This window comes from Sulfitobacter sp. G5_S2_6_S6, from assembly GCF_054968505.1.
Window position 1 is genome coordinate 170,197 of record NZ_JBQKUI010000005.1, and the last position, 93,705, is coordinate 263,901.

98 protein-coding genes and 1 tRNA gene (1 of these 99 only partly in view) are annotated in these 93,705 nt (G+C 61.1%); 54 read left to right on the plus strand and 45 right to left on the minus strand.

Features of this window, described 5'->3' with window-relative positions:
• Positions 1-729, minus strand: partial view of a glutamine-hydrolyzing GMP synthase gene (gene guaA / locus ACTRWK_RS10770; RefSeq protein ID WP_005853474.1) — the start only. It extends 834 nt beyond the left edge of the window; 729 of the gene's 1,563 nt are visible here — the first part of the coding sequence; its start codon is at positions 727-729; its stop codon lies beyond the left edge, outside the window.
• A gap of 200 nt (positions 730-929) precedes the next feature.
• Here guaA and ACTRWK_RS10775 point away from each other — a divergent pair, with 200 nt between their 5' ends.
• A complete protein-coding gene (locus ACTRWK_RS10775) occupies positions 930-2,468 on the plus strand; it encodes a trimethylamine methyltransferase family protein (protein ID WP_005853475.1) in 1,539 nt (512 codons plus the stop codon).
• Here the strand turns inward: ACTRWK_RS10775 and ACTRWK_RS10780 are convergent.
• Positions 2,461-2,760 (minus strand): DUF6477 family protein, encoded by a 300-nt coding sequence (locus tag ACTRWK_RS10780; protein ID WP_289081116.1) that lies wholly within the window; start codon positions 2,758-2,760, stop codon positions 2,461-2,463. The two genes, ACTRWK_RS10775 and ACTRWK_RS10780, sit on opposite strands and share 8 nt — an antisense overlap.
• A 243-nt stretch (positions 2,761-3,003) precedes the next feature.
• Between ACTRWK_RS10780 and ACTRWK_RS10785 the strand changes: the two genes are divergently transcribed.
• Positions 3,004-4,098 (plus strand): DUF6456 domain-containing protein, encoded by a 1,095-nt coding sequence (locus tag ACTRWK_RS10785; RefSeq protein ID WP_289081115.1) that lies wholly within the window; start codon positions 3,004-3,006, stop codon positions 4,096-4,098.
• A gap of 114 nt (positions 4,099-4,212) precedes the next feature.
• On the plus strand, positions 4,213-5,160 hold the full coding sequence (gene lipA, locus ACTRWK_RS10790) for a lipoyl synthase (protein ID WP_005853478.1): 948 nt from the start codon (positions 4,213-4,215) through the stop codon (positions 5,158-5,160).
• 138 nt (positions 5,161-5,298) lie between these two features.
• On the opposite strand, the gene ACTRWK_RS10795 is transcribed toward lipA, so the two are convergent.
• Complete coding sequence (locus ACTRWK_RS10795) at positions 5,299-5,472, minus strand: hypothetical protein (protein WP_005853479.1); 174 nt, start codon at positions 5,470-5,472, stop codon at positions 5,299-5,301.
• Complete coding sequence (gene hpt / locus ACTRWK_RS10800) at positions 5,469-6,005, minus strand: hypoxanthine phosphoribosyltransferase (RefSeq protein ID WP_005853480.1); 537 nt, start codon at positions 6,003-6,005, stop codon at positions 5,469-5,471. The genes ACTRWK_RS10795 and hpt overlap by 4 nt, the downstream gene beginning before the upstream one ends.
• A gap of 67 nt (positions 6,006-6,072) precedes the next feature.
• Between hpt and ACTRWK_RS10805 the strand changes: the two genes are divergently transcribed.
• A complete protein-coding gene (locus tag ACTRWK_RS10805; protein WP_168592105.1) occupies positions 6,073-6,528 on the plus strand; it encodes a type II toxin-antitoxin system RatA family toxin in 456 nt (151 codons plus the stop codon).
• A 62-nt stretch (positions 6,529-6,590) separates the two neighbouring features.
• Here the strand turns inward: ACTRWK_RS10805 and ACTRWK_RS10810 are convergent, their stop codons facing one another.
• The 4 genes from ACTRWK_RS10810 to ACTRWK_RS10825 all read right to left on the minus strand — a co-directional run bounded on the left by ACTRWK_RS10810 (position 6,591) and on the right by ACTRWK_RS10825 (position 10,029).
• Entirely contained in the window at positions 6,591-7,772 is a 1,182-nt protein-coding gene (locus tag ACTRWK_RS10810) for an ammonium transporter (protein WP_289081114.1), read from the minus strand.
• A gap of 160 nt (positions 7,773-7,932) precedes the next feature.
• Positions 7,933-8,400, minus strand: coding sequence for a CinA family protein (locus ACTRWK_RS10815; RefSeq protein ID WP_289081113.1), 468 nt, complete (start codon positions 8,398-8,400; stop codon positions 7,933-7,935).
• A complete protein-coding gene (locus ACTRWK_RS10820; protein ID WP_168592102.1) occupies positions 8,393-8,890 on the minus strand; it encodes a phosphatidylglycerophosphatase A family protein in 498 nt (165 codons plus the stop codon). The genes ACTRWK_RS10815 and ACTRWK_RS10820 overlap by 8 nt, the downstream gene beginning before the upstream one ends.
• On the minus strand, positions 8,887-10,029 hold the full coding sequence (locus ACTRWK_RS10825) for a bifunctional 2-C-methyl-D-erythritol 4-phosphate cytidylyltransferase/2-C-methyl-D-erythritol 2,4-cyclodiphosphate synthase (RefSeq protein ID WP_184582107.1): 1,143 nt from the start codon (positions 10,027-10,029) through the stop codon (positions 8,887-8,889). Before ACTRWK_RS10825 ends, ACTRWK_RS10820 begins: the two co-directional genes overlap by 4 nt.
• A 182-nt stretch (positions 10,030-10,211) precedes the next feature.
• Between ACTRWK_RS10825 and dusB the strand changes: the two genes are divergently transcribed.
• The 5 genes from dusB (at position 10,212) to ntrX (ending at position 17,425) form a co-directional block, all read left to right on the plus strand.
• Positions 10,212-11,198, plus strand: coding sequence for a tRNA dihydrouridine synthase DusB (dusB, locus tag ACTRWK_RS10830; RefSeq protein ID WP_184582104.1), 987 nt, complete (start codon positions 10,212-10,214; stop codon positions 11,196-11,198).
• Positions 11,198-12,289 carry a two-component system sensor histidine kinase NtrB gene (locus tag ACTRWK_RS10835; RefSeq protein ID WP_005853487.1) on the plus strand — a complete coding sequence of 364 codons (1,092 nt, stop codon included), beginning with the start codon at positions 11,198-11,200 and terminating at the stop codon, positions 12,287-12,289. Before dusB ends, ACTRWK_RS10835 begins: the two co-directional genes overlap by 1 nt.
• Before the next feature lie 2 nt (positions 12,290-12,291).
• Positions 12,292-13,665, plus strand: coding sequence for a response regulator (locus ACTRWK_RS10840; protein WP_289081112.1), 1,374 nt, complete (start codon positions 12,292-12,294; stop codon positions 13,663-13,665).
• Between the two features lie 132 nt (positions 13,666-13,797).
• The gene (locus tag ACTRWK_RS10845) at positions 13,798-16,020 is read left to right on the plus strand and encodes a sensor histidine kinase NtrY-like (protein ID WP_462843928.1); all 2,223 of its coding nucleotides are present in this window, start codon (positions 13,798-13,800) and stop codon (positions 16,018-16,020) included.
• Positions 16,013-17,425 (plus strand): nitrogen assimilation response regulator NtrX, encoded by a 1,413-nt coding sequence (gene ntrX / locus ACTRWK_RS10850; protein ID WP_037966344.1) that lies wholly within the window; start codon positions 16,013-16,015, stop codon positions 17,423-17,425. The genes ACTRWK_RS10845 and ntrX overlap by 8 nt, the downstream gene beginning before the upstream one ends.
• A gap of 9 nt (positions 17,426-17,434) precedes the next feature.
• Here ntrX and ACTRWK_RS10855 read toward each other — a convergent pair whose 3' ends face one another.
• Complete coding sequence (locus ACTRWK_RS10855; protein WP_005853493.1) at positions 17,435-17,905, minus strand: hypothetical protein; 471 nt, start codon at positions 17,903-17,905, stop codon at positions 17,435-17,437.
• Between the two features lie 154 nt (positions 17,906-18,059).
• Between ACTRWK_RS10855 and trkA the strand changes: the two genes are divergently transcribed.
• The 5 genes from trkA (at position 18,060) to ACTRWK_RS10880 (ending at position 23,196) form a co-directional block, all read left to right on the plus strand.
• Positions 18,060-19,436: a Trk system potassium transporter TrkA gene (trkA, locus tag ACTRWK_RS10860; protein WP_005853494.1), complete on the plus strand. Its 1,377-nt coding sequence runs from the start codon at positions 18,060-18,062 to the stop codon at positions 19,434-19,436.
• A gap of 34 nt (positions 19,437-19,470) precedes the next feature.
• Complete coding sequence (locus ACTRWK_RS10865; protein ID WP_005853496.1) at positions 19,471-21,006, plus strand: TrkH family potassium uptake protein; 1,536 nt, start codon at positions 19,471-19,473, stop codon at positions 21,004-21,006.
• Between the two features lie 141 nt (positions 21,007-21,147).
• Entirely contained in the window at positions 21,148-21,387 is a 240-nt protein-coding gene (gene hfq / locus ACTRWK_RS10870; RefSeq protein WP_005853497.1) for an RNA chaperone Hfq, read from the plus strand.
• Entirely contained in the window at positions 21,384-22,682 is a 1,299-nt protein-coding gene (gene hflX, locus ACTRWK_RS10875; RefSeq protein ID WP_165934311.1) for a GTPase HflX, read from the plus strand. The genes hfq and hflX overlap by 4 nt, the downstream gene beginning before the upstream one ends.
• Positions 22,683-22,794: 112 nt before the next feature.
• Positions 22,795-23,196 carry a DUF2177 family protein gene (locus ACTRWK_RS10880; RefSeq protein ID WP_132996613.1) on the plus strand — a complete coding sequence of 134 codons (402 nt, stop codon included), beginning with the start codon at positions 22,795-22,797 and terminating at the stop codon, positions 23,194-23,196.
• A 58-nt stretch (positions 23,197-23,254) separates the two neighbouring features.
• Here the strand turns inward: ACTRWK_RS10880 and ACTRWK_RS10885 are convergent, their stop codons facing one another.
• Both ACTRWK_RS10885 and ACTRWK_RS10890 read right to left on the minus strand, forming a co-directional pair.
• On the minus strand, positions 23,255-23,818 hold the full coding sequence (locus ACTRWK_RS10885) for a pseudouridine synthase (RefSeq protein ID WP_037944262.1): 564 nt from the start codon (positions 23,816-23,818) through the stop codon (positions 23,255-23,257).
• Positions 23,815-26,283: a penicillin acylase family protein gene (locus ACTRWK_RS10890; protein WP_289081111.1), complete on the minus strand. Its 2,469-nt coding sequence runs from the start codon at positions 26,281-26,283 to the stop codon at positions 23,815-23,817. Before ACTRWK_RS10890 ends, ACTRWK_RS10885 begins: the two co-directional genes overlap by 4 nt.
• A gap of 98 nt (positions 26,284-26,381) precedes the next feature.
• Between ACTRWK_RS10890 and ACTRWK_RS10895 the strand changes: the two genes are divergently transcribed.
• Positions 26,382-27,254 (plus strand): NAD(P)-dependent oxidoreductase, encoded by an 873-nt coding sequence (locus ACTRWK_RS10895; protein WP_037944263.1) that lies wholly within the window; start codon positions 26,382-26,384, stop codon positions 27,252-27,254.
• A gap of 45 nt (positions 27,255-27,299) precedes the next feature.
• Here the strand turns inward: ACTRWK_RS10895 and ACTRWK_RS10900 are convergent, their stop codons facing one another.
• Together ACTRWK_RS10900 and hemB are read right to left on the minus strand one after the other, a co-directional pair.
• Entirely contained in the window at positions 27,300-27,866 is a 567-nt protein-coding gene (locus tag ACTRWK_RS10900) for a lipid-binding SYLF domain-containing protein (protein ID WP_005853509.1), read from the minus strand.
• Between the two features lie 143 nt (positions 27,867-28,009).
• Positions 28,010-29,008, minus strand: a complete 999-nt coding sequence (hemB, locus tag ACTRWK_RS10905) for a porphobilinogen synthase (protein ID WP_132996611.1) — start codon at positions 29,006-29,008, stop codon at positions 28,010-28,012.
• Positions 29,009-29,161: 153 nt separating this feature from the next.
• On the opposite strand from hemB, the gene ACTRWK_RS10910 reads away from it, so the two are divergent.
• Together ACTRWK_RS10910 and mfd are read left to right on the plus strand one after the other, a co-directional pair.
• Complete coding sequence (locus ACTRWK_RS10910; RefSeq protein WP_005853514.1) at positions 29,162-29,689, plus strand: hypothetical protein; 528 nt, start codon at positions 29,162-29,164, stop codon at positions 29,687-29,689.
• A 31-nt stretch (positions 29,690-29,720) separates the two neighbouring features.
• Complete coding sequence (gene mfd, locus ACTRWK_RS10915; protein ID WP_462843924.1) at positions 29,721-33,209, plus strand: transcription-repair coupling factor; 3,489 nt, start codon at positions 29,721-29,723, stop codon at positions 33,207-33,209.
• Between the two features lie 51 nt (positions 33,210-33,260).
• Here mfd and ACTRWK_RS10920 read toward each other — a convergent pair whose 3' ends face one another.
• From ACTRWK_RS10920 to mazG, 5 genes are all read right to left on the minus strand, one after another.
• Positions 33,261-34,082: a DUF533 domain-containing protein gene (locus ACTRWK_RS10920; RefSeq protein WP_386167512.1), complete on the minus strand. Its 822-nt coding sequence runs from the start codon at positions 34,080-34,082 to the stop codon at positions 33,261-33,263.
• A 141-nt stretch (positions 34,083-34,223) separates the two neighbouring features.
• Positions 34,224-35,636, minus strand: a complete 1,413-nt coding sequence (locus ACTRWK_RS10925) for a protein adenylyltransferase SelO (protein WP_462843925.1) — start codon at positions 35,634-35,636, stop codon at positions 34,224-34,226.
• Positions 35,637-35,678: 42 nt separating this feature from the next.
• On the minus strand, positions 35,679-36,128 hold the full coding sequence (locus ACTRWK_RS10930; RefSeq protein ID WP_005853523.1) for a GNAT family N-acetyltransferase: 450 nt from the start codon (positions 36,126-36,128) through the stop codon (positions 35,679-35,681).
• The gene (locus ACTRWK_RS10935) at positions 36,125-37,066 is read right to left on the minus strand and encodes a nucleoside hydrolase (RefSeq protein ID WP_009824603.1); all 942 of its coding nucleotides are present in this window, start codon (positions 37,064-37,066) and stop codon (positions 36,125-36,127) included. The genes ACTRWK_RS10930 and ACTRWK_RS10935 overlap by 4 nt, the downstream gene beginning before the upstream one ends.
• A 72-nt stretch (positions 37,067-37,138) precedes the next feature.
• Positions 37,139-37,963: a nucleoside triphosphate pyrophosphohydrolase gene (gene mazG / locus ACTRWK_RS10940; protein ID WP_289081108.1), complete on the minus strand. Its 825-nt coding sequence runs from the start codon at positions 37,961-37,963 to the stop codon at positions 37,139-37,141.
• A 62-nt stretch (positions 37,964-38,025) separates the two neighbouring features.
• Between mazG and ACTRWK_RS10945 the strand changes: the two genes are divergently transcribed.
• The 3 genes from ACTRWK_RS10945 to ACTRWK_RS10955 all read left to right on the plus strand — a co-directional run bounded on the left by ACTRWK_RS10945 (position 38,026) and on the right by ACTRWK_RS10955 (position 40,678).
• Positions 38,026-39,195 (plus strand): M20 aminoacylase family protein, encoded by a 1,170-nt coding sequence (locus ACTRWK_RS10945; RefSeq protein WP_289081107.1) that lies wholly within the window; start codon positions 38,026-38,028, stop codon positions 39,193-39,195.
• Position 39,196: 1 nt separating this feature from the next.
• Entirely contained in the window at positions 39,197-40,174 is a 978-nt protein-coding gene (gene speB / locus ACTRWK_RS10950; RefSeq protein WP_037944271.1) for an agmatinase, read from the plus strand.
• A 72-nt stretch (positions 40,175-40,246) separates the two neighbouring features.
• Positions 40,247-40,678: a DUF1499 domain-containing protein gene (locus ACTRWK_RS10955; protein ID WP_289081106.1), complete on the plus strand. Its 432-nt coding sequence runs from the start codon at positions 40,247-40,249 to the stop codon at positions 40,676-40,678.
• On the opposite strand, the gene ACTRWK_RS10960 is transcribed toward ACTRWK_RS10955, so the two are convergent.
• A complete protein-coding gene (locus tag ACTRWK_RS10960) occupies positions 40,619-40,924 on the minus strand; it encodes a hypothetical protein (RefSeq protein ID WP_037966313.1) in 306 nt (101 codons plus the stop codon). The genes ACTRWK_RS10955 and ACTRWK_RS10960 overlap by 60 nt on opposite strands.
• A gap of 62 nt (positions 40,925-40,986) precedes the next feature.
• On the opposite strand from ACTRWK_RS10960, the gene prfA reads away from it, so the two are divergent.
• The 3 genes from prfA (at position 40,987) to ACTRWK_RS10975 (ending at position 43,781) form a co-directional block, all read left to right on the plus strand.
• A complete protein-coding gene (prfA, locus tag ACTRWK_RS10965; RefSeq protein ID WP_180829335.1) occupies positions 40,987-42,042 on the plus strand; it encodes a peptide chain release factor 1 in 1,056 nt (351 codons plus the stop codon).
• Positions 42,039-42,881 carry a peptide chain release factor N(5)-glutamine methyltransferase gene (gene prmC, locus ACTRWK_RS10970; RefSeq protein ID WP_074634919.1) on the plus strand — a complete coding sequence of 281 codons (843 nt, stop codon included), beginning with the start codon at positions 42,039-42,041 and terminating at the stop codon, positions 42,879-42,881. The genes prfA and prmC overlap by 4 nt, the downstream gene beginning before the upstream one ends.
• Before the next feature lie 216 nt (positions 42,882-43,097).
• On the plus strand, positions 43,098-43,781 hold the full coding sequence (locus ACTRWK_RS10975; protein ID WP_289081105.1) for a DUF4167 domain-containing protein: 684 nt from the start codon (positions 43,098-43,100) through the stop codon (positions 43,779-43,781).
• Between the two features lie 84 nt (positions 43,782-43,865).
• Here the strand turns inward: ACTRWK_RS10975 and rsmA are convergent, their stop codons facing one another.
• From rsmA to lptF, 6 genes are read right to left on the minus strand one after another with little or no spacing between them, the layout of a single operon-like run.
• A complete protein-coding gene (rsmA, locus tag ACTRWK_RS10980) occupies positions 43,866-44,708 on the minus strand; it encodes a 16S rRNA (adenine(1518)-N(6)/adenine(1519)-N(6))-dimethyltransferase RsmA (RefSeq protein WP_009824612.1) in 843 nt (280 codons plus the stop codon).
• Positions 44,709-44,748: 40 nt separating this feature from the next.
• A complete protein-coding gene (pdxA, locus tag ACTRWK_RS10985; protein WP_289081104.1) occupies positions 44,749-45,735 on the minus strand; it encodes a 4-hydroxythreonine-4-phosphate dehydrogenase PdxA in 987 nt (328 codons plus the stop codon).
• Positions 45,732-46,949, minus strand: a complete 1,218-nt coding sequence (locus ACTRWK_RS10990; protein ID WP_037944277.1) for a peptidylprolyl isomerase — start codon at positions 46,947-46,949, stop codon at positions 45,732-45,734. Before ACTRWK_RS10990 ends, pdxA begins: the two co-directional genes overlap by 4 nt.
• A 5-nt stretch (positions 46,950-46,954) precedes the next feature.
• A complete protein-coding gene (locus tag ACTRWK_RS10995) occupies positions 46,955-49,069 on the minus strand; it encodes an LPS-assembly protein LptD (protein ID WP_289081103.1) in 2,115 nt (704 codons plus the stop codon).
• A 1-nt stretch (position 49,070) separates the two neighbouring features.
• Positions 49,071-50,168, minus strand: a complete 1,098-nt coding sequence (lptG, locus tag ACTRWK_RS11000) for an LPS export ABC transporter permease LptG (RefSeq protein WP_005853542.1) — start codon at positions 50,166-50,168, stop codon at positions 49,071-49,073.
• Positions 50,165-51,295, minus strand: coding sequence for an LPS export ABC transporter permease LptF (gene lptF, locus ACTRWK_RS11005; RefSeq protein ID WP_180827703.1), 1,131 nt, complete (start codon positions 51,293-51,295; stop codon positions 50,165-50,167). The genes lptG and lptF overlap by 4 nt, the downstream gene beginning before the upstream one ends.
• Positions 51,296-51,434: 139 nt before the next feature.
• Between lptF and ACTRWK_RS11010 the strand changes: the two genes are divergently transcribed.
• Together ACTRWK_RS11010 and ACTRWK_RS11015 are read left to right on the plus strand one after the other, a co-directional pair.
• Positions 51,435-52,907: a leucyl aminopeptidase gene (locus tag ACTRWK_RS11010; RefSeq protein ID WP_037966295.1), complete on the plus strand. Its 1,473-nt coding sequence runs from the start codon at positions 51,435-51,437 to the stop codon at positions 52,905-52,907.
• 5 nt (positions 52,908-52,912) lie between these two features.
• On the plus strand, positions 52,913-53,371 hold the full coding sequence (locus ACTRWK_RS11015) for a DNA polymerase III subunit chi (protein ID WP_009824619.1): 459 nt from the start codon (positions 52,913-52,915) through the stop codon (positions 53,369-53,371).
• Between the two features lie 17 nt (positions 53,372-53,388).
• On the opposite strand, the gene ACTRWK_RS11020 is transcribed toward ACTRWK_RS11015, so the two are convergent.
• Genes ACTRWK_RS11020 through ACTRWK_RS11030 form a run of 3 tightly spaced genes read right to left on the minus strand, consistent with a single transcriptional unit; the run spans position 53,389 to position 56,576 of the window.
• Positions 53,389-53,973, minus strand: a complete 585-nt coding sequence (locus ACTRWK_RS11020; protein ID WP_037944283.1) for a retropepsin-like aspartic protease family protein — start codon at positions 53,971-53,973, stop codon at positions 53,389-53,391.
• 51 nt (positions 53,974-54,024) lie between these two features.
• Positions 54,025-54,660: a MarC family protein gene (locus ACTRWK_RS11025; protein ID WP_009824621.1), complete on the minus strand. Its 636-nt coding sequence runs from the start codon at positions 54,658-54,660 to the stop codon at positions 54,025-54,027.
• Positions 54,661-54,713: 53 nt separating this feature from the next.
• On the minus strand, positions 54,714-56,576 hold the full coding sequence (locus ACTRWK_RS11030; RefSeq protein ID WP_289081168.1) for an ABC-F family ATP-binding cassette domain-containing protein: 1,863 nt from the start codon (positions 56,574-56,576) through the stop codon (positions 54,714-54,716).
• A 104-nt stretch (positions 56,577-56,680) separates the two neighbouring features.
• Here ACTRWK_RS11030 and ndk point away from each other — a divergent pair, with 104 nt between their 5' ends.
• Complete coding sequence (ndk, locus tag ACTRWK_RS11035; protein WP_005853549.1) at positions 56,681-57,103, plus strand: nucleoside-diphosphate kinase; 423 nt, start codon at positions 56,681-56,683, stop codon at positions 57,101-57,103.
• Between the two features lie 91 nt (positions 57,104-57,194).
• On the opposite strand, the gene ACTRWK_RS11040 is transcribed toward ndk, so the two are convergent.
• Positions 57,195-57,611, minus strand: a complete 417-nt coding sequence (locus tag ACTRWK_RS11040) for a DUF4112 domain-containing protein (RefSeq protein ID WP_184582077.1) — start codon at positions 57,609-57,611, stop codon at positions 57,195-57,197.
• Between the two features lie 93 nt (positions 57,612-57,704).
• On the minus strand, positions 57,705-58,031 hold the full coding sequence (locus tag ACTRWK_RS11045) for a TfoX/Sxy family protein (RefSeq protein ID WP_005853551.1): 327 nt from the start codon (positions 58,029-58,031) through the stop codon (positions 57,705-57,707).
• 377 nt (positions 58,032-58,408) lie between these two features.
• On the opposite strand from ACTRWK_RS11045, the gene ACTRWK_RS11050 reads away from it, so the two are divergent.
• The 5 genes from ACTRWK_RS11050 to ACTRWK_RS11070 all read left to right on the plus strand — a co-directional run bounded on the left by ACTRWK_RS11050 (position 58,409) and on the right by ACTRWK_RS11070 (position 61,412).
• On the plus strand, positions 58,409-58,576 hold the full coding sequence (locus ACTRWK_RS11050) for an RSP_7527 family protein (RefSeq protein ID WP_235183784.1): 168 nt from the start codon (positions 58,409-58,411) through the stop codon (positions 58,574-58,576).
• Positions 58,577-58,659: 83 nt separating this feature from the next.
• The gene (locus tag ACTRWK_RS11055; protein ID WP_009824624.1) at positions 58,660-58,878 is read left to right on the plus strand and encodes a DUF1127 domain-containing protein; all 219 of its coding nucleotides are present in this window, start codon (positions 58,660-58,662) and stop codon (positions 58,876-58,878) included.
• Between the two features lie 321 nt (positions 58,879-59,199).
• Positions 59,200-59,952 carry an amino acid ABC transporter substrate-binding protein gene (locus ACTRWK_RS11060; protein WP_005853554.1) on the plus strand — a complete coding sequence of 251 codons (753 nt, stop codon included), beginning with the start codon at positions 59,200-59,202 and terminating at the stop codon, positions 59,950-59,952.
• A gap of 6 nt (positions 59,953-59,958) precedes the next feature.
• The gene (locus ACTRWK_RS11065; protein WP_005853555.1) at positions 59,959-60,633 is read left to right on the plus strand and encodes an amino acid ABC transporter permease; all 675 of its coding nucleotides are present in this window, start codon (positions 59,959-59,961) and stop codon (positions 60,631-60,633) included.
• Positions 60,630-61,412: an amino acid ABC transporter ATP-binding protein gene (locus ACTRWK_RS11070; protein WP_289081099.1), complete on the plus strand. Its 783-nt coding sequence runs from the start codon at positions 60,630-60,632 to the stop codon at positions 61,410-61,412. Before ACTRWK_RS11065 ends, ACTRWK_RS11070 begins: the two co-directional genes overlap by 4 nt.
• A 3-nt stretch (positions 61,413-61,415) precedes the next feature.
• On the opposite strand, the gene ACTRWK_RS11075 is transcribed toward ACTRWK_RS11070, so the two are convergent.
• Positions 61,416-62,183, minus strand: coding sequence for a DeoR/GlpR family DNA-binding transcription regulator (locus tag ACTRWK_RS11075; RefSeq protein WP_168592079.1), 768 nt, complete (start codon positions 62,181-62,183; stop codon positions 61,416-61,418).
• A gap of 169 nt (positions 62,184-62,352) precedes the next feature.
• On the opposite strand from ACTRWK_RS11075, the gene ACTRWK_RS11080 reads away from it, so the two are divergent.
• Genes ACTRWK_RS11080 through ACTRWK_RS11105 form a run of 6 tightly spaced genes read left to right on the plus strand, consistent with a single transcriptional unit; the run spans position 62,353 to position 68,129 of the window.
• Positions 62,353-63,321 carry an ABC transporter substrate-binding protein gene (locus ACTRWK_RS11080; RefSeq protein WP_289081098.1) on the plus strand — a complete coding sequence of 323 codons (969 nt, stop codon included), beginning with the start codon at positions 62,353-62,355 and terminating at the stop codon, positions 63,319-63,321.
• Positions 63,321-65,024 (plus strand): ABC transporter permease, encoded by a 1,704-nt coding sequence (locus ACTRWK_RS11085; protein WP_184582073.1) that lies wholly within the window; start codon positions 63,321-63,323, stop codon positions 65,022-65,024. The genes ACTRWK_RS11080 and ACTRWK_RS11085 overlap by 1 nt, the downstream gene beginning before the upstream one ends.
• Positions 65,012-66,055 (plus strand): ABC transporter ATP-binding protein, encoded by a 1,044-nt coding sequence (locus tag ACTRWK_RS11090; protein ID WP_289081097.1) that lies wholly within the window; start codon positions 65,012-65,014, stop codon positions 66,053-66,055. Before ACTRWK_RS11085 ends, ACTRWK_RS11090 begins: the two co-directional genes overlap by 13 nt.
• Positions 66,056-66,106: 51 nt before the next feature.
• Positions 66,107-67,123: an MBL fold metallo-hydrolase gene (locus tag ACTRWK_RS11095; RefSeq protein WP_005853561.1), complete on the plus strand. Its 1,017-nt coding sequence runs from the start codon at positions 66,107-66,109 to the stop codon at positions 67,121-67,123.
• A complete protein-coding gene (locus ACTRWK_RS11100; RefSeq protein ID WP_051843960.1) occupies positions 67,120-67,668 on the plus strand; it encodes a histidine phosphatase family protein in 549 nt (182 codons plus the stop codon). The genes ACTRWK_RS11095 and ACTRWK_RS11100 overlap by 4 nt, the downstream gene beginning before the upstream one ends.
• On the plus strand, positions 67,665-68,129 hold the full coding sequence (locus tag ACTRWK_RS11105) for a phosphatase domain-containing protein (RefSeq protein WP_037944292.1): 465 nt from the start codon (positions 67,665-67,667) through the stop codon (positions 68,127-68,129). Before ACTRWK_RS11100 ends, ACTRWK_RS11105 begins: the two co-directional genes overlap by 4 nt.
• Positions 68,130-68,251: 122 nt before the next feature.
• On the opposite strand, the gene ACTRWK_RS11110 is transcribed toward ACTRWK_RS11105, so the two are convergent.
• A tRNA-Ser gene (locus ACTRWK_RS11110) sits at positions 68,252-68,341 on the minus strand.
• A 147-nt stretch (positions 68,342-68,488) separates the two neighbouring features.
• Here ACTRWK_RS11110 and ACTRWK_RS11115 point away from each other — a divergent pair.
• From ACTRWK_RS11115 to ACTRWK_RS11160, 10 genes are all read left to right on the plus strand, one after another.
• On the plus strand, positions 68,489-69,331 hold the full coding sequence (locus tag ACTRWK_RS11115; RefSeq protein WP_037944293.1) for a DUF2059 domain-containing protein: 843 nt from the start codon (positions 68,489-68,491) through the stop codon (positions 69,329-69,331).
• Between the two features lie 2 nt (positions 69,332-69,333).
• Complete coding sequence (locus ACTRWK_RS11120; RefSeq protein WP_462843926.1) at positions 69,334-70,167, plus strand: hypothetical protein; 834 nt, start codon at positions 69,334-69,336, stop codon at positions 70,165-70,167.
• Positions 70,168-70,366: 199 nt separating this feature from the next.
• Positions 70,367-71,080, plus strand: coding sequence for a 50S ribosomal protein L21 (locus ACTRWK_RS11125; RefSeq protein WP_005853569.1), 714 nt, complete (start codon positions 70,367-70,369; stop codon positions 71,078-71,080).
• A gap of 12 nt (positions 71,081-71,092) precedes the next feature.
• Positions 71,093-71,362 (plus strand): 50S ribosomal protein L27, encoded by a 270-nt coding sequence (gene rpmA / locus ACTRWK_RS11130; protein WP_005853571.1) that lies wholly within the window; start codon positions 71,093-71,095, stop codon positions 71,360-71,362.
• A gap of 98 nt (positions 71,363-71,460) precedes the next feature.
• Entirely contained in the window at positions 71,461-72,057 is a 597-nt protein-coding gene (locus tag ACTRWK_RS11135) for a GNAT family N-acetyltransferase (RefSeq protein ID WP_037944295.1), read from the plus strand.
• Positions 72,054-72,656 (plus strand): LysE family translocator, encoded by a 603-nt coding sequence (locus tag ACTRWK_RS11140; RefSeq protein WP_037944296.1) that lies wholly within the window; start codon positions 72,054-72,056, stop codon positions 72,654-72,656. The genes ACTRWK_RS11135 and ACTRWK_RS11140 overlap by 4 nt, the downstream gene beginning before the upstream one ends.
• A 2-nt stretch (positions 72,657-72,658) precedes the next feature.
• Positions 72,659-73,195, plus strand: a complete 537-nt coding sequence (locus ACTRWK_RS11145) for a GNAT family N-acetyltransferase (protein WP_005853576.1) — start codon at positions 72,659-72,661, stop codon at positions 73,193-73,195.
• A gap of 27 nt (positions 73,196-73,222) precedes the next feature.
• Entirely contained in the window at positions 73,223-74,260 is a 1,038-nt protein-coding gene (gene obgE / locus ACTRWK_RS11150; protein ID WP_286780239.1) for a GTPase ObgE, read from the plus strand.
• Positions 74,248-75,357, plus strand: coding sequence for a glutamate 5-kinase (gene proB / locus ACTRWK_RS11155; RefSeq protein WP_037944300.1), 1,110 nt, complete (start codon positions 74,248-74,250; stop codon positions 75,355-75,357). The genes obgE and proB overlap by 13 nt, the downstream gene beginning before the upstream one ends.
• 79 nt (positions 75,358-75,436) lie before the next feature.
• The gene (locus tag ACTRWK_RS11160; protein WP_037944301.1) at positions 75,437-76,714 is read left to right on the plus strand and encodes a glutamate-5-semialdehyde dehydrogenase; all 1,278 of its coding nucleotides are present in this window, start codon (positions 75,437-75,439) and stop codon (positions 76,712-76,714) included.
• Here the strand turns inward: ACTRWK_RS11160 and ACTRWK_RS11165 are convergent.
• Positions 76,711-77,313, minus strand: coding sequence for a histidine phosphotransferase family protein (locus ACTRWK_RS11165; protein WP_306284888.1), 603 nt, complete (start codon positions 77,311-77,313; stop codon positions 76,711-76,713). The genes ACTRWK_RS11160 and ACTRWK_RS11165 overlap by 4 nt on opposite strands.
• Positions 77,314-77,367: 54 nt before the next feature.
• Between ACTRWK_RS11165 and ACTRWK_RS11170 the strand changes: the two genes are divergently transcribed.
• The 5 genes from ACTRWK_RS11170 (at position 77,368) to tsf (ending at position 81,346) form a co-directional block, all read left to right on the plus strand.
• A complete protein-coding gene (locus ACTRWK_RS11170; RefSeq protein ID WP_005853586.1) occupies positions 77,368-77,571 on the plus strand; it encodes a DUF3553 domain-containing protein in 204 nt (67 codons plus the stop codon).
• A gap of 99 nt (positions 77,572-77,670) precedes the next feature.
• Positions 77,671-78,435: an L-ornithine N(alpha)-acyltransferase gene (gene olsB, locus ACTRWK_RS11175; protein WP_037944303.1), complete on the plus strand. Its 765-nt coding sequence runs from the start codon at positions 77,671-77,673 to the stop codon at positions 78,433-78,435.
• A complete protein-coding gene (gene olsA, locus ACTRWK_RS11180) occupies positions 78,432-79,286 on the plus strand; it encodes a lyso-ornithine lipid O-acyltransferase (protein WP_289081090.1) in 855 nt (284 codons plus the stop codon). Before olsB ends, olsA begins: the two co-directional genes overlap by 4 nt.
• A 188-nt stretch (positions 79,287-79,474) precedes the next feature.
• On the plus strand, positions 79,475-80,344 hold the full coding sequence (rpsB, locus tag ACTRWK_RS11185) for a 30S ribosomal protein S2 (RefSeq protein WP_005853591.1): 870 nt from the start codon (positions 79,475-79,477) through the stop codon (positions 80,342-80,344).
• 126 nt (positions 80,345-80,470) lie between these two features.
• Positions 80,471-81,346 (plus strand): translation elongation factor Ts, encoded by an 876-nt coding sequence (tsf, locus tag ACTRWK_RS11190; protein WP_005853593.1) that lies wholly within the window; start codon positions 80,471-80,473, stop codon positions 81,344-81,346.
• A gap of 88 nt (positions 81,347-81,434) precedes the next feature.
• Here tsf and aroQ read toward each other — a convergent pair whose 3' ends face one another.
• Positions 81,435-81,872, minus strand: coding sequence for a type II 3-dehydroquinate dehydratase (gene aroQ, locus ACTRWK_RS11195; RefSeq protein ID WP_289081089.1), 438 nt, complete (start codon positions 81,870-81,872; stop codon positions 81,435-81,437).
• Between the two features lie 60 nt (positions 81,873-81,932).
• The gene (locus tag ACTRWK_RS11200; protein WP_005853596.1) at positions 81,933-82,331 is read right to left on the minus strand and encodes a rhodanese-like domain-containing protein; all 399 of its coding nucleotides are present in this window, start codon (positions 82,329-82,331) and stop codon (positions 81,933-81,935) included.
• A gap of 286 nt (positions 82,332-82,617) precedes the next feature.
• Here ACTRWK_RS11200 and ACTRWK_RS11205 point away from each other — a divergent pair, with 286 nt between their 5' ends.
• The gene (locus ACTRWK_RS11205) at positions 82,618-83,457 is read left to right on the plus strand and encodes a fumarylacetoacetate hydrolase family protein (RefSeq protein WP_289081088.1); all 840 of its coding nucleotides are present in this window, start codon (positions 82,618-82,620) and stop codon (positions 83,455-83,457) included.
• 5 nt (positions 83,458-83,462) lie between these two features.
• Here the strand turns inward: ACTRWK_RS11205 and phoB are convergent, their stop codons facing one another.
• From phoB to ACTRWK_RS11255, 10 genes are all read right to left on the minus strand, one after another.
• Complete coding sequence (phoB, locus tag ACTRWK_RS11210) at positions 83,463-84,152, minus strand: phosphate regulon transcriptional regulator PhoB (RefSeq protein ID WP_005853599.1); 690 nt, start codon at positions 84,150-84,152, stop codon at positions 83,463-83,465.
• Positions 84,153-84,156: 4 nt separating this feature from the next.
• Positions 84,157-84,864: a phosphate signaling complex protein PhoU gene (phoU, locus tag ACTRWK_RS11215; protein WP_009824650.1), complete on the minus strand. Its 708-nt coding sequence runs from the start codon at positions 84,862-84,864 to the stop codon at positions 84,157-84,159.
• A 5-nt stretch (positions 84,865-84,869) separates the two neighbouring features.
• A complete protein-coding gene (gene pstB / locus ACTRWK_RS11220) occupies positions 84,870-85,667 on the minus strand; it encodes a phosphate ABC transporter ATP-binding protein PstB (RefSeq protein WP_005853603.1) in 798 nt (265 codons plus the stop codon).
• A 17-nt stretch (positions 85,668-85,684) separates the two neighbouring features.
• A complete protein-coding gene (pstA, locus tag ACTRWK_RS11225) occupies positions 85,685-87,025 on the minus strand; it encodes a phosphate ABC transporter permease PstA (protein ID WP_037944308.1) in 1,341 nt (446 codons plus the stop codon).
• Positions 87,022-88,521, minus strand: a complete 1,500-nt coding sequence (gene pstC / locus ACTRWK_RS11230; protein ID WP_243250183.1) for a phosphate ABC transporter permease subunit PstC — start codon at positions 88,519-88,521, stop codon at positions 87,022-87,024. The genes pstA and pstC overlap by 4 nt, the downstream gene beginning before the upstream one ends.
• Positions 88,522-88,629: 108 nt before the next feature.
• Positions 88,630-89,670 carry a substrate-binding domain-containing protein gene (locus ACTRWK_RS11235; protein ID WP_037944309.1) on the minus strand — a complete coding sequence of 347 codons (1,041 nt, stop codon included), beginning with the start codon at positions 89,668-89,670 and terminating at the stop codon, positions 88,630-88,632.
• Between the two features lie 152 nt (positions 89,671-89,822).
• A complete protein-coding gene (locus ACTRWK_RS11240; RefSeq protein ID WP_260002534.1) occupies positions 89,823-90,866 on the minus strand; it encodes a sensor histidine kinase in 1,044 nt (347 codons plus the stop codon).
• Between the two features lie 2 nt (positions 90,867-90,868).
• The gene (locus ACTRWK_RS11245) at positions 90,869-91,390 is read right to left on the minus strand and encodes a gamma carbonic anhydrase family protein (RefSeq protein ID WP_009824655.1); all 522 of its coding nucleotides are present in this window, start codon (positions 91,388-91,390) and stop codon (positions 90,869-90,871) included.
• Positions 91,387-92,028, minus strand: coding sequence for a guanylate kinase (gene gmk, locus ACTRWK_RS11250; protein WP_005853615.1), 642 nt, complete (start codon positions 92,026-92,028; stop codon positions 91,387-91,389). The genes ACTRWK_RS11245 and gmk overlap by 4 nt, the downstream gene beginning before the upstream one ends.
• A gap of 3 nt (positions 92,029-92,031) precedes the next feature.
• Positions 92,032-92,922 (minus strand): YicC/YloC family endoribonuclease, encoded by an 891-nt coding sequence (locus ACTRWK_RS11255; protein ID WP_168592060.1) that lies wholly within the window; start codon positions 92,920-92,922, stop codon positions 92,032-92,034.
• Between the two features lie 229 nt (positions 92,923-93,151).
• Between ACTRWK_RS11255 and ACTRWK_RS11260 the strand changes: the two genes are divergently transcribed.
• The coding region (locus ACTRWK_RS11260; RefSeq protein WP_462843927.1) for a PAS domain-containing protein at positions 93,152-93,705 on the plus strand (554 nt) is incomplete at its 3' end.

Genomic DNA, 93,705 nt, shown 5'->3' on the forward strand with positions numbered 1-93,705 from the left:
GTGGATCAGCACGGCCGCGACCGAGGAATCGACCCCGCCGGACAGACCGCAGATGACCTTTTGATCACCGACCTGTTCACGGATCGCAGCGATGGCCTCGTCGCGGTAAGCGCTCATCGTCCAGTCGCCCTTGAAACCCGCGAGACGCACAAAGTTTTCGTACAGGCGCGCGCCATTGGGGGTGTGGTGCACTTCGGGGTGGAACTGCACGGCATAGAAATTGCGCGACACATCGCCGGTGACCGCGAAAGGCGCGTGAGGCGAGGTCCCGTAGACTTCGAAACCGGGCGCGATGGCGCTGACGTGATCGCCGTGGCTCATCCAGACTTGCTCTTTCTCGGTGAGGAACCAGCCTTCCAACAGCTCAAGACGGGCCTCGGAGGGGGTCACATAGGCGCGTCCGAATTCAGCGGTGCCGTGACCGCGTTCAACCTTGCCGCCCAGGCAATGCATCATGACCTGTTGGCCGTAGCAGATGCCAAGGATCGGTACGCCAAGCTCGAACACCGATTGCGGTGGCATGGGCGCACCTTCGGCGAAGACCGAGGACGGCCCCCCCGACAGGATCACCGCCTTGGGCGCAAAATCCTTGAGAAAGGCATCATCCACCGTGTTGAACGGGTGGATTTCGCAGAACACATTAAGTTCACGCAAACGGCGGGCGATCAGCTGGGTGACCTGGCTGCCGAAGTCGATGATGAGAAGGCGGTCATGGGAGATATCTGTCATGCAGACTGATTATGGGCGGATGGCCTGCGTGGCAAGAGTGGAGTGGGGGCCAGCCCCCAGACCCCCGGAGTTTATTTTGGCAAAATGAAGGGGTCGGCGGATCATGATGTCGGTTTTTGACCTCTAAGGCCGTAAACCGCGTAAAGCCTGCTGCGTGAATGGGGTAGCTAGGCGTCAGTTTTGGCGGAAAGGAAGACCTCATGGCGGAATCAGCAAGACGCGGGCGCGGTGGTGGCGGTGCGGCACGTCGGGCGGCACGCTCGGCTGTGTCCTTCGAGACAGCGAAATACATCGAACGCAACATTCCCAACTACGAGGTGCTGACCGAAGAGGCGCTGCAGATCATCGAGTATAACGCCGATACGGTGTTGGAAGAGATCGGCGTGAACTTTCCCGACAATCCCGAGGCGCTGGCGCTGTGGCGCGCGGCCGGGGCGGATGTGACCGGCGACCGCGTGCGTATCCCCCGCGGGCTGGCACGCGAGCTGTGCAAGACCGCGCCGTCGCAGTTCACCCAGCACGCGCGTAACCCCGCGCGCAACGTCGAGATCGGCGGGCGCAATCTGGTGTTGGCCCCGGTCTATGGCCCGCCCTTCGTGCGCGACACCGCCGGGGGCCGTCGCTATGCCACGATGGACGATTTCAACAAATTCGTGAAGCTTGGCTATATGTCCAAGTGGTTGCACCATTCCGGCGGCACCGTCTGTGAGCCCACCGACGTGCCCGTCAACAAGCGCCATCTGGACATGCTCCATGCGCATATGACGCTAAGCGATAAACCCTTCATGGGATCCGTCACGGAACCGAGCCGCGCGCAGGATTCCGTGGACATGTGCAAGATTCTGTTCGGGGCGGATTTCGTCGACCAGAACACGGTGATGACGTCGCTGGTGAACATCAACTCACCCATGACGTTTGATGATGTGATGATGGGGGCGCTGAAGGTCTTTGCCGAGAACAATCAGGCGTCGATCATTTCGCCCTTTATCGTTGGCGGCGCGATGGCACCGGTATCCGTGGCAGGGACATTGACGCAGGTTCTGGCCGAGGTCATGGCCGGCATCGCCTATAGCCAGCTGATCCGTAAGGGCGCGCCGGTGATTTTCGGGGCCTTTGTGACCTCGATCGACATGAACTCGGGTGCGCCGACCTTTGGCACGCCGGAAGCCGCGCATATCACCTATGGGGCGGGGCAATTGGCGCGGCGGATGAACCTGCCATTCCGGTCCTCGGGGTCGTTCTGCGGGTCAAAACTGCCCGACGCGCAAGCAGCCTATGAGACGGCGAACAGTCTGAACATGGGGCTTTTGTCGGGGGTGAACTTTATGCTCCACGCCTGTGGCTGGCTGGAAGGGGGGCTGGTCGCCTCGTTCGAGAAATTTGTGATGGATGCCGATCAACTGGGCGCGTTGCACCATTTGGCGCGCGGTGTAGAGATTGACGAAAACGCGCAAGCGCTGGATGCGATCCGCGAGGTTGGTCCCGGCGGGCATTATCTGGGATGCGCACACACACAGGCCAACTTTAAGGAAGCCTTCTGGAAATCCGATCTGCTGGACTACAAGCCATTTGAAACATGGTCAGATGAGGGCGCGCGCGATACCCAGTCGCTGGCGGCGGCGCGGGTCGAAAAGCTGTTGGGCGACTACGTGCAACCGCCCATGGACCCCGAGACGCGTGCGGCGCTTGATGCCTTTGTCGCGGAACGCAAGGCGGCGGAGCCTGACAGCTTTATGTAGCTGCATCTCGCAAGGTTTCGCGCAAGATCGCGGCCTCGGCAATGATGGCGATCATCACCTCTATATGACGGACCAGGTTATAGCCTGCGTCCGTCTTTTTACGTCTGGCGTTCAGGTCTGCCTCTATATCGATCAGCTGCACCAGCACTATTGTGCTGCGCGGCGGGGTCGCTTTCCCCAGTATCCGGCGCAGGGCCGGGCCGCGGCGATAACTGCGGGCCCCGATGGTGCCTGCCTGCACCAATATGGCGGGACGGTGGATACCGCGAAGACGCGTCAGAATATCTTGCATAAAATCAAATCCTTGCTGGCTGCGGCTGCATGCCATTGCATGGCCGCTCACGGGCAGGATTTCACGCAGGACACTGGTGTTGCTCGCGTGGCTGGGTCAGCGTGCGTCGCGGTTACGACTGTTTACCGTTTGGAAACAATTATGGGTTGTATCGGTAAATATTAACAAATCCATAACCAATTAACCTTTTGGTATTGTGGATAAGGCTGTGGATAACCGCGCCGCCTGAAGAAAGGAGACCGCATGACCCAAGTTTTGAATACGCCGCCGGACCGACGTGGATTGCCCGGATGGGTGCCGGATGCCGCGCGGCATTATGTGTCGCATGTGGAGATGGGCCAGCCGATCCGGGCGCTGGCGCGATCTGCTGAGTGTCACGCCTCTACCATCCTGCGCCAGATCCGGCGGCTGGAAACGCGGCGTGATGATCCGCTGGTGGACGACGCCCTTGATCTGCTGGGGCAGGTCAGCCGTTTTGAAACCCACCCCATGCAGGAGCCCGCCGCGATGAATGACACCTCACCCCCCATGATGCCCGATGATGAAACTCTCAGCAGCGAGGCGCAGCGCATCTTGCGGCGCTTGTGCGAAACCGGTGCGCTGCTGGCGGTCGCAGCCGAGATGGACAAAGCCGTTGTCGTGCGCAGTGGTCCGGATGGCGCACAGACGCGGACTGCCGTGGTCGACCGCTGTGTCGCGCAGGCGATGGCGCTTAACGGCTGGATCGCGAGTGATGGCGAGGGGCGCATCCTGCGCTATCACATCACCGCGGCCGGACGGCATGCGCTGGAAGAGATGCTGGGTCAGGGCGCACAGGACGGTTTTGCCGAAGCCCAAACCAGTTTTGCCCCTGCGCCGCCGCTGCCAAAGGGGGCGCGGCAGAAGACAGCGCGTCGCTTGCGCTACACTCTGGCAGAAAGCCCGTTGGCCGCGCTCGCGCGCAGACGCGACGCAAAGGGCGCGCCATTTCTGTCCGACAGTCTCGTCCAAGCCGGAGAGCGCCTGCGCGAAGATTTTGAACTGGCGCAAATGGGCGAGGCGGTGACGCAGAACTGGGACCGGTTTCTGGCACCGGGCGGGCAGGGCGACAGCGTCAGCTTTGAAGGCAGCGCGCCTTCTGCGGCCCGGGCACGGGTGGGATCGGCGCTGGCGGATCTGGGACCGGGTCTGTCGGATATTGTGCTACGGTGCTGCTGCTATCTGGAAGGGTTGGAAACCACGGAAAAGCGCCTAGGCTGGTCCGCGCGGTCGGGAAAGATCGTGCTGCGTATCGCCCTGATGCGCTTGCGCAAACACTATGCGGAAACGCTTGGCCCCGGGAGCGCGATGATCGGCTAGGCGGCGAATCCGGATCGGCGCGCACCGCATGGCTGCCCCGCAGATGACAACTGCCTCTTTCATGCGCCGCGCGAACCGACTACATAAGGGGCGTATTCCAAACGGAGCCTGATCATGCGAGACCTGAAAATCCCCGAGCAGCGCCACCCTGAAAAGGCCCGACGCCCCGACAATCCACAGCCGAAAAAGCCTTCGTGGATCCGGGTGAAGGCGCCGGGTGGCAAAGGCTATGCGGATACCGCAAAGATCATGCGCGAGAACAAGCTGGTGACTGTCTGCGAAGAAGCGGGCTGCCCGAATGTGGGCGAATGCTGGTCGCAGGGCCATGCCACCATGATGATCATGGGCGAGGTCTGCACCCGCGCCTGTACCTTCTGCAACATCGCAACAGGGCGCCCACCAGAAGCGCTGGACATCTTTGAACCCGGGCGTGTGGCCGATGCTGTGTCCAAACTGGGGCTGAACCACGTGGTGATCACCAGCGTGGACCGCGACGACATCGAAGACGGCGGGGCAGAACATTTTGCCCAGACCATCCGCGCCGTGCGCAAACGGTCCCCGGGCACCACGATCGAGATCCTGACCCCCGATTTCATCCGCTGTGATCCCAAAGTGCTGGAAACCGTGGTCGAGGCGCGCCCGGATGTGTTTAACCACAATCTGGAAACAGTGCCCGGCCTCTACCCCGAGGTCCGCCCCGGGGCGCGGTATTTCCATTCGCTGCGTCTGTTGCAGCGGGTCAAAGAGCTTGACCCGACGATGTTTACCAAATCCGGCATCATGGTCGGTCTGGGCGAGGATCGTCAGTCGGTTATGCAGGTCATGGAAGACATGCGCGCGGCGGATATCGATTTTCTGACCATCGGGCAATATCTGCAGCCGACACCAAAGCACCACGCGGTGGACCGCTTTGTGCACCCCGATGAATTCGCCGCCTATGAAAAATCGGCCTATGGCAAGGGGTTCTTGATGGTCTCTGCGACGCCCCTGACGCGGTCGAGCTACCACGCAGGGGATGACTTTGCGCGACTGCAGGCGGCGCGGTTGGCCAAGCTGGGGTAACTGCATTGCATTGAGTTTGAGGGGTGCCGCCCCTCAAGCTCGCGCAGTACATTGAGGGGCGCTGCCCCTCAAACTCACGCGATATAATGAGGGGCGCTGCCCCTCAAACTCCCCGGGATTTACATCCATTTGGAAAGGTTAGAACGGGTTTTTGATCCGTTGGGTCGTGGCCCATTCGGGCCAGTAGCCAAAGTATTCTGCGGCAAAGATCAGCGCGCCGGCCAGGACCACAGCAAAGACGAATTTGACGCGGCCCGCCGAGGGCGGGTGCTGCACCCACCGTTTCATCCGCATCAGCCAAGCGACGTTCATGTAAAACGGACCTTGCCGATAAAGGGCTGGTTGCGGTCGCGCTGTGCGAAATCGATGCCGTAGCCCACAACAAATTCATCGGGAATTTCAAAGCCGATCCAATCGGCCTTCATGTCCACCTCGCGGCGGCTGGGTTTGTCGAGCAGGGCGATGGTTTTCAGCCGTGCGGGTTCGCGCGACATCAGTAGGTTGCGCACGTGATGCAGGGTGTGGCCCGTATCGACGATATCTTCGACAACCAACACATCGCGCCCTTCGATTGCGCCGCGCAAGTCTTTGAGGATACGTACTTCTCTGCTGCTTTCCATGCCATCGCCATAGCTGGAGGCCTCGAGGAAATCGACCTCGATCGGGAGATCAAGTTCGCGCACCAGATCGGCGATAAACACGAAAGATCCGCGCAGCAGCCCCACCACTGTCAGCTTTTCGGTACCGGCGAATTCGCTTTGGATTTCGCGGCAAAGGGTTTCGATCCGCGCGGCGATTGCCTTGGCCGAGATCATTTCATCGATGACATAAGGTCGCGTCGTCATGGGTTTTACCTTGAAAAAGGGGGAGATAGGATTTCATAAGGGCTAACTTCATGACAGATGGAAATCAATGCCTACCCATTCAGAGACCCGCGAACTGCCCTACACCGCCCAGCAGATGTATGATCTAGTGGCCGATGTGGCGTCATACCCAGATTTTCTGCCCTGGACCGCCGCCGCGCGGATCAAAAGCCGTGAGGATAAGGGGGATCACGAGGTGATGGACGCCGATCTTGTCATCAGTTTCAAGGTGTTTCGCGAACGGTTCACCAGCCGCGTGGTGTTGTGGCCAGAGGCCAAGAAGATCGACACCGAATATCTGGATGGCCCGTTCAAATACATGAAATCGAACTGGGCCTTCGAGGACAATGGCGACGGCAGCTGCAAGGTGCATTTCTTCGTCGATTTCGAATTCAAGAACGCGATTTTGCAAAAGATCATCGGCGTCGTCTTTAACGAGGCGATGCAGCGGGTGGTACGGGCCTTTGAAAAACGCGCGGCCGCCCTCTATGGGGCGAGCGTGTAAGAATAACCCGAGACAACAAAGGCCCCGATGCGGGGCCTTTGTGTGGGTCTGCGTTTTCCCGATCAGCTGCTTAGATCATAGGCCCGTTCACCGTGGACGGATAGATCAAGCCCGTTGACCTCGACCTCTTTGCTGACACGCAGCGGCGTGATCGCCTTGCAGACCACCACCAGCACAACGGTCACCACAGTGGTATAGACACCGACAATCGCCAGCGACCCCAGTTGTGCGGCCCAGGACCCCGCCCCGAGGGCAGCGATCATGATGGTGCCGAAGATACCACCCACGCCGTGAACCGCGAATACATCAAGCGTGTCGTCGATCTTGGCCTTGTTGCGGATCAAGACGACCGCTTCCTGGCACAGGATCCCGGCAACCGCGCCGATCAGCAGCGCCGCCCAAGGGCCGACGAAGCCCGACGCAGGCGTGATGGAGGCCAGCCCCGCGATGGTGCCTGTGACGATGCCGACCAACGATGCCTTGCCGAATTTGATCCGCTCCCACAGCGCCCAGGTGAGCGAGGCAGTGGCGGCAGAGATATGGGTCACCGTGATCGCCATCGCCGCACCTCCGTCTGCGGCCAGTTGCGAGCCGCCGTTAAAGCCGAACCAGCCGACCCAGAGCATCGCCGCCCCGATCATCACGAAGCCCGGGTTATGTGGCGGGGTGTTGTGGTTGAGACGTGGACCAAGGAAGACCGCGAGGATCAGCGCCGCGAGGCCGGCTGTTTCATGCACCACGATGCCGCCCGCGAAATCGCGCACGCCGACCTCGCCAAAGATGCCACCATCGGCCAGGAAACCGCCGCCCCAGACCCAATGCACCACGGGCGCGTAGCACAGCAGCATCCAGAGACCCGAGAAGAGCATTACAAAGCCAAAGCCGATACGCTCCACATAGGCACCGACGATCAGCGCAGGCGTGATCACTGCGAATGTCATCTGGAAGGCGAAGAACAGGATCTCGGGCAGGGTGCCTGACAGGCTGTCAGCAGTGACGCCCGACAGGCCGATCTTGCCCAAGCCGCCCCAGAGGCCCGATGTGTCGGGACCAAAGGCGATGGAGTATCCGGCGAAGAACCACAGCACGCTCATCAGACAGGCGACGCCGTAGGTATGCATGAAAACGCTCAGCACGTTGCGGCTGCGCACCAGCCCGCCATAGAAGAGCGCGAGCCCCGGTAATGTCATGAACAGGACCAAGGCCGTGGCGGTCATGATCCAGGCCGTATCAGCTGCGTTCATCTTGGTTTCCTCCCGAAAGGTTTTTGATTGCAGACGGGTGAAACGGATGTGCGCGCGCGACAAAAGTTAAAATGTGGGCAAAGCCGGTGATTAAACGGGCATTTCTACATTCGCCACATATTTAGGCAGCAATTTAGCCATGCCGCCTGCTTTGCGGGCGTTATGCAATCGCCTCAAAAATCAGCCCCAAGGCGAAATCGCGGGCAGCGCGGCGGACCTTATCGCGGCCCAAGGCGCCGAACTCTTGCGTTTGGGTGGTGATACCGGACGCCGTGGCGAGGCCGAAACAGACGCGGCCTTCGGGCTTATGCTCTGACCCGCCGGGGCCTGCGATACCGGTGATCGACACGGCGATCTGCGCGCCGGATCGTGCCAAGGCACCGCGCGCCATTTCAAGGGCGACCTGCTCGGACACCGCGCCGTGGGCGGCAAGCGTCTCGGGGCTGACGCCCAGAAGATCGATCTTGGCGGCATTGGTATAGGTGACAAACCCACGGTCAAAGATCGCGGAGGATCCGGGCAATTCGGTCAGCGCGGCAGCGACCATGCCGCCGGTGCAGCTTTCGGCGCAGGCGATCATGACCTCGCGCGCGCGGGCGCGGTCCAGAAGGGCGTGCAAATCAGGCAAAGAGATACACGTGATACAGCACGGCCAGTGCGATCACCCCCAGCAGTGCGAAAATGCCCGCAAAGATATCATCCAGCATCACGCCAAGCGCATCGCCGCGCCGGTCGGCCCAGCCGATGATCAGCGGCTTCCAGATGTCGAACAGACGGAACAGGGCAAAAGCCGCGATCCAGCCGGGCCACATCACAAGGATGTTCATATCCATCGTCCAGCTGGCATAGCTGAGCGGCAGCAGCGCGACCCATTGGCCTGCAACCTCGTCGATCACGATTTCCGACGGATCATGATCCGCACTTCCCGCGGTCATGCGTGCGGTGGCCCACCAACCTGCGCCAAAGGTAAGCACGATGCCTGCGATCAACAGCGGCAGCCCACCGATGACATGGAGCAGCCAGGCCCAGGGCAGCGCGACCAGCGACCCCCAGGTGCCCGAGGCGGGGCGGATGTAACCCACCCCCAGAACGGTCGCGATCAGCTTTGCCAAAGTCATAGTTTCACCAATGTTGCTGTGGCCATGCAGGCGATGCCTTCGCCGCGGCCGGTAAACCCCAAACGTTCCGAGGTCGTCGCCTTGACCGACACACGGCTTTCCTCAATGGACAGGATATCCGCCATCACGCGGCGCATCTCTGCGGCATGAGGCCCCACTTTGGGGTATTCGCAGATCAGCGTGCAATCGACATGGGTCAGGGTGAACCCTTCGCTGCGCGCCAGATCGGCGGCATGGCGCAGAAAGATATGGCTTTGCGCCCCTTTCCACTGCGGGTCGGACGGGGGGAAATGCTGGCCGATGTCGCCCATAGCCAACGCGCCATAGATCGCATCGGTGACCGTATGCATACCGACATCGGCGTCGGAATGGCCGACCAGCCCCTGATCATGCGGGATATCAACGCCGCAAAGTGTAACGTGATCCCCCGGACCGAAAGCATGTACATCAAACCCGTTGCCGGTACGAATATCCATCGAAGACTCCAATATGCGGGCGGCGCGGGTCAAATCGCCCGGCACCGTGATTTTCAGGTTATCGACGCTGCCGGGGGTGATGGCAACCGCAACACCGGCGGCGCGGGCGACCTCTACATCATCGGCGGCGATGCCTTCAAAGGCGGCATGGGCCGCGCGGATCGTGGCCGCATCGAAGCCTTGCGGGGTTTGTGCGGCATAAAGCGCGGTACGGTCCTGCGTGCCTGCGACGGCTCCGTCTTCGGCGACCCAAAGTGCGTCGGTGACAGGCAGGCCGGGGGCGGCTGCGGCATCTGTGGCCAGCGCGTCGATCACACCGTCGATGATCTGCGGCGTGACACAGGGGCGGGCGGCATCATGGATCAGCACCAGATCCGCATCCCCCAGCAGCGCCAGACCGTTACGCACCGATGCTGCACGATCCGCGCCCCCTTCTGCGACAAGACAGCCTTGCGCGGTGAACCCGTCGGCCTGCGCCATGTCACTGGCGCTTAATACGATGATGATCCGGTCCACCTGCGGATGCCGCTGGAAAGCCGCAAGCGTGTGGTCGATCACGCGTTTCCCGCACAGCGGCTGCCATTGTTTGGGCACGGTGCCCCCCGCACGGGTGCCCCGTCCGGCGGCCACGATGAGCGCTGCGATTTTCGGTGTCGACGCCATCGCGCGCCCCCTTTGATAAACTCGCCCCGTTCTAAGCCTGCGAAGCGGCCTGTGCAATCGTCCGCGCCCTATGCCTAAATTTTAGGCAACAGGTCAGTTTCTCACCAGCAAAAGCTTTTGGTTTGATTGAGTTTCGGCCCACCCCTCGGTAAACCAAAGGCAATTGCACAAGGATTAAGCGTTTGGATCTCTCGGATCTGCCCTTCAAACTCGACCCGCCCGTTTTGCTGGCTCCGATGGCGGGGATCACTGATCTGCCGTTCCGCACATTGGTGGCGTCTTTTGGCGCAGGGTTGGTGGTGTCAGAGATGGTTGCCAGCGTCGACATGATCAACGCCCGCCCCGGGACGCTGGAAAAGGCCGAACTGGGGCTTGGCGTCGAAGGCACTGCGGTACAGCTGGCAGGACGCGAGGCCGCCCCCATGGCCGAGGCCGCGCGGATGGTCGAAGGGCAGGGCGCGCGGGTGATCGACATCAATATGGGCTGCCCTGCCAAGAAGGTGACCCAAGGCTATTCCGGCTCTGCGTTGATGAAAACGCCCGACCACGCGCTGCGCCTGATCGAGGCGGTGGTGAACGCGGTGAACGTCCCCGTCACGCTCAAGACGCGGCTGGGGTGGGACGACAATATGCTGAACGCGCCACAGATCGCCGCGCGGGCCGAAGCGGCGGGGATCACGATGATCACCATCCACGGACGCACGCGCTGCCAGTTCTATAAGGGCTCCGCCGATTGGGCCGCGATTGCGGGTGTCAAACAGGCGGTCTCTATTCCCGTCATTGCCAATGGCGATATCATCAGCACCGATGCCGCGCGACAAGCGCTGGCGCAGTCGGGGGCCGACGGTGTGATGATCGGGCGCGGTGCCCAAGGCAAACCGTGGCTGCTGGCTCAGGTCGCCCATGATCTGTTCGGCGCGCCCGCACCGGTCATCCCGCAGGGTGCCGATTTCGCGCGCATGGTATCCGACCACTACGAGGCGATCATCCGGTTCTATGGCGAGGTGATTGGCCTGCGCGTCGCGCGCAAACATCTGGGGTGGTACATGGACACCAGCAACACCCCCGCTGATCTGCGTCGCGCGGTACTGACCGCTGCCAGCCCCGCCGAGGTGCACCGCCTTATCCCGTCCGCCTGTCTGCCGGACCACCAGTTGGAGGCCGCTTGATGTCGCTGGATACTGTTTTCGCATCTCTGCCCGTGCCCGCCATTCTGATCGATACCGACGACACGATCGCCGAGCTGAACTCGGAAGCCGAAGGGTTTCTGAACGCCTCTGCAAAATCCGTGCGCGGTGTGCCGGTGTGGGACATGATCGCCGTCGACGCCCCTCTGGAAGAGGCGTTCACCCGCGCCCGCGACAATGGCACGCCCTTGTTCGTCAACGATGTGGATGTCGGCAGCGGCCAACGCCCGCCGGTGCAATGCGCACTGCACTTCGCGCCGCTGATCGATGCGGCGGGGCAGATGATCCTGATGATCACCCCCCGCGAGATGGCCGGTCGGATGACGCAGAATAATTCGGTCAAATCCGCCGCCAAATCCGCCATCGGCATGGCCGAGATGCTGGCCCATGAGATCAAGAACCCGCTGGCAGGGATTACCGGCGCCGCGCAACTGCTCAGCATGAATCTCAGCACCGAGGATCTGGAGCTGACCGATCTGATCGTCGCGGAATCGCGCCGGATCGTGAAGCTGCTGGAACAGGTCGAACAATTCGGCAACCTGATGCCGCCGGAACGCAAGGCGGTGAACCTGCATGACGCGCTGGACCGCGCGCGCCGGTCTGCGCTGCTGGGGTTTGGCGCGCGCATGAAGATTATCGAGGATTACGACCCCTCGCTGCCGCCGGCCTTGGGCGACAAGGATCAGTTGCTGCAGGTGGTGCTGAACCTGATCAAGAACGCGTCAGAGGCGGCGGGCCCCTCGGGCGGGACGATCCGGTTGCACAGCTATTATGAACATTCGTTCCGCATGCGCCGATCCGACGGCACGGCGCAATCGTTGCCCTTGCAGATCGAAGTCATCGACGACGGCCCCGGTCTACCGGAGGCGATCCGCGCTGACGTGTTCGAACCCTTCGTATCCGGGCGCGAGAACGGCACCGGGCTGGGGCTGGCGCTGGTGAGCAAGATCATTTCCGACCACGGCGGCTGGATCACGGTGGAGTCTGTGCCCGGCAAGACCGTATTCCGCATCTCACTGCCGCGGGCCGATAAGACCCAAATTGAAAATACCGCTTCCGATCAGGAGAATTGACGATGGATGGCACCGTTCTGGTCGCTGATGACGACCGCACAATCCGCACCGTTCTGACACAGGCACTGACCCGCGCGGGCTGCAAGGTGCACGCGACATCCAGCCTGACCACCCTGATGCGTTGGGTCGGCGAGGGCAAAGGCGACGTTGTGATCTCGGATGTGGTGATGCCCGACGGCAATGGGCTCGAGATGCTGCCCAAGATCGCGCAGGACCGCCCCGGTTTGCCCGTGATCGTGATCTCGGCGCAGAACACCATCATGACCGCGATCAAGGCGGCAGAAGCGGAAGCCTATGACTACCTGCCCAAGCCTTTCGACCTGCCTGACCTGATGAAACGCACCGCCCGCGCGCTAGAGCGCAGCGGGCCGGCGCGCCGTCCGGCGCAGACCGGCTCTGACAGCGATGGGGACCGCGATGATCTGCCGCTGGTGGGGCGCACGCCGGTGATGCAGGCGCTCTACCGCGTGGTGGCGCGGGTGATGAACACGGATCTACCGGTGTTGATCTGGGGCGAATCCGGCACAGGAAAGTCGCTGATTGGCAAGGCGATCCACGATTTTTCGGACCGGCGGAACCTGCCCTTTGTCACCGTCACCTCGGCCGAGTTGCAAGACCTTGAGGGCCCGACACGTGTCTTGGCGAGGGTCCGCGGCGGGACGCTGCTGATTGACGAGATCGGTGATTTCTCGGAAGAGATTCAGGCCCGTATCGCGCGCATGATGGACACGCCCGGTGAACATGCGCCGCGGTTCCTTGCCACCAGCCAATCGGATCTGGCCGCCGCGATGAAGGCGGGCACCCTACGGCGCGATCTGTATTATCGTCTCTCGGGGGCGACGCTGCATGTGCCCGCGCTGCGCGACCGCGTGGATGATATTGCCTTGCTTGCCGCGCATTTCCTTGAACGGTCCGAAACCGGCAATACCGCGCCGCGCGCCCTGTCCGAAGGGGCGGCGAAGGTCTTTGCCAACTATCAATGGCCCGGCAACGTGCGACAGCTGGAACACGCGATGCGGCAGTTGGCGCTGACCAGCCGCGCGCCCGAAATCACCCAATCCGAGGCAGAGCATGTACTGGGCGCGCAACCCGACCCCGAACCGCTGCGCGCGCAGGCCAATACCGAAAAGCTTGGTGCGTCGGTCGAACGTCACCTGCAGCGATACTTTGACCAGCACGGATCCATGCTGCCGCCCCCCGGGCTCTACGCCCGTATCCTGCGCGAGATCGAAGCCCCGTTGATCGAGATCGCCCTTGCCGCAACCGCTGGTAATCAGGCGAAATGTGCAGACCTTCTGGGAATCAACCGCAATACGCTGAGAAAAAAGATCACGGACCTCGATATTGAGGTGACACGCGGTCGAAAAATGATGTAAAAGCGCCACATAACCGTGGCCATCTAGCCTCAAAGCCGGATCAGGACCACAAAAATGGGCGGTTGATGCATAGGTGCATCACATCATCGGTGAGGATAGCGGGTGCTTACCCGGTCACGCAGCTATTATCTTATGCGGCTTGAGCGCCTGCGCCGGATCAGGCGTGTGCGCAATCTGGCGACCCTGGGGCTTGTGGTTCTGGGGCCGGTGCTGGCGCTTGTCACCTATCTGGTGCTCGGCCCGCTTGAACAGGGCGGAAACACCCCCAGCCTGCGCATCATTCTACTGATCGATCTGGTCTATATCCTGCTCGTTGCCGCCCTTGTGCTGAGCGAGGTCGCTCGGCTGGTGGCGGCGCGGCGGGCGAAGTCGGCGGGTTCCCGGTTGCACCTGCGTCTGACGGGGGTGTTCGCGCTGATGGCGCTGATCCCGACGGTGAGTGTTGCGATCTTCGCGGGGCTGACGATCAACGTCGGGCTTGAAGGCTGGTTTTCCGATCGGGTGCGGTCCGTGGTGGGCAATTCGCTGGCCGCTGCCGAAGCCTATGAGAACGAGCAAAGCGACGATCTGCGCGAAGATGCCATCGCCTTGGCCCGTGCGATTGATCAAGCGCGCACGCAGGGCGTTGATGTGCCTGACACCCAGCTTTTGGCGGACGGGCAACGCCTGATCCAGCGCGGCTTGCGCGAGGCCTATATGATCGATGGCACCGGCCAGATCCGCGCGCGCGGCGACCGGTCCTATCTGTTCGATTTCGAAGAACCGACACCCGAACAGATCCGCGAGGCACAAGAGCTCGACGGCGCGCCGCTGGTGATCGAGGATTGGGACAACAACGAATTCCGCGCGCTGGTGCTGATGGAAGCCTTTGTCGATCGCTATCTTTACGTCAGCCGCGATGTGGACGGAAAAATCCTGTCGCTGCTGGACGATACCAAGGAAACGGTGCGGCTGTACCAACAGCTTGAAAACGAGCGCGGCAAGCTGCTGTTCGAATTCGGGCTGCTTTATGTGGGCTTTGCGGTGATCCTGATTCTCGCAGCGGTCTGGCTGGGGCTGTGGTTTGCCGAACGTCTGTCAGGGCCGGTGGGTCGGTTGACCGGCGCGGCGCAGCAGGTCGGTGCCGGTGATCTTGAGGTTCAGGTCCGCGAGGAAGAGGGCGATGACGAGATCGCCATGCTTGGCCGCTACTTCAACCAGATGACCAAACAGTTGAAAGGCCAGCGCGAAACGTTGCTGGATAACACCCGTCAGATCGAACGCCGTCGCCGCCTGTTCGATTCGGTGCTTAGCTCCGTCACCTCGGGCGTCGTGGGGCTGGACCCCGAAGGGCGGGTGACCTTCGTCAACCGGTCTGCCGCGCGGCTGCTGGACTGGAGCGAGGACCAGCAATCGCTGGCGCTCTCTGTCGCGGTGCCGGAGTTCGGCCCGCTGTTCAATTCGGTCGTCAGAGGCCAGAACGAGGTCGCGCAGGGCGAGATCAAGGTCTCGCGTCAGGGGCAGATGGAAAATCTGCTGGTGCGCGTCGCCACACGGCGCAGCGAAGACGGGCGGCTAGAGGGCTATGTTGTCGCCTTTGACGATGTGACCGATCTGGTAAGCGCGCAGCGCATGGCCGCATGGGGCGACGTGGCGCGGCGCATTGCCCACGAGATCAAGAACCCGCTCACTCCGATCCAGCTGAGCGCCGAGCGGATCAAACGCAAGTTCGGCCCCAAGCTGCCCGACGACGCCGCCAGCCTTGACCAGATGACCGGCGTGATCATCCGCCAGACTGGCGACCTGCGGCGTATCGTCGACGAATTCTCCAAATTCGCGCGCATGCCAGAGCCTGAAACCTCTGTGCAGAATGTCGTTCAGGTGCTGCAGGACGCAGTCTTGTTGCAGCAGTCGGGCCAGCCCGACGTGACCATCAGCGCCAATCTGCCGACACAAGAGATACTGGCGCGGGTGGACCAGACAATGCTGTCGCAAGCCTTAACAAATTTGATTAAGAACGCGGGCGAAGCCATTGAAAGCCGTAAGCAAAATGACCCAGACGCCGACATAGACCCGCGCATCGAGGTGCAGTTGACCACAACCCAAACGGCGCTACAAATCACCATAGCGGATAATGGCATCGGATTGCCGGAAGACCGCGCGCGACTGTTCGAGCCATATGTCACCACCCGATCCGAAGGGACTGGCCTTGGCCTGCCCATCGTGAAAAAGATCATCGAAGAACACGGCGGGACGTTGTCGTTGGAAAACGCGCCGGTCTTCGCGGGCGAAACACATTTCGGCGCAATGGCGGTTATCACGCTACCCCTTGCTGCCCCCACCGGAACCCCAGAACTGGAGACCCATAATGAGTGACATCCTGATCGTTGACGACGAACGCGACATCCGCGAGTTGATTTCGGACATTCTGGAAGACGAGGGCTTTGTCACGCGGTTGGCCGGCAATTCGGACGAGGCGATCTCGGCCATCAACGCGGAACCGCCGGCGCTGATGATCCTTGATATCTGGTTGAAAGACAGCCGGATGGACGGGATCGACATTCTGAAAACGGTAAAGCGGGACAATCCGGATGTGCCTGTTGTCATCATCTCGGGGCATGGGAACATCGAAATCGCGGTCGCGGCGATCAAGCAGGGTGCCTATGACTTCATCGAAAAACCCTTTAATATCGACCAGTTGATGGTGGTGATCCGCCGCGCGATGGAAACCTCGCGCCTGCGTCGCGAGAACCACAGCCTCAAACGCCGCGAGGTCGCCAGCACCGATATGATCGGCAGCTCGACCGCCTTCAAAACGCTGATGGGGCAGCTTGACAAGGTCACGAAATCGAACGGTCGGGTGATGCTGCGCGGCCCTGCGGGGGCGGGCAAAGAGATCGCCGCGCGCTATATCCATGCCAATTCCAACCGTGCCTCCGCCCCCTTCGTAACGGTCAACTGCGCCAGTGTGGCGCCGGACCGCATGGAAGAAGTGTTGTTTGGCCGCGAAACCCCCGACCGTGGGGTAGAGCCGGGCCTGCTGGAACAGGCGCATGGCGGGGTGATCTTCTTTGACGAGGTGGCCGATCTGCCGCTGGGGACACAATCGAAAATCCTCCGTGTACTGGTGGACCAGCAATTCACCCGCGTCGGCGGCAACGACAAGGTGCGTGTCGATCTACGCGTCATATCCAGCACAAACAAGGACTTGGATGCCGCGATTAAAGCGGACACCTTCCGGCAGGAACTATTTCACCGGCTCAACGTCGTGCCGATCTCTGTCCCGTCGCTAGAGGACCGCCGCGAGGATATTCCCGTCTTGGCGCGCCACTTTATCGCGGACTTCAACGCCTCGCAGGGGTTGCCGCTGCGCGAATTCTCGGGCGATGCAGAGGCGTTGCTGCAGACGATGGTCTGGCCGGGCAACGTGCGTCAGCTCAAGAACCTTGTGGAACGTGTGCTGATCCTTGGCGACGGCACCGGCCCGATCGAAGCGCGCGAGCTGCCGGGCGAGGAAGAAACCACCGACGAGGAGGGCCGCGTGGTGCTGTCTGGTGCCTTGGCGACCTTGCCCCTGCGCGAGGCGCGCGAGGCGTTCGAACGCGAATACCTGCTGACCCAGATCAACCGGTTCGGCGGCAACATCAGCCGCACCGCGAATTTCGTCGGCATGGAACGGTCGGCGCTGCACCGGAAGCTCAAAAGTCTCGGGGTGGTGACCTCGGCCAAGTCGGGCACGCGGGTGGCGCATGTCGATGATGACGGGGCAGCCGATAGCTGACCCCGCTCGCTACCCCCGCGTCACGATCTGGAAACTGCCATCGTCATTGCGGATCACGCAGGCGTTTTCGGTCAGCGCGGGCAGGGCGGTCGTGCGCCCCTGCGGCGCGGCCTTGGCGATGCCAGCGGGGCATTGCGGGATCGACACCGGCGCAAAGCCGGCATCGGCCATACATTGCGTTTCAACCCTTTTGCGCAGATCGGCACTGGGATCGACCGTATAGGTCTGCCCGGGCTCGAAATATCCCGCGCGGGAAGTGCAACGGCCATCGGACCGGCAGACGCGGCGCGGCGGGATGAAACGGGGCGGGGTGCGCACGGTTTGAAGCGCCACAGGCACCTGCGCCAAGGCATCGACCTGACATTGCGTGGTCTGCCGTTCGACCATCGCGACAGTGGCACCGGGCTTGTAGTAGGTGTTCAACGGTGCGCAGGCTGCCAGTGCCACGCCACCCCAGATGATCAATGCCGTTTTCCGCATATGCGCCCCCCGTCTTGCTATGGAAGCAAGTCTGACATTTGAATTGACCCTTGCATAGCCATCTGTCATTCAAATCACTGGCATATCACGGGTCACGCGGGTACGCCCCAGCTGGTGACGCAAGGCAAGGCTTCACGCCAAAGGAACCCCATTTATGAAAGTGATCATTTGCGGCGCAGGGCAGGTCGGGTGGCAGATTGCCCGCCATCTTTCGGGCGAACGCAACGACGTCACAATCGTTGACAGCAACGCCGATCTGGTGCGCCGCGCCACCGATACGCTGGATGTGCAAGGGATCGCCGGCTTTGCAAGCTACCCCGACGTGCTGGACCGCGCCGGGGCCCGCGATGCCGAGATGATCATTGCCGCCACCCATTCGGACGAGGTGAACATGGTCACCTGTCAGGTGGCCCACTCGGTCTTTGGCATCAACCGCAAGATCGCGCGACTGCGTAGCCAATCCTATCTGACGGCAATCTATTCCGATCTTTATCGTCGCGATCACATGCCGATCGACGTTGTGATCTCGCCCGAAAAAGAGGTGGCGAATGCGGCGTTGCAGCGGCTTTCGGCCCCGGCGGCCTTCGATACAGAGACCTTCATGGACGGGATGGCGCATCTGATCGGTATCCAGATCGACGAAGACTGCCCGGTTGTGAACACGCCGCTGCGACAGTTGACCGATCTGTTCTCGACGCTGCGCGCCGTTGTCGTCGGGGTGCGCCGTGATGGGACGCTGTTTGCGCCGGAATCCAAGGACCAGCTGTTTGTCGGTGACGCCTGCTATGTCTTCTGCCACCGCGATGACATCCCCCGCACGCTCGAGATTTTTGGCAAGACCACCAGCAAGCTTGAACGTGTCGTGCTTGTGGGCGGGGGGAATGTCGGGCTGGCCGTGGCCCAGAACCTCGAAGCGCGCGGCAAGCGGGTGCGCACCAAGATGATCGAGAAGAACCGCCGCATCGCGGAACGCGCCGCCGAGGCGTTGGAGCGGACGATCGTGCTTAACGGTGACGGTCTGGACGCGTCCCTGCTGGCCGAAGCGGGCATTGGCCGCGCCGATGCGATGATGGCGATCACCGATGACGACAAGACCAACATGCTGGCCTGCGTGCGCGCCAAATCCGAAGGCTGCCCCTATGTCATCGCGCTGATCAATGACCCCACGCTGGTCCCGCTGATGGAGCCTTTGGGCATCGACGCCTATATCAACCCGCGTTCCACCACCGTCAGCTCTATCCTGCGGCACATCCGTCACGGGCGGGTGCGGTCGGTCTATTCCATCGGCGACGCCGAGGCAGAGGTGATCGAGGCCGAGGTGCTATCGACCTCTCCGATTGCGGGCAAACGTGTGTCCGACATTGATTTCCCCGAAGGGGCATTGATGGGCATGGTCCGCAAGGGCGACGAGGTCATGCGCCCCCTTGGCACCACACGCATCGAAGAAGGCGACGTCATCGCTGTGTTCTGTCTGGCCAAAGACGTGCCGCAGGTCGAACAGCTGATGCAGGTCTCCATCGACTTTTTCTGATGGTGCCTGCGTCCAAATTATCGGAGCGCCGCACGTGAGACGCAAATCCTATATCCGCCGCGAGATCCTTGAACTGCCGCTGTTCTTGCTGATTTTCGGTGTGTTCAGCGCCTCGACGATCTTCCCGGCGATCTTTGCGCTGACCACCCAAGACCATCTGGCATCGCGGGCGTTTTTCTATTCGGGGCTGCTGGGGGTGATTATCTTTACCCTGATTGCGGTCGCCCATGCCGGACGGCGCGCGCGGCACGGGGCTTTGGGGCCGTTGATGTCGCTGTTTTCCAGCTTTGTCTTTTTGCCCGCGCTGCTGGCGATCCCGTTTCTTGAGGCCCTGCCGACCACGCGGTTCCTGCACGCCTATTTCGATATGGTCAGCGCGATTACCACGACCGGCGCGACGCTGTTCGATGATCCCGGGCGGATCAGTGACACGCTGCATCTGTGGCGCGCGCAGGTCGCCTGGATGGGTGGCCTGCTGATGTGGATCGCGGCCTCGGCCATTCTGGCCCCCTTACACCTTGGCGGATTCGAGGTGACCTCGCAGGCCGAACCCGGCAACCCGGACGAACGCCGCAGCAATATGGGCCAGATCGACCCGCGCCAACGGTTGCTCAGGTCCGCGGCGGCTCTGACGCCCACCTATCTGGCGCTGACGCTGATGCTGTGGCTGCTGCTGCTGGCCAATGGGGACCGATCGCTGGTCGCGCTGTGCCATGCCATGTCGGTGCTGGCGACCTCGGGCATCTCGCCACTTGGGGGGACGCATGACACCGGTGTCGGTTTCGGGGCCGAGGCGATGATGATGCTGTTCATGCTGTTCGCGCTGTCGCGGCTGACCTTTTCCAAAGACACGGTGACGGCGACGCAAGGGGGGCTCTTTACCGATCCGGAATTCCGGATGGGACTGGCGCTGATCCTTGGCGTGCCTGTGGTGCTGTTCGTGCGCCATTTTCTTGGCGCTTTCGATGTGGATGCAAGCGCCGAAGCACTTGAGACCGGAAGCGCGTTTTGGGGGGCCATGTTCACAGTCACCTCCTTTCTGACCACCACCGGATTTGTCAGCGCCTCATGGGCCGAAGCGCAAAGCTGGTCGGGGCTCGAGACGCCGGGGCTGATCCTCATGGGGCTGGCGCTGATCGGCGGCGGGGTGGCGACCACGGCCGGAGGGGTCAAGCTGTTGCGGGTCTTTGCACTGTATCGCAACGGCGTCCGCGAGATGGAACGGCTGGTCCATCCGCACTCTGTATCAGGTGCCGGTCAAGCGGGGCGGCGGCTGCAAAGCAACGGAGCATTCATCGCCTGGATCTTCTTTATGCTTTTCGCGCTGTCGCTGGCGGGGGTGACCCTGCTGCTGACCTTCGTCGGCGCGCCCTTTGCCGATGCGCTGGTGATGTCGGTGGCCACACTGGCGACAACCGGCCCGTTGATGGAGTTTGCCGCCGATGCCCCCATCGCGTTGATCCAGCTGGGCGACGGGGCCAAGATGATCCTATGTGCGGCGATGGTGTTGGGGCGGCTGGAAACTTTGGCGATTATTGCGCTGCTCACCCCTGATCTGTGGCGCGCGTGACACGGGATGCGGCTTTGCGCGCAACAGTTCTGACATTTTGGGGTGGAAACTCTGTGCGCGGGTCTTCATAGTCTTCCGAAGGGGTAAACCGATCCGCGGTTGCCAGCAAGAACAACAGCAAGAATAAGAGCGAGACCAACAATGGCGGCTGACCGACAAAACCTGCAAGACGCATTCCTGAACCATGTGCGCAAGACAAAGGTGCCGGTAACGATTTTCCTGATCAACGGTGTGAAGCTGCAAGGCGTCATCACATGGTTTGACAATTTCTGTGTTCTTCTGCGCCGTGATGGCCAATCGCAGCTTGTGTACAAACATGCGATTTCCACGATCATGCCAAGCACACCAATCTCGCTATACGAGGGTGAAGACGCTAATTGAGCCGTCCTCCGTTTCAAATTGATGACACCGCAGGCCCGAAGCGTACCCGGGCTTGGGTGATTCACCCTGACATCAAGTCAGACAATGACCGCCGCATCGCGGAGCCCGCCTTGGCGGAAGCCGTTGCCTTGGCCCGTGCCCTGCCGCATCTGGACGTGGAAGGGGCCAATATCGTGCCCCTGCGCACCGTCAGCGCGGGCATGCTGTTCGGCTCTGGCAAGATCGAGGAGCTTCGGCTTGTCTTTGAAGAGGCCGAGGTTGAACTGGTGCTGGTCGATGGACCGGTAACACCGGTCCAGCAGCGCAACCTTGAAAAAGCATGGGGCGTCAAACTGCTTGACCGTACCGGTCTGATCCTCGAGATTTTCAGCGACCGCGCCGCCACCCGCGAAGGGGTGCTACAGGTCGAAATGGCTGCGCTGAACTACCAGCGCACGCGTCTGGTCCGCGCCTGGACCCACCTTGAACGTCAAAGGGGTGGATTGGGCTTTGTCGGGGGCCCCGGTGAAACCCAGATTGAATCGGACCGCCGCGCCATTGACGAACAACTGGTGCGCTTGCGCCGGCAGTTGGACAAGGTCGTCAAGACTCGCGCCCTGCACCGCGCCGCGCGTGCCAAGGTACCGTTCCCCATCGTGGCGCTGGTGGGCTATACCAACGCAGGCAAATCGACGTTGTTCAACAGGATGACCGGTGCCGATGTGATGGCGAAAGACATGTTGTTTGCCACGCTGGACCCGACCATGCGCAGCCTTGTGCTGCCCGACGGGCCAGAGATCATTCTAAGCGACACCGTGGGCTTCATCTCTGACCTGCCGACGGAGCTGGTCGCCGCTTTTCGCGCGACACTGGAAGAAGTTCTGGCCGCCGATATCATCTGCCACGTGCGCGATATCTCTCATGCAGAGACGGAAAGCCAGGCACGCAATGTACGCGATATCCTGACATCCTTGGGCGTGCCCAAGGATACGCGCAGCTTCGAGGTCTGGAACAAGCTCGACCAGTTGGATGACGACCGTGCCGCCGCCGTACGCGCCCGTGCGCAGCGCGACGACAGTGTTCTTGCCATCTCTGCCATCACGGGTGAGGGGTTGGAGGAGTTGCAAGCGGTCATCGCCGAAGCGCTGCAAGGTGCTGTGCGTGAAGCCGAGCTGACGCTAGCCTTTGCCGACGGCAAGAAGCGCGCCTGGCTGTTCGAACAGGACGTCGTGATCGAGGAAACCCAAACCGAAGACGGGTTTAACTTGATCGTGCGTTGGTCGGCACAGCAAGAAGCGCAATACCAGCGGTTGTAAGGCCGGCAGGTCCCGGGACCATTTAAAATAAGATAAAAAACGCCCGGAAAAGTCGCATTTTCCGGGCGCTGCTGCATATGATTGGGGAGCGTTGATTTTTCAGGAGCCCCCGATGACTTTGATTATTCTATATGTGCTGACATTCGCGATCTTTCTGGGGCTCGATTTTCTGGGCCTGAGCTATCTGATCAAACCGGTTTTCAGCCGTGATATCGGCCCCTTGCTGCTAGACCAGTTCCGGCTTTTGCCTGCCTTTGTCTTCTATGCCTTCTATATCGCTGTGCTGCTGTATTTCGTCAGCTGGCCCGCGATTGCACAGGATAAATCCTTGCTGTGGGTCTTTGGCAATGCGGCGCTGATCGGGGCTTTGGGCTATGGCACCTATGAGTTCACCAACCTCGCGACGTTGAAAGACTGGACACCGCAAATGGTGGCGACGGATTTCTCGTGGGGGGTGGTGCTGACCGGGACCTCTGCCACGTTGGGGGTCTGGGGCACGCGGCTGTTTTCCTGACGGTTCAGGGGGCGGGGAAAAGGGGGGCCAGCCCCCCGGGATTTTGGGCCATTTGGAATTAGCGGCCAAGCTCGGATGAGAAGCGCCATGCGCCGGGTTGCAGCTTGTGTAGTTCCCAGTCGCCGACGCGCGCGCGGATCAGGCGGAGTGTCGGCAGGCCGACATGGGCCGTCATGCGCCGCACCTGACGGTTGCGACCTTCGGTGATCGTGATCTCGAGCCAGGCATCAGGGACGGATTTGCGAAACCGCACCGGCGGGTCGCGGTCCCACAGAGGATCGGGCGGGTCCATCAGCCGCGCCTTGGCGGGGGCGGTCTTGCCGTCTTTGAGCGTGACACCGCTGCGCAATGCGGCGAGGGCTTGTTCATCCGGCGTGCCCTCGACCTGCACCCAATAGGTTTTGGCCAGTTTATATTTCGGATGCGAGATACGGGCTTGCAGCGGGCCGCTATCGGTCAGCACCATCAGCCCTTCGCTGTCGCGGTCCAGCCGTCCGGCGGGGTAGAAGCCCTTTTCATCGATATAGGCCGACAGGGTCGGACGCGGCGAGCCTTCGGTGCCCTTGTCGGTGAATTGGGACAAGACGCCAAAGGGTTTGTTGAAAAGGATCACGCGGTTCATTCTGCCTCCGGTACCAGCTTGGTGATGCCGACGGGGGCGGCGCGGGCGAGCTCTTCGTCCAGCGACATGGGAATGTATTCGCCGCGCCGCCAGAGCTGTGCCAGATCGTCGTAGTGATGCGACAGGAAGTGGCCCGATTGGCCCGTTGATGTGATGAACACCGATGAATCCGGATCGGCGAAGTCATAAACCCCGCGAAAGCCTGCGCCGTGGACATTGGCGAAAGGGTCCGGCCCCGTGCCACGGGTGCGGCCGCGCAGCAGGGTGTTGTCACCGCCCGAGGTCGATTGGCGGATGTTCATGAAGTAGCGCAGCACGGGAACTTCGCCCAAGGTCTGGTGGTCGTGGGTGGCTTGGTGTGCGTCGCCCCACCGCAGGGATTCCAGCTGGGTGCCCCATGTTTCGTTGATCCAGATCAGCGCGTCGTCCAGCGCCATGCGGGCCATGTCGGGGCAGGTCTCTTTCGGGGCGGATTGCAGCACGTCGCACCATGCGGCCGCACCGTCCACATCGCGGAAAACACGTTCGATGAACAGCGGATCGACATGATCGAATTCCTCCGCCAGGGCCCCAAGCTCATCTTGGATCAGCCGTTGCTGCAAGGCGCGCAGCCAGGCGGCATAGATCAACGGTTCGGGCAGATGTTCGTTCATCTCGCCCGACCAGCCGGCAAGCAGGGTCAGCGCGCGTTGGCGTTGGCGCTCAGACGTGCCTTCGGGCGCGGTTTCGCCGGTGAACCACAGCTCGGCCCCGATCAGCGGTAGCAGAGAGCGTGCGGTGAAGCTGACCGTATCCAGCTGCGCCTCGATAAAGCTGTCGCGCGTGTGCACCTGACGGCGCTGCATCAGGTTGCGCCACCGTTGGATGCGTTGCGTATCGCCCCAAAGGAAGGACACGTGGTTGGGGAAGGGGCGGTCCACCGTTTTGTTGTTGGTATTGCCGATGATCCCGCCGCGGGGCGACAGGAATTCGGGGTTTGCGCTATAGGGCAGGCGGCCCTGCCAGCGGTTCGCGGCGATCCAGCCCGGTGTGGGCATGCGCCCCTGGCTTTGATGCGCGGCGTCGCGGGCGGGCAGCGCGCCGATGGTTTTCATCGCGATGGTATTCACATCCACCAGCGTCAGGTTTTGCGACGGCGCGATATAGGCCTCGCCCGCGGTGATCCCTTCCTCGACGGTCTTGGCCTCCATCAGCTGCATGGCCGCGGCGATCGAGGTATCGGCGGGGTCAAGCGCGGTCCAGTTCAGCGCGGCGACATGACCGGGCGGGGTGATCGCGGCAAGGTTATAGTGGCTGCCGGGAAGCACCGGCCCATTGTCGGTCCAGCGCAGGGTCAGCGTGATCGGATCGGCATCCTTGACCGTGATGATCGACGCGCGTTTGGCGAATTTCTTGAACCCGTCGGGGGTGCGGTATTCCTCGCTGTTGTCGGGGTTCAGCCCTTCGATATAGACATCCTGATCGTCGGCATAGGATGAGGTGATCCCCCAGCCAAGCGCGCTGCTGCGCCCTGTCAGCACCACGGGGATACCGGGGATCGTGCCGCCGATGACACCGCCTGATTGCAACTCGAGCCGCGCGAGGTACCAGATGGTCGGCGCGGTGAAGCCCAGATGCGGGTCATTGGCGATCAGCGTCCCGCCCGAGGCAGAACGATCCCGTGCGGCAGCCCAAGCGTTAGAGGCACCCGCCAGATCAAAGGATTTGAACGGTGACAGCGGAGAGGGATCAAGCGGGATATTGGCAGCGAACTGCGGCAGGCCGGGGGCAAGCTGCGCATATTCGGGCAGGGCGGCGATGCCGCTACCGGGGGCGTCGGGCAGGATATCGGACAGGCGCTTTTGATCGGGCAGCGCCAGCGAGGTGCGGGCGCGCTTGACCTCGGCATCCAGATGCCCCGACAGCTGCAACGCCATCAGCTTGACCAGCGCGACGGAATCCGCGGCGCGCCAGGGGGCGACAGGGGCATCAAACAGCAGCATTTCGGGGGCACCGCGACCCAGGGCTTCGGTGTTGATCTGATCCAGCCGGGCATTCACCCCGGCGGCATAGGCATCCAGCGCTGCGCGGGTCTTGGGGTCGAGCGCCTGAAGCGACTGCACCGACAAGGTATAAAGATCAAAGCGGCGCAGCAGACGGTCGATACGGACGGTGGTGGTGCCGAAAACCTCGGACAAGCGGCCTTGGACCGTGCGGCGCATGGTGATCATCTGCCACAGACGGTCCTGCGCATGGGCAAAGCCCAGCCCGTAGAACACATCTTGGTCACTTTCCCCGAAGATATGCGGCACATTGGCGTTGTCGCGCACGATCTCCACCTCGGCCCCGAGGTTGGGCACGCGGACCGTATCGTCGTAGTCAGGCAGCGACCGCGAGGCCAGCCAATAGGCACCGCCGACACCAATCACCGCCAGCACCACCAAGAGCGTTGCAATTCGCATCAGCCACCGAAAAACCACTGCCATGTCACGCTCCTGGGTATATCTACGCGCGATTGACCAATGCGCGCAGGGTGATAGGTTCCTCTCAGGCAATAGCGCAACTGAATGACAAGGAAAAGACGATGGCAAAGCTCGCATTTTTGGGATTGGGCGTGATGGGTGCGCCAATGGCCGCGCATCTGCAAAAAGCGGGGCATGACGTGACCGTGTACAACCGCACCACAGAGAAGGCGCGCGCTTGGGCAGAAACCCACGGTGGCAAGATGGCAGAGACGCCCAAAGCCGCCGCTGAAGGGGCAGAGATCGTTTTTTCCTGCGTCGGCAATGATGACGATCTGCGATCCGTCTGCGTTGGCGACGACGGCGCTTTTGCCGGCATGGGTGAGGGCACGATTTTTGTCGATCACACCACGGTCTCGGCAGCGGTTACGCGCGAGTTGCACGCGGCGGCGGATGCGCGCCAGATCAGCTTTGTCGATGCGCCGATTTCTGGCGGGCAGGCGGGGGCAGAGAATGGCCAGCTGTCCATCATGTGCGGTGGCGATTCCGGGGCCTTTGATCGAGCGCTGCCTGTGATGGAGGTTTACGCCAAGATCTGCCGTCGCCTTGGCGACAGTGGTGCCGGCCAGATGACCAAGATGTGCAACCAGATTGCCATTGCCGGTCTGGTGCAGGGCCTGAGCGAGGCGCTGCATTTCGCCCAGAAGGCCGGATTGGACGGGCGCGATGTGGTCGAGGTGATCAGCCAGGGTGCCGCAGGCAGCTGGCAGATGGCCAACCGCTACGAGACAATGCTGGACGATAAATTCGACCACGGGTTTGCCGTGGACTGGATGCGCAAGGATCTGGGGATTTGTCTGGACACCGGCAACGAGATCGACGCGAGCCTGCCTGTCACGGCGCTGGTCGATCAATTCTATAAGGATGTGCAGAAAATGGGGGGCGGACGTTGGGACACGTCGGCGCTTTTCAAACGTCTGAACGCCTTGGGTTAAGCCCAAAGCTGCCCGATCCGCGATGGTGCGGATCGGGCGTTTTGCTCAAGGAATGATGCGCGAATATTTCGTGCCTTCCAGTGTTGCACCGATACGCAGACCGGCGCGGCCAAAGACGGCGGCCAGCACGGGGGCAAGCACGGTTGTGGTATCCGCTTCGACGCTTTCGCCGCGATCCGAGATGACATATTCCAGATCGGCACCCGCAGCCCAACCGGGGGAGCGGCGGAAATCGCTGAGCGCGGCTTCGGTCATGAAGAACAGCACATGCGCATATTGCTGCGCCCCGATCTGTAATCCGCCCGTCGCCTTGGTGACCGAGTAATAGTCGACAGTCACGTTATTCACCCGCAGCGCACCACGACCATAGGCACCGCCAAAGCCAAGGCCGGCCTCGGTCACCAGCGGCATGATCAGCATACCGTTGGATTTTTCCGCCAGTTGCCGCGTGTTGGGGAAGCTGCGGTACATCGCATTGAGCGTCGCATCGACGCGGGCGTCGATCATCCCGCTGCCACGGCTGCCGACACCGTTGCCACATGCCGCAACGGCACCCGCGCTTGCAATCGCACCCAAAGCGAAAGCCCGGCGCGAGAAAGTGTTGTTTGTCATAGTCTTCTGCCTGTAATTGCCTGTGCCGGTTCATCCGGTTTCTGCGCGATCTTATGCTCAAAACCCGCGGGTGTCACGAATTTAGGGCTTGAATCGGCGGTGATCTGCCACAATTGGCGTGTTAATTGCGCATCGAAGCCGCGTTATCCGTTCATCAACCGCGCCACGGCGGGGGCAAAATAGGTCAAGACGCCGTCACAGCCCGCACGTTTGAACCCCATCAGGCTTTCCATCATCACGCGGTCTTCGTCGATCCAGCCATTCTGGGCGGCGGCTTTCACCATGCTGTATTCACCCGACACCTGATAGGCAAAGGTCGGCGCCCCGAAGCTGGATTTCACGCGGTGGCAGATATCAAGATACGGCATGCCGGGTTTGACCATGACCATATCGGCCCCTTCGCGCAGATCACGCTCGATCAGGCGGATCGCCTCGTTGCTGTTGGCGTAATCCATCTGATAGGTCTTCTTGTCGCCGGTCAGCGCCCCCGATGCCCCCACAGCATCGCGGAACGGACCATAGAAGGCCGAGGCGTATTTCGCCGCGTAGCTCATGATCATCACATCCGAATGGCGCGCCCCTTCAAGGCCCGCGCGGATCGCGGCGATGCGCCCGTCCATCATATCGGACGGCCCGATGATATCGGCCCCCGCGTCGGCCTGCGCCAGCGCCATCTTGACCAATGCCTCGACCGTGCGGTCGTTGACGATGATCCCGTCTTCGACAAAGCCGTCATGGCCGTTGATATTATAGGTGTCCAGCGCGACATCGGTCATGAGGACCATATCGGGCACCGCCTCGCGGATCGCGCGAAGGGCGCGGTTGGCGTTGTTTTCAGGATCCCAGGCGCCGGCGCAATCCTCTGTCCGGTCCTCGATACCGGTATAGGGGAAGATACACATCGCCCCGATCCCCAGATCAGAAGCCTCGCGCGCGGCATCGACCAGCTTGTCAACGCTGCGCCGATAGACGCCGGGCATGGAGGGGACGGGCTCTTCCACGCCCTCACCGCTGCGCACGAATACCGGCCAGATCAGATCCCCCAAGGACAGCGCATTTTCACGGACCAATGCGCGGACGCCCTCGGATTGACGGGTGCGGCGCAGGCGGGTGGCGGGAAAGGGGGCTTGTTGGGGTCTCATGCAAAAATACCTCAGATGCTATCGGGCAAGGCTTGCCACGTATTTTTGCACGGCTCAAGGCTAGGAATTTCGCGAACGCGCCGCTATGACAGGCAGACGATTGTAGGGCAGCACGTCTGAACACAATGATTTCACTTCAAAGATGAGCGCACCTTGACCCTCTATCAGACAATTTTCGAAGTCATCGACATGCGGTCGTTTTCCAACCTGTGGTACTGGATCGCCGTTGCTGTGATCTGGTCTTCTGCCAGCCATTGGGTCTTGGGCGTGCCCTTTGATATGGTGCTGCGCGCGCGGCGCAACGGTGAACAGGCGCTGGTCGACCTGGAGGATATGGCACGCATCAACGTGAACCGTATTCTATATATCACCCAAGTGTCCGGCATCTGGATTTTGGGGTTCACCTGCTTTTTCATGACGATGCTCTTTACGCTGGCGGTTTTCTACCGGTTCGAATTCGCCCAGGCCGTACTGTTGCTGGCCTTTCCGCTGTGTCTGGTAGGGGTGCTGAGCGTGTCGACCGCGCAGCAGATCCGCGAGGATTCCGGCACCGGCGACCGCCTGATCAAACGGCTGAACCGTCACCGTCTTTATACCCAGATCATCGGGATGATTTCGATTTTCATCACATCGATGTGGGGCATGTACCAAAACCTTTATACAGGTCCGTTTGGCGGTTGAAAAAACCGCGATCGGATACAGGTAGCTGCTGATGTCAGAGAAATCCCAAATCACGCTGTCCGGCGTTCCCGAAGGTTTTGACGCACAGGCGGTGCTGAAAGAACTGGGCAAAAGTGGCACACCGGTGTTGCATATTGCCCGCGATGACAAACGCATGGCGGCAATGCAGGCGGCGCTGCGCTTTTTCGCGCCGGATGTGCCTGTTATTGTCTTCCCCGGATGGGATTGCCTGCCCTATGACCGCGTGTCGCCCAATGCCGATATCTCGGCGCAGCGGATGGCGACGCTGGCGGGACTGGTGCATGGAATGCCGGACCGTTTTATCCTGCTCACCACGCTGAACGCCGCGACCCAGCGGGTGCCTGCGCGCGATGTGCTGCGCGATGCCGCGTTTTCGGCCCGTGTGGGCGACCGAATAGACGAGGCGGCCTTGCGCGGATTCCTTGTCCGCATGGGCTTTGTCCAGAGCCCGACAGTGACCGAGCCGGGCGACTATGCGATCCGCGGCGGCATCATCGACATTTTCCCACCCGGTGATCTTGGCCCTGTGCGGCTGGACCTCTTTGGCGATACGCTGGACGGGGCGCGCCGCTTTGATCCGGTGACGCAGCGCACCACAGAAAAGCTGGAGCTCGTGGAGCTTGCCCCCGTCAGCGAAGTCATCCTTGACGAAAGTGCTATCACCCGTTTCCGCCAGAACTACCGGATCGAATTCGGGGCCGCTGGCACCGATGATCCGCTGTATGAAGCGATCAGCGCAGGGCGCAAGCATCAGGGCGCAGAACACTGGATGTCGTTCTTTCACGAGACGCTCGAGACCTTGTTCGACTATGTGCCGCGGGCGACGATCACGCTGGACGACCAACTGACCGCGCAACGTCTGTCGCGGTGGGAGAGTATCGCAGATCAATACGAAACCCGCAGGCTGGCGATGGCGAACCGGTCGAAAATGGACAGCGTCTATAAGCCCGCACCGCCCGAAGGGCTGTACCTGACCGACACCGCGTGGGAAACCGCGCTGATCGGCAAACGCGTGATCAGTTTCAAGCCGCTCCCACAGCCAACGGGTCCGAATGTGCTGGATGCGGGTGGACGCTTGGGGCGTAACTTCGCCCCCGAGCGGCAACAGGAAACCGTCAGCCTTTTCGGTGCTTTGGCCGCACATATTAAAGCAAAACTTCAAGAAGGGCCGGTGGTCATCGCCAGCTATTCCGATGGCGCGCGGGAACGGCTGACTGGACTGATCGAAGACGAAGGCATGGGCGAGACCATCGCCATCAAGAACGGCACCCGCATCGGCAAACGCGGTCTGCATCTGGCGGTTTGGGCGTTGGAACACGGGTTCGAAGCCCCGTGGGAAAGCGGCAGCAGCGCGTCGAAACTGACTGTCATCTCTGAACAAGACATCCTTGGCGACCGCTTGATCCGCGCGCCGAAACGTAAACGGCGGGCCGAGAACTTCCTGACCGAGACACAATCGCTGAGCCCCGGCGATCTGGTCGTGCATGTGGATCACGGTGTCGGCCGCTATCTGGGGATGGAGGTGGTGACCGCCGCCGGTGCCGCCCATGAATGTCTGCTGCTGGAATACGCCGAAAGCTCGAAGCTCTATCTGCCGGTCGAGAATATCGAACTGCTGTCGCGCTATGGTCATGACGAGGGGCTGCTTGACAAGCTGGGCGGTGGCGCGTGGCAGTCCAAGAAAGCCAAGCTCAAGGAACGCATCCGCGAGATGGCGGACAAGCTGATCCGCATCGCCGCCGAACGTGCGCTGCGCAAAGCGCCTGTCATGGATCCGCCCCCCGGCATGTGGGACGCGTTTTCCGCGCGCTTCCCCTATACCGAGACCGACGACCAGTTGAATGCCATCTCGGATGTGCTGGATGATCTGACCAGCGGCAACCCGATGGACCGGCTGATCTGCGGCGACGTAGGCTTTGGCAAGACAGAGGTCGCCATGCGCGCCGCCTTTGTCGCGGCGATGTCAGGGCTGCAAGTGGCGATTGTCGCGCCGACGACCCTGCTGGCACGTCAACACTATAAATCCTTCGCCGAACGCTTCCGTGGCTTCCCGCTTGAAGTGCGTCAGCTGTCGCGTTTTGTCACCGCGAAAGAGGCCACAGCCACCCGCGACGGCATCAATCGCGGCACCGTCGATGTGGTGGTCGGCACCCACGCGCTGCTGGCAAAGACGGTCAAGTTCAAGAACCTCGGCCTGCTGATTATTGATGAAGAACAACACTTTGGCGTGGGTCACAAAGAACGTCTGAAGGCGATGCGCACGGATATTCACGTGCTGACCCTGACCGCCACGCCGATCCCGCGTACCCTGCAGCTTAGCCTGACCGGCGTGCGCGACCTGTCGATCATCGGCACGCCCCCTGTCGACCGTCTGGCGATCCGCACCTATGTCAGCGAATTCGATGCCGTCACCCTGCGCGAGGCGCTGTTGCGCGAACATTATCGCGGCGGGCAGTCCTTCTATGTTGTGCCCCGCATCACCGATCTGCCCGAAATCGAAGCGTTCCTGAAAGAGCAACTGCCCGAGCTGACGTATCTTGTTGCCCATGGGCAGATGGCCGCCGGAGAGCTCGACGACCGGATGAACGCCTTTTACGACGGGAAGTATGACATCCTGCTGGCCACGACGATTGTGGAATCCGGTCTGGATATCCCGACCGCCAACACGATGATCGTGCACCGTGCCGATATGTTTGGTCTGGCGCAACTGTACCAGATCAGGGGCAGGGTGGGCCGATCAAAAACCCGCGCCTATGCCTATCTGACAACCAAACCCCGTGCCAAGCTGACTGCTACCGCAGAGAAACGCTTGCGGGTGTTGGGCAGCCTCGACACGCTTGGGGCAGGCTTTACGCTGGCGTCGCAGGATCTTGATATCCGGGGTGCGGGCAACCTGCTGGGCGAGGAACAATCCGGCCAGATGCGCGACGTGGGGTTCGAGCTTTATCAATCCATGCTGGAAGACGCGATTGCCAAGATCAAATCGGGCGAGCTGGAAGGCGTGATCGACGACGATGGGCAGTGGGCACCGCAGATCAATCTGGGCGTACCGGTGCTGATCCCCGAGGATTACGTGCCTGATCTGGATGTGCGGCTCGGGCTTTACCGTCGCCTGTCCGAACTGACCACCAAGGTCGAGCTGGAAGGCTTTGCCGCCGAGCTGATCGACCGTTTCGGCAAGCTGCCGAAAGAGGTGAACACACTGATGCTGGTCGTGCGGATCAAGGCGATGTGCAAACGCGCCGGTATTGCCAAGCTGGATGGCGGGCCCAAGGGCGTCACGATCCAGTTCCACAACGACAAATTCGCCTCGCCCGAGGGGTTGGTCACCTTCATTCAGGACCAACGCGGGCTGGCAAAGGTCAAAGAGAACAAGATCGTCGTCAAGCGCGACTGGAAAACCGATGCCGACAAGATCAAAGGGGCCTTTGCCATCGCCCGTGATCTGGCAGAGCATGTGATCGCCAAGGAAAAGAAGGCCAAGAAAGCAAAAGCCTGACCCGTTGCCGGATCAGGCTTTCACAACCGTCTGTCGTCAGGCCGCGCCGTTTTAGGTGTAAAGCGACGGCACCCCCATCTGCGCGTGGATCTCGTTCACCGCGGCGGGCTGCATCCCATAGGCGCTGGCCAGCTTGTGCAGATATTGCGCCTCTTCCTGCGTATCCAGATCGATCGCCAGCAGCGACATTGCGTAGATTTGCGGGCCCATGCCTTCGGGTGTCTGGGCGACCAGCGCGTCGACATCCACAGGGGCTTCCATCTGGCCTTGCACGAATGCGGCCTCGTCGGCGTCAACGTCGCCCAGATGGTTCAGCAGCTTTTCACGCTCGGACTCATCAAAAGTACCGTCGGATTTCGCGGCCTGGATCATCGCGGCGATCATCAGCGCGGCGGTGGCCTCCTGATCGCGCGAGGGGGTGATTTCGGGGGCAGGGTTGCTATCGAATTGCGAGTTCAGCACCGCGCCAAAGTCCGCCTCTGGTCGTTCGGGGGCTTTTTGGCTGGCACCCCCCAGGCTGGACAGCAGACCACCCGCACCTGCGGCACCGGCAAGCCCACCCAGCAGCCCGCCAAGGCCGCCCGAGCTGCCAGACGTGCTGGTGCCTGTGCCGCCGCCAAGCTGGTTCAGCAAACCGCCCAAGCCGCCGCTGCTGGCACCGGAGGATCCGCCCATCAAACCACCCAGCATATCCTGCAGGTTACCGCCCGAGCCGCCCGTGCTGCCGCCGGTCAGACCTCCCAACAATCCACCCAGTCCGCCGCCGCTGCTGGCGCTGCCGGTTGTGGATTTATTCTTGTTCATCATGGCGCTGGCCCCTTTGGCCACAGCCACGCCGATCGCCACTTTGGCCAATGTTTTCATCAAGCTCATTATCGATAATCCTTTTGGGTCAAATCGCCTGCAAGTCTGTTGCAGTTTACTGTGCAAAACAACCAAAAGATCACGGGGGTTCCCGCTTGTCGACGTGCTTGACGGTGGGACAACGGGTGGCACCTGCCACCCGCTGGCCGTTCAGGTGCCGCAGAAAGTGGCCGGCACGATCTCCTGCGTCGTCGGCGCGCGGTGCAGATCGGCGTCGGTTTCGCGGTACGGGTGGGCAAGCGCTGTCATCAGCCGGTGGAACGGGTCCATATCACCGGCAACGGCGGCGTTGATCATCGCCTCTATCCGGTGGTTGCGCGGGATCACGGCGGGGTTGGCGGCATCCATGACCGATTTAGGGTCAGGCTCAGCCGCGATGCGCTGCTGCCACGCGTCGTGCCAGTTGGCAAAGGCCGCGCGGTCGGTGAATTGGCCGGCGGCGTCATCGCCTGACAGCGCGCGGAAAGCATTGGTAAAATCCGCGCCATCCGTTTGCATCAGCGACAACAGGGCGTCGATCAGTGCAGTATCTTCAGCCTTGGGCGTCGTGATCCCGATCTTGGCAGCAAAGCGTCTCAGCCAGGCTTGCTCGATCAACGCGGGCATGGCGTGCACGATCTCTGTCGCCTCGGCCACGCCGCTTTCGGGATCATCAAGCTGCTGCAACAACGAGGTTGCAAGCTGCGCCATATTCCACACGACGATCTGCGGCTGATTGGCATAGGCATAGCGCCCCTGACGGTCGATGGAGCTGAACACACGGTTGGGGTGAAACGCATCCATGAAGGCGCAGGGGCCGTAATCAATCGTCTCGCCCGAGATGGCGCAGTTATCGGTGTTCATCACCCCGTGAATAAAGCCCACAGACATCCACGCCGCGACCAGATCCGCCTGTGCTGCGCAGACCGCGCGCAGCAGGCCCAAGGGCCCGTCCGCCTGCGGGTAGTGCCGCTGGATCGCATAGTCGGTGAGGCGGCGCAGGTTTTCGACCTCGCCCCGATGGGCAAAGACCTGAAACGTCCCCACACGCAGATGGCTTGCGGCGACACGGGTCAGCACGGCACCGGGCAGGGCGGTTTCGCGAAAGACATCCTCGCCACTTTGCACAGCCGCTAAGGCGCGGGTGGTGGGGATGCCAAGGGCGTGCATCGCCTCGGACACCACATATTCGCGCAAGACCGGCCCAAGCCAGGCGCGCCCGTCGCCACCACGGGAATAGGGCGTGCGCCCCGATCCTTTCAACTGGATATCGCGGCGCTGGCCCTTTGCATCCAGCACCTCGCCCAAGAGGATCGCGCGGCCATCGCCAAGCTGCGGGTTGTAATTGCCGAACTGATGCCCCGCATAAAGCTGCGCCAGCGGATCGGCACCGGCGGGCAGTTCGTTGCCGCTGAAGATAAAGGCCAGATCCTCGGTCGATCCGTGGGTGATCCCCAGCGTCTTGGCCAGCGGCGCGTTGAAAGCCAGCAGTTTGGGGTCGGCCACCGGCGTCGGCGTGGTGCGGGTGAAAAAGCCATCGGGCAAGGCCGCGTAGCTGTTATCGAAGGGGGCTGATAATGTCATAGGGCAGATATAGGGGCTGCGGCCCCAGCTTGCCAGTCCGCGTCAGAATTTGCGCGACATGAACATATAGTTTTCGCGGGGGCGAAAGCCTGCACGGTGGTAAAGCTTCTGCGCGATCTCGTTGCTACGCTCTACCTCAAGATGGATCGCGCGCAGACCGCCGCCCGCCAGCGCATTCGGGACGGCCAGCAATGCCTCTGTCGCGATGCCACGGCCACGCACGCCGGGGCGCACGTAGATTTCATCGATAATCGCGTCCAGACCGCCGAATTCAACCGACCAGCCGAAGGTGATGATGATATAGCCGATGGGCGCACGGGCAGGGCCGATCAGATAGGCCACCCCATAGGGCGTGCCTTCGAGCAGAGGTGCCAGCCCGTTGCGGCGGTCGTCATCGGTCTGCTCGATCCCCGTCTCGGCGTGAAAGCTGCCCACGAGGGCAACGAGACGGTCCAGATGCTCTGGCTTGGCAAGGGTGAAGGCCGCGCTCATAGACGGGCCAGCCGTTCGGTCAGCAGGGCAAAGAAGCCATCAGAATCCAGATCGCCCATAAAGGTCGCATTGGGGGCGCGGTCGGTCACGCCCCACCAATCGGCGACGGTCATGCCCATGGTAAGCTCTGACTCTGTCTCGATCTCGACGTTGATGTGGCGGCCTTTGAACAGATCGGGGTTGATCAGATAGGCGGTAACGCAAGGGTCATGCAGCGGCGCGCCGTCAGAGCCGTATTTCTCTTTGTCGAACCGTTCGAAGAAATCGGTCATTTCCGCCACGGCGATGCCCACGGGCGTGCCAAGGGCGCGGAAAGCGTCGTTGCGCGCTTTGGTCACCAGCGCCTTATGGGTAACGTCCAGCGGCATGACAACGATAGGAGCGCCGGATTTAAACACAATATCAGCCGCTTGCGGGTCGACGTAGATGTTGAACTCTGCCGTTGGGGTGATGTTACCCCCTTCGAAATAGCCACCGCCCATCAGCACGATCTTGGCGATGCGATCGGCGATATCGGGTGCTTTTTGCAACGCGGTGGCGATATTGGTCAGCGGTCCCAGCGGGCATAGCGTGACGGTTCCCGGAGCGTTATCGCGCAGCGTGTCGATGATGAAATCCACCGCATGGCCTTCGGCCATCGGCATGGTAGGTTCGGGCAAATCGGGGCCGTCCAGCCCGGTCTTGCCGTGCACATGCTCTGCCGTGACCAGCGCCCGGCCCAAGGGGCGGTCGCATCCGGCAAAGACTTTGACATCCCGTTTGCCTGCCAATTCGCACACGATCCGCGCGTTGCGCGAGGTGAGGTCCAACGGCACATTGCCCGCGACGCAGGTGATCCCCAGAACATCAAGCTCTTCGGGGCTGGCCAAAGCGACAAGGATCGCTACGGCGTCATCCTGACCGGGGTCCGTGTCGATAATGATCTTGCGCGGTGTCATGGGCTCTCCTGTCTTGGCTGTGCCAGAGCCTTGCCGCAAGTGCCGCGACTTGTCCAGCAGGCACGGGCGGTCCTAGCTGCGTTCCGCCCGTTTTACATCCTCCCACAAGGCATCCATCTCGGCGAGATCACTGTCCGAGGGGGATTTACCTTGTGCGGCCAACCGCGCCTCTACCCCGTTGAAGCGGCGTATGAATTTGGCGTTGGCGGCGCGCAGGGCGGCTTCGGGTTCGACACCAAGATGCCGACCCAGATTGGCCATGACGAACATCAGGTCCCCGTATTCCTCGGTTACCTCGACCTGGGTCAGGGTATCACGCGCCTCGACCAGTTCGGTCGCTTCCTCGGTGATCTTGGCGATCACATCATCGACCTGCGGCCAGTCAAACCCGACACGGGCCGCGCGTTTTTGCAGCTTGTAGGCGCGCAGCAGCGCGGGCAGGCCAACGGCCACGCCGTCAAGCGTTCCCCCCTGGGCCTTGCCCGCGCGTTCTGCCGCCTTGATCTTTTCCCAATCCGCGGTCTGCTGTTCGGCCGATTTATCGCGGCTTTCATCGCCGAAAACATGCGGGTGCCGCGCGACCATCTTGTCCGAGATATTGCGCACCACCGTCTGAAAGCTGAACCGCCCGTCCTCTTCGCCCATGGCCGTGTGATACACGGTCTGGAGCAGCAGATCGCCCAACTCTCCCTCAAGCTCGGGCCAGTCGCGACGCTCGATCGCATCGGCGACTTCATACGCTTCTTCAATGGTATAGGGGGCAATGCTGTCGAAATCCTGTTCGATATCCCAAGGGCATCCGGTTTGCGGGTCACGCAGGCGGCGCATGATTTCCAGCAAGCGTTCGATCCCGGCGTCGCGATCGTGAATCAACGCATCATTTCTTGTCTCGGCCATTGCAGCCCCCATGTGTCTGATGTCAGATGCAACCTGACCAACATCCCCACAGGAGTCCAGTAATGCCCGTCGTGAACCGTATCGCGGATTATGCCCCCCAGATGACCGAATGGCGCAGATATCTGCACACGATCCCGGAACTGGGGAACGACTGCTTCAAGACCGCGGCTTTCGTGGCGGAACGCCTGCGGGACTTCGGCGTGGATGAGCTGCACGAAGGCTTTGCCACCACGGGTATCGTCGCCATTATCAACGGTCAGGCCGAGGGGCCGACCATCGGGCTGCGCGCCGATATGGATGCGCTGCCGATCCCCGAGGAAACCGGGCTGGACTATGCCAGCACCCACGCAGGCAAGATGCACGCCTGCGGGCACGACGGGCATACAACGATGCTGCTGGGGGCGGCGAAATATCTGGCGGAGACGCGCAATTTCGCGGGCCGCGTGGCGCTGATCTTCCAACCTGCTGAAGAAACCGGCGGCGGGGCCGAGGTGATGGTCGAGGAAGGGATCCTTGATCGCTTCGACATCGGCAAGGTCTATGCGCTGCACAATGCGCCCGGCTTCGAGAAAGGGGGCTTTTACACATCCCCCGGCGCGATGATGGCGGCGGTCGATGAGTTTCACATCCACATCAAGGGCTTGGGTGGTCATGGTGCCACACCGCATCTGACCCGCGATCCGGTCGTTGCCGCCTGTGGTATTGCGACGGCATTGCAGACCATCGTCAGCCGCAACCACTATGCGCAGGATGATCTTGTCGTTTCGGTCACGCAGATCCACACGGGCACCACCGACAACGTGATCCCCGAAACGGCCTATATCAACGGCACGGTACGCAGCTTTGACAAAGAGGTGCAGGCCATGGTGATCCGCCGGATGGAGCAGATCGTCGCCGGGCAGGCCGCCAGCTATGATGTCAGCGCGACACTGGAATATGAAAAGGGCTATCCCGCCACGGTGAACACCCCAAAAGAGGCCGGATTTGCCGCCGCCGTTGCCACCGAGATTGCGGGCGAGGACCGCGTTATTGCCGATAATGGCCGCGAGATGGGGGCGGAGGATTTCAGTTATATGCTGGAAAAACGCCCCGGTGCCTATTTGTTCATCGGACAGGGTGATACCGCAGGGCTGCACCACGCCGCCTATAACTTCGACGATGAGATCGCGCCCGTGGGTGCATCCTTTTTTGCCCGCATCGTCGAGCGGGCCCAACCATTAGGAGCCAAGTAACATGGGTTTGGAAGACGCGAAAAATCAGGTTGATCAAGCCTTTACCCGCGATGATCTAAAAGGGCCGAGCTTCGAGAACGCCTTTGGCGGGGCCACGTCCTTTCTGCGCCGGCGCTATACCAAAGACCTGCGCGGCGTGGACATCGCCGTGACCGGCGTGCCCTTTGATCAGGCCGTGACCAACCGTACCGGCACCCGTCTGGGCCCGCGTGCGATCCGCGAGGCGTCTTCCTTGCAGCCCTACGACCCGCCCTATGGCTGGGATTTCGACGTGCTCAGCGAGTTCGCCATCGCCGACTATGGCGATCTGGCGTTCGACTATGGTCACACAAGCCAGTTTCCCGCCGCTTTAACAAGCCATATCAAAGGGATACTGGACGCAGGTGCAGCAAGCGTGACCCTGGGCGGAGATCACTACATCAGTTTCCCGATCCTCAAGGCCTATGCCGAAAAATACGGCCCTATCAGTCTGTTACAGTTCGATGCGCATTCGGATACATGGCCTGACGATGATATGGACCGGATCGACCACGGCACCATGTTCTACAAGGCGGTGAAATCGGGCATCGTTGATCCGAAAACCTCGGTTCAGGTGGGCATCCGCACGACCAACCCGGATACGCTTGGCGTGACAACCATCGACGCGCGCGAGGTCCACGAGAAGGGGCCGCAGGCAGCCGTTGCCAAAATAAAACAGGTACTTGGCGACCGTCCTTGCTATCTTACATTCGATATCGATGCGCTTGATCCGGCCTTTGCGCCGGGCACAGGCACGCCGGTATGGGGCGGGCTCACGTCAGCGCAGGCGGCGATCATGATGCGGGATCTGGCGGGGATCAACATCGTGGGCGGCGACATCGTTGAAGTCTCTCCGCCTTTTGACACGACAGGTGCGACAGCGATCGCTGGGGCCCATGTGGCGACCGAGATCTTGTGCTTGCTGGGGTGGAACATGCGGCAGACCAAAGCCCGCGCATAACCACTGGCGGCGCAGTTTGCGACGGCAGGACGCTCCGCGGGGAGTTTATTTGGCAAAATGAAGGTAAAGATAATGATGGCATTTTTCTGGATCGCACTGGCGATTTTCGTCGCCTTGCAGGCGTACATCCGCCTTGCACCCGCCCCCGCGGCCCGCTGGGAATTGGGCGCGGTCGACAAGGCCCCCGGTGATTACCCCTCGGAGGGGGGCCTTATGGCCGTGCGCGAGGTTGAAGGCGACGGTACGGCGTTCTTGAACCGGTTTGACGACGCGATGTTGTCGTTGCCCCGAACCCGGCGGATCGAAAGCACCGCAGGTCAGGCGCTTTATGTCACACGCTCGGGCTTCTGGGGCTTTCCCGATTACACCAGCGTCGCGGTCACCCCTGTTGACGGGGCGGATCAGAGCCGCGCGGTGGTCTATGGGCGGCTGCGCTTTGGCCGGTCAGATATGGGTGTGAACGCCAAGCGTTTGAAGCGGGTTCTGGCCCAAGCCGGGGTCTAGGCGCTGTGCGAGGCCGGGGCAGGCCTCGCCGATATCGCGCCACATGGGCACGTTCAGCGACATCTGGCATTGCGCGGCAAAGCGGCGACCGTTGACGTCGAGGCAGATCGTTTGCCCCAGCTCGACCCGCTGGCCGTTGCGGTCGGTGCAATAGCACTCCACCGTTTTGCGCCCCGAGGGCGCAGGGTCCGCCGCAAGCGACGGGGCAAGGCAGATCAGACTGAAAACCAGCGAAATGCGTTTCATAGGGGCATCATAGCACAGGCTGGGTCTTGACCATAGCCGCTTCATCAGCGACATCCAGCGGTATGATCCCCATGGACCGCCTTGCCCAAATCACCCAACGTTTCCAGTTTCTGGAGGCGTCGATGTCTGCTGGCTCTGACGGGGCGGATTTTGCCAAGCTGGCCAAGGAATACGCAGATCTGCGCCCCGTGGTCGAACAGATCGACGCTTATCGCCAGTTGCTGCAAGACATGGACGAGGCCCGCGCCATGCTGAAAGACCCCGAGATGGCGGAACTGGCCGAGGAAGAGCTGCCGCGCCTGAAGGCCGCCTTGCCACAAGCGGAGGCTGATTTGCAGTTGGCGCTGCTGCCACGGGACGAGGCCGATAAGAAACCTGCAATGCTGGAGATCCGCCCCGGCACCGGCGGGGATGAGGCAGCACTTTTCGCCGCCGATCTGCTGCGCATGTATCAACGCTATGCCGAGGCGCGGGGCTGGAAGGTCGAGCTGATCGAACAACAGTTCACCGAGCTTGGCGGCGTCAAAGAGGTCGTGGCCCATATCAAGGGCGAGAATGTCTTTGCCCGTCTGAAATACGAATCCGGTGTGCACCGCGTGCAGCGTGTGCCCTCTACCGAAAGCGGCGGGCGTATCCATACTTCTGCCGCGACTGTCGCGGTTCTGCCGGAGGCAGAGGATGTGGATATTCACATCGACGCCAATGATCTGCGGATCGATACGATGCGCAGTTCAGGGGCGGGCGGGCAACACGTGAACACCACCGATTCTGCCGTGCGCATCACCCACCTGCCGACGGGGCTGGTGGTGACGTCTTCCGAGAAATCGCAGCACCGCAACCGCGAGATTGCGATGCAGGTGCTGAAAGCACGGCTTTATGATATGGAGCGTCAGCGGGTGGACAGTGAACGATCGGCCAGCCGTGCGGCGCAGGTGGGGTCTGGGGACCGGTCTGAACGGATCCGGACCTATAACTTCCCGCAAGGGCGCCTGACCGACCACCGGATCAACCTCACGCTCTACCGGCTTGAAGCCGTGATGCAGGGCGATCTGGACGAGATTGTCGATGCGTTGACCGCGGATGCGCAGGCGCAGCTGCTGGCCGAGATGGGGCAGTGAGCGCGCCAACCGCCGCGCAAGCCATGGTCGCCGCCACAGCGCGATTGCGCGCGGCGGGCGTGCCTGACCCCGCACGGGATGCGCGGATCTTGCTGGCGCATGCGGCCTCGGTTGATGCGGCGCGGGTGACGTTGATCGCGCCCGAGGAAATTGCGCCGGATATTGCCGAACGGTATGAAAAGCTGATCGCCTTGCGGGCCGTGCGCGTGCCGGTCTCGCATCTGGTAGGGCAGCGGGCGTTCTACGGGCGCGATTTCAAGGTCAGCCGCGATGTGCTCGACCCGCGGCCCGAGACCGAATCCCTTATTGAACTGGCGCTGTCCGAGCCCTTTGAACGGGTGCTTGATCTGGGCACCGGATCGGGCTGTATTCTGGTGACGCTTCTGGCCGAACAGCAAGACGCGCGCGGCGTGGGCCTTGATCTATCCGAAGCTGCCTGTCTGCAGGCCAGCGCCAATGCGGTGTTGCACGGGGTACAGGCACGCGCGGAGATCAAGCAATCGGATTGGTTCAGCGCGGCCGAGGGGCGGTTCGATCTGATCGTCTCCAACCCGCCATATCTGGCACAAAGCGAGATGGCGGATGTTTCGCCCGAACTGCGCTTGCATGAACCCGAGATGGCATTGACCGACGGGCAGGACGGGTTGAGTGTGTACCGTATCATCGCCGCGCAGGCACAGGGGTATCTGACGCCCACAGGTCGCGTTCTGGCAGAAATCGGCTGGCAACAGGGTGCCGATGTGAAAGCGATCTTTGAGGCAGCCGGTTGGGGCCGGGTGCGCATCTTGCCCGATCTGGGCGGGCGCGACCGTGTCCTTTGGGCCGATACGCCAGCATAAACACGCCAAAACTTGTCATTTCGGGGTGTTTTTCGCCAATTTCCACTTGCTCCAAATCATTTGCCGTGCTTATTCAAGGATGTTGCAGCGGTGGATGCCTTTTGGGCGGTCCCGCGCGGCGTTAAGCCCAACAGAGCGTAAAGCTAGCTTTTCAGGGACGCGACTGCGTCCGGCAGCTTATTCCGAAGCCCAGCATAACAAGGCTGAACTGATTACATGAAATCTTCCAGATCACGGTCCCGGTCCAAGAATAATCGCAACCGTCAGCCGCAAGGTGGCAACGTCGTTAACCGCGTTTTCGACAGTTCTGGCCCCGAAGGCAAGGTCCGCGGCACGCCGCAGCAGATTATCGAGAAATACAACCAGTTGGCGCGTGATGCCCAGCTGAGCAACGACCGCGTGGCGGCAGAGAACTTCCAGCAGCACGCCGAACATTACCTGCGGATGCTGTCCGAAGCACAACGCGAGATTGACCAGCGTCGCGATCAGCAAGAACGCGAGAACCGCGAACGTCAGGCAGAGCGGGACCGCGAGCGGGTAGAGCGTCAGGAGCGCGAAGCCGCTCAAGCCGGTCAGAACACTGCGGATCAACCAGCCACGGAAGCAGATACGGGCGACAAACCCGACGCACCCCAGCAGGACAACGCCAAGGGCGATGCCCCCAAGCGCCGCCGCAGCCGCAGCAACAACCAGAATGACAACGCCCCCAAGTCGGACAGCGCACCCAAGTCGGATGGCGATGACGCGCAAGATGGCAATGCGGCAGAGGACAATCTGGTCGACACGCCCGAGAACAAGCCCAAGCCCCGACGCGCGCCGCGCCGCAAACCTGCCCCCAAAGCAGAGACGAGCGAACCGGCCAAGGACAACAGTGGCGATCAGCCCGAAGCGGCTGAGTAAACGCTTTGACATCGTAACAAAGGCCCCGCGATTGCGGGGCCTTTTGCGTTTCGGACGGTGTGTGTGTTGTGGTGACCTTAGCCGTTAGCCCTTGGCAATTTCGCGGGCCAGCGCGCAGAAGCCTTCCAGCGGCACCTGTTCGGCGCGCTCTGTCGGTTTCAATCCGGCCGCACGCAAACGATCCTCGATATCCGGTGCGGTTCCTTTGAGGGCAGAACGCAGCATTTTGCGCCGCTGATTAAAGGCGGCCGCCACAACGCGGTTCAACACATCAGGATCCGCCGGAAAGCGGGGTTCGGGCAGGGCCGTCAGATGCACCACAGCGGAGGAGACTTTGGGCGGCGGGGTAAACGCCTCGGGTGGGAGGTTCAGCACGATACGCGCATCGGCCCGCCACTGTGCAAGCAGCGCCAGACGGCCATAGGCCTTGGAGCCGGGCTTGGCCACGATCCGCTCGGCCACCTCGCGCTGGAACATCAACGTCAGGCTTTGCCAGAACGGTGGCCATTCCTGCGGGGTCAGCCAACGCACCAACAGCTCTGTCCCGACGTTATAGGGCAGGTTCGCCGCGATACGGATCGGTGGGGTCAGATGGGCCAGCGGGTCGATTTCAAGGGCGTCGCCTTCGATCACCGTCAGACGGTCGGGATAGGCCTCGGCGATCTCGGCCAAAGCGGGCAGGCAGCGTTTGTCTTTCTCGATCGCCAGCACGCGGCGCGCGCCTTCGGACAGCAACCCGCGCGTCAACCCCCCGGGGCCCGGCCCGATTTCAAGCACATCACATTCGGTCATATCACCCGCTTGTCGCGCGATCTTGGCAGTGAGGTTCAGGTCGAGCAGAAAGTTCTGGCCCAGCGATTTGCGCGCCTTCAGGTCATGGGTGTTGATCACCTCGCGCAGGGGCGGCAGGTTGTCGATTGTGCTCATTCTTGGACCTGTGAAACAGAAGGGTTCTGGGGGCGCGGGGTCATGATTGCGCCATGCGATAGGCCATGCGCAGCGCCTCGACCATGCTGGTGGGGTTGGCGATGCCCTGACCCGCGATGTCAAAGGCGGTGCCGTGATCGGGCGAGGTGCGGATGAACGGCAGACCGAGGGTCACATTGACGCCGCGGTCGAAATCCAGCGTCTTGATCGGGATCAGCGCCTGATCATGATACATGGCAATCGCCGCGTCATAGCGCGCCCGTGCGGCGGCGTGGAACATCGTATCGGCAGGGTGCGGGCCGCTCAGGTCATAGCCTTCGTCCTGCATCCGGGTGACCAGCGCCGTCATCCAATCTGCTTCCTGACGGCCCATTGTCCCACCTTCGCCCGCATGGGGGTTCAGACCTGCGATGGCTATTCTAGGTACCTTGATCCCGAATTGAGAGCGAAGCCCCGCCGCCGTAATCTCTATCACGCGGCGCAGATGGGCGGGGGTCAGCACATTGGGGACCTGGTCCAGCGCGATATGGATTGTGGCCGGCACCACCCGCAGTTGGTCAGAGGCGAGCATCATCACCACATCGCTTCCCCCCGCCAGCGCGGCAAGGTACTCGGTGTGGCCCGGATAGGCGAAACCGGCCCCGTCTTTCAGCGCCTTTTTGTGAATGGGCGCGGTGGTCAGCGCAGATGCGGCCCCGCTGCGCACCAGGTCAACACCGCGCGCGATCACGTCGATTACCCCCTGCGCATTGGCGGGGTCCGGCTTGCCCGCGACCGCACCGGCGGCAAAGTCGTGGCGCAGCACGGGCAAAGCGTCATTGCCCGCGGCAAGCGCGTCCGACGGGCTGTCGATAATGCAATGGGGAATGTCTTGGGGCAGGTGGCGCGGATCACCGATCCAGGCGAGCGGCACTTCGCCTGCCAGCATCGCCCAGGCCCGTGCGGCGACCTCTGGCCCGATGCCAGAGGGTTCGCCGCAAGAGATCACAACCGGCTTGTCGGCCAAGCCCGTCTTGGCTTGGGTCATTTGCGAACGATGCGCGCGTCGGCCCGCAATTGCTCCAGCAGCTGTTCGGCATAGCCGGTCAGCCGTTCCTGACGCAGCGCATTGGTCACATCCTCGCGCGAGGCGGAGGCATTGGCGGCGGCGGTACGCCCACACATCATCAGCAGCATCAGCGTCTGACCATTGGCACGGGTCAGCGTGGTCGAAACCTCGCCCGTGTCGAGCTTGGACAGTTCAATCGCCACGTCCTGCGGGATGTCCGAAGGGGCTTTTTTCACACGCTCCAACACTTCGGCGGGCTGGCCTTTGGCGATGCCGTAAAGGTCATCGCAGGTATCGATGCGGCCACGGATCTGCGCCGCCTGAGCCAGCGCGGGTTCTGTGCGGCCACCGGGGATGTAATAGGCTGCGTATTCAATCTCGGCATAGGTCGGCGCGGCGACGCTGGTTTCCTCGATGTCGCGCAGTTGGAACAGCGCCACGGCGTTGGGGATCGGCAACGGGTCGGTAACTTCGCCCGGGGCGAGGTTCAGGATCAGTGGCTGCAGGCTTGGCGGCAGGTCCGTCAGGTTCTGCCACGGCAGCCGCCCGCCACGCCCGCGCGAGGCGGTCGCGGAATAGCGGCTGGCGTAGTTCGAAAACTCTGCCGTTGATTTGGATTGCGAGATTTGTTCGGCCAGCGCGTTCACCCGTGCGGCTTGCTGAGGCGGAGCGGGAATGATGATCTCGGACACGAGCACGCGCACACCGCTACCTTGTGTTTCGCCCAAAGCGCGGTTGATTTCAGCGTCGGTGATCTGCACGCGGCTGGCATAGCGGGCACGCACCAGTTCACGCCACCCGACCGAGTTTACGACAAAATCGCGAAACGTTTCGCGCGAGACGCCGGATTGACCAAGCGCCTGGGTAAATTCTTCGGTGCTCAGATCCGCGCGCGAGGCAAATTCGGCAAGGCTGTCTTCGATACCCTGCGGCGTCAGTTCGATGCCCGCTTCGGCCACGGCCTCGTTACGCAGGCGTTCGTCGATCAGCGAGGTCAGCGCCCCTTCGCGGGTCGCACCCGGTGCGTTCAACACTTCAAGAAAGCGCTGGCGCTGCTGGACTTCGAATTCGGTTACAACGGATTCATTCACCTTGGCGACGGGCGCAAAGAGGTTCTGCGCCGAAACGGGGGCGGCGGTCATCAGACCCAGCCCAAGGACGGCGATGCTTCGTGTCAGACGGTTCAGGTTCATCTTACTTATTTCCCACATGATCGCTCATATCTTTCTGTTCCGTTGGAGGCCGAGAAGCCTCGCAGGCCGATGTTAAACCCGATATCGGTAGAGGGCTCAACACTTGTTGAGGAGGTATAGCGGCGGCGCACCGAAAGGTCGACGCTCACACATTCATTATTGTAGGTCAGGCCAAGCCCCGCCGTCGCCGCTGTGCTGTTTTGGACGTCATAGCGCACGTCGGCGCTGGCGGACCATTGCTTGTTGATGTCGTAGCTGCCGTCAAGCGACACCTCGGAAATCGCTTCGGTTCGATCTTCGGCAGTATCCGCCTCGAGCCAGACATAGGTGCCTTCGACGGTGGTTTTACCAAAGCTCCACCCGCCGCGCAGTTCCGCCTTGGAGATGTCAAAATCGGAGTCGACCAAGGTCCGCGCCGTCAGCGAAAGACCGGCGTTATTCTTGATCTGCCCCGCCAGCAGCACGTCAGAGCGCACGCCCGACAGGCCGGACGTATCGGTAAAGGCAGGGTCGCTGATGCTGCGGAACACCTGACCGACCGCGACATAGGTGTCCCAGCCATTGGGGTCAAAGCGCGACCAGTTCACCGCCACCGCCGCGGTTGTGCCGCGTTCGCGCCGGTCGGGGCGCGGAAAGCGCGAGAGCGACAGGATGTTGCCCTGGTCGAATTCCACGCGGGTGCTTTCCTCGTTCGGAATGTCGAGCCGGCTGCCATCGGTCCACCCCAGTTGCACCACAGGCGTCAGCACCTGCGACGCACCACCAGCCTCGCGGCGTGCCAACGGGTAGCTTAGACCGACCGCTGCGAAAGGCGCGATGTCGCTGTGGTTCTGCGCAAAGGTATCGTCTTGGGTGATGTCAAAGAAATTGAACGTCGTGCCGACCTGCGCATCGGTGACCAAGCCGGAGCGATGGGTGAAGCGACGCAGATATTTAAGCGACCCGTTGATCCGCGATACATCGCGGCCAATCACATCCACATCAGAAGATCGCCAATGGCTATGCGCCTCCAGCCCGAACCGCAGTTCGCCCCCCCATGCTTTGGGGAAAAAGCGCCGTTCGAATTCGCCGTCGATCACGACTGTGGGCAGGGTGCTGTTCAACTCTCCGGGACGCAGGGTTTCAAAGTTGTAAAGGCTGGTACGCACAAAGCTGTCTCGCCGCGCGCGTGAAAGTGTGAGGTCACTACGCAAACGGTCTTCGTCCGAATAGCCGTATTCGGTAAAGTAAGAGCTGTCGCTGACGGCCTCGATCGTGAAGCTCAGCTTGTAGCCGCGCTCAAGCTCAAAGCTGCCTTCACCGAACAGATAGCCGCGGGTCTCATCTGGCAGCTGGTCATCGCGGGTATAGGCCCCGTCAAACTCGATATCACCGTTGGTAAACGCCTGCCGATAGCGGAATTCAAGCGTGCGGGTCGAGGACGACAGATAGGGCGTCAGGGTCAGGTCGCGGCTTTCGCCCAAGGTGATGAAATAAGGCAGCTTCAGCCCCGTGCCCAACAGCGACGTTGTGCGAATGGATGGGGCCAAAAACCCGTCCGCGCGGTCCAGCGTCGGGTCGGGCAGCCGCAAACGGGGCAGGTAAAACACCGGCACCGACCGGATGTGAAAAGTCGCATCATCGAAATACAGTTGCTGCGCCTCGGTATCATGCACCACGCGGCGCGCGCGGATCTGCCAGAGGGGCAGCTCGCCGTCATTGCAGGTTTTGCATGAGGTCACGGCGGTCTTGTACAGCTGGCTATAGCGCCCCTCGACACGGTCGATCTGGACGGCGGCCATCTGCACCTGCTGGTTCAGCACCATACGTGCGCCGCGCAGCAGACCGTTCTGCAACCCCTGGTCCAGCTCTGCCGCATCCGCGAGAATGACGGTGCCATCACCGTCGTTCAGCACAATCGGCCCTTCGATCACCAAGGCACCGGTTTCGTCATTATAGCGGATCGCAGAGGCACGGATGCGGGTCGTGCCTTGAAACGCCTCTACGTTACCTTGGGCGACCAGTTCCCGGTCACGGGTGATGAACAGGTCATCGGCCACCAGAACGGCAGGACGCTCGCTGTCTTGCGCGGCAGCGGGCAGACCAAGGGCGACAAGAAATGTCAGGAGCAAACGGCGCATGTCAGCCATCCTCTGAATGAAGTAGAAGACCAAGCGCCAGAAGAATGGACGCGACAGGCGGAGCCCAGGCCGCAAGAAGAACCGGAATCTGCCCGTTCTCCCCCAGAATTTGCGCAAAACTGCGAATAAAATACAAGCCGAACCCCATCAGAACAGAGGCCAGCACCGCGACGCCCGTGCCTCCGAACCTCGTATGGCGCATGGTAAACGCGCTCGCAACCAGAACCATCGCAACCAGAAAGAAGGGCCGCGCCAGTTCGGTCTGCAGCCAGACCTTGTGGCGACGCGGGCTGAAGCCTGCCAGTTCAAGCTGCTTGATGTAATCGGGCAGATCATAGATCGAGACGGCACCGGGATCGGTGATGCTGTCGCGGATACGGTCGAGCGTCAGGGTCGAAGGCAGGGTGAGCGTGTCAAATGTCTCGGCCGCGCCTTCGGCGTTCACGCCCACTTCAAGCGGCCATGACTTCGCATCGGTCAGCGTCCAGATGCCATTCTCCAGCGCGGCGCTGTCCGCTTCGATCCGCCGTGCGGGACCGCCCTCGGGCGCGTAGCTGAGGAATGTGACATCATAAAGCACCGAGGCGTCCTTGTTTGACCGCCATGCGCGGATCACGGTCTGCCCCTCGTCACTGCCTTGGCGCAGCCACAGCCCTTCGTCGCTGACCGACAGGACAGAGGTCCCGCCCGCGCGAATGCTATCGCTGAGTTGAATGTATCGTTTCGCGGTCGCCGCAACGATGGGGTTCAACATGCCCACAGCCATCACGCCAATGATGAACGCCACCCAGATCGGGGCCTGCAACGCGCTGAGCGCTGAGCGGCCGGCGGCACGGGTCACCACCAGTTCTGACGAGCGTGCCAGCGACAAAAACAACACCACGGTCGCAAGGATCATGATCAGCGGCAGGATCAGGTTCATGGTTTCAGGCGTGTTTAACAACGTCATCCCGAAGAGGCGCAGCCAGCCGATATCGTAGCTGCTGAACCGGCGCGCCTGATCGACCATATCCACCAACACGAGCAGAGAGAACAGCACAGCGGAAATGAGGATAAACCCCATAATAAAGCGGCGCGCGAAATAGAGATGCAGGATCATGCGACGCCCCTTTGCTTGCCCATCCGTTTGGTCCAGCCCGGATGGGCCGTTTGCCAGATCATCCCGATCACAATCACAGCGCCAATCAGGCTGGGCAGGAACAACAGCGGCCAGCGGCTGGCGTCGTCGCGCACCGTTTCGACCAAAGTGCCGCGCAGCCCGTCAATCGCGATGAGCAGACCAAAGGCGATCACGATCTCGCGCCAGACTCCGAAGCGCGAAAACCCTCCGAGCACCAGTGTCGCATAGCCGATCATCGCGGCGATCATACAAAAGGCTGCCGAGGCAAAGCGCGCCGTCAGCTCTTCTGCGATCTCGCCCGCGCTGGATTTGGTGATCGTCTCAAGCTGATCCCACTGGGAAAACATCTCGGCAGTGGTCATGGCGTCGATGGATTGGGTGCGGGGTTTGTCGCTGCTGACCAATGCCGAGATATCGAACGAGAAATCGCGGAACTTGGCGGTCGACAGGCGTTTGCCGGCCATCTCAAGCCGTTGCGCCATGCCATCGACCATGATCAGCGTCGTACCATCGCCATTGCGGATCAGATAGGCTTCGGACGCGGTATAGATCACGCCCTCGTCGGGGTTGCGCCGGTCCGACAGGAACACATCGCGCAACACCCCGTCGGCGTCGATCACGCGGGTATAGAACGTGACCTTAGAGGTCGGATGCAGGAATGTGCCTTCGGTCAGCAGCCGTGCGGTGACATTCTGCGAAATCTCGGCCTCGCGTTCAGACAGCTGTCCGTTGGACAGGGGCAACAGCAGATGGGTCAGCACCGACATCATGATCGCGACGCAAAGGCCATAGACGAACACGGGCCGCGCCAGACGCCAAGGGCTGGTGCCCGTCGCCTGCAGCACCGTCAGCTCGGATTCGCTGGTCATCCGGTTGATCACATAGACCGACCCCGCAAAGGTCGCGATCGGCAGCACGGTGGTGATCAGCTTGGGCAGCCCCAGCACGGTAAATTCAAGAAACACCAGCGCCGTCTGGCCGTCGCCAATCAGCCGGTCAAACAGCACCACGGCGCGGTTGATCCAGAAAATCGCCACCAGGATCAACGCAAAGAAACTGAACAAAATCAGGAACTGGGACAACATATAGCGGTCGAACTTGGCCAATCTGCATCCCTTGGGTATCAACACGGGTGAACTTTCGCCCGACGATAAAGTAAATTTCCGCCCACGAAAACTGCTATCTGGCCTTAACGGCGCACGCAGGATACGTCTAAGCGAAATTCAGACAAAAGGGGTTCACCTGATGACCGCATTGACGCCAATGACATTTACCGAAACCGATATTGACCAGATCGCGGGTCACACGGGCCGTGTGGCTGTGACTGTGGGCGCGGATGGCAAGCTCAACCCCTCCGCGCGGCGCATCAACAAGCTGACCAAGGGCGCGCTGGAACGTCTGGTGGCCAGCGACAGCTTCACGAAATTGTCAGCGGGCGATGCGGTCAGCCTCGGTTTTCCCACCGGCATGGCGGCCGAAGCCGTGGATGTGGTGCAATTGGCGAATAACGCCGATCAGGAAGCCCTGCGCGCAGCCGGTGCGGCGCTTGCGAAACGGCGCGGCGATGCGGATCTGCTGGTGTTGACGGGCGGTTTGCGCAAAGCGGCCGAGCTTTGTTTTGGACTGGCCATGCGCGACTACACGTTCGAGGATCGCAAAAGCAACGGCAAGCCACGCAAGGGGCAGGTCGTGATCATGAATTCCAAACCCGAAGAGGTCGAAGCCGCTGCCGCGCCCCTGCTGGCGATCGCCGACGGTGCCTTTATGACCCGCGACCTGACGAATGAGCCTGCGAATATCCTGACCACCACCGAATTCGCCGACCGTCTGGCCGAGATGGAGTCAATCGGCCTTGAGGTCGAAGTGCTGGACGAAGCCAAGCTGGAAGAACTGGGGATGCGCACCTTGCTCAGCGTCGGGCAGGGGTCGGCCAGCCCGTCCTACGTCGTGGTGATGAAATGGAACGGCGGCGAGAAAGACGCGGCCCCGCTGGCGTTGGTCGGCAAGGGCGTGGTGTTCGACACCGGCGGCATCAGCCTGAAACCGGGCGCGGGCATGGAAGACATGACAATGGACATGGGCGGCGCGGGCGTTGTCTCGGGCGTGATGCGCAGCCTTGCCCTGCGTAAGGCCAAGGCCAATGTCGTCGGGCTGGTCGGTATCGTAGAGAACATGCCATCCAGCACGGCAACCCGCCCCGGTGACGTGATCAAGACGATGAAGGGCGACACGGTCGAGGTGATCAATACCGACGCCGAAGGCCGTTTGGTGCTTTGTGATGTGCTTTGGTACGCGCAAGAACGGTTCAACCCCGCGGGCGTGATCGATTTGGCGACGCTGACCGGCGCGATTATCATCGGCCTGGGTCATGACAATGCGGGCGTTTTCTCGAACGACGATACGCTGTGCAACGCCTTCCTCAAGGCCGCGCAAACCGAGGGTGAAGGCGCGTGGCGGATGCCCCTGGGCGCGGGGTATGACAAGCTGCTGAAAAGCCGCATCGCCGACATGAAAAACATCGGTGGGCGGCCTGCCGGGTCGATCACGGCGGCGCAATTCCTGCAACGGTTCATCAAGGACGGCACGCCGTGGATTCACCTTGATATCGCCGGTGTGGCCTCCGTCAAATCCGAGACAGCGCTGGCGCCCGTCGGGGCCACGGGCTGGGGCGTTGCCGCGTTGAACCGATTGATTTCAAACCTCTACGAGACAGAGTAAACCTGATGGGTGCCGCGTATTTCTACCATCTGACCCAGCGACCGCTGGTCGAAACGCTGACCATGCTTTTGGGCAAGGCCCAAGGCGCGGGCTGGCGTGTGGCGGTACGCGGCACCGATCAATCCTTGCTGGAACAGCTTGACGTTGCCCTGTGGCGCGGGCCCGAGGATGGCTTTCTGCCTCATGGACTGGCCGGCGGGCCGCATGATGCCGAACAGCCGGTGTTGCTGACCACGGACACCCACGCGCCGAATAACGCAAGCTGCGTGTTCTCGATCCACGGTGCGGCTGTGTCGGCACAGGAAGTCGCAGCGCTGGATCGGGTGTGCATCCTGTTCGATGGGCTGGACGACCACGCCTTGAACGTCGCGCGGGACCAGTGGAAATCGCTGAAAGCCGCAGGAGCCTCTGCGCAATACTGGTCCGAGGAATCGGGCCGATGGGAGAAAAAGGCAGAAACCTGAAGGCGTTACGCCGTGTTTCAACGGGTGAGGATCAACTCTCCGTTGGTGATCTCGATCCGACCCCAGCGTTGTAGATAGCCCATCCCCAGCAAGGATTGCCGCATCTCGCCTTCGTTCACGACAGCGGGCACATCGGTATCGCGCACCCCGCCCAGTTCAACCTCGTCCAGCCGCACATAGGCGGTGCGCACTTCACCGTTGGCGGTGCTGGCACGGCCAAGATAGTTCAGGCTATCGGGCGAAAGCCCTGCGGCTTCGGCATCGGCGCGGGTCAGCACCATATCCGTCGCGCCGGTGTCCACCACAAAGCGGAGCGGCGTGCCGTTGATCGTCGCCGTCAGATAATAATGCCCGTCGCGGGCGCGCGGCAGGGTGACGCTGCCGGTGCTGGCCTCATAGGCTTGGCGCGGGATGTCGCCTTGCCGGTTGATATCCTCCCACAAGCCGTAGCCCGCGGCGACACCGGTAAAGATCATGGCCCAGACCGCGACCTGTTGCAGCGTCTTGTTCCAGCCCTGACGGCTTTGCATGAAGAACCAGCCCGCGACCATCGCCATGAGCACGATCAGATAGATCAAACGTCCTGTTTCAATGTCCGGCATCGTATATCCTTTGGCAATCTTCCAAAGATATGGGGGCAGGGTGCGGAAAAGTCAGCCCGGACCCGGCCCGAAACCAAAGGCGCTAAGCCCGTCGAGCACGAATTGCACCGACAGCGCGGCAAGCAGCATACCCAAAAGCCGCGTAATCACGTTGATCCCGACCTTTCCCAAAGCGTTTTCAAGGTAACCGCTGGCCTGCATCGTGATGCCCATGATGATCAGGACGGCGAAAGTGATCGCGACGACGGTCACCAGCCCTTCAAGGCCCGGTTTCTCGCCTGTCAGCAGGATCACCGACGCGATAGAGCCGGGGCCCGCGATCAAGGGAATGGCCAGCGGAAAAACCGATGGGTCGTCGTGATCGTCATCCGCCTCGGCATGGCCCTCGCGGCGTTTCGTGCGGCGGTCGAACAACATATCAAGCGCGGTCAGAAACAGCAGCACGCCCCCCGCGACACGGAAGGCGGGCATCGAGATACCGATAAAGCCAAGCACAGCCTCACCAAAGGCAGCAAAGACCAGCAGCAGCAGCCCCGCGATGACCACCGACCGCCACGCAATCAACCGGCGCTGGCGCGGAGTCATACCGGGGGTCAGGGCCAGAAACATCGGGCCAATCGCAAAGGGGTCAATGATCACGATCATCGTCGCGAACGCGGTGATCATGAATGCCAGATCAAGTGCCATCATAAACCGTCACCGGGGCCAGCCCCGTCCTTATCCCTTGCGCCGCGCTGGCATTACGCCGACGCGGTTTCCAGTTTTTCCAACGCGCCCATCCAGATCGCTTCCGCCCGTTCAAGCGCGGCCATGACTTCGGCGTATTTCTTGTTCCAGACCTCAAGTTCGCCGACTTTGTCCTTTTCGTAAAGGGCAGGGTCCGCGAGCTTTTTCGCAAGCTTGTCGCGCATGTCGTTGATCTTGGTCACCCGCGCCTCGGCCGTGCGCACTTCGGCGCGCAGGGCAAGGATGTCTTCGCGGTTGGCGCGTTTGGGTTTTGGCGCTTCCTTGACCGGTTTGGGGTTCTTGCTGACGGGCTTTTCCACGGTCAACAGCATCTTGCGATAGGCTTCGAGGTCATCCTCATAGGGTTTGACCGTGCCGTTCGACACCAGCCACAGACGGTCCGCAACCATCGACAAAAGGTGCATATCGTGGCTGACGAGGATCACAGCACCCGAATAGCGCGTCAACGCCTCGACCAGCGCTTCGCGCGATTCGATATCAAGGTGGTTGGTCGGCTCATCGAGGATCAGCAGATGCGGTGCGTCTAATGTGGCGAGCAGCAGCGACAGACGCGCCTTTTGTCCCCCCGACAAACGCCCCACTTCGGTATCGGCCTGATCCGGCCCCAGACCGAACCCCGCCAGCTGTGCGCGCAGCTTGGATTGCATCACACCGGGGCGCGCGCTGATGATATGCTGCAGCGGCGTTTCATGGACGATCAATTCATCCACCTGATGCTGTGCAAAGAACCCGATGCGCAGCTTGCTGGAGTTGATTGCCTTGCCCTCGAACAACACCAAACGGTTGGAGAGCAGCTTTGACAGCGTAGATTTACCTTGTCCGTTTTTGCCCAACAGCGCGATGCGGTCGTCTTGGTCGATCCGCAGGTTCAGGCGCGACAGGACGGGCTGGCCCTCGGTATAGCCGGTCGATCCGCCTTCGATGCTGATGATGGGCGGCGAAAGCTCATCGGGTTGCGGGAAGGTAAAGACCTTGCGCGCGGCTTCCTCCGGCGGCGTGATTGTCACCATCTTCTCGATGGCCTTCATTCGCGATTGCGCCTGTTTCGCCTTGGAGGCCTTGGCCTTGAAGCGATCAACGAACGCCTGCATGTGCGCCTTATGCGCTTGCTGCTTTTTCGCCTGCGCTGTCAGCTGCGCGCGCTTTTCGGCCCGCATTTTCGCGAATTGATCGTAATTACCCTGATAATACGTGAGCTTACGGTCTTCGAGGTGCAAGATACCACCGACGGCACGGTTCAACAGACCACGGTCGTGGCTGATGATGATCACCGTATGCGGGTATTTCGACAGGTAGTTTTCCAGCCACAACGCGCCTTCAAGGTCGAGGTAGTTGGTCGGTTCGTCCAACAGCAGCAAATCCGGCTGCGCGAACAGAACGCCCGCCAGCGCCACGCGCATCCGCCACCCGCCCGAATAGGCCGAACAGGGCTGCTGCTGATCATGGTCGTCAAAGCCGAGCCCCTTGAGGATCGCGGCGGCACGGCCTTCGGCGGACCAGGCGTCGATATCGGCAAGGCGGGTCTGCACCTCGGCGATGCGCGCGGGATCATCCGTTGTCTCTGCCTCGTGCATCAAGGCGGCGCGTTCGACATCGGCGGCCAGCACCGTATCGATCAGCGACACGTCAGAGGACGGGACCTCTTGGGCGATGCCCCCGATCTTGGCGCGCGAGGGCAGGCTGATGTCGCCCGCGTCCAGCGACAGCTCTCCGCGAATGATTTTGAACAGCGTGGTTTTACCCGCACCGTTTTGCCCGACCAGACCCACTTTGTGGCCTTCGGGGATGACCGCGCTGGCTTCCTCGAACAAGGGACGGCCTTCGACGGAATAGTTGATTTCTGAAATGCTTAACATGGACGCGGTGTGAACCATGTCTGGCCCCGCGTCAATCGCGGCTTTTCACGGGGCATGACCCATGCTAGGGAGCGGCCAAATCAACCCCACCTAGGAGAGCTATCATGGCCCTTGAGCGCACATTCTCGATCATCAAACCAGACGCAACACGCCGCAACCTGACCGGCAAAATCAACGCCAAATTCGAAGAAGCCGGCCTGCGCATCGTCGCACAAAAGCGTATTCACATGACAAAAGCACAAGCCGGCGTTTTCTATGCCGTGCACGCCGAGCGTCCTTTCTATGACGAACTGTGCGAATTCATGGCGTCCGAGCCTGTTGTTGTTCAGGTTCTTGAAGGCGAAGGTGCCATCGCGAAAAACCGCGAAGTGATGGGCGCAACCAACCCAGCAGACGCAGCCGAAGGCACGATCCGCGCAGAATTCGCCGAATCCGTTGGCGAAAACTCCGTTCACGGGTCCGACGCGCCTGAAACAGCCGCAGTCGAAATCGCGTATTTCTTCTCCGGCCTGGAACTGGTTGGCTAAGCCTTCTCAGGTTTGGACAGATGAAAAGGGTCGCAGGCAACTGCGGCCCTTTTTTCATGCAACGGGGATCATATAACGGCGGCCGATCTGTTCAGCCCTTCAGGGTCGGATGGTGCGACGACAGCTCACCGTCCACAGGGCTCACGGTTTTCATCGGTGCCGTTTGTTCAAGATGACGGTGCAATAGATCGACGTTGCGGATGTTTGCCTTCCAGCCCACGTCAAAGATGTCACCGATCAGGGGGATCGCACCGATCGCAAGGTCGATGCCCACATTCGCCCCCATACGCGCCAGAACCGAGCGGCTTGCGCCCATGCGATGCGCTTCCTTCAAGATATAGCCCGCCGGTGCCAAAGCCAGAACGTCGCCAACGCCGGGTATCAGGCCAAGGATGCTGTCCCAGCCCAGCCGAATGCCCAGCACAGGCACCCGTAGGGCGCTGTCCATCGTACGGGCAAGGCCACGCAGCCGGTCAAGGTCGTGTTGAACATCGGGGGAATGTGGCATGGGGCAGGGTATCCTGTTGGGGCTACGTTAGCGACCCAACGCTTATGGGCGCAGTGCCGTTCCGCTGCTGCCTTCAGGTTTCGCAGGGACGCGTTACGCCTCGCGCACACCGATCAGGTTCATCATGCGTTCGAATTCAGATCGTCCGGTATCATGGGCACGGGCCTTGATCGCGTCGAACTTGACCCGCAGGGCTTTCTTTTCTTCCCCCTTGCAGTCGTTCCACGGGCGCCCCTGAAGCCCCATCACCAGAACATAGTACCCGATGAAGTGGGGGCGCTGACCATTTTGCAGCAATCTCTCATAGGCTGCATCGGCACCAAGATCGCGCAGCTCTTGCGCAGAGTGGATGCCGGCACGGGCGCAGCTTTCCTCGAACGCGGGGCCAAGATTGCGGATGGAAGAAACAGGGTCAGTCATACCGGGCTGTTTATACCGCAGCGTGCCGCCTGTCACTTTCAGATGCTGGCGTAATCCGTAAATATCACCGGCTGGGGTTTTTCCGGCGCGGGTTTGGGTGGGGCGGATTGGTGCGGCTGCGGCGATTGCTTGGTCATGGGGCTTCTCCGGCTTGTGTTGGTCTCTCCGTTTCAGGGGCTACCAACGTTCGGGCGGCCCTTTCGTTCACGGTGAAGTCAAAAACTGCCGGTTTAAGGGCCGGATATGGGCGGTTTTGGGGCGAAACTGTGCCATTTAAGCCATGCGTTTTCCGCATATCCACTATGGTTTGCACCTTTGCTGCACCGCGCACATATGACGGTCACGGGCATTGAAGCCCTGAAATGGAAAGCTGGAAAATGAAAACCGAAGCTACATACAAAACCGCCACTCCGGTCGAAGTCGACCGTCTTCTTGCCGAAGCCAACGCGCTGCGCAGTGCCTATATCTCTGCCGCTGTTGCCAAAGCATCGCGCAAGTTTACCGGCCTGTTCCGCACCGCACCCCGCGGCACGGCAGCAGCCTAAACCGCCAGCGCTTCGCTGACCGAACATACCAAACCGAATGCGGTGGATAGGCCGCCGCATAGACGTGAAAGAGAGAATAAGAAATGAGCTATACATCCACATATACCGCCGCACCTGTTGCGGGTCTGATGCCCAAGCTGCGCCAGTCGCTTGATGCATTCCGTGCCTACAGCGCTGACCAACGCGCCAAACGCCAGACCTTCCGCGAGCTGTCGGCGATGAATGACCGGGATCTGGCAGATATCGGTGTTGCACGTGGCGAGATCCGCCATATTGCTTCGCAAGCGGTTGCCCTGCGCTAACCACGACGCCAAAAGCCACAAGAATTTCCCCGCCGCAAAGTCCTCCCACTTTGCGGCGGTTTTATTTTGTCTGATCAAATGCTTATGCGGTGAAATCCGGCGCTGGTGATTCCCCCAAATGCGCGCTAATTCGCTTGATATCTTCCCCCAAAGCCCCTTCCGCCGCTGCGGCCCCCGAAACAGCGTTTCGCGATCAAAGCCCTTGCCAGAATTTTATTCCTGACCAAGGATGAATGACACCACCGCGGACTTGCTTGACGCTGCGCCATTGAAGCGCGGCTGCGTCATGTTACCTCCCCCTTAGACGTAACGGAGAATATCATGATCAAACACGCCACACTTACCGCAATCGCCCTTGCTACCGGCGTCAGTGCTGCTCAGGCAGAGACGCTGAATGTCGGCATGTCGGGCGGGTACTTTCCCTTTACCTTCGTGAAGCTTGACGAGCTGCAAGGGTTCGAGGTCGATTTCATCAACGCCGTCGCCAAGGAAACCGGCGACGAAGTTAACTTTGTCACCATGTCCTTTTCCGGCCTGATCGGCGCGCTGGAATCTGGCCGCATCGACACGATCGCCAACCAGATCACCATCACCCCCGAACGCGAGGCGAAATTCGCCTTTTCGCAGCCCTATGTCTTTGACGGGGCGCAGGTCGTGGTGAAAGAGGGCAACGAAGACACCATTGGCAGTGTCGAGGATCTGAGCGGGAAGACCGTTGCGGTCAACCTCGGCTCCAACTTCGAGGAACTGCTGAACGAGCTGCCGAACGCGGGCGAGATCGACATTCGCACCTATGAAAGCAACATTGCGCAAGACACGGCCCTTGGTCGCGTGGATGCCTTTGTGATGGACCGCGTTTCCTCGGCCCAGCTGATCGCGGAAAGCCCGCTGCCGCTGGCGCTTGCGGGCAAACCCTTTAGCGAGATCCGCAACGCGCTGCCCTTCCGCAACGATGATGAAGGTCAGGCCCTGCGTGACCGGTTCGACGCCGCGATCACCAAGCTGAAAGAAGACGGCACCCTGACCGAGATTTCGGAAAAATGGTTCGGCTCTGACATCACAACAGCCGAGTAACACAAGATGCGGGGACTGGATTTCGAATATATGTGGGGCTTGCTGCCCGTGTTGCTGGGCTATGTCCCGCTGACGCTGTTCATGGCGTTTGTGGGCATGGTCTGCGCATTGGTGCTGGCCTCGGTACTCGCGGTTGAACGGGTGTTTCGGGTTCCGGTCCTCGACGTTTTTGTGCGGCTGTTCATCAGCTTCTTTCGCGGCACGCCGTTGTTGGTGCAGTTGTTCCTGTTCTACTACGGCCTGCCGCAAGTCCTGAGCTTTCTGGGCAAGATCGACGGCGTCACCGCGACCATCATGGGGCTGACGCTGCATTTCTCGGCCTATATGGCGGAAAGCATCCGCGCCGCCATACTGGGTGTGGACCGCAGCCAGTGGGAGGCCGCGCAGGCCGTGGGCATGACCCAAGGCCAGATGATGCGCCAGATTATTCTGCCTCAGGCCTCGCGGGTCGCGGCACCGACTTTGGTGAACTACTTTATCGATATGATCAAAGGCACCTCGCTGGCCTTTACCCTTGGCGTGACCGAACTGATGGGGGCGACCCAGAAAGAGGCAGCGGGCAGCTTCCTCTACTTCGAAGCCTTTCTCGTCGTCGCCGCGATCTATTGGGTCATGGTAGAGACATTGGCCTTCGCACAGCGTCACCTAGAGGTCTATCTGAACAAGGCACATGCGCGATGACCAATACACAAAGCATTCCAGAGACGGGCAGGGCGATGGGGGACGGGATCACCATATCCGGCCTGACCAAATCCTTTGGCAGCACCGCCGTGCTGAAAGACATCTCGCTTGATATCGCCCAAGGCGAACGGGTGGTGATCATCGGACCGTCGGGCACGGGGAAGTCCACCTTGCTGCGCTGCCTGAACTTTCTTGATGCGCCTGACGCGGGCATCATCCGCATCGGCGATATGTCTGTCGATGCAGCTACGGCGAAGCGCGCCGATATTCTGGCGCTGCGGCGGCGCACGTCCTTCGTGTTCCAGAACTACGCGCTGTTCGCCAACAAGACCGCGCGCGAGAATATCACTCAGGCGCTGATCACCGTTCAGGGCTATAGCAAGGCCGAGGCTAACGCCCGTGCCGATGCGACGCTGCGCGAAACCGGTCTGTTCGAGAAAGCCGACAGCTACCCCGCTGCACTGTCGGGCGGCCAGCAGCAAAGGGTGGGCATCGGCCGCGCGATGGCGCTGGATGCGGATCTGATGCTGTTTGACGAACCGACCTCGGCGCTGGACCCCGAATGGGTGGGAGAGGTGCTCGACCTCATGCGGCGCGTGGCCGAGAAACAACAGACCATGCTGATCGTCACGCACGAGATCCAGTTCGCGCGCGAGATTGCGGATCGGATCGTCTTTATGGACGAGGGGCGGATTGTCGAACAGGGCCCACCGGCGGAACTGCTTGATGCGCCCAAAGACCCGCGCACCCAATCCTTCTTGCGGCGTGTCACGGGATAGGGACTAGACCTTGATCACCGTGCACCCATGGGCGGCGGCGCGGGACAGCAGATCGGGCGACAGCGCGGCCCCTGTGACAAGGTAGTCATAGGCCCAGATCTCCCCGTGCTGGCAGGCAAGGTCCAAATCCGCCTTGCCCTGATCGGCCACCAGGATCGTTGTCTTGGCGCAGCCCGCAATCGCCTTGCGCGCCAGCACCTCGTCCGAGTTATAGTCCATCACCGCGCCCGACCCCGACAGCCCGCCACAGCTGAACACGGCGTAATCCATGCGGTAACCCGCAAAAAACGCCAGCGCTGCAGCGCCGATCAGATCCAGATCGCGCATCCGTACATTGCCGCCCGCCAGCTCCACCATCACGCCCGCGGCATTCTGCAGGGCGCACACCGCGTGGATGCTATTGGTCGCGACGAATAGGTCCTTGTGCGACGACAGAAACCGCGCGCAATGCTCAACCGTGGTCCCCGTCCCAAGCGCCACCCGTGCGCCATCGGGGATCAGGTTCTTGACCGCCAAGGCGATGCGCTGCTTTTCCTGTCGCGCGATGGTTTCGCGGGGCAGGTAGCCGATATTCTCGCTTTGCTGGCGCAGCTGCACCTTTCCCTTGCGGCGCTGCACCAGTGCCGCGTCGTCAAGGTCGCGCAGGTCGGCGCGGATGGTCTGCACCGAAACGTCCAAACGCTGCGATAGTTCGGCAGGGGACAAAGCGTCGTTCTGCGACAGCAGCGCAATGATCCTGTCGCGCCGGTCGGTCAGAGTAGGTCGCGCCATCTATTTTCCTTCGAAAACAACTCAAGGTTAGCCGGACCCTAGAGCGACCCCGTCCACGGCGCAATATAATTAAATCTGTTACGGAAATGTCATAAATCTGTAGCGTAAGATGGGAATAAGGCGAGCGTGAAATGCTTTCGTACGAAAGCTACCTTTTCAGGAGAGCCCCATGAAAACCATCCTCACCACCACCGCTTTTGCCCTGATGGCCAGCACGGCCCTTGCAGATACAATCACACTTTACACCTCGCAGCCCAATGCAGATGCGCAGCAGACTGTGGACGCCTTCAAAGCCGCCAACCCCGATACCGATGTCGAATGGGTCCGCGATGGCACGACCAAACTGATGGCCCGTCTGCGCGCCGAGATCGAGGCAGGCAACCCGCAGCCCGACGTGCTGCTGATCGCCGACACCGTGACGCTGGAGGGCATGGCCCAAGAAGGTCTGCTGACCGCTTACCAATCCCCCGAGGCTGCCAATTATGACAGCGCGCTGTATTCTGCCGACGGCTTCTATCACTCGACCAAGCTGATCACGACAGGTATCGTCTATAACACCGGCGTCGAGACGGCTCCGACCTCGTGGAACGACCTGAGCGATGCGGCCCTGAAAGGGCAGGTGGCCATGCCGTCCCCGCTGTATTCCGGTGCGGCGCTGATCCATCTGGCAACCCTGACCGGCGATGACAGCCTTGGCTGGGGCTATTACGAACAACTGGCGGAAAACGACGCCCGCGCCCAAGGCGGCAACGGTGGCACGTTCAAGGCCGTGGCCTCGGGCGAGAAACCTTATGGCATGGTCGTCGACTTCCTCGCGATCCGCAACAAGGCCGAAGGGTCGCCTGTCGAATTCGTCTTCCCGACCGAAGGCGTATCCTATGTGACCGAGCCTGTTGCGATCATGTCGACCGCCAAGAACGTCGAAGGCGCACAGAAGTTCGTCGATTTCCTGCTGAGCGCGGAAGGTCAGGATGTGGTGCTTGAGATGGGCTATATCCCCGCACGCGACGGCATGAGCGTGCCCGCCGGTTTCCCTGCGCGCGAAGACATCAAACTGATGGACTTCGATCCCGCGACCGCGTTGAAAGACGCCGAAGCCAACAAGGCCAAATTCACAGAGCTGTTTGGCGCCGAGTAATGGGCGTTCTGACAAAAAACGGGGGCAGCCGGTCCGAGGGGTGGCTGCTCTCTACCATTTTGATTGTGGCGATCAGCCTGACTCTTGCGCCGGTGCTGCGCCTGTTTGTCGAAGGGGTGACGGATCAGGGCGCAGTTGGCCTGTCGCTCGCGGGCGAGGTGCTGCGCCAGCCATCGACGCTGAGCGCGCTGAAACATTCGCTGGTGACCGCAGGGTTCGGCACCCTGGTCTCGGTGGTTCTGGGGTCTGCCTTTGCGTTTCTGGTGGCGCTGACCGATCTGCGCGCCAAGGCGGCGCTGGTGTTCTGCCTGATGATCCCGATGATGATCCCGCCCCAGATCACTGCGCTGTCATGGACCCAGATCATGGGGCCGTCGTCTGTGTTGCTCAAGACCTTGGGGCTGGCGCCGCCATTGGGGTCGCCGCAGCCGCTTTATTCGGCGCAAGGCATCATTCTGTTGCTGGGCATCCAGCATATGTCGATTATTTTCCTGACCCTGCGTGCAGGTCTGCGCGCCATCCCGCAAGAGGTGGTCGAAGCGGCGCGCATCAGTGGCGCGCGGGGGCTGCGCACGTGGTGGCAGGTGGTCATGCCCCTGACCCTGCCCAGTTTGGCCGCGGGAACGGCGATCACCTTTGTCACCGCCCTTGGCAACTTTGGCATCCCCGCGATGCTGGGTATTCCGGCGGGCTATGCGACCCTGCCGACGCTGGTTTACCAAAAGTTGGCGGGCATGGGCACCAGCGTGCTGGCCGAGGTATCGATCCTCGCCATGCTGATCGGTGCGGTGGCTGTAACGGGCATCCTGACGCAACGGTTCTTTCAATCGCGCCAACGGGTCTATCTGGTGGGGGCCACCTCGCGCCCCTTGGCGATCCCGCTCGGGGCGGCGCGTCTGCCGGTCGAGGTGTTGCTATGGGCCGTGGTCTGCACGATCCTTGTGCTGCCCATGTTCGGCCTGCTGGCGACGTCGCTGGTGCCTGCCTATGGCGTGCCACTGCGGCTTGACACCGTAACCCTTCAGGCGTGGACCGAGGTCCTGCTGCGCCAGCCGGTCACGACGCGGGCCTTTGCGAACTCCTTTGGTCTGGCGATCGGCGCGGCGGTTGTGCTCATGCTGCTCTGCCTGCCGCTGGCGTGGTTGATGGAGCGGAACCCGACGCGGCTGTCGCGGCTGTTTGATAGCCTGCTGGATCTGCCCTATGCCTTGCCCGGAGTGGTGTTGTCGATTGCGATGATCCTGCTGCTGATCAAGCTGCCGTTCACCGATGCGACGCTGTATGGCACGATCTGGATCATCTTCTTGGCCTATCTGGCGCGGTTCTTTGCGGTGATGTTCCGCCCCGTGCAAGCGAGCCTCAAGCAGTTGGATCCTGCCATGGGCGAAGCCGCGCAATCGGTGGGGGCATCGCTGTTCCAGCGGCTGCGCGATGTGATCGTGCCGCTCTCGGCTCCGGCGGCGGCGGCTGGGGCGATCCTTGTGTTTCTCACCGCGTTTAACGAGCTCACGGTTTCCGCGCTGCTCTGGTCCTCGGGGACCGAGACGTTGGGCGTGGTCATTTTCAATCTGGACGACAGTGGCGAGACCGCAATGGCCAGCGCGCTGGCGATGACCATCGTGCTGGTGGTTATGGCGCTGATGGTGCTGGTGCAACTGATGTCCCGACGTTTCCCCAAAGGAGTAGTCCCATGGCAGACATAAGCCTGTCCGCGCTTGGCAAATCATTCGCCGGCACCACCGCGCTGCATGACATCACCACCACCTTCAAGGATGGCGAATTCGTCGCCCTGCTGGGGCCGTCGGGCTGCGGCAAGACCACGCTGCTGCGCCTGCTTGCGGGGTTCGAGATGCCGACGACGGGGCAGATTTCCATCGGCCCGCACGAGGTCGCGCATGTGGCTGGCAACCGCATGGTCCCGCCCGAGGATCGCAACATCGGTTTCGTATTCCAGTCCTACGCGCTTTGGCCCCATATGAACGTGCGGCGCAATGTGTCCTATCCTCTGGAGATCCGGCGTTTTTCCAAGGCCGAGATCACCGCGCAGACCGATCAGGCGTTACAGGCGACGGGGCTGACGGACTATGCCGACCGGATGCCCTCCGAACTGTCGGGCGGGCAGCGTCAGCGGGTCGCTTTGGCGCGCTGTCTGGTGTCGCACCCCGATGCGGTGCTGCTGGACGAACCGCTGGCCAACCTTGATGTGGCGCTGCGGGCGTCGATGCAGACGGTGTTCACCGATTTCCACAAGCGCACCGGCGCGACGATGGTCTATGTCACCCACGACCAGTCAGAGGCGATGGCCATGGCCGACCGCATCGCCGTGATGGACAAGGGCCGCATCCAGCAGTTCGACACGCCCCAAACGCTGTATGAACGCCCCAGAAACCGCTTTGTCGCCGAATTCGTCGGGCGCGGCACGGTGGTGCCTATGCGCGGGGTCGAAAAGAGCGATAGCGCCCTGCACGGCCATGTTCTGGGCACTCGGATCGCCGTGCAAAGCGGGGATGACCTGCCAAGCCATGTCTGCCTGCGCCCCGAAAACCTGACCATCAGCGAAACCGGCGACCTGCGCGCCAAAGTGGCGCGGGTGACCTATCTGGGCGGCAAATACCTTCTGGAAACCGTCGCGGACTGCGGCACGCGTCTGCTGGCTGAAACACGGGCACGGTTTGATGTCGGCATGCAGCTTGGCCTGACGATCACCACCCCATGGGCATTCTCCGAGGAATAAATGCAAAGCGTAAGAGTACTTTCCGGCATAGGGGACAAAGGCCCCGCATGCATGCAATTGAACACGGGCAATCGGCGCTGGCTGCTGGACTGCGGCTTTGGCCCCGAGGCCCACGCCCATTTTGACCCGCGCTGGCTGAAGGGCGCGGATGCGGTCTTTATCACCCACGACCATATCGACCACATCGGCGGGGCGATCTATGCGGTAGAGGCGGGGCTGCCGATCTATGCCACCGCGCAAACCGCCAAGGCGCTGCCCCCTGCCGCCAAGGTCAACCTGCTGCCCGAACGGGGGGTATCTGTGATCGACGGCGTGCAGCTGACCACGGGGCGCAACGGGCACGCCATGGGCGGTGTCTGGATGCATTTCGCCTTGGGCGAGGGGCTGTTCTACTCGGGCGACTGGTCCGAGGAATCCGACTGGTTCCCGCTGGACCTTCCACCACCCGCGGCGACGGCGATCCTGGACTGTTCCTACCAGCTTGACGATGTGCCCCAGACCGAAAGATTTGCAGCACTTGACGCCTTGCTGGACAGGCTTGAGGGGCAGGTGCTTTTGCCAGTGCCGCCATCGGGCAGGGCGGGCGAAATGGCCCTGCACCTGATCCGGCGCTATGGTCACGCCAGCGTCATGCTGGACCCGGAATGTCAGGCGGTGCTGGCGACGGGTCTGCGCAGCGGCACGCTTGGCGTGGATGCGGCCAAGATCGCCCCGCTGCTGGCGCGCGGCCCGCTGGACGAGGCGCGGTTTCTGGTCTGCGACACCCCCAATGCCGATGGCGGTGCCGCCTGGGGCTATGTGCGCGCCTGGCATGAAAGCGGCCGTTTGGGGCGCGACGCGCATGTGGTCTTTACCGGCCATATGACCGCCCATGCCCGCGGGATCTGCAGCGTGCCGGGGGGATATTTCCAACGCTGGAACGTACACCCGCCGCTGCGTGATCAGGTGCGTATGCTGGAACGGCTTGGCGCGAAACGCTTTGCGCCAGCCTTCTGCACCCAGCCAGAAGACTATTTGATCGAGGATCTGGGCGTCGAGGTTTTCATGCATGATCCGGTGCGCCTGTGAGGGTGGCCGCGCTTCCGCCCTCGGACTTTTGCCTGATCCGCCACGGGGAGACGACCGCCAATGCGCAAAGCATCATCGCAGGGGTGACCGATGTAGCGCTGACCGCCCGCGGCCGCGATCAGGCGCGCGCGCTGGCCCGTCGTCGCTGGCCGCAGCCGGTCACGCTTTTCGCCAGCCCCGCCGCACGGGCGCGAGACACCTGCAAGCTTGCCTTTGCGCAGCGCGGTTTTACCGTGATTTCCGCGTTGCGCGAACGCGATTGGGGGGCGTTCGAGGGGCAGCCGCTGTCGCAGCAACCCATACGCGAAGACACCCCCGAAGGCGGCGAAAGCTGGCCCGCCATGCTTGATCGTGTCGCAGGCGCGATCCACGCGGCCTGTGCCGCCACACCCGCCGGCCACCTTCCGGTGCTGGTCTGCCATTCCGGTATCATCCGCGCCGCGCGCGTGCTGTGGACACCCCATGACGCGGGCACACGCCCGCCAAACGCCATCCCGATCCTGTTTCAGCGGTCGGGCACACTTCTTGAGGAGAAAGAGCTATGACATCCGCCCCCCTGACACCTTGCGTGGTATTCGACGTCGACGGCACTCTGGCCGAGTTCGACGCGGCAAAGCTGGGTCATCTGGTGCATGGCGTCGAGAAGCAATGGGATGCGTTCCACATGGCGATGGCCGACGCCCCGCTGATTGCCCCCATCGCCAAACTGATGCGCCGCCTGAAGCAAAGCGGCGAGACGATCGTCATCTGCTCGGGCCGCCCTGACGGTTGGGCGGAACACACGATCGCCTGGCTGCACAAACACGATCTGCCCTTCGACGGCGTCTACCTGCGCGCCAAGGATCAGGACGCCGCAAGCGATCCGGAGGTCAAACGCCAAGCGCTGGCGCAAATGCAAGCAGACGGGCTGGCCCCCTGGCTGGTCATCGATGATCGCAGTTCGGTCGTTGACGCATGGCGGGCCGAGGGGCTTGCCTGCCTGCAATGCGCGCCGGGGGATTTTTGACGCGGGCGGGTGCAGCATCACGCCCCTGATCGCGGATTTTGACAGCGCACCGCGCCACAGGGGCCTGCGACCAAGGCGACGGCTTGTCCCGCAAGGGGTATACATAAACTGTCAGGGTGAAATGGCGGAGAGACAGGGATTCGAACCCTGGGAACCCGTGAAGGCTCAACGGTTTTCGAGACCGCCCCGTTCGACCACTCCGGCACCTCTCCGCATCGGTGTGGTGCGTCCGTTTAGGATGGATTTTGCGGGGTGGCAAGGGGGGCTAGGCCAGTTTTCGCGGACACGGGGAATTTCATTGCTGACAGATGGATTTCGCCTAAGCTCTTGGGGTGGATCAACTTGAAAGGAATGCCCTGATGCGCCGACTGTCCCGTTTGCCGTTAACTTTATGTTTTGGATTGGCGGTCATGGTATCGCTGATTGCACCGATGGCGCGGGCCGCCGACAGGGAAAGGGTCGATGCATTTCTGGAAGTCACAGGGTTTGATGTCGCCCTTGAAAGCATCCGGCTGTCAGCTGATTCCGCGCCGCAAATGCTGGGGATTGATGCGGATGCCTTCGGTTCTGAATGGTCGCGTCTGGTGCGCGAGGTATTCGAGACGGATTTGATGCTGGACATGGGGGCCGGTATTCTGGCGCAGGCGCTCAGCGATGATGCGCTGGAACATGCCTCGGATTTCTATGCCAGTGATCTGGGCCGACGCTTGGTGGCCGCCGAAAACGCGTCGCATATGGAGGAAGACGATGCCGCGAAGGCAGAAGCGGGCGATGCGATCCTGGACGGGCTGCGCGGGATCGATTCTCCGCGTGTGGATCTGTTGGCGCGTCTGAACGGGGCGAGCGATGTCGAGGATAGCTCGATCAAGGCGCTGCAAGAGGTGCAGATCCGGTTCCTGATGGCAGCGGCGGGGGCGGGCGTGATCGAATTACAGATGGAAGAGCCCGACCTGCGCGAAGCGATGCGCGCGCAAGAGCCCGAGATGCGCGCCTCTATCAAAGAGAACGCGCTGGCGGGGGCAGCCTACACCTATCAGGCGTTCTCGGATGAAGAAGTGCGGGTCTATGCCAAGGCGCTGGAAGATCCGCAGATGCAGGAGGTCTACGCGCTGATGAATGCCGTGCAGTTCGAGATCATGGCGAACCGGTTTGAAGAGGTCGCACAGCGGCTTGGCACCATGCAACCCAGTCAGGACCTGTAACCATGCGCGCCCTTGTTCTTGCTGCTGGCCTGTGGATGCTGGCGCTGCCGCTTTGGGCCGACGCGCGGTCAACCGTGCTGGTGGATGTCCTGCGTCTTGGCGAGCTGGCCGAGATTTTGCAGCGCGAGGGGTTGGAGAACGCGGAAACGCTTGATCGCGATATGCTGGGCGGGCAGGGCGGCGCGGGGTGGGCGCTGCAGGTGCGTGCCATCTACAACCCCGAACGCATCGTCGAAACCCTGCGCGGGGCATTGGATGCGGGCTTGCAAGGGCAGGCCCGCGAGGATGTCATTGCCTTTTTCGCGCAAGACACGGGCGCAAGGATCATCACGCTCGAGAACGAGGCCCGCGCCGCTATCACCGACCCCGAGGTGGAAGACGCCGCCCGCGCAGGGTTCCATGACCTTGAGGGCAGCGACGACCCACGTCTGGCGCAGATCGCCACATTGATCGACAGTGGCGATATGATCGATCGCAATGTCACCGCCGCGATAAATTCCAACTTTCAATTCATGCGCGGGATGGCAGATGGCAACGCGCTGCAGATGACAGAGGCCGAGATGCTGGCCGACGTGGCGCAGCAGCAAGAAGAGATCGCGCAAGACACGCGCGGCTGGCTTTATGGCTATCTGCTGCTGGCGTATTCTCCGCTGGAGGATGCAGAGCTTGACCGCTATATCGCCTTTGCGCAAAGCGATGCGGGGCGCAGCCTGAACACAGCGCTGTTCGAAGGCTTTGGCACCGCGTACGAAGACGTGTCCTATGCCCTTGGTCGCGCAGTTGCGTTGAACATGGTGGCCGAGGAATTATTGCCAGCCGCACCGCCTTTGCGATAAGTCCCGCGAGGCCCGTGCTGGCCCTTGACATCAGGGGGGCGGTGCATCATACGGCAAGCCTCAACCTAAGGGTGCCCGTTTCGGGTGCCTTTGTTATTTCATGAACATCCCGAAACGGGATGCGCTGTCCGAGGTGGGCCAAGGCCCGACAAACTCCCGAACGGGGACCACAGGATGCGGAAACAGTAAAGGAAGACGCATGTTTGCGGTCATCAAGACAGGCGGCAAGCAGTACAAAGTTCAATCCGGCGATATGCTGCGGGTAGAACGTTTGGCTGCTGACGCGGGCGAAACAGTCCAATTCAACGAAGTTCTCATGCTGGGCGGCGATTCCCCCAAGCTGGGTGCTCCTTTGGTCGCAGGGGCCGGCGTTCAAGCCGAGGTCGTCGATCAGATCAAGGGCGAGAAAGTCATTCACTTCGTCAAGCGCCGCCGGAAGCACTCTTCCAAGCGTACCAAAGGCCACCGTCAAAAGCTGACACTGGTCAAAATCGGCGAGATCCTGTCGTCCGGCGCGGATAAATCCGACGTCAAAGCGGCCATCGGTACCGGTTCCGTCAGCGCTGCTGCCGTGACAGCCATGGAAGAGCGTTATGCGCTGAACAAAACCGATCAGGCCGAAATGGCCAAGCGCGTGAAGAACAACCAGGCCGAAGAGAAATCGGCCAAGCCTGCCAAGGCGAAGAAGGCCAAAGCTGCACCCGCAGCCGAAGGTGCCGACGATCTGAGCAAGATCTCCGGTGTTGGCCCGGTCATCGTTGGCAAGCTGAACGGCGAAGGCATCACAACCTTCGCACAGATCGCTGCTTGGACAGACGCTGACGTCGAAGCTATCGAAGAGAAACTGTCGTTCAAAGGTCGCGTCGGTCGTGAAGACTGGATCGCACAGGCCAAAGAACTCGCAAAAGGCTAAGGAGAGACACCAATGGCACATAAAAAAGCAGGCGGCTCATCCCGTAACGGCCGCGACTCAGCAGGTCGTCGTCTTGGCGTGAAAAAATATGGCGGTGAAGCTGTCATTCCCGGCAACATTCTGGTGCGTCAGCGCGGTACAAAGTACTGGCCGGCTGAAGGCGTTGGCATGGGCAAGGATCACACGATCTTCGCAACCGTTGACGGCAAGGTCCAGTTCCACAAGGGGCTGAAGAACCGTACGTTTATCTCGGTCCTGCCAGCGGCAGAAGCCGCAGAATAAGCCGCACCCGAGAGGTTTGAAAATTTAGGGATCGGCGGAAACGCCGGTCCCTTTTCCATTTTATCGCCCAGTGTTCACCCAGGAAGGGAGGGGCCGTTATGTCACGATCAAACCGCCCCGAGCTGAGCGATGGCACCATCCGTCTACGCGCGCCCGAACACCGTGACATCGACGCCCGGTTCAAGCTTGGAAACACGCCCGAGATCCACCACATGTTCGGGGCAGAGCTGAACGCCGTGCCGGTGATGACCAAGGCGCTGGCCGAACGTTGGTATGAAACGCAGCTGGTTGAACCGCTGGCCTGGGTCATCGAACATCGCGGCAAGATGATCGGTGCGCTGCGCCTGCACAGTCTTCGTCCGTGGGATGCCAGCGCCGATGTCGCGATCGGCATTCTCGCCCCCAAGAAACTGGGGAAGGGGTTGGGCACGCGCGCGCTGCATCTGCTTGCGGCCCACGCCTTTGGCTCGCTGTCGCTGCACCGCCTCTCGGCCCGTGTGCTCGACATCAACGAACGCGCTGCGGCCTGTTTCACCAAAGTCGGCTTTGCCGCCGAAGGGCGTGCGCGGCAATCGTCTTTTCTGGGGGGCGAATGGCACGACAACCTGTTGTTCGGGCTGATCAAACCCGATTACGTTCCGCCCGTCTATGACGCCAAGCCGCGGCAAAAGCGCAAGAAGAAGAGCCAGTCATGAGCGTCGCCCTGACATCCTTTATCGTCTTCGCTGCAAGCCAGATCGGCACACCCGGACCGGCGAATATGGCGCTGATGGCCACGGGCGCGCGCTTCGGCTTTCGCGCGGCATTGCCTTTTGTCGCGGGCGTGGCCCTTGGCAAACAGCTGGTGATCTGGCCAGTGGGTTTCGGGTTGATGCAACTGGCCGACCGCGCGCCGGGGGTTTTCGTCGCGCTGAAATTCGCCTCTGCCGCCTATATCATCTGGCTGGCGTGGAAGGTTGCGAACCTGCGGCTGGGGCAGGGCGCGCGAACCGAGGCCGCACCGGGCTTTCTGGCCGGGCTGATCGTCCACCCGCTGAACCCCAAGGCCTGGGCGATGATCGTGGGCAGTTTCACAGCCTTCATCGCGCCCGGCACACCTGCGCTGGCGGCGACGGTCACGGTGGCCGCCGTGCTGCTGGGATGCCAGATCGTGCTGCACCCCTTGTGGACGCTGGCCGGTGCGGGGATCGCAAAGACGGTCGCAGGCACCGTTTGGGAGAAATATTTGATGTGGACCTTGGCCGCTTTGACGGTGGCCTCTGTCTTGTTCGTGCTGTTCGGAGGAGGGACATAACGATGGAAGATTTAACAGTGTCGCAACAGCAAGTGATTGAAACAGAACGGTTTGACCTGCGCCCTGTGCGCATGTCGGATCGTGGGATGATCGAACATTATGCCAGCGATCCACGGGTTGCGATGCGCACCGCATCCATTCCGCACCCGCTACCGCCCGGCGTGATCGAAAGCTTCATCACCCGCGCCACCAGCACCCCGCGGACAGAAGATGTCTGGGTCATGGATGGGCTGAAAACCGGCGGCTCCGAGGTGATGGGCGTGATTTCCCTGATCCGGATGGACCGCGATCAATCCGAAGTCGGCTATTGGGTCGCCCCTGCGTTCTGGAACACGCATCTCGCGTCCGAGGCGGTGCAAGCGCTGGTGCAGGCCAATCCGCTGCGCAACAAAAATATGTTCGCCTCGGTGTTTCGCGACAACCCTGCCTCTGCCAAAGTGTTGACAAATGCGGGCTTCCGCTATCTTGGCAATGCGGAAACCTATTGTCTGGCGCGCGAGACCTGCGTACCAACCTGGACGTATAGCCATAAACTATGACCACACGTGCCCCGAAAGGCCCTTTTGATGAAGTTTCTTGACCTGTGCAAAGTCTATATCCGCTCTGGCGCAGGCGGGGGCGGTTGCGTGTCTTTCCGGCGCGAAAAATACATTGAATACGGTGGTCCCGATGGCGGAGACGGCGGCTCGGGCGGATCGGTCTGGGCCGAAGCCGTCGACGGGCTGAACACGCTGATCGACTTCCGCTACCAGCAGCACTTCTTTGCCAAGAACGGCCAGCCCGGCATGGGCAAGCAGCGCACCGGCAAGGATGGCGATGACATCATCCTGCGCGTCCCCGTGGGCACCGAGATCCTTGATGAAGATCAGGAAACCGTGCTGGCGGATATGACAGAGCTTGGCCAGCGGGTCGAACTGGCGCGTGGGGGCAACGGCGGCTGGGGGAACCTGCATTTTAAATCTGCGACGAACCAGGCACCGCGCCGTGCCAATCCCGGACAGGAAGGCGTGGACCGCACGCTGTGGCTGCGTCTCAAGCTGATCGCGGATGTGGGTCTGCTTGGCCTGCCGAACGCGGGAAAATCGACTTTCCTCGCCGCGACATCGAACGCGCGGCCAAAGATTGCCGATTATCCGTTTACCACACTGCACCCCAATCTGGGCGTTGTGGGGGTGGATAATACCGAATTCGTCGTCGCCGATATCCCTGGCCTGATCGAAGGCGCGTCCGAAGGGCGCGGTCTGGGCGATCTGTTTCTGGGCCATGTCGAACGCTGCGCGGTGCTGCTCCACCTGATTGATGGCACGTCGAACACCATTGCCGAAGATTACCAGACCATCATCAACGAACTCGAAGCCTATGGCGGCGAGCTGGCGGATAAACCGCGGATCACCGTGCTGAACAAAATTGATGCACTGGATGAAGATGATCGCATAACCGCCCGCGAGGAATTGGAAAAAGCCTGCGGCGCAGAGGTCATGATGATGTCTGGCGTCGCCCGCGAAGGGGTCACCGAGGTGCTGCGGGCTTTGCGTGGCCAGATTGACGACGACCGGCTGCGTTTCCGGTCCGAAGATGAAGAAGAGGCACCTTGGCAACCCTAAGCGACGGCACCCGTATCGTTGTAAAAATCGGCTCGGCGCTGCTCGTCGATCGGGCCACCGGCCAGCTGCGCCGCGATTGGCTGCAAAGTCTCGCGCAGGATGTGGCGTGGCTCAAGGGGCAGGGCAAGGATGTGGTGCTGGTGTCTTCGGGCTCCATCGCCTTGGGGCGGGGTGTGCTTGGGCTGCCGCCAACCACGCTTGCGCTGGAACAATCCCAAGCCGCGGCCGCGGTGGGGCAAATCCGTCTCGCCCGCGCCTATGAAGAGGCGCTGGAACCCTATGGGATCACCGCCGCGCAGGTGCTCGTCACCCTAGAAGACAGCGCGGATCGTCGGCGGTATCTCAACAGCCGCGCCACGATGGAACAGCTGTTGTCCATGGGGGCGGTACCCATCGTCAACGAGAATGACACCGTTGCCACGGACGAGATTCGCTTTGGCGACAATGACCGGCTCGCGGCGCAGATCGCCGTGACCGTGGCGGCAGACCGGTTGATCCTGCTGTCGGATGTGGATGGTTTCTATTCCGCCAATCCCAATGACGACCCCGATGCCATCCGCTATGAGGTGATCGACACGATCACCCCAGAGATCGAGGCGCAGGCGGGCGATGCGGGCTCTGGCCTGTCCAAGGGCGGCATGAAGACAAAGCTGATGGCCGCGAAAACCGCGACCGCCGCGGGCTGCGCCATGGCCATCACCGAAGGATCACCATTGCGGCCTTTGCTGACCCTCGAAAACGGGGCCAACGCCACTTGGTTCACCGCGCAATCCGACCCCCAAACCGCGCGCAAACAATGGATTACGGCAATCAAACCACGCGGCAGCGTCACATTGGATGCCGGTGCGGTGGCTGCCATGTCCAAGGGCAAGTCGCTTTTGCCCGCCGGTGTCACCGCTGTTTCCGGTCCCTTCGGGCGCGGCGACTCCGTTGCGCTGTTGACCCCTGATGGGCGCCCCATCGGTCACGGGCTGACACGCTATACCTCAGCAGAGGCAGAGCTGATCAAAGGTCGACAATCCTCGGAGATCGAGGCCATTCTGGGCGCGCCGGGGCGTGCTGCTTTGATCCATCGGGACGATCTTGCGCTTTCCTGACCTCCAAATGGTTTAAAATCCTCGCCGAAGGCTTTAGGTAGAGGGCAACCCGAAATGACAAAAAAGCAGTAATTAGGTTATGACCTTGGATATGACACAGACAGACGACATTCCCGCGTTGATGGCGGATATTGGCGCGCGCGCCAAAGCCGCCGCCGCGACATTGGGCTTTGCCAGTGCCGACCAAAAGCAGACCGCGCTTGAAAAAGCCGCCGACGCGCTGATGGCCAGCAGCGCCGATATTCTGGACGCGAACGCCAAAGATCTGGCGTTTGGCCGCGACAAGGGTCTCTCTGACGCGATGATGGACCGGCTCTTGCTGGATGATGCGCGTATCAGCGCCATTGCTGATAGCCTGCGCAGCATCGCCGCACAGGATGATCCCGTGGGGCAGGTGCTGACCGAATGGGATCAGCCGACGGGCCTGAACATCCAGCGCGTGCGCACGCCTTTGGGTGTCATCGGCGTGATCTATGAATCGCGCCCGAATGTGACCGCGGATGCCGGTGCGCTTTGCCTCAAGGCGGGTAATGCCGTGATCCTGCGGGGCGGCTCCGAAAGCTTCCATTCCTCGCGCGCGATCCATGCCGCCTTGCAACAGGGGCTCGAAGCCGCTGATCTGCCTGCGGATTCAATCCAGCTCGTGCCCACGCGCGACCGCGCCGCGGTGAGCGAGATGCTGACCATGACCGACACGATTGATGTGATCGTCCCGCGCGGCGGCAAGGGGCTGGTCGGTCTGGTGCAGCGCGAAGCGCGGGTGCCGGTCTTTGCCCACCTCGAAGGCATCGTGCACATCTATATCGATGAAAACGCCGACCCCGAGAAGGTTTTGAAAGTCGTGCTGAACGCCAAGACCCGCCGCACCGGCATTTGCGGCTCGGCTGAGTGTCTGCTGATCCACGAGAAAGTGGCGCGGACGATTGGCAAGGGCGTGATCAAGGCACTGCTGGACGCTGGCGTCGAAGTGCGCGCCGACGGCGAGCTGACCGAGATCGAAGGCACCGTGCCGGCCACGGCGGATGATTGGGGTCACGAATACCTTGATATGATCATCGCGGCAAAAACCGTGGGCAGTATCGACGATGCGATCACCCATATCCGCACCTACGGTTCGAACCACACCGATTGCATCATCACCGAAGACGATGCGGCGGCGACCAAATTCATGACGCGGCTGGATTCTGCGATCCTGATGCACAATGCTTCCACCCAATTCGCCGATGGTGGAGAGTTTGGCATGGGTGCCGAAATCGGGATCGCCACCGGCAAAATGCACGCGCGCGGGCCCGTCGGTGCCGAGCAGCTGACCAGCTTCAAGTATCTGGTGCGCGGCGATGGGGCCGTACGCAGCTAAGCCGTGATCCCAAGGGTGATGGTCGTTTCTGTCACGATAGATGTTAACTGTTGCCCGCTGTCCTTCACGATGGCGGGCAACAGCCCGAACTGGACCTGCGAAGCAGTTAGACGCTCTGCCCGAGACTGCCCCGCCAACACGCCCCAAAGCGCAGCGTTGATGCTTAGCCGGTCGGCCGTGCCGGTGATGTCCCATCCCCCGTCGTGGTGATCTATGGTGATCTGCCCACCATAGGGCATCCCCGTTTCCAGACATAGCAGGCTCAGGAATACCATCCGCAGCGCGTTGCGCGGCGCGGCGACGCCGTCGGGCCAGGATACCTGCCATTTGGACTGAGCATATAGATCACGCAGGATACCGCTGGTTTCTTGGGCAGGGACAGGCTGCGCGTCGCCCGCGCCGAAAGCCACGCGAAAGAACCGTAGCCGCGCACTGGCGTTGCGCACGCTTTCATCGATCAGCGCGACTTCGGGGCTCATATTCATGCCCGACATCAAAAGCAGCTCAAGCCCATTGTTGATTGCGCCCACCGGCGATATCAAGTCATGGCAGATGCGGCTGCCGATCAAGGCGGCAAGATCAGTGTCGGTTTCTACCATGGGACACCCCCTAATTAGCTGGCCCCCACACCGCGCCGCAGAAAGGACGCACGCTTGGAAGACCTGAATGCGATACTGACACCCGGAATGCTTGTACGCCACCCCGCACATCCCGATTGGGGCGTGGGGCAGGTGCAAAGCAATATCAGCGGCAAGGTCACGGTAAACTTCCGCAGCGAGGGCAAGATCGTGGTCGATAGTCATCGGGTGATGCTCACCCCCGTCTTTGATGAAGGCTCTTCGTTAGCAAATCGTTAATTTTCTGCCGAAAACCACCGCGACGTGGGGCAAGCATTGCGCAACGGGCGGCAACTGCCTATTTATCCGCGTGATTGCGACCGGAGACGAAACCAGCCCATGATCATTGCAAAAGCGGCAGAGTTCGAAGTCCGTCTGGCGCGCACCCAAGCGGATCTTCATGCGGCGCAGCGGCTGCGGTATGACGTTTTTGTCACCGAGCTGGGGGCGGGTGGGCCTTTGGTAGATCACGACAACCGGCGAGAGGTCGACCAATACGACGATTTCGTGGACCATCTGCTGCTTATTGATCGCAAAACCCAGCAAACCGTTGGCGTGTACCGGCTGATCCGCCGCGATATGGCGGATCGGGCAGGCGGGTTCTATTCGGAAAACGAATATGATCTGACCGCGCTCAAATCCTCTGGCCGCGAGATACTCGAGCTGGGGCGGTCCTGTCTGCATCCGTCCTATCGCGGGGGCATCGCGATGCACCAGCTTTGGGCGGGGCTTGCCTCTTATGTGGCGGAACACGGGATAGAGATCCTTTTTGGCGTCGCGAGCTTTCATGGTACCCAGGCCGAAGCATTGGCGCAGCCCTTGTCGCTGCTGCATCACACCTACCTCGCGCCGCCCGATCTGCGGGTCACCGCCTTGCCAAAGGCGCGCCAAGAGATGAACCTGATCCCCGCCGACATCCTGAACCGGCGTCAGGCGATGGTGCAGATGCCCAGCCTGATCAAAGCCTATCTGCGGCTTGGCGGATGTGTGGGCGAGGGGGCCTTTATCGACCATGACTTCAACACGACGGATGTGCTTTTGATGCTCGACACCGCCCGGCTTAGCGAGCGGCAGGCCAAGATCTATAGCGGACAGCAAGGATGAGCGCGGCCTGGGACAGCGCCGACCACCCGACACCGGTATCCGTCGGGCCCCTTGGCTGGGTGCTGATGCTGCTGCGTGGGATGACGCTGGCGACGGTGGTTCTGGTGGGGCTGGTGATCCTGCTCGCGATCCGCTTGATAGAGCGCCCGCTGTATGGGCAGGGTCGCCCCGTGACCCCGCATATCACCCAGATCGTTTGCAAAATCGCATTCTGGATCATGGGCTTACGCCGCGCGGTTGTCGGCACCCCGATGCGCCACAGGGGCGCTGTCGTCGCCAATCACACCAGTTGGCTTGATATCTTCAGTTTGAACGCGGCGCAGCGGATATACTTTGTGTCCAAGTCCGAAGTCGCCAGCTGGCCCGGCATTGGCTGGCTCGCCAAGGCGACGGGCACGTTGTTTATTGAACGCAACCCGAAACACGCGCGCAAACAGACCGAGGTGTTCCAACAGCGCTTGCTCGACAACCACCGGCTGTTGTTCTTCCCCGAAGGCACCAGCACCGATGGCCTGCAGGTCTTGCCGTTCAAAACCACGCTCTTCCAGTCCTTCTTCGCGCCCGAACTGCGCGACGTGATCTGGGTGCAGCCTGTGACCGTGCTCTATACCGCTCCCAATGGGACCGATCCGCGGTTTTATGGCTGGTGGGGCGATATGAGCTTTGGCGGCCATCTGCTGCGCACCTTGGCGTCCCTGCGGCAGGGGCAGGTAACGACGATCTATCACACGCCGCTGGCCGTCGCCGATTTCGAGAACCGCAAAGCCTTGGCCCAAGCCTGTGAAGCGCAGGTGCGCGCGGCCCATCCCTCGGCCGGGCTTGCAACGCCAAACCCCGCTGAATTGCGCTGATATAAGGCCCCAATGGCTAAAACATGCGCCTTGGACCTTGCGAAGCGTGAAAATCCGGACTATACGCGCGTTACTTAAACCCGCAGTCGGGGTTGGGCCTTTGAGGGAGAAATCCTTGAACGTCCGCCGGTTGGTCCCATTCCGGGATCGAGACCCCCGACGAGGCAAAACCGGAAAGGTATAAAGACATGGCTCTTCCTGAGTTCTCCATGCGCCAACTGCTTGAAGCAGGCGTACACTTTGGTCACCAAACACAGCGCTGGAACCCCCGCATGGGTCCGTTCATCTACGGCGCGCGTAACGGCATCCACATCATGGACCTGACACAGACTGTTCCAATGCTGGACCAGGCGCTGCAAGTCATCCGTGACACCGTTGCCAAAGGCGGCAGCATTCTTTTCGTTGGCACCAAGCGTCAGGCTGCACAGCCGATCGCAGAAGCCGCAGAGAAATGCGCACAGTACTACATGAACCACCGTTGGTTGGGCGGCACGCTGACAAACTGGCAGACCGTTTCCAAATCCATCCAACGCCTGAAGTCCATCGACGAACAGTCCGAGCGTGGCTTCTCCGGTCTGACCAAGAAAGAGCGTCTTGGCATGGAACGTGACCAAGCGAAGCTGGAAGCATCGTTGGGTGGTATCCGTGAAATGGGCGGTCGCCCTGACCTGATCTTCGTCATCGACGTGAAAAAAGAAGCACTGGCCGTGGCCGAAGCGAACAAGCTGGGCATTCCGGTTATCGCTGTTGTCGACACCAACTGCTCCCCCGACGGGATCGACTACATCATCCCGGGCAACGACGACGCCGCCCGCGCGATCCACATGTATTGCGATCTGGCCGCACGTGCCGCACTTGACGGTATGTCCGCGCAGCTGGGTGCCGCAGGTGTTGATATCGGTGCGATGGAAGAAGCGCCCGAAGAAGAAGCCCTGATCGACGGTGGTGTCGAAGTTGGCAACGCTTCGGAAGAAACCGTTTCGAACGACGCAATGGCAAAAGACGCACCTCTGGATATCGAATCCAAGAAGGAAACGCTGGCCGACGCCAAGTCGTAAGCGACGCGAAAGAGACGGGCAGGGGGCATGTTTCCCTCTGCCTGTCACAAAACCATTACATGATTGAGACAGTGGTGCAGGACGCTCTGCCCCTCAATTTATCCCAATTCAAGGAGAACCAAAGCGATGGCAATCACAGCATCCATGGTCAAAGAACTGCGCGACACAACCGGTGCCGGCATGATGGACGCGAAAAAAGCGTTGACTGAAACAGATGGCGACATGGAAGCAGCCGTTGACTGGCTGCGCACCAAGGGTCTGGCGAAAGCAGCCAAGAAATCCGGCCGCACCGCAGCCGAAGGCCTTGTTGCCGTTAAAGTCGAAGGCGGCCACGGTGTTGCTGTCGAAGTGAACTCCGAAACCGACTTCGTTGGCAAAAACGCTGACTTCCAGAAAATGGTTTCCGGCATCGCAGATGTTGCAACCGGTGTGTCCGACGTTGACGCGCTGAACGCGGCAGACATGGGCGGCAAGCCCGTTTCCACCGTGATCACCGATGCCATTGCGAAAATCGGCGAGAACATGTCGGTGCGCCGCATGCAGTCCATCGATGGTGACCAGGTCGTGTCCTATGTGCACAACGCTGTAGCACCCGGCATGGGCAAAATCGGTGTTCTGGTCGCAATGACCGGCGGCAACGAAGAGCTGGGCAAACAGATCGCGATGCACATCGCCGCTGTGAACCCTGCGTCCTTGTCCGAAGCGGATCTGGATCCGGCTGTTGTTGAGAAAGAAAAACAGGTTCAAATGGACATCGCACGCGAGTCCGGCAAGCCGGAAGCCGTGATCGAGAAAATGATCACCGGCCGCATGCAGAAATACATGTCCGAAGTGACACTGCTGAACCAGGCATTCGTTGTGAACCCTGACCTGACCGTCGGCAAAGCCGCAGAAGAAGCTGGCGCGACCATCACCGGTTTTGTCCGTCTTGAAGTTGGCGAAGGCATCGAAGTCGTCAAAGAAGACTTCGCAGCAGAAGTTGCAAAAGCCGCCAAAGGCTAAGCTGTCACACAGCAGACGAGAAAAAGGGCGAGGGCGCATCAGCACCTTCGCCCTTTTTTATTATAAATCAGCTACTAAGCGATGAAACCTAATCCTTTAGGTGAGCTTTCAGCGCATCTAGGGCCATCAGATAACCCTGCGCACCAAACCCACAGATCTGACCCAGAGCCACAGGCGCGATGTAAGACCGGTGCCGGAATTCCTCGCGCGCGTGGATGTTGCTCAGGTGTACCTCGACAACCGGCAGCTCGACCGAAGCGATCGCATCCATCAGCGCAATCGACGTATGGGTATAGGCACCGGCATTCAGCACGATCCCGGCATGTTTGCCTTTGGCCGCGTGGATTAGATCGATCAGCGCGCCTTCGTGGTTGGACTGCTCAAACTCCACATCAAACCCAAGCGTCTTCGCTTTCTCGCGGCACAGCGCCTCGACATCAGCCAAAGTCGTCTTGCCATAGACCTCGGGCTGGCGCGTGCCCAGCAGGTTCAGGTTCGGACCGTTCAGGATCAGAATGGATGTCATAGCGAGGACCTTGTTGTTGCTGTGTGGTAGCGCAGACGTAGCATAGGCGCCACGGCGTCGTTAGTCTTTCTTTTCAGGGTATTCGACCGGACCACCGTGCTTTTCCCATGTCGAAAAGCCTTCGCGCAGATGCGCCGCGTCAAAGCCCATGTCTTGCAGCGTCGCCGTGGTGATCGCCGAGCGCCAGCCAGAGGCACAGTGAAAGACAAAGGTCTTGTCCTGACCGAAGATCTCTTTGAAGTACGGGCTGTCAGGGTCGACCCAGAATTCGATCATGCCGCGCGGTGCGTGAAAGCTGCCGGGGATATAGCCGCTGCGCTGGCGTTCACGGATATCGCGCAGGTCAACGACAACAACATCCGGATCCTTCAGCATGGCCATCAGATCAGGCGTTTCGATCTCGCGGATACGCGCACGGGCAGCGGCAACCATATCCGCCGAAGACATCTTGAGCGTCATATTCTTCCTTTCGTTCAGCAGCCGCCAAAGCGCCGATCGCTTACAGTTGCATCGGCTTGGCGCATGTGGATTATGGCATGCAGAACAACGGGGTAAAGCAAGAAGCCACGCGGGTGGGACAATGAAGAAACTGGATGAAGAAGCGTCTTTTTATACTGGTTTTCAGTGACTTATGACGCACTTTAACAGCATAACATCATCCTGTACACATGAATTATTTACATAATACTGATTATGAGATTCAGGTTAGGCCCATACGCACCCCTCACAAACACAGGATTAGCTAATGAAACTCTGCCGTATCGAAACCCCTGACGGGATAAAACCTGCGATGATTGACGCAGATGGTGCCGCGCGCGATCTGACGCAGCATCTGACGGATATCGAGCTTGCCACGATGGCACCCGCAGCGCTGGACCAGTTGCGCGATGTGGACGTTACGGCCTTGCCTGTCATCACGGGCCGTTTTGCGCCTGTGATCAATGACATACGTCGTATTCTGTGTATCGGGCTGAATTACTCTGACCACGCGGCAGAAGCTGGCATGGACGTGCCCGATCACCCGATCCTGTTTAGCAAACTCTGCGCGGCCACCGGTGCCAACGACCCGATCATCATCCCCAAGGATTCCGAGAAAACCGATTGGGAAGTTGAACTTGCGGTCGTTATCGGCACCAAGGCACAGCATGTGTCCGAGGCCGACGCGCTGTCCCATGTGGCGGGTTATGCGAGCTTCAACGACGTGTCAGAGCGCGCTTTTCAGATCGAATTCGGCGGTCAGTGGGTCAAGGGCAAGTCCTGCGACAGCTTTGCCCCCATCGGCCCGTATCTTGTGACCGCAGACGAGGTGCCGGACCCGCAGAACCTTGATCTATGGCTTGATGTGAACGGCACCCGTCGCCAGACGGGCAATACCCGCACGATGGTCTTCTCGGTGGCCGAGATTATCTCTTTTCTCAGCCGTTTCATGACCTTGCTGCCCGGAGACGTGATCGCCACCGGCACACCGCCCGGCGTTGGCATGGGCTTTAAGCCGCCGGTGTACCTGCAACCGGGCGATGTCGTTGAACTGGGCATCGAAGGCTTGGGGAATCAACGCCAAGAAGTCATACAATTCAACGGGTAAGCGCCCTACCCTAATGCATAACCTGCACCGCGCACCGTGCGGATCGGGTCATCGCCACCGTGAGATGTCAGCGCCTTGCGCAGCCGCGCGATGTGCACATCCACGGTGCGCGTGTCGACATATATATCGCGGCCCCAGACGTGATCCAGCAGCTGATCGCGGCTGAACACACGGCCCGGACGCTCTAACAGGGTGACCAGCAGCCGGTATTCTGTCGGGCCCAGTTTCAGCTCGTTCGCGGCGCGGTTCACGCGGTGGCGTTCGGTGTCCAGCGTGATATCGGCATAGCTGAGCGCCGCGCCCGACGATGCCGGGCGCACACGGCGCAATTGGGTGCGCACACGGGCCATGAGCTCGCGCATGGAATAGGGTTTGACCACGTAATCATCCGCCCCCGTCTCGAGCCCGCGCACGGTATCCACCTCTTCTGACCGTGCCGAGAGCATGATCACGGGGATATTACGCGTATCTTCGCGGGTCTTGAGCTGCCGGCACACCTCGATACCGCTCAGCAGCGGCATCATCCAATCCAGAATAATTAGGTCCGGCAGCGCCTCTGCCACCAGCAGGATCGCTTCTTCGCCATTCTCGGCCCGCCTTACGTCAAACCCTTCGGATTCGAGGTTATACGCCAGAATTTCGCGCTGTGCGGGTTCGTCTTCCACCAACAGGATCTGGGGCTGCGCCGCCGACATGGTTCTACCCCTTCAGCTTGGTGGAGGTGTTATCCGCCTTTGGGCGGTCCTCGTCCGGATGGGTGCCGGTCACCAGATAGACGACCTGTTCCGCGATCGATGTGACCAGATCGCCCATGCGTTCCACGTTTTTCGCGATGAAATGCAGGTGCATACACGATGTAATGTTACGCGGGTCTTCCATCATGAAGGTGAGGAATTCACGGAACAGCGCGTTATACATCTGATCGACGTCTTCATCGCGTGCGATCACGTCCATCGCCAGTTCTGCGTCGCGCTGCACATAGGAATCCAGCGCGTCCTTGAGCATGGATTCAACTGTTTTACACATGCGGCGGATGGCACCGGCGCTATCAGCAACTGCCGGAAGCTGCGCGAGCACTGAATTACGCTTGGCCATGTTTTTCGCATAGTCGCCAATACGTTCCAGGCTGGCGCTGATCTTGATCACGCTCAGGATCAGGCGCAGATCCACGGCTGTGGGCGCGCGCAAGGCGATGATGCGGGCGGCGCGTTCGTTGATCAGCTCTTCGAGCGCGTCAATCGCCTTGTCCCCGCCGCGGACCTGATCGGCCAGCTCTTCGTCGCGGGTTTCAAGCGATTGTGCGGCAAGGCGAATGGCATCTTCGACCATGCCACCCATTTTCATGATCTGTGCCTGAACGCTTTCGAGGTCACGGTCAAAGGCAGAGACAATGTGTTGATCTTGCATGATACTTATCCAATCCGGCCAGTGATGTAGCTTTCCGTCCGAGGGTCTTCGGGCGACGTGAAAATCTTGTCGGTCTCGCCGAACTCCACCAGATTGCCAAGGTGGAAGAACGCCGTCTTCTGGCTCACCCGTGCGGCCTGCTGCATAGAGTGTGTGACGATCACGACCGAATAGTCCTGACGCAGCTCGTCGATCAGCTCTTCGACCTGCGCGGTGGCGATCGGGTCAAGCGCGGAACAGGGTTCGTCCATTAGCAGCACTTCGGGTTCGGTCGCAACGGCACGGGCGATGCACAGACGCTGCTGTTGCCCGCCTGAAAGGCCGGTGCCGGGCGCATGCAGACGGTCCTTGACCTCGTTCCAGATGGCACCGCGTTTCAGGGCGCGTTCAACGATATCGTCAAGCTCGGACTTGTTGCGGGCCAGACCGTGGATACGGGGGCCGTAGGCAACATTGTCATAGATCGATTTGGGGAACGGGTTCGGCTTCTGGAACACCATGCCGACCTTGGCGCGCAGCTGCACCGGATCGACCGCGCTGTCATAGATGTCTTCGCCGTCGATCAGGATATCGCCCTTGACGGTGCAGATATCAATCGTGTCGTTCATCCGGTTGATACACCGCAGGAAAGTCGATTTCCCGCAGCCCGATGGTCCGATAAAGGCGGTGACGGTTTTGTCTTGGATATCGACAGAGACATCCTTGATCGCGTGGGTGTCCCCGTAGAAAACCTGCACGTTGCGGGCGGCGATTTTTGTTTGGTTCGTTGTCACGTCCGTCTCCGAAATTACATTGTCTTTCATAGCCTTGCCTTTCATTCTTACCAGCGCCGCTCGAACCGGCGCCGCAGCATTACGGCGATGGCATTCATGGTGATCAAAAAGACCAGCAAGATGATGATACCGCCCCAGGCGCGTTCATAGAACGCGGGATCGGCGCGTTTGGCCCATTCGTAGATCTGCGCCGGCATGGCGGAGTTCGGATCCATCAGCCCCGATGCGATGCCGTCGGGCGGGTTCGAGGCGATGAAGCCCACCATCCCGATCAGCAGCAGCGGGGCCGTTTCACCAAGCGCCTGCGCCAGACCGATGATTGTGCCAGTGAGGATACCCGGAGCAGCCAAAGGCAGCACGTGGTGGAACACCGATTGCATCTTCGACGCCCCTACCCCCAGTGCCGCGTCACGGATGCTGGGCGGGACAGATTTTAGCGAGGCGCGGGTCGAGATAATGATCGTCGGCAGCGTCATCAGCGTCAGCACCAGCCCGCCCACCAGCGGGGCCGAGTTTGGCAGATGCATATAATTGATGAAAACCGCCAGACCCAGAATACCGAAGACAATCGACGGCACCGCCGCGAGGTTAGAAATATTCACCTCGATGATATCGGTCAGCAGGTTCTTGGGGGCGAATTCTTCAAGGTAGATCGACGCGGCGACCCCGATGGGCAGCGCCAGCGCCAGCACCACCAGCATCATAAAGAGCGAGCCAAGCATCGATACCCCCATGCCCGCCGCCTCGGGTCGGGCGTCAGACGCATCGGCACCTGTGATGAAATCGATGTTAAAGCGTTTTTCCAGCGCCCCATCTGCGACAAGGGCGTCCACCAGATCAAGCTGCTCTGCGCTGATGCTTTTGTCGTTGGCAATGCTGTCGCGCGTAACGCGGCCCTTCATATAGCCATCGACGCGGCTGTTGGTCAGGAATTCGAATTCAACCGCGGTGCCGATGAGCTCGGGGTTATCCAGCACAAAGTCACGCAGCTGTGCCGCCGCATCCTTGGACAGGATGCCCGCCATATCCTTGGGCTTTAGGTCCGTGGTAATATCGGTCTCGGCCACCTTGGCCTCAAGCGCGGCGGCCATCAGCGGCGCGTAGCCGAAGGTCGATACCTTCTTGATCTCGTCCAGATTCCGGTTGCCGTTCTTGTCCAGCTTTTCCTCAAGCAGTTGCACGTTCAGCGTCAGGAACGTCTGCTGAAAGGCCCCTACGCCGCGTCCGATAATCGTGGTCAGCAAGATCGCCAACATCAGCAGGCCCACGGCGATGGCCGCGATACCGTAGGATTTGAAACGGGCCTCTGCGCGGTTGCGTTTGACGGTGCGCGCGTCGGGCTTCAGCAGCGAATGGCGCGGCGTTGCGGTGTTGGGCATGTCGGTCATTCGTACTGCTCCCGGTATTTGCGCACGATATAAAGCGCCAGAACGTTCAGCCCCAAAGTCAGCACGAACAGCGTCAGACCAAGGGCAAAGGCGACCAGCGTTTCAGGGCTGGCAAAGTCGGTATCCCCGGTCAGCTGGCTGACGATACGGGTGGTGATGGTGGTCATCGCTTCCAGCGGGTTGCCCGAGATGCGGGCGATGGCCCCTGCCCCCAGAACAACGATCATCGTCTCGCCGATGGCCCGGCTCGCGGCGAGAAGCACAGCCCCCACAATCCCCGGCAAAGCGGCAGGCAGCACGACCTGGCGGATGGTTTCGGAATGGGTCGCGCCCAAGCCAAATGACCCGTCGCGCATCGATTGCGGCACAGCGTTGATGATATCGTCGCTCAGCGACGAAACGAAGGGGATCAGCATGATGCCCATGACCAGCCCCGCCGTCAGGACCGAAGTCGCCCCGCTCATCCAGTCGACGCCCAGCAGACCATTCTCGCCGCGGCCAAAGATGTTCACAAGAAACGGACCCACTGTCAGCAAGGCAAACAGACCGTAAACAATGGTCGGGATACCGGCGAGGATCTCCAGCAAAGGCTTGGCGAAAGAGCGTACTTTGTTGTTGGCGTATTCCGACAGGTAGATCGCGGCAAAGAGGCCGATGGGCACGGCCACCAGCAGCGCGATGATCGAGATATAGAGCGTCCCCCAGAGCAGCGGCAGGATCGACAGGTCACTGTCCCCGCGGAAGTTCGGGGCCCATGTGGTGCCCAGAAAGAAATCCTGCCACGGATGCAGACGGAAGAAGTTCAGCGTCTCGAACAGCATCGACAGGACGATACCCACGGTGGTCAGGATCGCCAGCGACGCGGCGAGCACCAGCAACCCCAGCAGAAAGCGTTCCACCGTATTGCGCGCGCGAAAATCGGCCCGCGCGGTGCGCATCGCGATGAACAGACCGGCCAGTGCCAACACAGAGATCACCGCGATCATCAGCCAGCGGCCGGTGTATTCCATTGACCGGTAGCGCTGCGCGGCGGCCAGCACCTCTGGCGTCACGTCAGACCCAAGCGCCACGCCCGTGCCCGCCAGCAGCGCGCGCACGTCGGTGCCGGTCACGTCCAGATCACGGGCGCTTTGCGCATCCAGCGCGCCTGATTCCACGGCCGCGTCCAGCCCGTTGGCCACGCGGCGCACGTCGCTCATCACCAGATTGACCGAAGAGCCTTCGTTCACGGCGCTTTGCGGGATCATGTCGATGACCGCGTTCTGGATCAGCATCGGCTGGACCAGCATCCAGATCGCCAGCACAAACAGCGCCGGAATGGCGGTGAGCATGGCGGCATTATAGCCGTAGTAGTTCGGAAGGGAGTGCAGCTTGCGTGCATCGCCCGAGACGGACGACATGGCCCGGCTGCGCACCAGACCATAGGCAAGGACTGTTAATATCAAAACAACGACAACTAAGAGCGTGGTAGATCCCACATTGAAAATATCGCGCATGGTGGCCCCCGGTCGCAGCCTATTTCAGGCTATCATTGTTTGGAAAGTATCAGTCGGCAGCAAAAATCCGGAGGCACCTCGCAGCGCCTCCGGATCGTCAGACAGGGTTTAGGAACCGCTGCCCATTACAGTTTCTTCAGCAACAACCGACTGTGTTTTCGCCAGTTCTGGGTCGGAGACCAGACCGTATTCAGCCAAAGGACCGTCGGGGCCGGCAATCTCGTCTGCCACGAAGAACTCGGCATATTCTTTCAGGCCGGGGATCACGCCGATGTGCGCTTTCTTGACGTAGAAGAACAGCGGGCGGGATACGGGGTAGTCGCCGCTCGAGATGGTTTCAACGGTGGGCTCAATGCCGCTCATGTTGGCGACGGTCAGCTTGTCGGTGTTGTTCTCGTAGAAGGCCAGACCGAAGACGCCGATGCCGTCTTTGTTGCTTTCGATGCGCGCCAGCGTTTCGGTGTAGTCACCGTCGATGTCCACGGACACACCATCGGTGCGCAGCGCGATACATGCTTTTTCAGCGGCTTTCTTGTCGTCGCCATTGGCGGCCTTGAAAGCTTCGAAATCGCCGGTGGCTTCACAGCCTGCCAGGATCACTTTTTCTTCGAAAACTTCGCGTGTGCCGTGCTTGGTGCCGGGGATGTAGGCCTGGATCGGCTGCTCGGGGAAGCTGGCGTTCACGTCGGACCACATTTTGTTGGGGTTCGCCACGATCTCGCCGTCGACAACGACTTCGGCGGACAGGGCTTTGTACCAGTCTTCGGGGGTGAATTCGAATGTGTTGCCATTGATGTCAGACGCAAACACGATGCCGTCATAGCCGATCTGGACTTCGATGATGTCGGTCACACCGTTCGCGGCGCAGGCTTCGACTTCGGAGCTTTTGATCTTGCGCGAGGCGTTTGCCACGTCGATTGTGTTCTCGCCAACACCTTCACAAAAACGCTTCAGACCCGCCGAGGACCCACCGGATTCTACAACAGGTGTCGGGAAATCGAAGTTTTCGCCAAAGGCTTCGGCAACGATGGACGCATAGGGCAAAACAGTGGAGGAACCGGCAACCTGTACCTGATCACGCGCGGCAGCGGCGGTTGCGGATACGGCGGCAATGGCCAGCGCGGAAGTGGTGAGTTTAACGAGCGACATGATGTCTCCTGTCAGCTTAGATTTGTCTGACCACCCCCATGGTGATCTTGCCGCACCAATAGGCGGGCGACACTGAGCTTTTGTGACAGTCATGTTACAGTTTTATGACACGGACGGAAATTGTAATTTCTTTTTGACCAAAATGCGCCCGATCACGCCACATCCATGGGCAAGATCACCGTGAAGCGCGCCCCATCTCCCAGATCAGAGGTGATTTTCAGCCGTCCGCGGTGCCGGTTCAGGATATGCTTTACAATCGCCAGCCCCAACCCCGTCCCGCCAAGGGCACGGCTGCGGTGGCTGTCGGCGCGGTAGAAGCGTTCGGTCAGGCGTGGCAGGTGCACAGGGTCGATCCCCGGACCGTGGTCGCGGATTGTGACCCGCACCGCAGGCCCGCGCAAGGAAGGGTCACGCAAGGTCGTCTCGACCGAGATTTCGACGCCTTTACCCACGCCACCATATTTGATGCCGTTTTCAATAAGATTCGTGAACACCTGCAACAGCTGGTCCGTATCCCCCATCAAGGGCAGCGGATCGTCCCCCATGGTCGCGACCAGCGTCACATTCGCCTCTACGGCCAAGGGGTTGAGGTTGCGCATGGTCGATTGGAGCACATAGCGCAGATCGACCTTATCCGTCGGGCGGACCCGTTCGTCCGATTCGACGCGGGACAGCGACAACAGATCGCCCACCAGCCGGTTCATGCGCTCGGCCTCTCCGGTCATGATCCCCAGAAACCTGTCCCGTGCGGGGGCGTCGTCACGCGCAGGGCCGCGTAAGGTTTCAATGAACCCCATCATCGCCGTCAGCGGGGTGCGCAACTCGTGGCTGACGTTGGCGACGAAATCGCGGCGCATCTGGCTGGCGTTGGTGACCTGTGTGATGTCTTGAAAGCTCAGCAAGACGTAATCCATGCCGGTCACCTTTCGGACGTGCACCCGAAAGGTCGTGTCATTGCCATTGTCGCTGGCCAGATATTGCGCCTCGCGCGGGGTATCATCCTGTTGGCATTGCTCGACCGCATCGACCACCGCCGGCTGGCGCAACACGTTGATGTAATGGCGGTCCAATGCGCCACGGCCCAGCAGAGCTTGGGCCGGCGCATTCATCGCGACGATACGTTCAGCCCGATCAACGGCAAGCGTAGGCAAAGGCAGCGCTGCCAGCAGATCCGGCAGATGCGGGCGCAGCACCATGCTCAGACGGGTTTAAGCTGGCTGGCAAAGCGCCGCGCGTTGTCTTGGTAGTGTTTCGCGCTGGCGGTCAGCCCTGCAATCGCCGCCGCGTCCAGCTCGCGCACGACCTTGCCCGGTGCGCCCATCACAAGCGACCCGTCGGGGATCACCTTGTTTTCAGTGATCAACGCCCCTGCCCCGATCAGACAATTCTTGCCGATCTTGGCCCCGTTCAGGATCGTCGCCCCCATCCCGACCAGCGAATTATCCCCGATGGTACAGCCGTGCAGCATGACCTTGTGACCGATCGTACAGTTTTCTCCCACGGTCAGCGGACAGCCCGGGTCCGTGTGAAAAACGCAGTTTTCCTGCACATTACTGCCCTTGCCGACGAGGATCAGTTCGTTATCGCCGCGCAGCGTACAGCCGAACCAGACAGAGGCATCAGCCTCGAGCGTCACATTCCCGATGACATTGGCATCGGGGGCAACCCATGCATCCGCGTGAACCTGCGGGGTGATATCGGCCAGAGCGTAAAGCGTCATTTCGTGTCCTCGAATTCTGATTGCAGCGCGCGCACATGATCCACCAGTTTCGGCTGCTGCGAAAGGCGCAATCTTTCGGCGGTGATGATCGACTTCAGCTTGGCCTCTGTTTCGGTCAGGTCATCATTGACCAGCACGTAGTCGTAGCCGTCCCAATGGCTGATCTCGTCCCAGCTTTTCTCCATTCGCAGGGCGATGGTATCGGGGGCGTCCTGACCACGGGTTTCCAGACGCCGCCGCAGCTCTTTGATCGAGGGCGGCAGGATGAAGATCGACAGCACGTGCTGCTTGAGCGTCGAGTTGCTGATCTGCTGCGCGCCCTGCCAATCCACGTCGAACAGCACATCGCGGCCACTGTCGATCGCCTTTTGCACCGGTCCCTTGGGCGAGCCGTAATAGTTGTTGAAGACGCGGGCGTGCTCCAGCATATCGCCATCGTTCACCATGGCGCGGAAATCATCCTCGGCGGTGAAAAAATAGTCCTTGCCGTCTTCCTCGCCGACACGCGGTGCGCGGGTGGTGGCCGAGACAGAGAATTCAAGCGAGGTATCCCAATCGCGCAGCTTGCGGGCCAGCGTCGATTTACCCGCCCCAGAGGGCGAGCTGAGGATGATCAATAGGCCGCGTCTGTCGCTCATGTCTTACTCCACATTTTGCACTTGTTCGCGCATCTGGTCTATCACCGCCTTCAAGGCCAGCCCGATCTGGGTCAGCGCGGTGTTTTGTGCCTTGGCGCACAGTGTATTGGCCTCGCGGTTGAACTCCTGCATCAGGAAATCCAGCTTGCGCCCCACGGCCCCGTCCTGCGCCAGCAAGGCGCGGGCGGCATCGACATGGGCGTGCAGGCGGTCGATCTCTTCGGTGATGTCGGATTTGACGGCGATCAGCGCCAGTTCCTGCGCCAGCCGGTCAGCGTCCACGCCTTCGGCATTGTCCAGCACCCGCGAAAGATTGCGTTGCAATGTCTGTGCCATCTCGTCCTTGCGCGTCTCGGCCAGCGCGGCGGCCTGTGTCGTCAACTCTGCCACCTGCGCCAACTGCGCTTCGAGCACCTGCGCCAAGGCAGCCCCTTCGCGGGCGCGCATGTCGTTGAAATTGGCAAGCACCGTGGGGAATTCCGCCAACAATGTCGCGCAAAGGGCGGCCACATCATCCACCGTCGTCGCCTGTTCAAGCACGCCGCGCATGGTGACGATATCGGTCGCCTTGGAGGGCGCAAGCGAGATACCCGCATCCATCGCGCGCGCTTCGATCTGGTGCAGCGCGTCCAGCACGACCTCAAGCTGATCCGCGTTCACCGTCAATGCGCCAGAGCCATCCTCGCGGGTGATCCTCAGGTTGCAGGTGACATTGCCGCGGGTGATCGCCGCGCCGAGCGTCTTGCGCAGGCCGGCTTCCAGCCCGTCGATCCAGTCGGGCACACGCAGGCGCAGGTCGAGCCCCTTGCCGTTGACCGATCGCAATTCCCACCCCCAACTGTGCGGGCCGGACGCACCACTGGCCGAGGCGAAACCCGTCATCGAACGTATCATGGCATGGTCCTTGTCGATTGCGATTGTTGCGCGCCTTAAAAGGGAAACTCGCAAATGGGGCAAGTAAAAAGCCATTCTGCCGCGCGAGGTCTCCCCTTAACGGTCTGTTAACCAAGTTTGCTGTTATATCTACAAATTACTGCTCATTTGACTAAACTCAGGCAATACATCACGGCCCCGCTGCCGCCCCCCCGTCCTGCTCTTGTCCCGACCGCAATAAGGCTGCCCGATGAAACATCTTCCCCCTCTGGATGACATGCCCCAGACCGGCTCTTGCCGCGTGATGCCGCCGCCGACACCCGCGATGGTTGACGTGCGGGCCTATTGGCAGGGGCTTTGCCGGGGTCAGCCGGTCCCGTTCCGGTCACAGATCGATCCTGCACAGATCACCTCCGTGCTTGATCGCGCCTTTGTTCTGGAACGCAGGCGGTCTGAACTGGCGCGGTTTCGCGTCGCCGGATCGCAGCTGTGCACTGCCATGGGGATGGACCTGCGCGGGATGCCGATGATCTCTCTGTTCGACCCGTCCGAGCGTCGACGCTGCAGTGATTGGCTGGATCACATTCTGTCACAGCCCGTCACCGGAGAGATGACGCTCACCGCGGGGGATGCGACCGTTCAGGCGCGTATGCTGGTGCTGCCGCTGCGCAGTGACATGGGGCAGATCGACCGGATGCTTGGCTGTCTGGAGATCACATCCAATGCCATCGAGCATCCGGGCTTGTATCGGATCGGCGATCTTGCCACGACACCGATCCCGCGCCCGCCACGGGCCGATGTGGC

Bases quoted from the DNA above. Each gene is read 5' to 3' on its own strand.
- ACTRWK_RS11080 (WP_289081098.1), top strand. From the start codon at position 62,353: ATGAAAACCATCCTCACCACCACCGCTTTTGCCCTGATGGCCAGCACG.
- ACTRWK_RS10785 (WP_289081115.1), top strand. From the start codon at position 3,004: ATGACCCAAGTTTTGAATACGCCGCCGGACCGACGTGGATTGCCCGGA.
- ACTRWK_RS11085 (WP_184582073.1), top strand. From the start codon at position 63,321: ATGGGCGTTCTGACAAAAAACGGGGGCAGCCGGTCCGAGGGGTGGCTG.
- olsB (WP_037944303.1), top strand. From the start codon at position 77,671: ATGATCATTGCAAAAGCGGCAGAGTTCGAAGTCCGTCTGGCGCGCACC.
- obgE (WP_286780239.1), top strand. From the start codon at position 73,223: ATGAAGTTTCTTGACCTGTGCAAAGTCTATATCCGCTCTGGCGCAGGC.
- hfq (WP_005853497.1), top strand. From the start codon at position 21,148: ATGGCGGCTGACCGACAAAACCTGCAAGACGCATTCCTGAACCATGTG.
- ACTRWK_RS11105 (WP_037944292.1), top strand. From the start codon at position 67,665: ATGACATCCGCCCCCCTGACACCTTGCGTGGTATTCGACGTCGACGGC.
- ACTRWK_RS10930 (WP_005853523.1), bottom strand. From the start codon at position 36,128: ATGAGCGCGGCCTTCACCCTTGCCAAGCCAGAGCATCTGGACCGTCTC.
- ACTRWK_RS10835 (WP_005853487.1), top strand. From the start codon at position 11,198: ATGTCGCTGGATACTGTTTTCGCATCTCTGCCCGTGCCCGCCATTCTG.
- ACTRWK_RS10795 (WP_005853479.1), bottom strand. From the start codon at position 5,472: ATGAACGTCGCTTGGCTGATGCGGATGAAACGGTGGGTGCAGCACCCG.
- hpt (WP_005853480.1), bottom strand. From the start codon at position 6,005: ATGACGACGCGACCTTATGTCATCGATGAAATGATCTCGGCCAAGGCA.
- prfA (WP_180829335.1), top strand. From the start codon at position 40,987: ATGATCCCCATGGACCGCCTTGCCCAAATCACCCAACGTTTCCAGTTT.
- speB (WP_037944271.1), top strand. From the start codon at position 39,197: ATGGGTTTGGAAGACGCGAAAAATCAGGTTGATCAAGCCTTTACCCGC.
- ACTRWK_RS11040 (WP_184582077.1), bottom strand. From the start codon at position 57,611: ATGCCACATTCCCCCGATGTTCAACACGACCTTGACCGGCTGCGTGGC.
- ACTRWK_RS11145 (WP_005853576.1), top strand. From the start codon at position 72,659: ATGGAAGATTTAACAGTGTCGCAACAGCAAGTGATTGAAACAGAACGG.
- lptG (WP_005853542.1), bottom strand. From the start codon at position 50,168: ATGATCCTGCATCTCTATTTCGCGCGCCGCTTTATTATGGGGTTTATC.
- ACTRWK_RS11070 (WP_289081099.1), top strand. From the start codon at position 60,630: ATGACCAATACACAAAGCATTCCAGAGACGGGCAGGGCGATGGGGGAC.
- ntrX (WP_037966344.1), top strand. From the start codon at position 16,013: ATGAGTGACATCCTGATCGTTGACGACGAACGCGACATCCGCGAGTTG.
- ACTRWK_RS11255 (WP_168592060.1), bottom strand. From the start codon at position 92,922: ATGATACGTTCGATGACGGGTTTCGCCTCGGCCAGTGGTGCGTCCGGC.
- ACTRWK_RS10820 (WP_168592102.1), bottom strand. From the start codon at position 8,890: ATGACTTTGGCAAAGCTGATCGCGACCGTTCTGGGGGTGGGTTACATC.
- ACTRWK_RS10880 (WP_132996613.1), top strand. From the start codon at position 22,795: ATGACTTTGATTATTCTATATGTGCTGACATTCGCGATCTTTCTGGGG.
- ACTRWK_RS11125 (WP_005853569.1), top strand. From the start codon at position 70,367: ATGTTTGCGGTCATCAAGACAGGCGGCAAGCAGTACAAAGTTCAATCC.
- pstA (WP_037944308.1), bottom strand. From the start codon at position 87,025: ATGACCGACATGCCCAACACCGCAACGCCGCGCCATTCGCTGCTGAAG.
- ACTRWK_RS10780 (WP_289081116.1), bottom strand. From the start codon at position 2,760: ATGCAAGATATTCTGACGCGTCTTCGCGGTATCCACCGTCCCGCCATA.
- olsA (WP_289081090.1), top strand. From the start codon at position 78,432: ATGAGCGCGGCCTGGGACAGCGCCGACCACCCGACACCGGTATCCGTC.
- ACTRWK_RS11115 (WP_037944293.1), top strand. From the start codon at position 68,489: ATGCGCCGACTGTCCCGTTTGCCGTTAACTTTATGTTTTGGATTGGCG.
- ACTRWK_RS11120 (WP_462843926.1), top strand. From the start codon at position 69,334: ATGCGCGCCCTTGTTCTTGCTGCTGGCCTGTGGATGCTGGCGCTGCCG.
- pstB (WP_005853603.1), bottom strand. From the start codon at position 85,667: ATGAAAGACAATGTAATTTCGGAGACGGACGTGACAACGAACCAAACA.
- ACTRWK_RS10890 (WP_289081111.1), bottom strand. From the start codon at position 26,283: ATGGCAGTGGTTTTTCGGTGGCTGATGCGAATTGCAACGCTCTTGGTG.
- ACTRWK_RS11015 (WP_009824619.1), top strand. From the start codon at position 52,913: ATGGGTGCCGCGTATTTCTACCATCTGACCCAGCGACCGCTGGTCGAA.
- ACTRWK_RS11160 (WP_037944301.1), top strand. From the start codon at position 75,437: ATGACCTTGGATATGACACAGACAGACGACATTCCCGCGTTGATGGCG.
- ACTRWK_RS10975 (WP_289081105.1), top strand. From the start codon at position 43,098: ATGAAATCTTCCAGATCACGGTCCCGGTCCAAGAATAATCGCAACCGT.
- ACTRWK_RS10805 (WP_168592105.1), top strand. From the start codon at position 6,073: ATGCCTACCCATTCAGAGACCCGCGAACTGCCCTACACCGCCCAGCAG.
- ACTRWK_RS11055 (WP_009824624.1), top strand. From the start codon at position 58,660: ATGAGCTATACATCCACATATACCGCCGCACCTGTTGCGGGTCTGATG.
- ACTRWK_RS11045 (WP_005853551.1), bottom strand. From the start codon at position 58,031: ATGACTGACCCTGTTTCTTCCATCCGCAATCTTGGCCCCGCGTTCGAG.
- ACTRWK_RS11075 (WP_168592079.1), bottom strand. From the start codon at position 62,183: ATGGCGCGACCTACTCTGACCGACCGGCGCGACAGGATCATTGCGCTG.
- ACTRWK_RS10895 (WP_037944263.1), top strand. From the start codon at position 26,382: ATGGCAAAGCTCGCATTTTTGGGATTGGGCGTGATGGGTGCGCCAATG.
- ACTRWK_RS11065 (WP_005853555.1), top strand. From the start codon at position 59,959: ATGCGGGGACTGGATTTCGAATATATGTGGGGCTTGCTGCCCGTGTTG.
- ACTRWK_RS11245 (WP_009824655.1), bottom strand. From the start codon at position 91,390: ATGACGCTTTACGCTCTGGCCGATATCACCCCGCAGGTTCACGCGGAT.
- ACTRWK_RS11200 (WP_005853596.1), bottom strand. From the start codon at position 82,331: ATGACGCTCAAGATGTCTTCGGCGGATATGGTTGCCGCTGCCCGTGCG.
- ACTRWK_RS11095 (WP_005853561.1), top strand. From the start codon at position 66,107: ATGCAATTGAACACGGGCAATCGGCGCTGGCTGCTGGACTGCGGCTTT.
- ACTRWK_RS11205 (WP_289081088.1), top strand. From the start codon at position 82,618: ATGAAACTCTGCCGTATCGAAACCCCTGACGGGATAAAACCTGCGATG.
- hemB (WP_132996611.1), bottom strand. From the start codon at position 29,008: ATGAGACCCCAACAAGCCCCCTTTCCCGCCACCCGCCTGCGCCGCACC.
- ACTRWK_RS10845 (WP_462843928.1), top strand. From the start codon at position 13,798: ATGCGGCTTGAGCGCCTGCGCCGGATCAGGCGTGTGCGCAATCTGGCG.
- ACTRWK_RS11135 (WP_037944295.1), top strand. From the start codon at position 71,461: ATGTCACGATCAAACCGCCCCGAGCTGAGCGATGGCACCATCCGTCTA.
- ACTRWK_RS10855 (WP_005853493.1), bottom strand. From the start codon at position 17,905: ATGCGGAAAACGGCATTGATCATCTGGGGTGGCGTGGCACTGGCAGCC.
- ACTRWK_RS10935 (WP_009824603.1), bottom strand. From the start codon at position 37,066: ATGACACCGCGCAAGATCATTATCGACACGGACCCCGGTCAGGATGAC.
- ACTRWK_RS11235 (WP_037944309.1), bottom strand. From the start codon at position 89,670: ATGTCGCTCGTTAAACTCACCACTTCCGCGCTGGCCATTGCCGCCGTA.
- ACTRWK_RS11025 (WP_009824621.1), bottom strand. From the start codon at position 54,660: ATGGCACTTGATCTGGCATTCATGATCACCGCGTTCGCGACGATGATC.
- pstC (WP_243250183.1), bottom strand. From the start codon at position 88,521: ATGCGCGATATTTTCAATGTGGGATCTACCACGCTCTTAGTTGTCGTT.
- pdxA (WP_289081104.1), bottom strand. From the start codon at position 45,735: ATGACCCAAGCCAAGACGGGCTTGGCCGACAAGCCGGTTGTGATCTCT.
- ACTRWK_RS10925 (WP_462843925.1), bottom strand. From the start codon at position 35,636: ATGACATTATCAGCCCCCTTCGATAACAGCTACGCGGCCTTGCCCGAT.
- ACTRWK_RS10945 (WP_289081107.1), top strand. From the start codon at position 38,026: ATGCCCGTCGTGAACCGTATCGCGGATTATGCCCCCCAGATGACCGAA.
- ACTRWK_RS11240 (WP_260002534.1), bottom strand. From the start codon at position 90,866: ATGGTGCTGCGCCCGCATCTGCCGGATCTGCTGGCAGCGCTGCCTTTG.
- ACTRWK_RS11165 (WP_306284888.1), bottom strand. From the start codon at position 77,313: ATGGTAGAAACCGACACTGATCTTGCCGCCTTGATCGGCAGCCGCATC.
- ACTRWK_RS10955 (WP_289081106.1), top strand. From the start codon at position 40,247: ATGATGGCATTTTTCTGGATCGCACTGGCGATTTTCGTCGCCTTGCAG.
- phoU (WP_009824650.1), bottom strand. From the start codon at position 84,864: ATGCAAGATCAACACATTGTCTCTGCCTTTGACCGTGACCTCGAAAGC.
- ACTRWK_RS11020 (WP_037944283.1), bottom strand. From the start codon at position 53,973: ATGCCGGACATTGAAACAGGACGTTTGATCTATCTGATCGTGCTCATG.
- lipA (WP_005853478.1), top strand. From the start codon at position 4,213: ATGCGAGACCTGAAAATCCCCGAGCAGCGCCACCCTGAAAAGGCCCGA.
- ACTRWK_RS10840 (WP_289081112.1), top strand. From the start codon at position 12,292: ATGGATGGCACCGTTCTGGTCGCTGATGACGACCGCACAATCCGCACC.
- ACTRWK_RS10995 (WP_289081103.1), bottom strand. From the start codon at position 49,069: ATGCGCCGTTTGCTCCTGACATTTCTTGTCGCCCTTGGTCTGCCCGCT.
- aroQ (WP_289081089.1), bottom strand. From the start codon at position 81,872: ATGACATCCATTCTGATCCTGAACGGTCCGAACCTGAACCTGCTGGGC.
- ACTRWK_RS10810 (WP_289081114.1), bottom strand. From the start codon at position 7,772: ATGAACGCAGCTGATACGGCCTGGATCATGACCGCCACGGCCTTGGTC.
- rsmA (WP_009824612.1), bottom strand. From the start codon at position 44,708: ATGAGCACAATCGACAACCTGCCGCCCCTGCGCGAGGTGATCAACACC.
- ACTRWK_RS11030 (WP_289081168.1), bottom strand. From the start codon at position 56,576: ATGTTAAGCATTTCAGAAATCAACTATTCCGTCGAAGGCCGTCCCTTG.
- ACTRWK_RS10885 (WP_037944262.1), bottom strand. From the start codon at position 23,818: ATGAACCGCGTGATCCTTTTCAACAAACCCTTTGGCGTCTTGTCCCAA.
- tsf (WP_005853593.1), top strand. From the start codon at position 80,471: ATGGCAATCACAGCATCCATGGTCAAAGAACTGCGCGACACAACCGGT.
- ACTRWK_RS11090 (WP_289081097.1), top strand. From the start codon at position 65,012: ATGGCAGACATAAGCCTGTCCGCGCTTGGCAAATCATTCGCCGGCACC.
- ACTRWK_RS11010 (WP_037966295.1), top strand. From the start codon at position 51,435: ATGACCGCATTGACGCCAATGACATTTACCGAAACCGATATTGACCAG.
- phoB (WP_005853599.1), bottom strand. From the start codon at position 84,152: ATGTCGGCGGCGCAGCCCCAGATCCTGTTGGTGGAAGACGAACCCGCA.
- ACTRWK_RS10960 (WP_037966313.1), bottom strand. From the start codon at position 40,924: ATGAAACGCATTTCGCTGGTTTTCAGTCTGATCTGCCTTGCCCCGTCG.
- ACTRWK_RS11050 (WP_235183784.1), top strand. From the start codon at position 58,409: ATGAAAACCGAAGCTACATACAAAACCGCCACTCCGGTCGAAGTCGAC.
- ACTRWK_RS10825 (WP_184582107.1), bottom strand. From the start codon at position 10,029: ATGGCGTCGACACCGAAAATCGCAGCGCTCATCGTGGCCGCCGGACGG.
- gmk (WP_005853615.1), bottom strand. From the start codon at position 92,028: ATGAGCGACAGACGCGGCCTATTGATCATCCTCAGCTCGCCCTCTGGG.
- ACTRWK_RS11060 (WP_005853554.1), top strand. From the start codon at position 59,200: ATGATCAAACACGCCACACTTACCGCAATCGCCCTTGCTACCGGCGTC.
- ACTRWK_RS10775 (WP_005853475.1), top strand. From the start codon at position 930: ATGGCGGAATCAGCAAGACGCGGGCGCGGTGGTGGCGGTGCGGCACGT.
- rpsB (WP_005853591.1), top strand. From the start codon at position 79,475: ATGGCTCTTCCTGAGTTCTCCATGCGCCAACTGCTTGAAGCAGGCGTA.
- trkA (WP_005853494.1), top strand. From the start codon at position 18,060: ATGAAAGTGATCATTTGCGGCGCAGGGCAGGTCGGGTGGCAGATTGCC.
- ndk (WP_005853549.1), top strand. From the start codon at position 56,681: ATGGCCCTTGAGCGCACATTCTCGATCATCAAACCAGACGCAACACGC.
- ACTRWK_RS10920 (WP_386167512.1), bottom strand. From the start codon at position 34,082: ATGAGCTTGATGAAAACATTGGCCAAAGTGGCGATCGGCGTGGCTGTG.
- ACTRWK_RS10900 (WP_005853509.1), bottom strand. From the start codon at position 27,866: ATGACAAACAACACTTTCTCGCGCCGGGCTTTCGCTTTGGGTGCGATT.
- ACTRWK_RS11140 (WP_037944296.1), top strand. From the start codon at position 72,054: ATGAGCGTCGCCCTGACATCCTTTATCGTCTTCGCTGCAAGCCAGATC.
- mazG (WP_289081108.1), bottom strand. From the start codon at position 37,963: ATGGCCGAGACAAGAAATGATGCGTTGATTCACGATCGCGACGCCGGG.
- rpmA (WP_005853571.1), top strand. From the start codon at position 71,093: ATGGCACATAAAAAAGCAGGCGGCTCATCCCGTAACGGCCGCGACTCA.
- mfd (WP_462843924.1), top strand. From the start codon at position 29,721: ATGTCAGAGAAATCCCAAATCACGCTGTCCGGCGTTCCCGAAGGTTTT.
- ACTRWK_RS10990 (WP_037944277.1), bottom strand. From the start codon at position 46,949: ATGAACCTGAACCGTCTGACACGAAGCATCGCCGTCCTTGGGCTGGGT.